Origin of the sequence: Sphingomonas mucosissima, from assembly GCF_002197665.1 — a bacterium.
Classification (GTDB): Bacteria; Pseudomonadota; Alphaproteobacteria; order Sphingomonadales; family Sphingomonadaceae; genus Sphingomonas; species Sphingomonas mucosissima.
This window is the reverse complement of sequence record NZ_NBBJ01000005.1, coordinates 1-113607: the sequence shown is the minus strand read 5'-3', so window position 1 is coordinate 113607 and position 113607 is coordinate 1. Positions and strand designations below refer to the sequence as shown.

104 protein-coding genes, 2 tRNA genes and 1 pseudogene (1 of these 107 only partly in view) are annotated in these 113607 nt (G+C 65.4%); 62 read left to right on the top strand and 45 right to left on the bottom strand.

From position 1 onward, the window contains the following. The 3 genes in view from SPMU_RS13855 to SPMU_RS13845 are tightly spaced (at most 51 nt apart) and all read right to left on the bottom strand, a layout consistent with a single transcriptional unit that may run on beyond the window. Positions 1–174, bottom strand: the 5' portion of a protein-coding gene (locus SPMU_RS13855; RefSeq protein WP_088334520.1) for a hypothetical protein. The gene continues 156 nt to the left of window position 1, outside the view; 174 of the gene's 330 nt are visible here — the first part of the coding sequence; it begins with the start codon at positions 172–174; its stop codon lies beyond the left edge, outside the window. A 51-nt stretch (positions 175–225) separates the two neighbouring features. After that, positions 226–624 (bottom strand): alternative ribosome rescue aminoacyl-tRNA hydrolase ArfB, encoded by a 399-nt coding sequence (gene arfB / locus SPMU_RS13850; RefSeq protein WP_088334519.1) that lies wholly within the window; start codon positions 622–624, stop codon positions 226–228. After that, positions 617–1267, bottom strand: a complete 651-nt coding sequence (locus SPMU_RS13845; protein WP_088334518.1) for an RluA family pseudouridine synthase — start codon at positions 1265–1267, stop codon at positions 617–619. The genes arfB and SPMU_RS13845 overlap by 8 nt, the downstream gene beginning before the upstream one ends. A gap of 47 nt (positions 1268–1314) precedes the next feature. Between SPMU_RS13845 and SPMU_RS13840 the strand changes: the two genes are divergently transcribed. Further along, entirely contained in the window at positions 1315–2094 is a 780-nt protein-coding gene (locus SPMU_RS13840; protein ID WP_088334517.1) for a M15 family metallopeptidase, read from the top strand. A 112-nt stretch (positions 2095–2206) separates the two neighbouring features. Here SPMU_RS13840 and wrbA read toward each other — a convergent pair whose 3' ends face one another. Next, complete coding sequence (wrbA, locus tag SPMU_RS13835) at positions 2207–2809, bottom strand: NAD(P)H:quinone oxidoreductase (RefSeq protein ID WP_088334516.1); 603 nt, start codon at positions 2807–2809, stop codon at positions 2207–2209. Positions 2810–2892: 83 nt separating this feature from the next. Next, positions 2893–3606 carry a pirin family protein gene (locus SPMU_RS13830; RefSeq protein ID WP_088334515.1) on the bottom strand — a complete coding sequence of 238 codons (714 nt, stop codon included), beginning with the start codon at positions 3604–3606 and terminating at the stop codon, positions 2893–2895. Positions 3607–3727: 121 nt separating this feature from the next. Between SPMU_RS13830 and SPMU_RS13825 the strand changes: the two genes are divergently transcribed. Next, positions 3728–4615: a LysR family transcriptional regulator gene (locus tag SPMU_RS13825; RefSeq protein WP_088334514.1), complete on the top strand. Its 888-nt coding sequence runs from the start codon at positions 3728–3730 to the stop codon at positions 4613–4615. An 11-nt stretch (positions 4616–4626) separates the two neighbouring features. On the opposite strand, the gene SPMU_RS13820 is transcribed toward SPMU_RS13825, so the two are convergent. Then, on the bottom strand, positions 4627–7125 hold the full coding sequence (locus tag SPMU_RS13820; protein ID WP_088334513.1) for a TonB-dependent receptor: 2499 nt from the start codon (positions 7123–7125) through the stop codon (positions 4627–4629). 211 nt (positions 7126–7336) lie between these two features. Here SPMU_RS13820 and SPMU_RS13815 point away from each other — a divergent pair, with 211 nt between their 5' ends. Next, positions 7337–7807 carry an Hsp20 family protein gene (locus SPMU_RS13815; RefSeq protein ID WP_088334729.1) on the top strand — a complete coding sequence of 157 codons (471 nt, stop codon included), beginning with the start codon at positions 7337–7339 and terminating at the stop codon, positions 7805–7807. A gap of 161 nt (positions 7808–7968) precedes the next feature. On the opposite strand, the gene SPMU_RS16735 is transcribed toward SPMU_RS13815, so the two are convergent. Beyond that, positions 7969–8400, bottom strand: a complete 432-nt coding sequence (locus SPMU_RS16735; RefSeq protein ID WP_140418480.1) for a hypothetical protein — start codon at positions 8398–8400, stop codon at positions 7969–7971. Positions 8401–8666: 266 nt separating this feature from the next. Here SPMU_RS16735 and SPMU_RS13810 point away from each other — a divergent pair, with 266 nt between their 5' ends. Further along, the gene (locus SPMU_RS13810) at positions 8667–9014 is read left to right on the top strand and encodes a hypothetical protein (RefSeq protein ID WP_140418479.1); all 348 of its coding nucleotides are present in this window, start codon (positions 8667–8669) and stop codon (positions 9012–9014) included. Positions 9015–9135: 121 nt separating this feature from the next. On the opposite strand, the gene SPMU_RS13805 is transcribed toward SPMU_RS13810, so the two are convergent. The 3 genes from SPMU_RS13805 to secG all read right to left on the bottom strand — a co-directional run bounded on the left by SPMU_RS13805 (position 9136) and on the right by secG (position 11811). Next, positions 9136–9717, bottom strand: a complete 582-nt coding sequence (locus SPMU_RS13805; RefSeq protein ID WP_088334511.1) for an NUDIX hydrolase — start codon at positions 9715–9717, stop codon at positions 9136–9138. After that, entirely contained in the window at positions 9710–11344 is a 1635-nt protein-coding gene (locus tag SPMU_RS13800; protein WP_088334510.1) for a CTP synthase, read from the bottom strand. Before SPMU_RS13800 ends, SPMU_RS13805 begins: the two co-directional genes overlap by 8 nt. An 86-nt stretch (positions 11345–11430) precedes the next feature. Further along, positions 11431–11811 carry a preprotein translocase subunit SecG gene (gene secG, locus SPMU_RS13795; RefSeq protein ID WP_088334509.1) on the bottom strand — a complete coding sequence of 127 codons (381 nt, stop codon included), beginning with the start codon at positions 11809–11811 and terminating at the stop codon, positions 11431–11433. Positions 11812–12019: 208 nt separating this feature from the next. Here secG and SPMU_RS13790 point away from each other — a divergent pair, with 208 nt between their 5' ends. The 8 genes from SPMU_RS13790 (at position 12020) to eda (ending at position 19545) form a co-directional block, all read left to right on the top strand. Then, positions 12020–12340: a MarR family transcriptional regulator gene (locus SPMU_RS13790; RefSeq protein WP_088334508.1), complete on the top strand. Its 321-nt coding sequence runs from the start codon at positions 12020–12022 to the stop codon at positions 12338–12340. Then, positions 12327–12650, top strand: coding sequence for an SH3 domain-containing protein (locus SPMU_RS13785; protein ID WP_088334507.1), 324 nt, complete (start codon positions 12327–12329; stop codon positions 12648–12650). Before SPMU_RS13790 ends, SPMU_RS13785 begins: the two co-directional genes overlap by 14 nt. Beyond that, on the top strand, positions 12647–13564 hold the full coding sequence (gene argC, locus SPMU_RS13780) for an N-acetyl-gamma-glutamyl-phosphate reductase (RefSeq protein WP_088334506.1): 918 nt from the start codon (positions 12647–12649) through the stop codon (positions 13562–13564). Before SPMU_RS13785 ends, argC begins: the two co-directional genes overlap by 4 nt. A 66-nt stretch (positions 13565–13630) precedes the next feature. Next, positions 13631–15094, top strand: coding sequence for a glucose-6-phosphate dehydrogenase (gene zwf, locus SPMU_RS13775; RefSeq protein WP_088334505.1), 1464 nt, complete (start codon positions 13631–13633; stop codon positions 15092–15094). Positions 15095–15203: 109 nt separating this feature from the next. Beyond that, positions 15204–15911, top strand: a complete 708-nt coding sequence (gene pgl, locus SPMU_RS13770; RefSeq protein WP_088334504.1) for a 6-phosphogluconolactonase — start codon at positions 15204–15206, stop codon at positions 15909–15911. A 123-nt stretch (positions 15912–16034) separates the two neighbouring features. Next, complete coding sequence (edd, locus tag SPMU_RS13765) at positions 16035–17867, top strand: phosphogluconate dehydratase (RefSeq protein ID WP_088334503.1); 1833 nt, start codon at positions 16035–16037, stop codon at positions 17865–17867. Between the two features lie 107 nt (positions 17868–17974). After that, positions 17975–18943, top strand: coding sequence for a glucokinase (glk, locus tag SPMU_RS13760; protein WP_088334502.1), 969 nt, complete (start codon positions 17975–17977; stop codon positions 18941–18943). Further along, entirely contained in the window at positions 18940–19545 is a 606-nt protein-coding gene (gene eda, locus SPMU_RS13755; RefSeq protein ID WP_088334501.1) for a bifunctional 4-hydroxy-2-oxoglutarate aldolase/2-dehydro-3-deoxy-phosphogluconate aldolase, read from the top strand. Before glk ends, eda begins: the two co-directional genes overlap by 4 nt. A 538-nt stretch (positions 19546–20083) precedes the next feature. On the opposite strand, the gene SPMU_RS13750 is transcribed toward eda, so the two are convergent. From SPMU_RS13750 to recR, 3 genes are all read right to left on the bottom strand, one after another. Further along, complete coding sequence (locus tag SPMU_RS13750; RefSeq protein ID WP_245833329.1) at positions 20084–21463, bottom strand: DNA recombination protein RmuC; 1380 nt, start codon at positions 21461–21463, stop codon at positions 20084–20086. 62 nt (positions 21464–21525) lie between these two features. Beyond that, on the bottom strand, positions 21526–22062 hold the full coding sequence (def, locus tag SPMU_RS13745) for a peptide deformylase (protein ID WP_088334500.1): 537 nt from the start codon (positions 22060–22062) through the stop codon (positions 21526–21528). 44 nt (positions 22063–22106) lie between these two features. Next, positions 22107–22703: a recombination mediator RecR gene (gene recR, locus SPMU_RS13740; protein ID WP_088334499.1), complete on the bottom strand. Its 597-nt coding sequence runs from the start codon at positions 22701–22703 to the stop codon at positions 22107–22109. Positions 22704–22759: 56 nt separating this feature from the next. Here recR and fmt point away from each other — a divergent pair, with 56 nt between their 5' ends. Together fmt and truA are read left to right on the top strand one after the other, a co-directional pair. Continuing rightward, the gene (fmt, locus tag SPMU_RS13735; RefSeq protein ID WP_088334498.1) at positions 22760–23665 is read left to right on the top strand and encodes a methionyl-tRNA formyltransferase; all 906 of its coding nucleotides are present in this window, start codon (positions 22760–22762) and stop codon (positions 23663–23665) included. After that, complete coding sequence (truA, locus tag SPMU_RS13730; protein ID WP_088334497.1) at positions 23662–24405, top strand: tRNA pseudouridine(38-40) synthase TruA; 744 nt, start codon at positions 23662–23664, stop codon at positions 24403–24405. Before fmt ends, truA begins: the two co-directional genes overlap by 4 nt. A 22-nt stretch (positions 24406–24427) precedes the next feature. Here the strand turns inward: truA and SPMU_RS13725 are convergent, their stop codons facing one another. After that, on the bottom strand, positions 24428–26314 hold the full coding sequence (locus tag SPMU_RS13725) for a gamma-glutamyltransferase family protein (RefSeq protein ID WP_088334496.1): 1887 nt from the start codon (positions 26312–26314) through the stop codon (positions 24428–24430). A 268-nt stretch (positions 26315–26582) separates the two neighbouring features. On the opposite strand from SPMU_RS13725, the gene SPMU_RS13720 reads away from it, so the two are divergent. The 3 genes from SPMU_RS13720 to pncB all read left to right on the top strand — a co-directional run bounded on the left by SPMU_RS13720 (position 26583) and on the right by pncB (position 29695). Next, positions 26583–27260, top strand: coding sequence for a YitT family protein (locus tag SPMU_RS13720; protein ID WP_211275811.1), 678 nt, complete (start codon positions 26583–26585; stop codon positions 27258–27260). Between the two features lie 85 nt (positions 27261–27345). Continuing rightward, complete coding sequence (locus tag SPMU_RS13715) at positions 27346–28227, top strand: mechanosensitive ion channel family protein (protein ID WP_088334495.1); 882 nt, start codon at positions 27346–27348, stop codon at positions 28225–28227. Positions 28228–28390: 163 nt separating this feature from the next. Beyond that, positions 28391–29695 (top strand): nicotinate phosphoribosyltransferase, encoded by a 1305-nt coding sequence (gene pncB, locus SPMU_RS13710; RefSeq protein WP_088334494.1) that lies wholly within the window; start codon positions 28391–28393, stop codon positions 29693–29695. Positions 29696–29708: 13 nt separating this feature from the next. Here the strand turns inward: pncB and SPMU_RS13705 are convergent, their stop codons facing one another. Both SPMU_RS13705 and SPMU_RS13700 read right to left on the bottom strand, forming a co-directional pair. After that, positions 29709–30872, bottom strand: a complete 1164-nt coding sequence (locus SPMU_RS13705; RefSeq protein ID WP_088334493.1) for an acyl-CoA dehydrogenase family protein — start codon at positions 30870–30872, stop codon at positions 29709–29711. Then, positions 30869–31639, bottom strand: coding sequence for an IclR family transcriptional regulator (locus tag SPMU_RS13700; RefSeq protein ID WP_088334492.1), 771 nt, complete (start codon positions 31637–31639; stop codon positions 30869–30871). The genes SPMU_RS13705 and SPMU_RS13700 overlap by 4 nt, the downstream gene beginning before the upstream one ends. A 101-nt stretch (positions 31640–31740) precedes the next feature. On the opposite strand from SPMU_RS13700, the gene SPMU_RS13695 reads away from it, so the two are divergent. From SPMU_RS13695 to SPMU_RS13670, 6 genes and pseudogenes are all read left to right on the top strand, one after another. After that, positions 31741–32655: an SDR family NAD(P)-dependent oxidoreductase gene (locus tag SPMU_RS13695; protein WP_088334491.1), complete on the top strand. Its 915-nt coding sequence runs from the start codon at positions 31741–31743 to the stop codon at positions 32653–32655. Between the two features lie 11 nt (positions 32656–32666). After that, positions 32667–33848, top strand: coding sequence for an acyl-CoA dehydrogenase family protein (locus SPMU_RS13690; RefSeq protein ID WP_088334490.1), 1182 nt, complete (start codon positions 32667–32669; stop codon positions 33846–33848). 1 nt (position 33849) lies between these two features. Further along, positions 33850–35052 (top strand): CoA transferase, encoded by a 1203-nt coding sequence (locus SPMU_RS13685; protein WP_088334489.1) that lies wholly within the window; start codon positions 33850–33852, stop codon positions 35050–35052. Between the two features lie 91 nt (positions 35053–35143). Then, a pseudogene (locus SPMU_RS13680) lies at positions 35144–36618 on the top strand (S10 family peptidase). Between the two features lie 239 nt (positions 36619–36857). Beyond that, positions 36858–38024: a CaiB/BaiF CoA transferase family protein gene (locus SPMU_RS13675; protein ID WP_088334488.1), complete on the top strand. Its 1167-nt coding sequence runs from the start codon at positions 36858–36860 to the stop codon at positions 38022–38024. A 34-nt stretch (positions 38025–38058) separates the two neighbouring features. Next, a complete protein-coding gene (locus SPMU_RS13670) occupies positions 38059–38526 on the top strand; it encodes an OsmC family protein (protein WP_088334487.1) in 468 nt (155 codons plus the stop codon). 124 nt (positions 38527–38650) lie between these two features. On the opposite strand, the gene SPMU_RS13665 is transcribed toward SPMU_RS13670, so the two are convergent. After that, complete coding sequence (locus SPMU_RS13665; RefSeq protein ID WP_088334486.1) at positions 38651–38992, bottom strand: SWIB/MDM2 domain-containing protein; 342 nt, start codon at positions 38990–38992, stop codon at positions 38651–38653. 242 nt (positions 38993–39234) lie between these two features. Between SPMU_RS13665 and SPMU_RS13660 the strand changes: the two genes are divergently transcribed. Beyond that, complete coding sequence (locus tag SPMU_RS13660; RefSeq protein WP_088334485.1) at positions 39235–39771, top strand: metallophosphoesterase family protein; 537 nt, start codon at positions 39235–39237, stop codon at positions 39769–39771. Between the two features lie 17 nt (positions 39772–39788). Then, positions 39789–42974 (top strand): TRCF domain-containing protein, encoded by a 3186-nt coding sequence (locus SPMU_RS13655; protein ID WP_342746447.1) that lies wholly within the window; start codon positions 39789–39791, stop codon positions 42972–42974. A gap of 14 nt (positions 42975–42988) precedes the next feature. Here SPMU_RS13655 and SPMU_RS13650 read toward each other — a convergent pair whose 3' ends face one another. After that, positions 42989–43984, bottom strand: a complete 996-nt coding sequence (locus tag SPMU_RS13650; protein ID WP_088334484.1) for an SDR family oxidoreductase — start codon at positions 43982–43984, stop codon at positions 42989–42991. Positions 43985–44175: 191 nt separating this feature from the next. Here SPMU_RS13650 and scpC point away from each other — a divergent pair, with 191 nt between their 5' ends. Then, positions 44176–45690, top strand: a complete 1515-nt coding sequence (scpC, locus tag SPMU_RS13645) for a succinyl-CoA:acetate CoA-transferase ScpC (RefSeq protein ID WP_088334483.1) — start codon at positions 44176–44178, stop codon at positions 45688–45690. A gap of 81 nt (positions 45691–45771) precedes the next feature. On the opposite strand, the gene SPMU_RS13640 is transcribed toward scpC, so the two are convergent. Then, positions 45772–45981 (bottom strand): hypervirulence associated TUDOR domain-containing protein, encoded by a 210-nt coding sequence (locus SPMU_RS13640; protein WP_088334721.1) that lies wholly within the window; start codon positions 45979–45981, stop codon positions 45772–45774. 188 nt (positions 45982–46169) lie between these two features. Between SPMU_RS13640 and SPMU_RS13635 the strand changes: the two genes are divergently transcribed. Beyond that, positions 46170–47435 carry a YihY/virulence factor BrkB family protein gene (locus SPMU_RS13635; RefSeq protein ID WP_088334482.1) on the top strand — a complete coding sequence of 422 codons (1266 nt, stop codon included), beginning with the start codon at positions 46170–46172 and terminating at the stop codon, positions 47433–47435. 50 nt (positions 47436–47485) lie between these two features. Here the strand turns inward: SPMU_RS13635 and SPMU_RS13630 are convergent, their stop codons facing one another. Both SPMU_RS13630 and SPMU_RS16730 read right to left on the bottom strand, forming a co-directional pair. After that, positions 47486–48430, bottom strand: a complete 945-nt coding sequence (locus tag SPMU_RS13630; RefSeq protein WP_245833328.1) for a serine hydrolase — start codon at positions 48428–48430, stop codon at positions 47486–47488. 168 nt (positions 48431–48598) lie between these two features. Next, positions 48599–49057, bottom strand: a complete 459-nt coding sequence (locus SPMU_RS16730) for a hypothetical protein (protein ID WP_140418478.1) — start codon at positions 49055–49057, stop codon at positions 48599–48601. 131 nt (positions 49058–49188) lie between these two features. Here SPMU_RS16730 and SPMU_RS13620 point away from each other — a divergent pair, with 131 nt between their 5' ends. Beyond that, complete coding sequence (locus SPMU_RS13620) at positions 49189–49698, top strand: Ros/MucR family transcriptional regulator (RefSeq protein WP_088334479.1); 510 nt, start codon at positions 49189–49191, stop codon at positions 49696–49698. Positions 49699–49821: 123 nt separating this feature from the next. On the opposite strand, the gene SPMU_RS13615 is transcribed toward SPMU_RS13620, so the two are convergent. Further along, the gene (locus SPMU_RS13615; RefSeq protein WP_245833327.1) at positions 49822–50199 is read right to left on the bottom strand and encodes a lipocalin family protein; all 378 of its coding nucleotides are present in this window, start codon (positions 50197–50199) and stop codon (positions 49822–49824) included. Positions 50200–50461: 262 nt separating this feature from the next. On the opposite strand from SPMU_RS13615, the gene SPMU_RS13610 reads away from it, so the two are divergent. Further along, the gene (locus tag SPMU_RS13610; RefSeq protein WP_088334478.1) at positions 50462–51460 is read left to right on the top strand and encodes a methyltransferase; all 999 of its coding nucleotides are present in this window, start codon (positions 50462–50464) and stop codon (positions 51458–51460) included. 64 nt (positions 51461–51524) lie between these two features. Here the strand turns inward: SPMU_RS13610 and SPMU_RS13605 are convergent, their stop codons facing one another. From SPMU_RS13605 to cydD, 6 genes are all read right to left on the bottom strand, one after another. Then, positions 51525–52328, bottom strand: a complete 804-nt coding sequence (locus tag SPMU_RS13605) for a universal stress protein (RefSeq protein WP_088334719.1) — start codon at positions 52326–52328, stop codon at positions 51525–51527. A 266-nt stretch (positions 52329–52594) separates the two neighbouring features. Beyond that, entirely contained in the window at positions 52595–53218 is a 624-nt protein-coding gene (locus SPMU_RS13600) for a response regulator transcription factor (protein ID WP_088334477.1), read from the bottom strand. Further along, on the bottom strand, positions 53215–55146 hold the full coding sequence (locus SPMU_RS13595) for a PAS domain-containing sensor histidine kinase (RefSeq protein WP_088334476.1): 1932 nt from the start codon (positions 55144–55146) through the stop codon (positions 53215–53217). The genes SPMU_RS13600 and SPMU_RS13595 overlap by 4 nt, the downstream gene beginning before the upstream one ends. A gap of 19 nt (positions 55147–55165) precedes the next feature. Further along, a complete protein-coding gene (locus tag SPMU_RS13590; RefSeq protein ID WP_088334475.1) occupies positions 55166–55555 on the bottom strand; it encodes a response regulator in 390 nt (129 codons plus the stop codon). A 121-nt stretch (positions 55556–55676) separates the two neighbouring features. Beyond that, positions 55677–57260, bottom strand: coding sequence for an amino acid ABC transporter ATP-binding/permease protein (locus SPMU_RS13585; RefSeq protein ID WP_088334474.1), 1584 nt, complete (start codon positions 57258–57260; stop codon positions 55677–55679). Beyond that, the gene (gene cydD, locus SPMU_RS13580; RefSeq protein WP_088334473.1) at positions 57257–58918 is read right to left on the bottom strand and encodes a thiol reductant ABC exporter subunit CydD; all 1662 of its coding nucleotides are present in this window, start codon (positions 58916–58918) and stop codon (positions 57257–57259) included. The genes SPMU_RS13585 and cydD overlap by 4 nt, the downstream gene beginning before the upstream one ends. Positions 58919–59046: 128 nt before the next feature. Here cydD and SPMU_RS13575 point away from each other — a divergent pair, with 128 nt between their 5' ends. The 5 genes from SPMU_RS13575 to SPMU_RS13555 all read left to right on the top strand — a co-directional run bounded on the left by SPMU_RS13575 (position 59047) and on the right by SPMU_RS13555 (position 64225). Then, the gene (locus SPMU_RS13575) at positions 59047–60615 is read left to right on the top strand and encodes a cytochrome ubiquinol oxidase subunit I (RefSeq protein ID WP_088334472.1); all 1569 of its coding nucleotides are present in this window, start codon (positions 59047–59049) and stop codon (positions 60613–60615) included. A gap of 13 nt (positions 60616–60628) precedes the next feature. Then, positions 60629–61774 (top strand): cytochrome d ubiquinol oxidase subunit II, encoded by a 1146-nt coding sequence (gene cydB / locus SPMU_RS13570; RefSeq protein ID WP_088334471.1) that lies wholly within the window; start codon positions 60629–60631, stop codon positions 61772–61774. A gap of 12 nt (positions 61775–61786) precedes the next feature. Then, positions 61787–61915, top strand: coding sequence for a cytochrome bd-I oxidase subunit CydX (gene cydX / locus SPMU_RS13565; RefSeq protein WP_088334470.1), 129 nt, complete (start codon positions 61787–61789; stop codon positions 61913–61915). Then, positions 61912–63261 carry an oxygen-independent coproporphyrinogen III oxidase gene (hemN, locus tag SPMU_RS13560; protein WP_088334469.1) on the top strand — a complete coding sequence of 450 codons (1350 nt, stop codon included), beginning with the start codon at positions 61912–61914 and terminating at the stop codon, positions 63259–63261. Before cydX ends, hemN begins: the two co-directional genes overlap by 4 nt. A gap of 154 nt (positions 63262–63415) precedes the next feature. After that, positions 63416–64225, top strand: a complete 810-nt coding sequence (locus SPMU_RS13555; protein ID WP_088334468.1) for a DUF5694 domain-containing protein — start codon at positions 63416–63418, stop codon at positions 64223–64225. A 159-nt stretch (positions 64226–64384) separates the two neighbouring features. On the opposite strand, the gene SPMU_RS13550 is transcribed toward SPMU_RS13555, so the two are convergent. Beyond that, positions 64385–65038, bottom strand: coding sequence for an OmpW/AlkL family protein (locus SPMU_RS13550; protein ID WP_088334467.1), 654 nt, complete (start codon positions 65036–65038; stop codon positions 64385–64387). Between the two features lie 215 nt (positions 65039–65253). Here SPMU_RS13550 and SPMU_RS13545 point away from each other — a divergent pair, with 215 nt between their 5' ends. After that, the gene (locus tag SPMU_RS13545; protein ID WP_088334717.1) at positions 65254–65568 is read left to right on the top strand and encodes a VOC family protein; all 315 of its coding nucleotides are present in this window, start codon (positions 65254–65256) and stop codon (positions 65566–65568) included. A gap of 111 nt (positions 65569–65679) precedes the next feature. Here the strand turns inward: SPMU_RS13545 and SPMU_RS17420 are convergent, their stop codons facing one another. Next, on the bottom strand, positions 65680–66873 hold the full coding sequence (locus tag SPMU_RS17420) for a GGDEF domain-containing protein (protein ID WP_088334466.1): 1194 nt from the start codon (positions 66871–66873) through the stop codon (positions 65680–65682). A 330-nt stretch (positions 66874–67203) separates the two neighbouring features. Here SPMU_RS17420 and SPMU_RS13535 point away from each other — a divergent pair, with 330 nt between their 5' ends. The 8 genes from SPMU_RS13535 to SPMU_RS13500 all read left to right on the top strand — a co-directional run bounded on the left by SPMU_RS13535 (position 67204) and on the right by SPMU_RS13500 (position 78847). Next, positions 67204–68001, top strand: coding sequence for a Coq4 family protein (locus tag SPMU_RS13535; RefSeq protein WP_088334465.1), 798 nt, complete (start codon positions 67204–67206; stop codon positions 67999–68001). A 357-nt stretch (positions 68002–68358) separates the two neighbouring features. Then, entirely contained in the window at positions 68359–69402 is a 1044-nt protein-coding gene (recF, locus tag SPMU_RS13530; RefSeq protein WP_088334464.1) for a DNA replication/repair protein RecF, read from the top strand. A gap of 68 nt (positions 69403–69470) precedes the next feature. Continuing rightward, the gene (locus tag SPMU_RS13525) at positions 69471–70730 is read left to right on the top strand and encodes an MFS transporter (protein ID WP_088334463.1); all 1260 of its coding nucleotides are present in this window, start codon (positions 69471–69473) and stop codon (positions 70728–70730) included. Between the two features lie 131 nt (positions 70731–70861). After that, the gene (gyrB, locus tag SPMU_RS13520; protein ID WP_088334715.1) at positions 70862–73372 is read left to right on the top strand and encodes a DNA topoisomerase (ATP-hydrolyzing) subunit B; all 2511 of its coding nucleotides are present in this window, start codon (positions 70862–70864) and stop codon (positions 73370–73372) included. Between the two features lie 198 nt (positions 73373–73570). Continuing rightward, on the top strand, positions 73571–74173 hold the full coding sequence (locus SPMU_RS13515; RefSeq protein ID WP_088334462.1) for a DUF805 domain-containing protein: 603 nt from the start codon (positions 73571–73573) through the stop codon (positions 74171–74173). Continuing rightward, on the top strand, positions 74170–75144 hold the full coding sequence (locus SPMU_RS13510; RefSeq protein ID WP_088334461.1) for a hypothetical protein: 975 nt from the start codon (positions 74170–74172) through the stop codon (positions 75142–75144). Before SPMU_RS13515 ends, SPMU_RS13510 begins: the two co-directional genes overlap by 4 nt. Before the next feature lie 358 nt (positions 75145–75502). Continuing rightward, positions 75503–77356, top strand: coding sequence for a dihydroxy-acid dehydratase (gene ilvD / locus SPMU_RS13505; RefSeq protein WP_088334460.1), 1854 nt, complete (start codon positions 75503–75505; stop codon positions 77354–77356). 156 nt (positions 77357–77512) lie between these two features. Continuing rightward, entirely contained in the window at positions 77513–78847 is a 1335-nt protein-coding gene (locus SPMU_RS13500; protein ID WP_088334459.1) for a sulfotransferase family protein, read from the top strand. Positions 78848–78946: 99 nt separating this feature from the next. Here the strand turns inward: SPMU_RS13500 and SPMU_RS13495 are convergent, their stop codons facing one another. From SPMU_RS13495 to SPMU_RS13470, 6 genes are all read right to left on the bottom strand, one after another. After that, positions 78947–79393: a globin domain-containing protein gene (locus tag SPMU_RS13495; protein ID WP_088334458.1), complete on the bottom strand. Its 447-nt coding sequence runs from the start codon at positions 79391–79393 to the stop codon at positions 78947–78949. A gap of 710 nt (positions 79394–80103) precedes the next feature. After that, positions 80104–80898, bottom strand: coding sequence for a pyrroline-5-carboxylate reductase (gene proC, locus SPMU_RS13490; RefSeq protein ID WP_088334457.1), 795 nt, complete (start codon positions 80896–80898; stop codon positions 80104–80106). 6 nt (positions 80899–80904) lie between these two features. Further along, a complete protein-coding gene (locus SPMU_RS13485; protein WP_088334456.1) occupies positions 80905–81411 on the bottom strand; it encodes a type III secretion system chaperone family protein in 507 nt (168 codons plus the stop codon). Between the two features lie 46 nt (positions 81412–81457). Then, positions 81458–81724, bottom strand: coding sequence for an accessory factor UbiK family protein (locus SPMU_RS13480; protein ID WP_088334455.1), 267 nt, complete (start codon positions 81722–81724; stop codon positions 81458–81460). A 25-nt stretch (positions 81725–81749) separates the two neighbouring features. Beyond that, positions 81750–82271, bottom strand: a complete 522-nt coding sequence (locus SPMU_RS13475; protein ID WP_088334454.1) for a TspO/MBR family protein — start codon at positions 82269–82271, stop codon at positions 81750–81752. A gap of 119 nt (positions 82272–82390) precedes the next feature. After that, positions 82391–83125 (bottom strand): TlyA family RNA methyltransferase, encoded by a 735-nt coding sequence (locus tag SPMU_RS13470; protein WP_088334453.1) that lies wholly within the window; start codon positions 83123–83125, stop codon positions 82391–82393. Between the two features lie 176 nt (positions 83126–83301). On the opposite strand from SPMU_RS13470, the gene SPMU_RS13465 reads away from it, so the two are divergent. Continuing rightward, positions 83302–83967, top strand: coding sequence for an RBBP9/YdeN family alpha/beta hydrolase (locus SPMU_RS13465; protein ID WP_088334452.1), 666 nt, complete (start codon positions 83302–83304; stop codon positions 83965–83967). Positions 83968–84151: 184 nt separating this feature from the next. On the opposite strand, the gene dxs is transcribed toward SPMU_RS13465, so the two are convergent. Together dxs and SPMU_RS13455 are read right to left on the bottom strand one after the other, a co-directional pair. Continuing rightward, entirely contained in the window at positions 84152–86074 is a 1923-nt protein-coding gene (dxs, locus tag SPMU_RS13460; protein WP_088334451.1) for a 1-deoxy-D-xylulose-5-phosphate synthase, read from the bottom strand. Positions 86075–86139: 65 nt separating this feature from the next. Next, positions 86140–86607 carry a Fur family transcriptional regulator gene (locus tag SPMU_RS13455; RefSeq protein ID WP_088334450.1) on the bottom strand — a complete coding sequence of 156 codons (468 nt, stop codon included), beginning with the start codon at positions 86605–86607 and terminating at the stop codon, positions 86140–86142. A 130-nt stretch (positions 86608–86737) separates the two neighbouring features. On the opposite strand from SPMU_RS13455, the gene SPMU_RS13450 reads away from it, so the two are divergent. The 3 genes from SPMU_RS13450 to SPMU_RS13440 all read left to right on the top strand — a co-directional run bounded on the left by SPMU_RS13450 (position 86738) and on the right by SPMU_RS13440 (position 89099). After that, the gene (locus tag SPMU_RS13450; RefSeq protein ID WP_088334449.1) at positions 86738–87517 is read left to right on the top strand and encodes an SDR family oxidoreductase; all 780 of its coding nucleotides are present in this window, start codon (positions 86738–86740) and stop codon (positions 87515–87517) included. A 64-nt stretch (positions 87518–87581) separates the two neighbouring features. Beyond that, complete coding sequence (locus SPMU_RS13445) at positions 87582–88955, top strand: class II 3-deoxy-7-phosphoheptulonate synthase (protein ID WP_088334448.1); 1374 nt, start codon at positions 87582–87584, stop codon at positions 88953–88955. Positions 88956–89023: 68 nt separating this feature from the next. After that, a tRNA-Glu gene (locus SPMU_RS13440) sits at positions 89024–89099 on the top strand. 449 nt (positions 89100–89548) lie between these two features. Here the strand turns inward: SPMU_RS13440 and SPMU_RS13435 are convergent. The 3 genes from SPMU_RS13435 to SPMU_RS13425 all read right to left on the bottom strand — a co-directional run bounded on the left by SPMU_RS13435 (position 89549) and on the right by SPMU_RS13425 (position 94275). Then, a complete protein-coding gene (locus SPMU_RS13435; RefSeq protein ID WP_088334447.1) occupies positions 89549–91201 on the bottom strand; it encodes an alkaline phosphatase D family protein in 1653 nt (550 codons plus the stop codon). 11 nt (positions 91202–91212) lie between these two features. After that, positions 91213–93546: a TonB-dependent receptor gene (locus tag SPMU_RS13430; RefSeq protein ID WP_088334446.1), complete on the bottom strand. Its 2334-nt coding sequence runs from the start codon at positions 93544–93546 to the stop codon at positions 91213–91215. A gap of 138 nt (positions 93547–93684) precedes the next feature. After that, entirely contained in the window at positions 93685–94275 is a 591-nt protein-coding gene (locus SPMU_RS13425) for an alpha-ketoglutarate-dependent dioxygenase AlkB (RefSeq protein ID WP_088334445.1), read from the bottom strand. A 141-nt stretch (positions 94276–94416) separates the two neighbouring features. On the opposite strand from SPMU_RS13425, the gene SPMU_RS13420 reads away from it, so the two are divergent. The 12 genes from SPMU_RS13420 (at position 94417) to SPMU_RS13370 (ending at position 107120) form a co-directional block, all read left to right on the top strand. Then, positions 94417–94926 carry a CinA family protein gene (locus SPMU_RS13420; RefSeq protein ID WP_088334444.1) on the top strand — a complete coding sequence of 170 codons (510 nt, stop codon included), beginning with the start codon at positions 94417–94419 and terminating at the stop codon, positions 94924–94926. Positions 94927–95266: 340 nt separating this feature from the next. Then, positions 95267–95395: a hypothetical protein gene (locus SPMU_RS17415; protein WP_281250992.1), complete on the top strand. Its 129-nt coding sequence runs from the start codon at positions 95267–95269 to the stop codon at positions 95393–95395. Between the two features lie 138 nt (positions 95396–95533). Beyond that, positions 95534–96229: a response regulator gene (locus SPMU_RS13415; protein WP_088334443.1), complete on the top strand. Its 696-nt coding sequence runs from the start codon at positions 95534–95536 to the stop codon at positions 96227–96229. Next, entirely contained in the window at positions 96226–97371 is a 1146-nt protein-coding gene (locus tag SPMU_RS13410) for a sensor histidine kinase (protein ID WP_140418477.1), read from the top strand. The genes SPMU_RS13415 and SPMU_RS13410 overlap by 4 nt, the downstream gene beginning before the upstream one ends. A gap of 97 nt (positions 97372–97468) precedes the next feature. Next, a complete protein-coding gene (locus SPMU_RS13405; protein ID WP_245833326.1) occupies positions 97469–98008 on the top strand; it encodes a DUF2141 domain-containing protein in 540 nt (179 codons plus the stop codon). Position 98009: 1 nt separating this feature from the next. After that, on the top strand, positions 98010–99254 hold the full coding sequence (locus SPMU_RS13400) for a glycosyltransferase family 4 protein (protein ID WP_245833325.1): 1245 nt from the start codon (positions 98010–98012) through the stop codon (positions 99252–99254). A gap of 116 nt (positions 99255–99370) precedes the next feature. Beyond that, entirely contained in the window at positions 99371–99988 is a 618-nt protein-coding gene (locus SPMU_RS13395; protein ID WP_245833324.1) for a hypothetical protein, read from the top strand. Positions 99989–100258: 270 nt separating this feature from the next. Next, positions 100259–101287 (top strand): endonuclease/exonuclease/phosphatase family protein, encoded by a 1029-nt coding sequence (locus SPMU_RS13390; protein ID WP_245833322.1) that lies wholly within the window; start codon positions 100259–100261, stop codon positions 101285–101287. Positions 101288–101578: 291 nt separating this feature from the next. Next, positions 101579–103642 carry a TonB-dependent siderophore receptor gene (locus SPMU_RS13385; protein ID WP_088334440.1) on the top strand — a complete coding sequence of 688 codons (2064 nt, stop codon included), beginning with the start codon at positions 101579–101581 and terminating at the stop codon, positions 103640–103642. 12 nt (positions 103643–103654) lie between these two features. Then, positions 103655–104395 carry an ABC transporter ATP-binding protein gene (locus tag SPMU_RS13380; protein WP_088334439.1) on the top strand — a complete coding sequence of 247 codons (741 nt, stop codon included), beginning with the start codon at positions 103655–103657 and terminating at the stop codon, positions 104393–104395. Further along, entirely contained in the window at positions 104392–105831 is a 1440-nt protein-coding gene (locus tag SPMU_RS13375) for an ABC transporter permease (RefSeq protein ID WP_088334438.1), read from the top strand. The genes SPMU_RS13380 and SPMU_RS13375 overlap by 4 nt, the downstream gene beginning before the upstream one ends. Then, positions 105828–107120, top strand: a complete 1293-nt coding sequence (locus SPMU_RS13370; RefSeq protein WP_088334437.1) for a DUF3526 domain-containing protein — start codon at positions 105828–105830, stop codon at positions 107118–107120. The genes SPMU_RS13375 and SPMU_RS13370 overlap by 4 nt, the downstream gene beginning before the upstream one ends. A gap of 39 nt (positions 107121–107159) precedes the next feature. Here the strand turns inward: SPMU_RS13370 and SPMU_RS13365 are convergent, their stop codons facing one another. Further along, positions 107160–108182, bottom strand: coding sequence for a glycosyltransferase family 4 protein (locus tag SPMU_RS13365; protein WP_088334436.1), 1023 nt, complete (start codon positions 108180–108182; stop codon positions 107160–107162). After that, the gene (locus SPMU_RS13360; protein WP_088334435.1) at positions 108179–109126 is read right to left on the bottom strand and encodes a UDP-2,3-diacylglucosamine diphosphatase; all 948 of its coding nucleotides are present in this window, start codon (positions 109124–109126) and stop codon (positions 108179–108181) included. The genes SPMU_RS13365 and SPMU_RS13360 overlap by 4 nt, the downstream gene beginning before the upstream one ends. A 214-nt stretch (positions 109127–109340) precedes the next feature. Here SPMU_RS13360 and SPMU_RS13355 point away from each other — a divergent pair, with 214 nt between their 5' ends. Together SPMU_RS13355 and SPMU_RS13350 are read left to right on the top strand one after the other, a co-directional pair. Further along, positions 109341–109988 carry a class I SAM-dependent methyltransferase gene (locus SPMU_RS13355; RefSeq protein ID WP_245833313.1) on the top strand — a complete coding sequence of 216 codons (648 nt, stop codon included), beginning with the start codon at positions 109341–109343 and terminating at the stop codon, positions 109986–109988. Further along, positions 109985–110590, top strand: coding sequence for a hypothetical protein (locus SPMU_RS13350; protein WP_088334433.1), 606 nt, complete (start codon positions 109985–109987; stop codon positions 110588–110590). The genes SPMU_RS13355 and SPMU_RS13350 overlap by 4 nt, the downstream gene beginning before the upstream one ends. Positions 110591–110669: 79 nt before the next feature. On the opposite strand, the gene SPMU_RS13345 is transcribed toward SPMU_RS13350, so the two are convergent. Next, a complete protein-coding gene (locus SPMU_RS13345; RefSeq protein WP_088334432.1) occupies positions 110670–112325 on the bottom strand; it encodes an aminotransferase class III-fold pyridoxal phosphate-dependent enzyme in 1656 nt (551 codons plus the stop codon). Between the two features lie 32 nt (positions 112326–112357). On the opposite strand from SPMU_RS13345, the gene asd reads away from it, so the two are divergent. Further along, positions 112358–113287, top strand: coding sequence for an archaetidylserine decarboxylase (gene asd / locus SPMU_RS13340; protein ID WP_088334431.1), 930 nt, complete (start codon positions 112358–112360; stop codon positions 113285–113287). A gap of 197 nt (positions 113288–113484) precedes the next feature. On the opposite strand, the gene SPMU_RS13335 is transcribed toward asd, so the two are convergent. Further along, positions 113485–113561: transfer RNA gene (locus tag SPMU_RS13335), tRNA-Met, on the bottom strand. Positions 113562–113607 lie beyond the last annotated feature (46 nt).

Genomic DNA, 113607 nt, shown 5'->3' with positions numbered 1-113607 from the left:
CGCGGCTGCCACCGTCGCAGCCATCGCCAATCCGGAGGCCAGCGCTTGCCGGCCAGCCGGGCTGCTTGCCTTTTCGATCAACGCTTCACCGGCGCGACGTGCTTCCTTCGGCACCTTCATGCCGCCGATTTCCTTCGGAATCCGAAAGCCGCTCTTCTTGCCCTTCTTCGCCATTGCCGTCCTGTCAGTAGGTGTATCGCCGATATAATACACAGCTGAGGGACTTCAATAGTCGCGAACCTTGCCGCGCCCCGCCTTCACGGCGCTTCGGCCCTTCTTCTCGTCGACGCGCTTTGCCTTTGCCGCGCGCGTCGGCTTCGTCTTCACCCGGCGTGCCTCGCGCTCTTCCGCCTTGGCCAGCAGCTCGGCGAGCCGCTCGCGCGCATCCGCCCGGTTGCTCTCCTGCGTACGATATCGCCGCGCGGTGATGACCAAAGTACCGGACGCCGTCAGCCTTGACCCCGCCAGCAGCTTCAGCCGCCGATACGTCTCGGGATGCAGCCCCAGGCGAAATATATCGACACGCAGCTGGCATGCCGTCGCCACTTTGTTGACATTCTGCCCGCCGGAGCCCGTCGCGGCAAGGAAGCGCTCGTCCAGCGCATCCTCCGGAACCTCAATCATCGAAGCCGATGTCGCGAAACCGCGGCGGCCACGGCGCCTGGGCCGCGACGTCGGCCTTTCCGGGCCGGGGCACGATCAGCTCGGCGGCGTGCAACATCATGCCGGCCTTGTGCGCGCTGCCGTAGACCGGATCGCCGAGCACCGCGACGCCCAGCCCTTCCAGCGCATGGACCCGGATCTGGTGGGTGCGCCCGGTTGCCGGCCGAAACTCCACCAGCGCCCGGCCGTCCTGTACCTTGATGAGCCGCCACGCCGTGCGCGCCGCCTTGCCGGCGGGATCGTGGCGCATCCGCCAGCCCTCCTCGGCTGTGGATGTCTTCCCAAGCGGCATGTCGATCTCGCCCTCCTCGCCGGATGGCACCCCATCCAGAACGGCAAGGTAGCGCTTCGTCACTGCGCCGCTTTCGAACGCCTGCTGGAACCGCGCATGCGCCTTGGGATTACGTGACAGCAGCAGGCAGCCGCTCGTGTCCCGGTCTAGCCGGTGAACCGCGTGGGGCCAGCGACGAAAGCCGAAAGTGAGGTTGGAAAGATGATTTTCGAGACTGATCGCGCCGTCGCGCGGCCGATCCACCGGCAGGCCTGCCGGTTTGTCGATTATCAACGCCTCGCCGTCGAGGAAGAGCACCCGGTCTCCGATCATGGTGCCGCCCTTGCCACCGCTGGCGCGCCGAGGCCAGAGTGACGAGGATGCGCCGTCACATTCCCCTCCTTGTTCTCCTCGCCGCCACGCCGGCTCAGGCGCAATTGTGCAACGGCGCCAGCGTCGCGATCGGGGACGATGGCCGCGCGCTTGGTCATTTTCCTTATGGCGACGCCGCACCGGGAACGCTCATCCCCGTGCCGTCACACCTTGCGATCGGCGCCTGTCGGCTGCGGCCTGAAGTGGTGGCGGATCTTGAACGATTGATCGCGGCGGCGGCCGGGGATCCTGCGGTACAGGGAAGGCTCTACGCTTTCTCCTGCCACCGCTCGATCACTCATCAGCAAAGCACCTTTTGCCGCACGCGCGAAAGCGACAGCGGCATCGACCGGGCGATCTCGGCCGCCCCGCCGGGTCATAGCGAGCATGCGACCGGCTATGCGCTCGATTTCACGGTTCGCCCTGCGGATGGCTGCCCCGATGCGGAGGCGTGCATGGCGGCCAAGCCGGCCTTTCGCTGGCTGGCCGCCAATGCCCCGCGCTTCGGCTTCGAAATGTCCTTCCCCGCCGGCAACAAGCAAGGCGTGAAGTGGGAGCCCTGGCATTGGCGCTGGGTAGGCGCGTCGGCCAGCGCCGCGGGGGCGGCGCGCGCGCGTTTCCTGTTCGCCAAAGCGCGCAAGGACTTTGCGGCCGATCCGGCGGTTGACCCCGCGCCGAAGATCATCCCGCCGCCCGTCGTACCCACTCTGACTCCGGCCGAGCCTGAGGACACCAAGAAAAACCGGCGCAAGAAAAAGGACCGGCGACAGGATCGGAACGCCACCTGACGGTCCTACGCCGAACGGCGCGCACCCGGCCGCTTGGAAGTGGCCGCCCGGGTAGCGTACGAGGCCACGGTGCGCCGGATTGCTCGCGAACCGTGGCCGGATGTGTTGCCGTTCAGGCCGAAAGCTTCGCGGCCGTTTCGGCAATCCGCTTGCCCTGGTAACGCGCGCCGCCCAGATCGATCTCGCTCGGCTGACGGCTGCCGTCTCCCCCGGCCAGCGTCGTCGCGCCATAGGGCGAGCCGCCATGGACCGCATCCAACGTCATCTGTGCTTGGTAGCCATAATCCAGCCCGACGATGGTCATGCCGAAGTGCAGCAAATTGGTGATGATCGAAAACAGCGTCACTTCCTGCCCGCCATGCTGGCTCGCGGTCGAGGTGAAGGCGCCGCCCACCTTGCCGTTCAGGGCACCACGCGCCCACAGCCCACCCGCCTGATCGAGGAATGCCGCCATCTGGCTCGGCATGCGCCCGAAGCGGGTCGGCGCGCCGATGATGATCGCGTCATAATCTGCCAGCGCATTCACGCCTTCGATCTCCGGATGAGAATCGTCCACCCGGAAGCCCGCCGCACTCGCCACTTCCTTGGGCGCCGTCTCGGGCACGCGCCGTACGTCGACCTGGGCGCCTGTTTCACGCGCGCCTTCGGCAACGGCATCGGCCATCTGCGCGAGGTGGCCGTAGGACGAGTAATAAAGAACGAGAACCTTGGTCATGGCGTATCTCCTTTCGATTGCCCCGCGAGGGGATGATGTTGGTCGAAAAAGGCCGCCCCGCCCGTCACGGGCGGAGCGCTCCTTTATTCCGCGTCGACCAGCACGAGTTCGGCGTCCGCCGCCGCGATGATTTCATAGGAACCGCCTACAAGAGCAGCCCCGTCGCGTGCCCTCAGCGTTTCCCCGTCAATGGCGACCTCGCCAGCCGCTGCGACCAAATAGGCGTGGCGGCCCTCGCCCACGACATAGGTGACGCGCTCGCCCTCCTTCAGCGTCGCGCCCAGCACCCGTGCGTCTGCACGGATCGGCAGGGCGTCGCTGTCCTCCGCAAACCCGCTCGCCAGCGTCACGAAGCGCCCGGAGCGATCGTTCTTGGGAAAGGGCTTCGCTCCCCAGCTCGGGCTGCCGCCGCGGCTGCGCGGATGGATCCAGATCTGGAACAGCGTCGTCGGCTCATTCTCGAGATTATACTCGGCGTGACGAACCCCGGAGCCGGCGCTCATCACCTGGACGTCGCCACCCGCGGTACGGCCCCGATTGCCCATCGAATCCTGATGAGTAATCGCGCCGGTGCGAACATAAGTGATGATCTCCATGTCGCTGTGCGGATGCGGCGGAAAGCCGTTCTGCGGCGCAATCGTATCGTCGTTCCAAACGCGGATCGCGCCCCAGCCCATGCGCGCCGGATCGTGATAGCTCGCGAAGCTGAAATGGTGCCGCGCATCCAGCCAGCCGTGATCGGCATGGCCCAGGCTTTCGAAGCGCCTGATGTCGATGGCAGTGCGTGTGTCGGTCATGATGAACCTCCGTTTGTTGCACCACAGGTAAGATCACTGCTCACCAACATAAACAGAAACGATTGAAACCTATCGTTTCTGGTTGTAAGCGTTGTTCACGTGAACAGTGAGGATTGCCGCCATGCGCCTGCCCGATCTCGAAGCCTGGGCCATCTTCGCCACCGTGGCCGAACACCGCTCCTTCACCGGCGCGGCCGAGGCGCTCGGGCTGAGCAAGGCGACCATCTCAAAGGCGATCTCGCGGCTTGAGGCCGATCTCGGCCAATCGCTGTTTCATCGAACGTCGCGCCGGCTCGCGCTGACAGAGGCCGGAAGGCCGCTCGCTGACCATGCCGCGATGATCCTGGCCAGCGCCCATGCGGCGGAAGAGGCGGCGCGTGACGCGGCTCACGCCCCCACCGGCCGGATCCGCCTCGCCGCGCCGATGACCTTCGGCGTCAGCAAGGTCGCGCCCTTGCTTACCACGTTTCTCACCGACCATCCCGGCATCGAAGTGGAGCTTCACCTCTCCGACGCCCGCGTCGATATCGTCGCGGAGGGTTTCGACATCGCCCTGCGCATCGCCGATCTGCCCGACAGTTCGCTGCGAGCGCGCCGCCTTTGCGCCATCCAATCGTATCTGGTGGCGGCGCCCGCCTATCTGGAACGGCACGGCTGCCCGACGCATCCGGGCCAGCTCGGCGATCATCAGTTGCTCGGCTATACCAATGTCGTTGGCCCGTGGCGTTTTCGGGGGCCCGGCGGTGCCGAGATATCGGTCAAGGCGCAGGGGCCGCTGGCCGCCAACAGCGGAGAAGCGCTGATCCCTGCCCTCGTCGGCGGCTTGGGGATCGCCCGCCTTCCCGCTTTCATTCTCGGCAGCACGCTTCGGGACGGCGCCGTTGTCGAGCTGCTACCGGACTGGCGCCCCGAGCCGATCGGCCTGCATCTTCTGACACCGCCCAGCCCGCTGCGCCCCGCCCGAGTCGAGGCGCTGATCGCCTACCTGAGCGAGCACTTGCGGGACTGAGCGGCACGCGGTCAGAACCGCGCCGACACCGTCACGCCATAGGTGCGCGGATCACCCGGCTGCCCAACGACGAGCCCGGTATTGCCCGATTGCGTCGCCAGCAGCTCGAAATAGTTCTGGTCGAAGGCGTTGCGCAGCCACGCAAAGACATTCAGCCCGTCGTCGTTCTTGAAACCGAGCCGGAAGTTGGAAAGCGCATAGCCATCCACCCAGGTGTAGCGCGAGGGCGACGGGTTGGACGAAAAGCGCGAACGATAGCTTCCGTCATAGCCGAGGTAGACCTGCCCGGAGAGCCCACCGATCTGCGTCGGAATGCCATATTCGGCGCCATAACTGAGCGCCCATTTGGAAACGCCGGGCAGCACTTGGCCTGAGATGTCGCAGGATTGCGGGCTGATCCCGCCGGGCGTGCCTGGTGCGCTCGGGCGCTGCCCCGCCGCGGCGGTCGTCCCGCCGGAAAGCTCCGGTGGGCACGGCGCATCGACGAAGCGGACGTATTTGGCATCGGTATAGGCGCCGTTGACGTAGAGGTTCAGCCCGTCGACCGGGCGAAAGGCGCTGTCCACCTCCAGCCCGCGCGTGCGCACCTTGCCGGCATTGGCGAGATAGCCACGCAACACGCCGACCTGCTGGTTGTTCACCGTCGCCTGGTAATCGTCGATCTCGGTCCAGAAGGCAGCGACATTCACCGTGGCGCGCCGATCCCAGAACTGCGTCTTCAGCCCCAGCTCGAAATGGTTCACCGTCTCGGGATCGATCGTCTGGACGGCCAGGATCGGGTTGTTTGCAGCATCCAGCGGCAGTCCGGACAAGTTGATCCCGCCCGACTTATAGCTGCGTGCATAGGTGGCGTAATAATGCACGTCGCGGCTGATGTCGTACGACACGGTGATGTCGCCCGACACGTTCCAATTATCAAACGACGGCGTGTAGCTCTGCGGCGACAGAACGCCGCGCTGGTCGCTGGTCAGCGTGGTGCTGCCGCTCGCCGTGGTGACGATCGCGCTATAATCGCCCTCCTTCTTGTCGTAATTCACCCGAAGGCCCGGCGCGATCTCCAGCCGCTCCGTCGGCCGCCAGGTCAATTTGCCGAACAGTGCCGCCGACGTGTTCTTGAAGCCGATCTGGTTGCGGGATGTCAGGCCATTAAGCACCGCCGGGTTGCACGCTGCCGCTGTGGGGGTGGCGCACCCGTTGGGGCCGAAGGGCGGATTGCCCGGGTTGAGCAGAAAGCGGCTCGCCGCCGCCCCCTGTGCCTGCAAACCCTGCGTATCCACCGTTTGATAGAAGTAGAAGGCGCCCACCGTGTAATCGATCGGGCCCTTGGTGTTGGAGGCATAGCGCGCTTCCTGGGTGAACTGGCTCTGCTGGGACGGATTGGCCGAAATGGAAGTGACGGGAAGGCCGATGAAGTCCCGGTCGTTGGAGGGATCCCAATGCCAGAAGCGCCAAGCCGTCACCGACGTCAGCGTTCCCGCGCCCAGATCCCAGTTGGCCAGCGCCGATGCCCCGCCAAGCTCCTGCTTGGCACGAAGATCGGTATCGACGTCGGTCCGCCGGTCGAACGGATCCGTTGACGGCGGGGCATAGCCGAAAGCCGCAGCAAGCGCGGCATATTGCCGCGCCAGCGGGCGCTGCGTTGCGCCGACCCGCGCATAATATTGCACGCAGCAATTGGGGTTCTGCCGGTTGTAATCGGCATAGAGCGTCACATCGAGGTTCGGCGCCGCCTGAAACAGCATCTGGCCGCGCAGGCCGATATTGTCCTGGCTGTTCTGCCATTCGCGTTGCAGCACGTTGTAGATGGTGCCCCGGCGCGTGGTGATCGATCCCGAGATGCGCCCGGCGACCACGTCATCCACCAGCGGCCCGGACAGCGAGAACTTGCCCTGGAAGAACTCGTAGTTTCCGCCGGTCACCTCCACGCGCGCTTCCGTTTCGAAACTCGGCTTGCGTGTGGTGATGTTGATCGCGCCCGCGGTCGTGTTCTTGCCGTAGAGCGTCCCTTGCGGCCCGCGCAGGATCTCGATCCGCTCGGTATCGGTGAAGTCGAACGTCGCGGACGCGATACGGCTGTAATAGACTTGGTCGACGTAGATGCCGACGCCCTGCTCGATGCCGTCGTTGGTCAGGCCGAATGGCGCCCCGAGGCCGCGAATGTTGGCCGCCGAGTTGCGCGGATTGGTGGAATAGAATTGCAGGGACGGCTGAAGCTGGGTGAGCCGGTTGACGTTATACGCCCCCACTTCCGCCAGCGCCGTGCCGCCAATGACGGACATGGCGATGGGCACGTCCTGCACCGTTTCCGCGCGGCGCCGCGCCGTGACGACGATATCGCCGCCCGCCTGCTGCGCGGGGCCAAGCCGCCCCACCTCGTCCGCGTCGATGGCTTGCTCGGCAGGTGCGGGGTCGGCCTGGTCTGGCGCCGTTTCAGTCCGCGCGGGAGCTGGCGCCGGGCCCGCTGCGCCTGGCACGGCCTGGGCAAGGATAAAGGCAAGAGTAATCGACATGGTCTGCCCCTTTGAAGATCGGGTTTGTTCTCCCATCGATTAAGTGGGTAATCAATAGCCGATCTGATTAGGGGATTTTGCGCACACCTCTTGAAAAGTCGCTTGACCGCCCCAGATTTCGCTGCGTGCGGTGCCGCGTACGGGCCGCACAGCCGGCTCCGTGGCACCATGCACGGGCCGCTTTTCAACTCGCTCAGTGGAGGAATTGAAGATGCGTCTGGACCTTACCCCCTATCGCCGTTCGACCATCGGCTTCGATCGTCTGTTCGACCTCATCGAGGCGAATGCCCGTTCGTCGTCCGAAAACTATCCGCCCTTCAATCTCGAGCGTCTTGCCGAGGATCGCTACCGCATCACGCTGGCCGTAGCGGGCTTCTCGCGCGACGAAATTGAGATCACCGCGCAGCAGAATCTTCTGCTCGTCGCCGGCAAGAAGGACGACAAGGCGACCGGCCCGAACTTTCTGCATGTCGGCATCGCGACCCGCAGCTTTGAGCGCCGCTTCGAACTCGCTGATTTCGTGTTCGTCGAGGATGCACGGCTGAACGACGGGTTGCTCGTGATCGATCTGGTCCGCGAAGTGCCCGAGGCGATGAAGCCGAAGAGCATCTCGATCAAGACCGGCCAAAAGCCGACCGTGGTTGAGGACAAGCGTGACGAGAACGAGGCGCAAGCCGCCTAACTGCTCGGCGCCTCTTTGCTCCCTTTCGAGGCGTCGTGGGGCGTCCGGGCCGATGGGCCCGGGCGCCTTCGTCTTAAACGACCGCTTTTGACAAAAGGTCGGACGGCCAAATTGGGAGTAAAGCAGACATAGCGGTTGGGGTGAGCAGGCAAGTGACGCAGTCACCATAGCGGCGCCCAAAACCGGAATAGTAGAGAGGATACGCCGCCTGCCGCAGCAGCGCTCGCCACCCCCCAGCTTTTACCGTCTAATCCGAACAGCACTGCCCCGACCGTGGCTCCGACCAATGTTCCAGTGACCACCCAAGGACCAGGTCCACGCATTGCTGACCAGCGGGCACCCGCCATTCGGAGCAAGGCAGCGGCGGCGAGTGCAGGCAGAACACCCAGCATCGCTCCAAACAAGCCGCCATACACCAGCACGAGCATAACAGCAGACGTAAGCTCAGGTATCGGGACGGGGTTGCCATAAGCCAGCGCCAGCGACGCCGCGACGAACTGGCCAGCCACCATGCTGGAGCAAAGGCCGGCGTAGAGCACACGCTTGACGGATAGGTCTTCCACCCCACGCCCCTGCCCGATCTTAGCCGCCAACGAAAGTTGCTAGCGCAGTTCTAAAGCCCGAGGCCGAAATCAACGCGGCAAACGAGTGCTCTGCCGCTGAATGTCTGCTTTTGGGCGTGAGCGGAACGGCTGCTTTCGGGCGTAGTCACGGCGAAAGCTGCCGGTCCGCTTCCGGAAAGCACCTCGGCAACCCCGAGCGGCCGGAACTGGGAGGAGAGCGGACCGTCGGCTTGTCCGCTGACGAATAGCGAAGCGGACGTTACAGAAGGCGAAGAGCACGTATTAGGCCTCATGCGATGACCCGCGCGACAATCATCATTTCTGTATGCATGGCGCTCTATGGCGTGGCCGCTTGGATGTTTGAGCTTCCACCCTTCAAGGGTTCACCCACCTTCTATGAAAACGTGGCGACGAGCGGCCAAAGCTATACCTGTAAAGGTGGGCAACAACCCAGCATGTTCATTCGCTTTGAGGAAGAGGGTGAGGTCGCGGTAGTGAGCGCCGCTGGTCGCAATCTGCGGCTGCCCTACAAGGGAGGGGACTTCATGGCGGACACATATGAAAGCGGCCCTTGGCGTCTAACGCTTGATCCGGAAGCGAACCTGACAGGGCCGCGTTCCGTTCGGTTCGGGGCTTGCTACTGAGCCAAGCGCCAATGTCCGCTCCTACGCACGACAAACTGGCTGCTCAACGGCTGACATTGGGCGTTAGCGGCAAGTCCGCTTAGTGATTCTGCAGCCTGATCCCCCGCGCCACTTCACGGACTCAAGCGTCCGGCAACCCACTCCATCGCTCCGGCAGTGCCATCGCAAGCGCCGCCACGTGCATCGCCTGCACGATCCCACCGCCTCGCGCCGTCGCCACCGCCTCTTCCACCGGCAGCGTCACCAGGCGCAGCCGCTCGGTCGGCTCGTCCTGCGGCTCCGCCAACTTGCGCACGCCCGTGGCAAGGATCGCGTAGCAGCGGTTGGACTGATTGGACGGGTTGGGCGCCAGCGTCGCAACAAGGCGCCACTCCCCGCCGCCATAACCGGTTTCCTCCAGCAGCTCGCGCTGCCCCGCGGCGATCGGATCGGCATCCTCCAGGTCAATGGCACCGGTCGGCAGTTCGCGACTCGTGACCCCCCAGCCATGCCGATATTGATCGACCAGCAGCAAGCGGTCCTGCTCATCGATCGCGACCACGATCGCCCAGTCCGGATGCTCGGTGACGAAGAAGGGCGCGATCCGCACCCCTTCCGCCGTTACGCAATCGTCCGCGCGCACCCGCAGCCACGGATCATCGATCACGCGGCGGGAGGATACGACCTGCCACGGCGGCAGGTCGTCCTCTTGTTCGTCAGACAAGCCGGCTCTGCTTCACCGCTGCGGCGATGAAGCTGGCGAACAGCGGGTGCGGATCAAACGGCTTGGACTTGAGCTCGGGGTGGAACTGCACGCCGACGAACCACGGATGGTCCGGCCGCTCCACGATCTCCGGCAGCGTGCCGTCCGGCGACATGCCCGAAAAGACGAGCCCGCCCTGCTCCAGCGCTTCCTTGTACCCGGTATTCACTTCGTAGCGATGCCGGTGACGCTCATGGATCGTCGAATCGCCATAGATCGACGCGACCACGCTGTTGCCGTCCAGCTTCGCTTCATACGCGCCCAGCCGCATGGTGCCGCCCAGGTCGCCCTCGGCCTCACGCTTCTGCAACCCGTCGCGCCCCATCCACTCGGTGATAAGGCCGACGACCGGCTCGGTGGTGGGGCCGAATTCGGTCGACGAGGCTTCCCTGATCCCCGCCAGATCGCGCGCACCCTCGATGCACGCCATCTGCATCCCGAAGCAGATACCGAAATACGGGATCTCGCGCTCGCGAGCAAAGCGCACGCTGGCGATCTTGCCCTCCGCCCCGCGCTCGCCGAACGCCCCCGGCACCAGGATCGCGTGGCACGGCTCCAGGTGCGCGGCAATCTCCGCGTCGTCATTCTCGAACAGTTCGGCGTCGATCCAGCGGACATTGACCTTCACGCGGTTTGCGATTCCGCCATGTACCAGCGCTTCGTTCAGCGACTTGTAGGCGTCCTGCAGCCCGACATATTTGCCGACCACGCCGATCGTCACTTCGCCTTCCGGGTTGGTCAGGCGGTCGACGATCTCGGTCCAGCGGCTGAGGTCGGGCGGCGAGGACGGCGTGATGCCGAACGCGCGCAGCACTTCGGTATCCAGCCCCTCGCCATGATATTGCAGCGGCACGGCATAGATGCTTTTCGCATCCAGCGCCGGGATGACCGCCGTCTCGGGCACGTTGCAGAACAGCGCGATCTTGGCGCGCTCCGACGGCGGCAGCGGCTGTTCGCAGCGGCAGACTAGCACGTCGGGCTGCACGCCCAGGCCAGCGAGCTCGCGCACCGAATGCTGCGTCGGCTTGGTCTTCAGCTCGCCCGCAGCGGCGATGTACGGCACCAGCGTCACGTGAACGCTGATGGCATTGCCGCGGCCCACCTCGTTCTTCAGCTGGCGGATCGCCTCGATGAACGGCAGCGACTCGATATCGCCCACCGTGCCCCCGATCTCACACAGCACGAAGTCGAGATCGTCGGTCTGGTTCTTGGCGAAGGCCTTGATCGCGTCGGTCACGTGCGGGACGACCTGCACCGTCGCGCCCAGATAATCGCCGCGCCGCTCGCGCTGGATGATCTGCTGATAGATCCGGCCCGACGTCACATTGTCGCTTTGCCGCGCCGCCACGCCGGTGAAGCGCTCATAATGACCAAGGTCTAGATCGGTCTCCGCCCCGTCGTCGGTCACATAGACTTCGCCATGCTGGTACGGGCTCATCGTGCCCGGATCGACGTTCAGATACGGATCGAACTTGCGAATCCGCACGCGATAGCCGCGTGCCTGCAGGAGAGCCGCGAGGCTCGCTGCCATGAGACCCTTGCCGAGCGAGGAGACCACGCCGCCGGTGATGAAAATGAACCGCGCCATGGGGATATCGGATTAGCCTCGAACAAGCATGATAGACAAGCGCCCGCGTGTCCGCGGGCGCGATGAAACCGGCGAACCGGGGTTATTTAGCGGGCGAGCGGAACGCCGTTGTCGGCGGGCGCGGCCAGGTTCGCTGCGGCAGCAGCGTCTGCGCCCGGCAGCGCCGCGTCATCGGCGCCCGGCTGCGGCACCGGCTGGGTCACCGGGGCGGTCCGCTCCAGCGACGTATCCACGCTGGTGCCGCCGCGCGTCGCCGCCAGCACGGCCAGCGTGATCGACAGGATCACGAACATCGCCGCCAGGACGGAAGTCGCGCGGGTCAGGAAATCGGCGGCGCCGCGCGCCGACATCAGGCCAGACGGGCTGCCACCGCTGGTGAGGCCGCCACCTTCGGAGCGCTGCATCAGGATCACCGTCACGAGAGCGGCTGCGATGATCGCCTGAACGACGAGAAGGAAGGTGAACATGCTGGACTCGATTTTATTGCCGACCCTGCCGGCGGATGCGCGCACATAGGGCGCACCGGCCCGGCGATCAACTGTCGCTCGATTTCATAACAGTTCTGAAACCAGGCGCGCGGGCGGACGTTATCTTTCGGGAATGGCCCGCATCAGCGGCCTTGTATCCGGATGACGCATCGTGGCAATTTTGGCGAGCTCCGATCTTAGTACGTGGATGAACACCCTGGTGGACTATGTTCGCTCGGGAGAACCGGACTTGACCAATCGGCAAATGGCCCTGCTGCTGGTGGTGTATCTGAAGCCGGGGCCGCACACCGTGCGTGGCCTCGCCCGCATCTTGAATGTTTCCAAACCGGTTGTGACACGTGCCTTGAACAGACTTGGTGCGCTCGGCTATCTGCGCCGCCAACGCGATGATAGCGACAAGCGCAACATCTTCGTCGCGCGCACATCCGAAGGGGCAAATTTTCTTGAGGAGTTCGGCCAGTTTCTCGGCGACGGTGAGCAGCCCGTCCCCGCTCGTGCCACCGCATAAGACGTTCGCGCTCGTTGGAAGATCGCGCGCGCTGGATCCCACGCGCTTTGCAGTACGCGGTGACCTCGCCGATGTTCGCCTCGCCGATCAGGTGTTCGCCCCTCATTATGCCGCGCCGCTGCCGCGCACGGTCGCTGCCCCGGCCGATTTGCGCGCGGGCCGAACATCCGATTCGCAAATCCTCGTGTCGCTCGTCCCGGGCGATGCCTTTGAATTGCTCGACATAACGGGCGATCTCGCCTGGGGCGTCGCCCCCGCCAGTGGCTGCGTCGGCTATGTCGAGGCGGCGGCCCTTGGGGACGGCGCATGACCGCCAGCATCTTCATCGATGGCGTTGCGGGCACCACCGGGCTGGAGATCCGCGAGCGGCTGGAGCGGCGCGCCGATCTGGCGCTGGTCACGCTCCCCGAGGACAAGCGCAAGGACGCCGGCGCCCGGCGCCACGCCATCAACGCCGCCGATATCGTGATCCTCTGCCTGCCCGATGACGCCGCGCGCGAGGCGGTCGCCCTGATCGACAATCCGCACACGCGGGTTATCGACGCGTCCAGTGCCTATCGGGTCGCAAACGGCTGGACCTACGGCTTTCCCGAGCTCGGCTTCGACGTCGCGGGCGCGACGCGCGTCTCCAACCCTGGCTGTTACCCCACGGGCTTCCTCGCGCTGGTAGCGCCGCTGGTCCGCGCCGGCGTCCTCCCTGCCGACTGGCCGCTCACCGTCAACGCGGTGTCGGGCTATTCCGGCGGCGGCAAGGCCCTCATCGCCCGGTTCGATGAGGAACAGGATCTCTCCTTCCGCAGCTATGGCTATTCGCTGGCGCACAAGCACGTGCCCGAGATGCAGCAGCACGCCGGCCTCGCATATCCGCCCTTGTTCGCCCCCGCAGTGGCGCGCGCGTTCCGCGGCATGATCGTTGAGGTGCCGGTTCCCCTCGCCGCTTTGTCCGCGCCTCCCTCCCGCGCCGCGATGCTCGACGTGCTGCACGCCACCTTCGATGCCGCGCCGCTCATCACCGTTCATGATGATCAGCCGGACGAGTTGCTGATGCACCGCGATGCTGCGCCGAACGATCGGCTGGACCTGTGGGTCTTCGCCGATCCCGCCGGGCGGCAGGCGCGGCTCGTCGCCATGCTGGACAATCTGGGCAAGGGTGCATCCGGCGCGGCAGTGCAGAATCTTAACCTGATGATCGGCGCCGATCCGTTGGCCGGCCTGGTATACTGAGCCAGACCGGCAACGCCGCGCGCCCGCCGCACCCGCGGCAGCGACAAACCAGAAGGAGGAGCACGCATGCAGCGCAATCCGGTGGGTAAATTATTGTTGTTCGGCGCGACGGGCGATCTTGCCCAGCGCATGCTGCTGCCCTCGCTCTACGGCCTTCACGCGGACAAGCTGCTCCCGGATGGGCTGACCATTACCGGCACGGCGCGATCCGATCACGACGACGCCGGCTTTCGTGACTTTGCGAAAGAGGCGCTGGAAGAATATCTTCCGAAGGACCGCAAGGACGCCGACACCATCAAGTCCTTTCTCGAACGCCTGCAATATCAGGCGCTCGATGCGACCACGCTCGAGGGCTATGATGCCGTCGCGGAAAAGGTCGGCGATATATCGGGCGGGCTCGCGATCTTCCTGTCCACCGCCCCCTCGCTTTTCGAGCAAGTCATTCGCGGGCTGCAAAGCGCAGGTCTAGCTGGCGAAACGGTGCGCATCGGGCTGGAAAAGCCGCTGGGCTATGATCTCGCCTCCAGCCGCGAGATCAACGATTGCGTCGCAACGGCCTTCCCCGAGGACCGCACCTTCCGCATCGATCACTATCTCGGCAAGGAGACGGTGCAGAACATCCTTGCGCTGCGCTTCGGCAATTCGTTCTTTGAGCCGGTTTGGAACGCGCAAGGGATCGACAACGTCCAGATCACCGTCAGCGAGACGGTCGGGCTGGAGGATCGCGCCGGCTATTACGACGGTGCCGGCGCGCTGCGCGACATGGTGGCGAACCACATCCTGCAGCTCGTCGCACTGATCGCGATGGAGCCGCCGGCGCGCTACGACGTCACCGAGATCCGCGATGAAAAGGCCAAGGTCTTCCGCTCGTTGCGTCAGCTGAAGCCCGAGGAAGTGCCGCAGAACAGCGTCATAGGCCAATATGTCGGCGGCGCAGTGAAGGGGGAGATCGTCAAGGGCTATGACGAGGAGCTTGGCAGCGATTCAAACACCGAGACGTTCGTCGCGTTGAAGGCGCATGTCGATAACTGGCGCTGGCAGGGCGTGCCCTTCTACCTGCGCACCGGCAAGCGCATGCCTACCCGGCGCAGCGAGATCGCGATCCAGTTCAAGCCGGTGCCGCACTCGATGTTCTCAGGCCGTGGCGGCCTGCTTCAGCCCAACATGCTGATCATCCGCCTCCAGCCGGAGGAATATATCCAGCTGTTGGTGATGGCCAAGGAGCCGGGGCTCGACCGCGACGGCATCCGCTTGCGCGAAGTGCCGCTGAACCTCAGCCTCGACGCCGAATTCGCCGGCAAGCGCCGCCGTATCGCCTATGAGCGCCTGCTGCTCGATCTGATCGAGGGCGATCAGACGCTGTTCGTCCGCCGTGACGAAGTGGAGGCGCAATGGACCTGGATCGACGCCATCCGCGAAGGTTGGAAGGCGAACGACATGAAGCCCAAGCATTACACCGCTGGCACCTGGGGCCCCGCCGCCTCGATCGCGCTGACCGAGCGCGACGGCGTCAGCTGGCAGGACGACTGAAACACCGGGGGACCCCCAACGGCCCCCACCCGTTCGTGTCGAGCGAAGTCGAGACACGTTACCCTGGCCCGTCCCTCGACTTCGCTCGGGACGAACGGAAGTGGAATTGATGAGCGACGAAATTGAATGGTGGGAATATGATGACGCAGCGGAGATGGCAGAGGCTGTCGCCGGCGACGTCCAGTTCATCATCGAAAGCGCCATCGATGCGCGCGGCGCTGCCGTCATCGCGCTGCCCGGCGGCAAGACGCCGCTGCCGATCTACCAGAAGCTCGCCGCTGCGAAGCTGGATTGGAAGCGCGTCACCATCTTGCCGACGGACGAGCGCATCGTGCCGCTCGGCGATCCGCTCAGCAACGTGACGATGATCGGCAAGACCTTCATCCCCAAGGGCGCGCGCGTGATCCCGATCGTGCCGCAGGCCACCGCCGATTATAAGGCGGCGGGCCGCTCGGCGGATGCGCTGATGCAGGATCTGCACTGGCCGCTCGATCTGTGCCTGCTCGGCGTCGGCGCAGACGGCCACACCGCGTCGATCTTCCCCGGCCCCGACTTCGACGAAGCGCTGAACGGCCCGCGCGAACGGCGCGCACTCGGCGTCATGCCTGAGCCGCTGCCAGAGGAAGCACCGGTCGCCCGCGTCACCCTGTCACGCGCCGGCATCATCTCTGCCAAAGCACTGATGATCGCGGTCACTGGCGCCAAGAAGCGCAAGGTGCTGGAAGACGCGATCGCCCAGGGCGCCGGCTCTCCCTATCCGATCGGCCGCGTGCTGGCCGATGCGGAGCTGCCCGTCGACATCCACTGGGCGGAATGACCTGAAACTCCCCTCCCGCGTGCGGGAGGGGTCGGGGGAGGGCCTGTGCGCAAGCGCGACCTCTTGGTATGATCGTCCCTCCCCTAGCCCCTTCCGCAAGCGGGAGGGGAAGAAGAGAAGCAAATGCCCCTGAACGCCACCGTCTCCGCCGTCACCGATCGCGTGATCGAACGCTCCCGCGAAAGCCGCGGGCGCTATCTCGACCTGCTCACCCGCGAGCGGGACCAATGGATCGGCCGCCCGATGCTCGGCTGCGCCAACCTGGCGCACGCTTATGCCGGCACGGAGGAAGACCGCCCGGCGATGAAGGCGGGCGACGGTATGAACATCGGCATCGTCACCGCCTACAATGACATGCTCTCGGCGCACGCCGTCTATTATCGCTATCCCGAACAGATGAAGGTCTGGGCGCGTGAGGTCGGCGCCACCGCGCAGGTCGCCGGCGGCGTGCCCGCAATGTGCGACGGCGTGACCCAGGGCTATGCCGGCATGGAGCTTTCGCTCTTCAGCCGCGACACGATTGCGCTCTCCACCGCCATCGCGCTCAGCCACGGTACGTTTGAAGGCGCGCTGCTGCTCGGCATCTGCGACAAGATCGTGCCCGGCCTCCTCATGGGCGCGCTCCGCTTCGGCCACCTCCCGATGCTGATGGTGCCCGGCGGCCCGATGCCCTCGGGTCTGTCGAACAAGGCCAAAGCAACGGTGCGCGAACGCTACGCCAGCGGCGAAGCAGGCCGCGAGGAGCTGCTCGAAAGCGAGATCGCCGCGTATCACACGCAGGGCACCTGCACGTTCTTCGGCACCGCCAACACCAATCAGATGATGATGGAGGTGATGGGCCTCCACATCCCCAACGCCGCCTTCGTCAATCCGGGCACCAAGCTGCGCCAGCAGCTCACCCGCGCCGCGGTGCACCGCGTCGCCGGTCTCGGCTGGCGCGGCGAGGATTATCGCCCGATCGGCCATTGCGTCGATGAGCGCGCGATCGTGAACGCCGCGGTCGGCCTGCTCGCCACCGGCGGCTCGACCAACCACCTGCTGCACCTCCCCGCCATCGCCCGCGCGGCGGGGATCGTGATCGACTGGGAGGACCTCGATCGCCTCTCCCGCGCCGTGCCCTTGATCGCCCGCGTCTATCCCAACGGCGCGGCCGACGTGAACGGCTTCGAGGCAGCCGGCGGCATGGCGTTCGTCATCCGCGAACTGCTCGGCAGCGGCCACCTCCACGGCGACATCCTCACCGCCGGCAGCGACGCGCTCGCCGACGCCGCCGCCAAGCCGACGCTCGACGGTGACGCGCTCGTCTGGCGCGATCCCGGCCCGAGCGGCGACGACACCATCCTGCGCACCCCCGCCGATCCCTTCTCTCCCGATGGCGGCATGCGCATCCTCGCCGGCAATATCGGCCGCGCCTGCATCAAGGTCTCCGCGGTGGAGCCCGACCGCTGGATCGTGGAAGCGCCCGCCGCCGTCTTCTCCGATCAGGCGGAAGTGCTCGCCGCCTTCCAGGCTGGCGCGCTCGACCGCGACGTCGTCGTGGTGGTCCGCTTCCAGGGCCCGCGCGCCAACGGCATGCCTGAATTGCACAAGCTCACGCCTCCGCTCGGCGTGCTTCAGAACAAGGGTTACCGCGTTGCCCTCGTTACCGACGGGCGCATGTCGGGCGCGTCGGGGAAGGTGCCGGCCGCCATCCACGTCTCGCCGGAGGCGCTGCCCGGCCTCGACGGTGCCGGCGGCGCGATCGCGCTCATCCGCGACGGTGATCTAATCCGCGTCGATGCGGTGAACGGCACGCTCGATGCGCTGGTCGACCCGGCGGAATGGTCAGCCCGCACCCCCGCCGCCGTGCCGCCCGCCGCCAGCGGCTTCGGCCGCGAGCTGTTCGGTATGTTCCGCGGCCTGTCGGATGAGGCCGAAAAGGGCGCCAGCGCCGTGCTCGCGGGGGCCGGTCTTTAGTCTCCCTCTCCCGCATACCGGGGAGGGTTGAGGAGAGCGGGTAGTGAAGCGCGGCGCACGGCAGCCGGCTTCACGCCCCCTCCGCACAGTCGAGGAGCAAGAGTTTCGTGGACATCGTTTCAGTCGACATCGGCGGCACCCACGCCCGCTTTGCCATTGCCGAGGTCGAGAACGGCCGCGTTCGCTCGCTCGGTGAGCCAGTGACGCTCAAGACCGCCGAGCATGCCAGCCTGCAGACCGCCTGGCAGGCGTTCGAGAAGAAGCTCGATCGCCCGGTGCCAAAGGCCGCCGCCATTGCGGTCGCCTCGCCGATCACCGGTGACGTGATCCGCCTCACCAACAATCCCTGGGTGATCCGCCCGTCCTTGATCCCGGAGCGGCTGGGCGCGGATACCTACACGATCATCAACGATTTCGGCGCGATCGGCCATGCCGTGGCCCAGCTCCCCGACGAAGACTTCGATCACCTCTGCGGCCCCGATGTGCCGATCCCGGCCAAGGGCGTGACCACCGTTTGCGGCCCCGGCACTGGCCTCGGCGTCGCGCAGGTTTTCAAGACCGACGGCCGCTACCATGTCCTTGCCACCGAAGGCGGCCACATGGATTACGCCCCGCTCGATCCGATTGAGGACGCGATCCTGAAGCGCCTACGCCGCACCTTCACGCGCGTCTCGACCGAGCGGATCTGCGCCGGCCCCGGCATCGTCGCGATCTACGAAACGCTCGCTGAAATGGAGGGCCGCTCCGTCCCCTCGCACGACGACAAGACGATCTGGACCGAGGCGCTCGAGGGCACCGACTCAATCGCGCTCGCCGCGCTTGATCGCTTCTGCCTCGCGCTTGGTGCCGCGGCCGGTGACCTCGCGCTCGCGCATGGCGCGAACGGCGTCGTCATCGCCGGTGGCCTCGGCCTGCGCATTAAGGACAAGCTGATCCGTTCGGGCTTTGACCAGCGCTTCGTTGCCAAGGGCCGGTTCCAGTCGATGATGGCCGGCATCCCGGTCAAGCTCATCACCCATCCCCAGCCCGGCCTTTTCGGCGCCGCGGCTGCCTTCGCACAGGAGCACACCGCATGACGACCATCGCCGACATCATGCGCACCAGCGCCGTCATCCCCGTGCTGGTGATCGACGATGCCGCCACCGCCCGCCCCCTGGCGGAGGCGCTCGTCGCAGGCGGCCTGCGCGTCCTCGAAGTCACCCTGCGCACCCCAGCCGCGCTCGACGCGATCCGGGAGATGAAGCAAGTGCCCGGCGCGATCGTCGGCGCGGGCACGGTGGTCTCCACCGATCAGTTCGACCAGGTGGCAAAGGCCGGCGCCGAATTCATCGTCTCCCCCGGCCTCACCGAGCGGCTCGCCGTCCCGATCATCGCCAGCGGCATCCCCTATCTCCCCGGCACCGCCACCGCCGGCGACATCATGCGCGGCCTCGATCTCGGCCTCACCCATTTCAAGTTCTTCCCCGCCGAAACCTCCGGCGGCCTCAAGGCCCTGAAGGCGCTCGCCGCCCCCTTCAATCAATGCCGCTTCTGCCCCACCGGCGGCATCACCGAAGCGACCGCCCCCGACTGGCTCGCCTTCGATCCCGTCCTGTGCGTCGGCGGCAGCTGGATCACCACCGGCACCCCCGCCGAAATCGAAGCCAAAGCCCGCGCCGCGTCGGCGCTGCGCGGCTAACACACGCGTCCGGGCCCCGACCTCGGCCGCGCAACACTCCGCACATCAGGGCGCGCAACCCCCACCCAGCCCGTCAACCCGGCCTTGTGCCGGGATCCATGGCTCCGCAGGCGCCACCGCTCAATGATTAGAGCGGCGTCCCATCAAGGCAACGGCAACAACACCGGTCCTACACCAAGCGCTAGAAAACGCCCCTGACCAACAACGCAGCGGTGAACGCAAGCACGGCGCAGCAGCGCGCGAGGACGCAGAAACGACAATGGGGCAATCTAGTGAGAATCCGCGCTAGGCCCATGCTCTCTCGCAGAAACGCACTGCCGCAACGCGAAGGTCACGAGACCTCGCAACGAGATCGCACTCGCTGCCCCATTCGTCACGCCGAGCCTGTCCCGACATCCATCGCGCCGCAGGCCGACCGCTCAATCGCGCGTATCACCAGCCCCAACCCCGGCCAACCCACGCCGAACGCAAAAATAAGGCCGCACCACCCAAAGCAGCCAGCATCGCGCAGCAGCCGCGACGACCGCGCCGCGAGCCGCTACTCTGCGGCCTCACTCGTAATCAGCTTCGTCACCGGACGCGCACTCTGCTCGCTTACCGGCGGCGCCTCGATGCTCTTGCCCGCCGTGTCGATCTTCAGCGCCTCGAAGCGGCGCGCCTGCGTCAGCACCTGCGATTCCAGGCTGCCGACGAACTGGTTGTACGCCGACATCGCGGTGTCCAGGTTCTTGCCGAGCTTGGCGACATGCCCGCCCATCACCGAAAGTCGCGCGTACAGGTCCTTGCCCAGCTGCGCGATCTCGCGCGCCTGTTCGGCCAGCAATTCCTGCCGCCACACCGCCGCCACGGTCCGCGCAATCGCGATGAGGTTGGTCGGCGTCGCCAGCAGCACCCGCCGCTCAAAGGCATAGTCCCACAGCCCTGAATCATGCTCCAGGGCCGCTGACAGGAAATGCTCGCCGGGCACGAACATGATCACATAATCGGGCGCATCGTCGAACTGGTTCCAATAGGCCTTGGCGCCGAGCCCATTGACGTGCGCGCGCATCGCCGCGGCATGCGCCGTCAGCCCCGCCGCGCGCTCCACCTCGTCCACCGCGCCGAACGCATCCTGATAGGCATTCAAGGAAACCTTGGCGTCGATCACCAGCGACTTGCCGCCGGGAATGCGCACGATCACGTCGGGGCGGAAACGCGCGCCCTCGGCATCGGTCACCGACACTTCGGTCGCGAAGTCGGCATGTTCGGACAGCCCGCAGCTTTCCAGCACGTTGCGCAGCTGCTGCTCGCCCCAGCGTCCCCGCGCTTTCGGCGCATTGCGCAGCGCATTGACGAGCTTGGCCGCCTCGCTGCGCACGCTTTCCTGGCCGAGGCGCATCTGCTCGATCTGCCCGCGCAGCTCGCCAAAGGCATCGCGCCGCTCGGCCTCCACCTTGTGCACACCCTCTTCGTAGCGCTGCAACCGCTCGCTCACTGGCTGGAGCATGGCGCGCAAATTCGCACCCGCCACTTCCTCCGATTCGCGAAAGCGTTCGTTCGCGCGCTGCAGAAAGCGGTCCTGCGCCTCGGTGAGCAGCTTCTGCCCCACCTGGCTGAACTGCGCCGAAAGCGCGTCCTTCGCCTCGCGCAGCTCGGTCAGCCGCGCATCGAAGCCGCGTGCCTCCGCTTCCAGCCGCGCCACATCGCCACGCGCGGCATCGCGGTCGGCACGAAGCTCGCCAAGCTCCCGCCGCAAGCCATCCGCCGCCTTGGCCCGCTCCTCGGCGCCCGCGAGGTCAACGATCGCGCGCTTGAACTCCTCGGCCCGCGCATCGCGCTCGGCGCGGATCGCCGCAACGCTGCGCTGCGCCAGCCACCAGCCGACGGCCAGCCCCAGCAGCAAGGCGACAATGACAAACACGGCAGCGATCGGCTCCACGCTTCCTCCTCAAGAGAACGAAGCGCGAACCTAGACGCCGCGATCACGCGCGGCAAGCGCCGTCAGGCGGCGTTCTTGCGCGCCTTGGCCAGCTTCTTCAGCAGCATGTCGCGCTTCAGCTTGGTGATGTGATCGATGAAGAGCACGCCGTTCAGGTGATCGATCTCGTGCTGCATGCAGGTGGCGAGCAGGCCGCTCATCTCCTCCTCATGCCGCGCGCCATCCAGATCGAGCCACGCTACACGGCAGCGCGCCGGGCGCTCCACCTCGGCATATTGCTCCGGGATCGACAGGCAGCCTTCCTGATAGCGCGACACCTCGTCCGACACCGACAGGATCTCCGGATTGATATACGTCACCGGGTTGCGGACGGCCTCGGGCTTTTCCTCGTCCTCGCTTTCGCGCTCCTGCAGGTCGATCACCACCACGCGCCGCGCCACGCCCACCTGGATCGCAGCGAGGCCGATGCCATGCGCGGCATACATCGTCTCGGTCATGTCGGCGGAAAGCTGACGCACCTCGGCATCGATGTCGGCAACGGGTTCGCACATCAGGCGAAGGCGGGGATCGGGAATCTCGACGATAGGAAGAACGGCCATTGGGGGCAGATATTGGCGCGTCCCTTGCGAATCAAGCGTGGCGGTCAGGCCACCGGGCGCCGCGCGCGCAGCGCCTGCGCCAGCGTGCCTTCATCGAGATAATCCAGCTCGCCCCCCACCGGCAGGCCATGTGCCAGCTGCGTGAGGCGCACCGGGAAGCGCTCCAGCCGCTCCGCGATATAATGCGCCGTCGTCTGCCCCTCCAGCGTCGCGTTCATGGCGAGCACCACTTCATCGACGCCGCCCGCCTCGATCCGCGTCACCAGCCCGTCGATCGCCAGGTCTTCCGGCCGCACGCCCTCCAGCGCGGAAAGCCGCCCGCCCAGCACATGGAAGCGCCCCGGAAACAGCCGCGAACGGTCGAGCGCCCACAAATCCGCCACTTCCTCCACCACGCACAGCGCCCGCGCGTCACGCCGCGGATCGGCGCAGATCGCGCACGGATCATGCGTATCCACATTGCCGCAGGTCGAGCAGGTCGCCAGCCGCTCCTCCACCGCCTGCAACGCGGCGAGCAGCGGCACCAGCGCACCCTCGCGCTTCTTCATGAGGTGCAGCACCGCACGCCGCGCCGATCGTGGGCCCAGGCCGGGCAGCCGCGCCAGCGCGCCCGTCAGCGCCTCGATCTCCCGCGATGCCATCGCGGGAACAGATAGGGGGTTGCGCGTGGCTGCGCCAGCGCGTTGAAGCGCGCCCCATGCGGATCGTCTTCATGGGAACGCCCGACTTCGCCGTGCCCGCGCTCGACGCGCTGGCAGAGGCCGGGCATCAGATCATCGCGGCCTACAGCCAGCCGCCCCGCCCCGGCGGCCGTCGCGGGCGCGCGCTCGTGCCCTCGCCCGTCCACCAGCGCGCCGAGGCGCTCGGCATCCCGGTGCGCACCCCCGTCTCGCTCAAGAACGCCGAGGCGCAGGCCGATTTCGCCGCGCTCGACGCGGACGTCGCGGTGGTCGCCGCCTACGGCCTCATCCTCCCGCGCGCGGTGCTCGACGCCCCGCGCCACGGCTGCCTCAACATCCACGGCTCGCTCCTCCCGCGCTGGCGCGGCGCCGCCCCGATCCAGCGCGCAATCCTCGCCGGCGACGCCGAAACGGGCGCCGGCATCATGCAAATGGAAGCCGGGCTCGATACCGGCCCCGTCCGCCTGGAAGGCCGCACGCCGATCGCGGCCAAGACCGCCGGCGAGCTGACCACCGAGCTCGCTACCCTCGGCGCGCGCCTGATGGTCGAGGTGCTCGCCGATCTCGACGCGCACCCCGCCAAGCCCCAGCCCGAAGACGGCATCACCTACGCCGCCAAGATCGCCAAAGACGAGATGCGCCTCGACTTCGCGCAGGACGCCGCCGCGGTCGAGCGCCAGATCCGCGCCTTCAACCCGCCCGGCGCGTGGCTGGAGATCAACGGCGAGCGCCTCCGCATCCTCGCCGCCGACCTCCTCGAGGCACCCGCCGGCACCCCGGGCACCGTCACCGACGACCATTTCACCATCGCCTGCGCGAGCCGAGCGATCCGCCCCACCTCCGTCCAGCGCGCCGGCCGCGGCGTCATGACGGTCGCCGAGCTGCTCCGCGGCTTCCCCATCCCGCCCGGCACCCGCCTGTGACGCGCTTCGCGCTAACGGTGGAGTTCGACGGCCGCCCCTTCATGGGCTGGCAGCGGCAGGATCACGGCCCCAGCGTCCAGCAAGCGATCGAGGACGCCGCCTTCGCGGTCACCGGCGAGCGCACCGCCGTTCACGCCGCCGGCCGCACCGATGCCGGCGTCCACGGCGCCGCAATGCGCGCGCACCTCGACATCGAAAAGCCGATCACCGCCTTCCGCCTCAGCGAAGCGCTCAACGCCCGCCTTCGCCCCAACCCGGTCGCGATCCTCGCCTGCGAGGAAGTGCCGGGCGACTGGCACGCCCGCTTCTCCTGCATCGGCCGCGCCTACGAATATCGCATCGTCAATCGGCGCGCGCCGCTCACCTGGGAAAAGGGCCTCGCCTGGCAAGTCGCCCAGCCGCTGGACGCCGCCGCGATGCACCAGGCAGCGCAGCTCCTGATCGGCCGCCACGATTTCACCACCTTCCGCTCGGCGCATTGCCAATCGGCCAGCCCGCTGAAGTCATTGGACGTGCTGAACGTCACGCGCAGCGGCCATCGCATAGCGGTGGTCGCCGAGGCACGCTCCTTCCTCCACCATCAGGTCCGCTCGATGGTCGGCTGCCTCGCGCTGGTCGGGCTCGGCCGCTGGTCGATCGAGGACATGGGCGACGCCCTTGCCGCCGCCGATCGCGCCCGCCTCGGCCTGAACGCCCCGCCCGACGGCCTGTTTTTCATGCACGCCCGCTACCCTGAGTAGGGGCAGCCGGGCGCCCCTCCCCTCAATAAGCCAGCGCACACCCATCGGCGCGCATCTCGCTCGCCGCTGCATAAACGCGCGTCGCGCCATCCATGCGGTGCTCGACGCACTCATACCGGCCAAAGCCGCCATCGGGATCGCCCAGCTGCCAGCCGATCGCCGCCAGCCGCTTGCGCGTCTCGATCGGCACCCCGCTTTCCAGCCGCAGCCGGCCGGTCGGCCCCAGATCCGGATCGTCCTCGCCCATCGACTGCGACGATCCTTCATGGTGCCAGCGCGGCGCATCCCCGGCGGACTGGATCTCCAGCCCGTAATCCACCCGGTTGACGATGATCTGCGTCTGCCCCTGCGGCTGCATGTCGCCGCCCATCACGCCAAAGCTCATCCACGGATCGCTGCCGCGCGTCGCAAAGCCGGGAATGATCGTCTGGAACGGCCGCTTGCCCGGCGCATAGATATTGGGGTGCCCGTCTTTCAGACTGAACAACTGCCCACGGTCCTGGAACATGAAGCCAAGGCCGTCCGCCACCAGCCCCGATCCCATGCCGCGGAAATTGGACTGGATCAGCGACACCATCATCCCGTCCTTGTCGGCGCAGGAGAAATAGGTCGTGTCGCCCCTGCTCGGCGCTTGGCCCGGATACACCGGCGTCAGGATGCGATCGGGCCGGATCAGCTTGGCGCGCTCAGCGGCATATTCCTTGGAGATCAGCCACTCCACCGGCACCTTGGAAAACTTCGGATCGCCATAGAAACGCGCACGATCTTCATAGGCGAGCCGCTTCGCCTCGGCCTGCAAGTGGATCGACAGCGCGGATTGGAACCCCGCGCCCTTCAGGTCGAAGTGCTCAAGGATGTTGAGCATCTGCAACGTGGCGATGCCCTGCGTGTTGGCGCCAAGCGCGTGCACCGTGGTGCCGCGATAATCGGTGCGGTTCGGCTCGATCCATTCCGAACGATGCGCCGCCAGATCCTCGTAGCGCAGCCAGCCGCCGATCCGCTTGAAATAGCGGTCGATCGTGCGCGCGATATCGCCTGCGTAGAAAGCGTCCCGCCCGCCCTGCGCAATCGCGCGATAGGTGCGGGCAAGGTCGGGATTGCGAAACACCTGCCCCGCCTGCGGCCCCTTGCCGCCATTGATGCCCCAGGTCTTCAGCGCGTTGGCCGTTTCCTCCACGCCGTTCCCGGGCTTCGCGAAGTTCGCCATGCTGCGGCGGATATAATAAGCGATGATGTCGGGCACCGGCGTTCCCGCCTCCGCCATCGCGATCGCCGGCTCGAACAGGCTCGCCCAGGGCAGCTTGCCGTAGCGCTGGTGCATCGTCCACCAGCCGTCCACCGTGCCGGGCACCGAGACGGTGATCGCGCCCAATGGCGGCAGCGCGCCGTTCTTCGCCCGCGACCGCACCGTTTCCAGTGACAGCCCGCGCGGGCTCGCGCCCGATCCGGCCAGCCCCACCACCTTCTTCTGCTTGGGGTCCCAGATCATGGCATAAATATCGCCGCCGATCCCGTTGGCGGTCGGCTCCAGCAGCCCGAGGCACGCGTTCATCGCGATCGCGGCATCCACCGCCGATCCGCCGCGCCGCAGGATATCGATGCCCGCCTGCGTCGCGAATGGATGCGCCGTGCCCGCGGCGCCGTTCATCCCGTACACCGCCGTGCGCGAGGCAAAGCTCGCCCCCACCGGCCGATCGCCGGCATGCACGTCCGGCCGAATGAACCGGTCTTCGCGGGCCGCCCAATGCCCCGGCAGGTCAGCCCCCTTGGCCGTCGCCGGCTGCGGCGCGCCGCCCTGTCCCGGTCCGTCGGTGCCTTGCGCCCCGCCCCCGGTGCCTTGCTGCGCCCGGGCCAAGGTGGGCGCCATCGCAAGCGCAGGCAGGGTGGCGACAAAGGTCCGACGACGCATCAAAGAGGCTCCTGTTCTCAAGCCCTTGTTGCGCCAAATCCACTCAGCGACAAGCGCCAACACCCACCGGCTCGGCCGCTGGTACAGTGCCCGGCACCAGTCCCGTCCGTCACGGCAATCCCGCGCGGAAAGTCCCGCTATTGCAATCGACCCGGTTCGCGATGAAGAGCGGCAAGGTTCGCCAGTCCGGTGGCCGAACGTTCGCCGGCAATGCGCCCGGCGCGCGCCGGCACGGAACCACGCGCAGGCAGCCGTTTTTGGGAAGGGGATGCCGGTCACCATCGGGGGCCCCATGCCGAACACGCCGTTTTCTGACGATCTGGCCGCAACCTCGCACACCAGCCTGGAGGATGGCTATGCCTTGTGCATCGGCTGCATCCTGATCGCGGTCGGGCTCGCGATGCTGCGCGCCGCGCATCTGGTGACCGGCGGCACGGCCGGGCTCGCCCTCCTGATCTCGCGCTTCATCAGCATCAGCCCCGGCGTGCTGTTCGCCGTGCTCAACCTGCCCTTCTTCATCCTGGCCGCGCGGGTGATGGGCAGCTGGTTCACCGCCCGGACGATCATCGTCAGCCTGGGCATCGCTGGCATGTCGATGGTGATCGACGCAACCACGCGGATCGCCAGCGGCAATCCCGCCGTCGCCGCGATCGCCGGCGGAACGCTGCTCGGCATGGGAACGCTGGCGCTGGCCCGTCACGGCGCCGGCGTCGGCGGCGTCGGGATCGTCACCTTGTGGCTGCAAAACGCACGCGGCTGGAATGCCGGCCGCACCCAGATCGCGATCGACGCGCTCGTTCTCGCCGCGGCCGGTGTCTTTCTGCGCCCGGATCGCCTGCTCTGGTCGGCGGTCAGCGCGTTGATGATGGCCTCTGTCGTGTACCTCTGGCACCGACCCGGCCGCTACACCGGCGTCTCGGCCACCCGCCGCCGCCCACCGGCTTAGCCGCCCCACCCGCCTCGCTGCCTCCCGCGGCGGGGCCGGCGAACCTTTCGGCCCTCGCGCGTTCTTCCGCCAAAGGGAGCGATGCGTGGACGTCATCAAGATTCTGTTCCGGCGCGTTCAGGAACTGGCGGCAGAGTTCATCCGCCTGCTTCCGCAGCTTTCCATCGCCATCATCGTGATCGCCGCCACGTTCATCCTGGCGCGATTTGCCCGTCATTTCGCGGAACGCCTGCTGGGCCGGACCGAGCTGCGCGGTACGCTCGTCAATCTGTTCGAAACGCTGATCAGCGTGCTGATCTGGCTCATTGGCCTGTTGATCAGCGCCTCCATCGTCTTTCCCGGGGTCACGCCCGCCAATATCCTGGCGGTGCTGGGGCTCGGCTCGGTCGCGGTTGGCTTCGCCTTCAAGGATATCTTTGAGAACTTCCTCGCCGGCGTCCTCATCATGCTGCGCAAGCAGATGCGGATCGGGGACGTGATTGAGTGCGAGGATCTCGAAGGCCGGGTGGAGATGATTTCGCTGCGCGACACGCACCTGCGGCACCTCACCGGGGAGCTTGTGATCGTTCCCAACGCCTTTCTCTTCAAGAACCCGGTGACCGTCATCACCCAGCGTGCCATTCGCCGGCACTCGGTCGAGGTCGGCATCGCCTACGACGTCGATCTCGATGCCGCGCGGCAGGTGATCGCCGATGCCGTGAAGGATTGCTCAACGGTCCGCGCCGATCAGAAGGTGGAAGTGTTCGCCAAGGAATTTGCCGACAGCAGCATCACCTTCCTGGTCCGCTGGTGGGCCGGCTCCAAGCCGGTGGATGCGCACGCCAGCCGCGACGAAGTGGTTCGCGGCATCAAGCGCGCGCTCGACGCCGCGGGCATCGAAATCCCCTTCCCGTATCGTACCCTCACCTTCAAGGAACCGCTGCCGATCGCCCGCCCGGAGCGTGATCGGGACGCGGCGAAAAGCTAACTGGCCGCGCACTACCTGCGCGCGGCCGATCATCTCCGGCAACAGGCCGGTGCCGCGCTGCCCGCCCGCCATAAGCGGCCAATTGCATCCGCCCCGGAACGGTGCGAGCCGCGCATGGAGGCGCGGCAGGGAACGAACCGGCCCGCTCGAACAATCCCCTGTCATGACCCTCACCGATCTCGCCACCCGCACCTACAATCACAGTTTCCGGCTCGATCCGATCATCCGCAGCCTGCTGGATACGGACTTCTACAAGCTGTTGATGTTACAGCTTATTCAGTCGCGCCACCCCGCCACCGAAGTCACCTTCTCCCTCATCAACCGCACCCAAACCGTGCGGCTGGCCGATGTGATCGACGAGGCGGAGTTGCGTGAACAGCTCGATCATGCCCGCACCTTGCGCTTCACCAAGCAGGAATTGATCTGGCTCGCTGGCAACACCTTCTACGGTGTCGAGCGAATGTTCCGCCCTAACTTCCTGCAATGGCTCGCGAACTTCCAGCTGCCCGAATATGAGCTGCGCACGGTCGGCGGCCAGTTCGAACTGAGCTTCACGGGCCCCTGGGCCGCCGCCACCATGTGGGAAATCCCCGCCCTCTCCATCGTCAACGAGCTTCGTTCTCGCGCCGCCCTGCGCCACCGCGGCCGCTTCGCCCTGGATGTTCTCTATGCGCGGGCAAAGGCACGGCTCTGGGAAAAGGTAGAGCGTTTGCAGGAGCTTCCCGACCTTGCCCTATCCGATTTCGGAACACGCCGCCGCCACGGCTTCCTATGGCAGCGCTGGTGCGTCGAGGCGTTAAAGGAGGGGCTGGGCGATCGCTTCATCGGCACGTCCAACGTGCTCCTCGCAATGGACGCCGATCTGGAAGCCATCGGCACCAACGCCCACGAACTGCCGATGGTCGCCGCCGCCCAGGCCCGCAATGACGAGGAACTCGCAAGTGCGCCCTACCGGGTACTTGAGGAATGGCAGGAAGATTATTCCGGTAACCTGTTGATCGTATTGCCGGATACCTTCGGAACGACCTCCTTCCTGCAGGAGGCCCCCGACTGGGTAGCGGACTGGACCGGCTTCCGGCCGGACAGCGCCCCGCCGATCGAAGCAGGCGAGCAGATCATCCGCTGGTGGCAAGAAAAGGGTCAGGACCCCCGCCGCAAGCTGCTGATCTTCTCCGATGGCATGGACGTCGACTCCATCATGGCGACCTACCGCCACTTCCATGGCCGCGTCCGCATGAGCTTCGGCTGGGGTACCAACCTCACCAACGACTTCCGCGGCTGCGACCCAGAGGGAGACGCGCCGCTCGCCCCGCTCTCTCTGGTCTGCAAAGTGACGCGCGTGGACGGTCGCAGCGCGGTCAAGCTCTCCGACAATCCAGCAAAGGCAACGGGAGAGCCTGCAGAAATCGCGAGGTATCTAAGCGTCTTCGGCGACATCGGACGGGTTTCGACACCCGTCCGCGTCTAAGGGGAACGCCGCGTCAGAAGCTGCGGGGCATGCCCAGCACGTGCTCGCCCACGAAGCTGAGGATCAGGTTCGAGCTGATCGGCGCCACCTGATAAAGCCGTGTTTCCCGGAACTTGCGCTCGACATCATAGTCTGCGGCGAAGCCGAAGCCGCCATGTGTCTGAAGACATGCATTTGCGGCCTTCCATGACGACTCCGCCGCCAGATGCTTGGCCATGTTCGCCTCGGCACCGCATGGCTGGTGGGCGTCGAACAGCCGGCACGCCTCATACCGCATCAGGTCCGCCGCCCGCACTTCCATATAAGCCTGCGCGATCGGAAATTGGACGCCCTGGTTCTTGGCGATCGGCCGGTCAAAGACGATCCGTTCAGACCCGTACTGCACCGCCCGCTCGACGAACCAATATCCATCGCCGATGCACTCCGCGGCAATCAGTGCACGCTCGGCGTTAAGTCCGTCCAATAGGTAGCGGAAACCCTTGCCTTCTTCGCCAATCAGGCTTTCAGCCGGCAGCTCCAGATCGTCGAAGAACACTTCGTTGGTCTCGTGGTTGACCATGTTGCGGATCGGCCGGACCTCCATGCCCTTGCCGATCGCCGCCTGAAGATCGACGAGGAAGATCGACAGCCCATCAGCCTTCTTCTTCACTTCCTCCAGCGGCGTCGTGCGGGCCAGCAGGATCATCAGGTCGGAATGCTGGATCCGGCTGATCCACACCTTCTGGCCATTCACGACATATTTGTCCCCGCGCCGCTCCGCGCGGGTCTTCAGCTCAGTTGTATTGGTACCAGTGGTGGGCTCCGTCACCGCCATGGATTGAAGGCGGAGCGCCCCGCTGGCGATCTCGGGCAGAAAGCGCTGCTTCTGCTCATCCGAACCATGCCGCAGCAGCGTGTTCATGTTGTACATCTGCCCGTGGCAGGCGCCCGAATTGCCGCCCGCCCGGTTGATCTCCTCCATGATGATCGACGCTTCGGTGAGCCCCAGTCCCGCGCCGCCGTAGCTTTCCGGAATCAGCGCCGCCATCCAGCCCGCCTTGGTCAAAGCCTCGACAAACGCCTCGGGATAGGCGCGCTGATCGTCGACCTCGCGAAAGTAGCTGTCGCCGAACTCGCGCACGAGCGCGCGGACGGCGTCGCGGATTTCCGGGAAATCGTTGCGGGCAGCGGGGATCATGCGCGGGCCTTTCTGGTCGGCTGTGGCTGTTTCTGGTCAAGCGCCGCAATCTCGGCGGCAAGCTCGCGAAGCGCGTTGATAAGATCGATAAATTCCGTCGCGCTGCGCGACCCGGCGAAAACGGATGCCGAGACGCACAGTGATTGCGCCTCGTCGGGCAGACACACCGCGACCGAGGCGATGCCGGCATAGCTGAGCCCGTCGTCGACCCCATAGCCAAGCGTCACCGCCTCGGCGACCTGCGCGGCATAATCCTCAAACGTGATCGGCCGTTGCCAGCGTATGGCGGCGAAGCGGCGCGCCAGCTCGTCGCGGCCAACGCGCTGTGCCGCGGCCAATGCGCGCCCAACGGCACCGCTGCCGATCGGCTGGCGCTGCCCCTCTTCCATATGGATCCGCGTCGCCGCGATGCTCTGGCCCAGCGCCACGAGTTGCAGCCGGTCACGGCCCGCGACGCGCCAAAGCCCGATCGGCGCATGCCAAGCGCGCGCAGCGCGCTCCAGCATCGGCCGCGCGCGCGCCACCAGCCGGGTCGCCCGATCAAGATCGCTCGCCGCGATCTCCGACCAGGGCGGCGACAGCGCGTATCTCTTGCCCTCACCGGGCGAAAGCACCCCTTCGCCGACTAGTGTGCGCAGCAGGCCAAGACAGCTCGAAGGGCTGATACCGCAGATCTGCGCCACTTCCGACAGCGTCAGCGCCCTGCCGTCTGCCAAGGCGCGCACAATCGCAAAGGCCTGAACGACGGAGGGCACGGGCGAACTCATGCCGAGTCCATAAACTTCATTGGACTGAAACCGCAATGCGCCATCTTGAAATGATTGCCACTCGGCCGTAACCCACACACAACACTTTCAGGAGGTGGAGCATGGGCATTCTCGACGGAAAGGTCGTGGCCGTCACCGGAGCAGGGCGCGGTATCGGGCGCGAGATTGCCGTGCTTTGCGCACGCGAGGGCGCCTCGGTGGTCATCAACGATCCCGGCGTCGGCGGCAGCGGTGAAGGTGGCGAATCGGGCCCGGCAGAACAGACTGCGTCGGACATCATCGCCGCGGGCGGCAAGGCCGTCGCCAATCTCGCTAGCGTCGCCGATCCCGCCGCTGCCGCCACGATCGTCGAGGATGCGGTGAAGCATTTCGGCCGCATCGACGCGGTGGTGAACAACGCCGGCATCCTGCGCGATTCGATCTGGCACAAGATGAGCCACGAGGATTGGCGCGCGGTGATCGACGTTCACCTCAATGGCGCGTTCAACGTCTCCAAGGCCGCCACGCCCTATTTCCGCGAGCAGCAGTCCGGCAGCTTCGTCCACTTCACCTCGACCAGCGGCCTCATCGGCAACATCGGCCAGGCGAATTACTCCGCCGCCAAGGCCGGCATTATCGGCCTGTCGCAGTCGATCGCGCTCGACATGGCGCGCGCGGGCGTCCGCTCGAACTGCATCGCGCCCTTCGCGTGGAGCCGCATGACCGCCTCGATCCCGGCCGAAACGCCCGAAGCCAAGGGGCGTGTCGCGCGCCTGCAGACGATGAGCGCCGACAAGATCGCCCCGCTGGTCGCGTTCCTCGCCTCCGATCTGTCGAAGGACGTCAGCAACCAGATCTTCGCCGTGCGCAAGAACGAGATCGTGCTCTTCTCCAAGCCGCGCCCGATCCGCTCGATGACGAAGCTCGAAGGCTGGACGCCGCAGTCGATCGCCGACGAGCTCGTTCCCTCGTTCCGGCCGAGCTTCGCCCGCGCCGACGAAGTCTCCGCCCACGTTTTCCCCTACGATCCGATCTGAGGCCAACACCCATGTCCAATCTCAACCCCGGCATGGATGCCGAAACGTTCGACCAGTTCATCGATCAGCTGCGCCGCTACGTGCGTGATCGGCTGATCCCAGCCGAACGCGACATCATCGAGAGCGACTGCATTCCGCCCGAGATCATCGACGAGCTGCGTGAGATGGGTCTCTTCGGCATCACCATTCCGGAGGAATATGGCGGCGCGGGGATGAACATCTCCCAATACACGCGCACCATCCGCGAGCTGGCCTATGCCATGCCCTGCTTCCGCTCGATCATCTCGATCACGATCGGCATGTTCACCTCGGCGATGAAGAACGGCGCGACCGAGGCGCAGCGGCAGGAATGGCTGCCCAAGCTCGCCGCCGGCACGATAACCTCCTTTGGCCTGACGGAGCCGGGTTCGGGCAGCGATTCCGCCGGCATGCAGACGATGGCGGTCCGCAGCAGCGATGGCGGGTGGGTGCTGAACGGCACCAAGCGCTACATCACCAACGCGCCGCAGGCGGAGGTCGCGCTGATCATGGCGCGCACCTCGAAGGAGCCGCTGCCGAAGAACGCGCACGTTTCGGCTTTCATCGTTCCGATGAACACGCCGGGCGTGAGCGTGGGCAAGTCCGACAAGAAGATGGGCCAGGCGGCGGGCCACATCGCCGACATCATCCTGGAGGACGTTCACCTGCCCGCCGAGGCGCTGCTCGGGGCTGAGGAAGGCAAGGGCTTCATCACCGCAATGAAGAGCCTCGACAACGGCCGCCTCTCGGTCGCCGCCGCATCGATCGGCTATGCCCAGCGCGCGCTGGATTCAGCGCTCCGCTACGCCACCGAGCGCAAGGCGTTCGGCGAGCCGATCGCCAATTTCCAGCTGATCCAGCAGATGCTGGCGGACAGCGACATCGAGATCTACGCCGCGACGACGATGCTGGAAGACGCCGCACGGCGCGCCGATGCTGGCGAGAACGTGCTGCGCAAGGCCGCTGCCGCCAAGGTCTTCGCCTCCGAGGCATGCGGCCGGATCGTCGACCGCGTGGTCCAGGTATACGGCGGCGCCGGCTATCTCGCCGAATATGAGGCCGAGCGCTTCTTCCGCGATGCGCGCGTCTATCGCATCTACGAAGGCACCACCCAGATCCTCCAGCTCCAGATCGCCAAGCACATGCTGCGCGAGTTCAACGCCGGAGTGAATTGAGATGTACAATCTCCTCCCCGGCCTCACCGTGATCGAGGCGTCGTCCTTCGTCGCCTCGCCCACCGCCGGGCTCTATCTCGCGCAGATGGGGGCGGAGGTTATCCGCGTGGACCAGATCGGCGGCGGGCCCGATTTCCGCCGCTGGCCGGTCACGCAAAACGGCGACTCCTTGTATTGGGAAAACCTCAACCGAGCGAAGAAGAGCCTCGCGCTCGATCTCGGCCGGCCGGAGGGGCGCGAATTGCTTCAGGCGCTGGTGCGCGCGACCGGGCAGTTCGTCACCAACTTCCCGGTAAAGGGCTTCCTCGCCCATGAGACGCTGGCGCAGGGCCGCCCGGATCTCATCACCGTGCGCGTGATGGGCTGGGCCGACGGCAGCCCGGCGCTGGACTATACCGTCAACAACGCGGTCGGCTATCCGATGCTGACCGGCCCGGGGCCGGAGCCGGTTAACCACGTCCTTCCCGCCTGGGATCTACTGACCGGCGCCTATGCTGCTTTCGCGCTGATGGCCGCGCTGCGTCGCCGCGACGCGACCGGCGAAGGCGGCGAGATCCGTATCCCGCTGTCCGATGTAGCGATCGGAACCGTCGCCAACCTCGGCGGCATCGCCGAGGTGATGGACACCGGCGCTGACCGCCCGCGCCTGGGCAACACCGTCTTCGGCCTGTTCGGGCGCGATTTCACGACGCGCGATGGAAAGCGGACGATGATCGTCGTCGTCACTCATCGCCAGTGGGCGAATTTCATTGCGGCGCTGAACCTCGGCGATGCGATCGCCCGCGTCGAGGCGGAACGCGGCGTCAGCTTCGCCAAGGATGATGGCCTGCGCTTCACGCACCGTGACGCGCTGTTCCCGCTGTTCGAGGCTGCGATCGCCGCGCGCGATCATGCCGATCTCGCTGCCACCTTCGATGCCGGCGGCATCGTCCACTCCGCCTACGGCACCATGGCGGATGCGGTGCGGGATCCCCGGCTCGTCACCGAAAACCCGATCTTCGGCACCGCCGATGATCCCAGCGGCACGCGCTATCCCGCGGTCGGCGCCTTCGCGACGCTGCCGGGCGAGGAACGCCGCCCCCCCGCCCCCGCACCGCGCAACGGCCAGCACAGCGAACAAGTGCTCGCCGAAACGCTCGGCCTGTCATCGGGTGAAATCGCCCGGCTGTTCGACGCCGGCATTGCCGGAAGTTCTGGGCGGTAAAAGAGATACGATCGTCTCGCGTGGGGCAGACCGGTTGCGTCTGCGCCTGATTAGGTCAATGAAGATGACCTAATCTACAAGTGAGTTGTTCGTGACCAAGCACTTCCTCCTCGCGCTCGTCGCCACTTCCGTCCTCACCGCCCCGCTCGCCGCCCAGGACAAGGCAGACGCCAAGCAGCAGCCGGCCCGCCCCCATGCCGAGGCGATAAAGGCAGAAGCCGAAGCCGCATGGGCGAAGGCCCCGGTCGAAGAAACCGAAACGCGCCACCGCGACAGCGTCACCATCAATGGCAGGCGCCACACTTACATCGCCTCGGCCGGCACGCTGACGACGCGCGACAACGAGGGGAAGCCAACCGCCTCGATGTTCTACACCGCTTACACGCTGGACGGGACGAAACCGGGCACGAAGCGCCCGATTACCTTCCTGTTCAACGGCGGTCCGGGTTCACCCTCCTTCTGGCTGCGCATGGGCTCTTTCGCCCCCGTCCGCATCCGCACCACCAATCCCGAATTCGTTCGCCCGGCGCCCTATGACGTTGGCCCGAACCCGGACTCGCTGCTCGACGAGACCGACCTCGTCTTCCTCGATGCAATCGGCTCCGGCTATTCGCGCCCGCTCGCCGACGCCAAACCCGAGCAATTCTACGGCGTGGATGAGGATGTGGACGTCTTCGCCCGCGCGATCATGCGCTATGTCACGAAATACGGCCGCTGGATGAGCCCGAAGTTCATCCTGGGCGAAAGCTACGGCACGCTGCGCGCCGGCGCTCTGGCGTATCAGCTGCAGGATCGTGGCATGGCGCTCAACGGCGTGATGCTGCTCAGCTCGATCATGAACTACGGCTATCGTCAGCCCGGCCTTGACCAGGTCTATATCAACTATCTGCCGAGCTACGCCGCTACTGCCTGGTACCACAACCGCTTGCAGAGCCGCCCCGCGGACGTCGCGACCGTCGTGGCGCAGGCACGTGCCTTTGCGACCGGACCGTATATGGCCGCGCTCGCCAAGGGGCAGCTGATCTCGACGCAGGAGCGCGACCAGGTCGCGCAGCAGATGAGCCAACTCACCGGCCTCGACCCTGATTTCATCAAGCGCGCCAACCTGCGCATCGATCTAGCTCGCTTCCAGAAAGAACTGCTGCGCGATTCCGCGCGCACCGTCGGACGCTTCGATTGAAGTGGAACTGGGCCCACAAGGCGCCGGGCGGCGGATACGGCAGTCAGAACAATCCCAACACTGCGATCGATCTCGCCGCCGCGATGCGCACCAATCCGTATCTGAAGGTGCTCTCGCTCAATGGCTATTACGACATGGCGACACCGTTCTTCGGCACGGAGAACGATCTGGGGCACATGATGCTGGAGCCGGCGCTTCAGGCGAACCTGAAGTACACATATTACCCCGCCGGCCACATGACCTATCTGAACCCGGACGCGCTTCGCGACATGAAGCGGGATTTGGCGACTTGGTATGATGAGGCGGTCAGCGACGCTCGCTCCGCGACCCCGCCGGTGCCGCCATCGACGCAGGCGGGCGCGGTGACCGGCCAGACCCCGAACTGACTTCTCCGACGCAGCGTGTCCTCGCGACGCGGCGCCGCTCATTGATCGGGCGGCGGAGCTGCCGTGTATGCTGGCGCCCCGTCACCCGAAACATCAAGGCAGCCCGCTCACTTCCACGCACAGGCGCCTCATCCCCTCTCCTCCCCCTTGAACGGCCGCAAACGGGCAGGCTACGACGTTCGCCAACAAGCGACGCGCCCTCGCGGGCAGATCGTCGCTGCTGATCGGGGAGAAGGGCTGTGTTGCAAGGCATTCGGGTGGTGGAACTTGCCACCTATGTCGCGGGCCCGGGCGCCGCGGCGTTGCTGGCGGACTGGGGCGCGGAGGTCATCAAGGTGGAGGCGCCCGGTGGCGACCCGATCCGCGGCTTCTACGCCTCGGTCGGCCGCGATGACGCGGAAAACCGCGTGTTCGAGAATGACAACCGAAGCAAACGCTCGATCATGCTCGACTTGTCCAAGCCGGAGGATGCCGAGGTGCTACGCCGCCTGCTCGCGACGGCCGACGTATTCGTCACCAACACACGGCCGCAAAGCCTGGAGCGGCTGGGCATCTCCTGGGAGCGGCTCAAGGCAATCAAGCCCGATCTGATCATTGCGAATTTCACCGGCTACGGCCCGGTCGGTGAGGACGCCGACAAGCCGGGCTTCGACATCACTGCCTTCTGGGCGCGATCGGGGCTCTGCTGGCTCACCACGGTAAAGGGCGGCGAACCGGCACAACTGCGGACCGGCATCGGCGATCACATGTCGGCCATGGGGCTCGCAGCCGGGATCATGGCGGCGCTGTTCCACCGCGAGCGCACCGGCGAAGGGCAGAAGCTCGAGACCTCGCTCCTGCGCATGGGTGTTTACGCCGGGAGCAGCGAACATTCGGTACAGTTGCAATTGGGCAAACTTGCCTCTCCCCGCCCACGTGCCGAGGCGCAGAACCCGCTCAACAACTTCTTCAAGACGGCGGACGATCAATGGTTCGTTGCTGTTCCCAGGCAAGGTGTGGACGATTGGCCCCGCTTCGCTGCGGTGATTGGCCGAACCTATCTGGTCGACGATCCTCGCTTCGATTCCATTCGCGCCCGCCGCGCAAACGGGCCGGAGGTGGTCGCGCTTCTCGACGCTGCCTTCGGGCAGATGAGCTGGGCGGAAGCCCGCGCTGCCCTTACCCGCGAGAAGCTGGTTTTCTCGCCCGTGCTTTCGGTTGGTCAGACGACGCAGGATGCGCAGGCGCTTGCCGCCGGCTGTTATGTCGATGTCGCCGACGACGCGGGGGAAACGATCAGGGTACCTGCATCGCCGATTGATTTCGGCGTGCCGCGCCCCCCGCTTCGCCGGGCGCCGGCGCTGGACGCCGACGGCGCAGCGATCCGCGCCGAGCTCGACCTCGCGGCGGCAGACAGCGCCGGCTGACCCGCAGCAACACGGAGGCACGTCAGGCCCTGGGATGAAGATGCACAGCTACATCGTGGAGCTTGAATGGACCGGCAATGCCGGTCGGGGCACCCGCACCCTCTCTAGTTATGGCCGGGAGCATCGCATCTCGTCGCGGGGGAAGCCGCCGATCGACGGATCGTCCGACCCAAGCTTCCGCGGCGACCCGAAGCGCTGGAACCCCGAGGAACTGCTCGTTGCTTCCTTGGCTGCATGCCACAAGCTTTGGTATCTGGGCCTGTGCGCGCAGGCGGGCGTGATCGTGGAAAGCTACACCGATCGGCCGGAGGGCGTTATGATCGAGGAGGCGAGCGGCGCAGGTCAATTCGAAAGCGTGACGCTTCGGCCGCACGTCATCATATCGCAAGGTTCAAGCGCTGACCTCGCACGCGCTCTGCACGAAAACGCCCACGAAATGTGCTTCATCGCACGTTCGGTGAACTTTCCGGTGCGCGCTGCGCCCACCATCGCCACGGTCTGACCACGGCCATCAGCAACTCTTCCCCGCCTCGGACGCGAAGAGCGATGCGCCGACCACGCGGCACCTCGTCCGCCAGCATCGCACCTCCCGCAGCTTGCGCGGGAGATGCAACGCTGCGGCCGGGTCAGTCCTTCTTGGCGGAAAGATGCTTGCTCAGATGTTTGTTCATTTCGAACATGCTGGCTGATTTCTTGCCGAAGATCTTCTCCAGCTTGTCATCCGCGTTGATCTGGCGGCGGTCCTTGGCGTCCTGAAGGTCGTTCTTCTTGATATATTCCCAGACCTTCTTGACCACTTCGCTGCGCGGAAGGTCGTTCTTGCCGACGATCTCGGCAAGCTCTGGAGAGGGCGTTACGGGAGCCGTGATGCCGCCGCGGGCACCGCCTGCTGGCTTGCCGGTAGCTTTTACCTTCTTCTCCGCAGCCTTTGTCTCGTCCTTGCCGCGCTTTTCTGCCGTCCGGGCCATCAGTCTCTCCTCGCTCGCTGATCCTAACAGTGGATAGCCGCCAATTCAGCGTGATTAAACGACGTGCCGAGGGGAAGTTCCGCCGCCGTCGCCTTATCTGATCCACGCGGCGCCCGCTGAACTCGCCGAAGTATCGCTCGTTCGCCTTTTATGACCCCTTTCGCCCGAGGCTTTGCCTGTCCCGACGTTGCTGCCGCCAGGCATCTGCGCGCCCTTCTCGCGCCGCGGCGCTCGCGCTGAACATGGCAGTCTTCTTCTCCGCGGACACTCATTTCGGCGACCATCGCACGATCAATATTTGGCGCCGCCCCTTCGGCAGCGTTGCCGAGATGGACAAAACGCTGATTGAGCGCTGGAATGCCACGGTCGCCCCTGATGACGTGGTCTGGCACCTTGGCGACGTGGCCCGCCGCGCGGCAGACGTCCCGGCGCTGCTCGCCACGCTGAACGGCACCAAGCACCTCATTCGCGGTAACAACGACCCGGACGGCACGCTGGCGGCATCCGGCTGGGCAAGCACGGCAGACTATGCCGAACTGGAAATCGACGGCCAACGCCTCGTTCTTTGTCATTACCCGTTCCGCTCGTGGAACGGCCAGCATCGCGGCGCGATCAATCTCCACGGGCACAGCCACGGGCGCCTCGCGCCGATGCGCCGCCAGTTCGACGTGGGCTCGGACGTTCACGAGTTCGCCCCGGTCACGCTCATTGATCTTCTGGCAAAACGACCTGCGCGGGAACGTGGCGGCGTGCCGCCCGTTCGTGCGACCTCATCATAGTGGATCCTGCTCCTGGAATGTCCCGATCTTCCGACGCGGAAACGTCCGCCTTGCTGCCGTTCGGCGATCTGCCTCCCTCGCCGATGAGCATTGCGGAAACCGCGGCGGGGATCGCCCCGCTTCTCGCATCAGACGACGTGATCGTCGCCGTCGCCGATGAGGCGCGCGCCTTGGCGCTGACGCGCATGCTGACGGCTATCATGCCGGACGCGCTTATTCTGTTCTGTCCCGGGACGGACGCGCTGCCCGGCGACGAAGCCCCCCCTTCGCCCGCCAACGTCGGCCAGCGCGTGTCGGCGCTCCGATCGGTTCGCCAGACGTTGGCCGCCACGAAGCGCCCGCGGATCGCGCTTGTGACCTCGGGCGAGGCACTGGCCCGCGCCTACCCGCCGCCGGGCGCCTTTGACACGAAGCCGCCGTCAGTAGCGGTCGGCGAAGCCTGCGATCTGACCCAATTGCACGAGGAACTGATCGGCCTCGGCTATGTGTCGGACGAGCGCGTGGACGAGCCCGGTGAAGTGGCCGTGCGTGGCCAGGTGCTGGATGTGTTTCCGGCCGATGTGGAGGCGCCGCTGCGGATCGAGGCCACAGACGGCACGATCACCAGCCTCCGCTTCTACGATCCGTCTGATCAGCGCAGCATCGACGATGTCGAGGCGCATGAACTCGGCCGTGTCGCCGAACCGCCGCTTGGCGACAAGCGCGTGACGTTGGTCGATCATCTCCCCGACGCGGTAATTGTGATCACCGATCGTGCGGACGAACGCCGCCGGCGCCTTTTGGCGTTGAGCAGCGACGCTGCGCGGCGGGGCAGCCGGCGAGCAGCCCGCGACATCGCGGATGACGCGCGTTGGACCAAGGCGCTGCATGGCCGCCGGACGGAGCCGCTCGGTCGGCAAGGCGAGCCGCCCGCCCGCTTCGTTGAGCAGCGTTCGCCGCTGGCAGCTTTCGCAAAGGTGGCGAAGCAGACCTTGGACGCCGACGAGCGACTGGTCCTTCTGGGTACGGAACGTGATCTGCGGTTCCTTGCTCGTCGGATCGAGAAGCGGCTGAACACAAGCGCGCAATCCGCCGCTGATTGGCGTGCCGTGCTGGATGCGCCCAAGGGTACGTTCCTCACGCTTGCTGCGCCTGCAGACCGCGGATTCCGGCGCGAGGGCGTCTTGGCGGTTGCTGCTGCCGATCTGCTCGGCAGCCGGGCGGAACGCCAGGACGGCGCCGCGGAGCGGGTCGACTTGTCGTTTGTGCAAACCGCCGAGATCCGTGTGGGCGATACGGTCATCCATGAGGATCACGGCATTGGCGTGGTCGCCGGCATCGAACCGCTGCCAAGCACCGACGGCAGCGGCGGCGACACGATCAAGCTGACCTATGCAAAGGAATCGGTGCGACTAGTGCCGGTCGCCGAGGCGGATCGCCTGTGGCGCTATGGTGCCGAGGACGATGCCGTCACGCTGGACAGCCTCGATGGCCGAACCTGGCAGGAGCGCCGCGGCGAAATCGCCGTGGCGATCGCCGAAACCGCGCGACAGCTGACGCAGCTCGCCGCCGAGCGGGAGGCCCGCACGGCGCCAGGGCTTGATCCCTCTCCCGCCGCTTACGAGCGCTTCGCTGCCGGTTTCCCCTTCTCCGAAACGGCCGATCAGCTCGGCGCCATTGAAGCGGTGCGAAGCGATCTCGCCTCGGGCAAGCCGATGGACCGGCTGGTCATCGGTGATGTGGGCTTTGGCAAGACGGAGGTGGCGCTGCGCGCGGCTGCCGTCGCTGCCCTTGCTGGCAAGCAGGTCGCCGTGGCGGCCCCGACGACCGTGCTCGCGCGTCAACATCTGGAAAGCTTCGCCGCGCGCTTCGAGGGGACGGGCATCGGCGTCGCTGGCCTCTCCCGCCTGTCCACCGACGCGGAGAAGCGACGCGTCAAGGCTGGGCTCGCCGATGGCACCATTCAGGTCGTGATCGGCACCGGCGCCGTTGCGGGCAAGGGCGTGGTGTACAAGGATCTCGCGCTCGTCATCATTGATGAGGAGCAGCGGTTCGGCGCGGCAGACAAGAAGAAGCTACAGGATCTTTCCGCCGGTCACATCCTCACGCTCTCGGCCACGCCCATCCCCCGCACGCTGCAATCCGCCCTCGTCGGGCTGCGACAATTGTCGGTGATCGCCACCCCTCCGGCACGGCGCCAGCCGATCCGCACCGCCGTATCGGCGTTCGCGCCTGCGACGCTACGAAGCGCGCTGCTTCGCGAGCGTGCGCGCGGCGGCCAGAGCTTCATCGTCGTACCCCGCATTTCCGACATGGAGCCGCTGGCGGAACAACTCGCCCGTCTCGTGCCGGAGCTGGAGCTGTTGCAAGCCCATGGCAAGATGCCTGCCGCCGAGATCGACGACACAATGGTGCGCTTCGGCCGGGGCGATGGCGACGTCCTGCTGGCGACCAACATCATCGAGGCCGGGTTGGACGTGCCGCGCGCCAATACGATGGCGATCGTTCATGCCGACCGCTTCGGCCTGTCGCAGCTTCATCAGCTGCGCGGCCGCGTCGGGCGCGGGCACCGCCGGGGTCAGGTGCTGCTGTTCACCGATGCCGATGACGCGATTTCACCGCGCACGTTGAAGCGGCTTCGGACGCTGGAAGCCTTTGATCGGCTGGGCGCAGGATTCGCGATCAGCGCGCGCGATCTCGACATGCGCGGCGCCGGCGATCTCCTCGGCGATACCCAAGCCGGGCATATGCGGCTGATCGGCGTGGAATTGTACCAGCAGTTGCTCGAAGACGCGTTGCGTACGGAACGGGGCGACACGGTGGAGCGCTGGACGCCCGAACTGCAACTCGGCATTGACGGGCGGCTGCCGGAGGAGTGGATCCCGGAGGAGGATCTGCGCATCAGCCTGTACGCGCGTCTAGGCCGCCTGCGCAGCGATGCGGAGCTGGACGCATTCGAGGCCGAGCTCGAGGATCGCTTCGGCGAGCTTCCGGACGAAGCCGCGCTGCTCATGTCCATCGCCCGCGTGCGCGAGCGCGCCCGGGGGCTGAACATCGCGCGGATCGATGCAGGTCCGGCAGCCATCGCGCTCACCCCGCGCAACGGCAGCTCGGAAGCGGCGCAGATCGACGGTCTGCTCGAAAAGGATGGGCGCTTGCTGCTGAAGGAGGCACTGAACGATCCTGCCGAGCGGCTCGCGCGGTTGGCGGCGCTACTGGCGTAGCGCCGCCCCGGGCGTCACGGGTTGCCGCTGCCGCCGTGGGCGCCGACCACCGTGCCGGTCGAAAAGCTCACGTCGTCGGCTGCAAGCGTGACGTATAGCGAGGCAAGCTCGGCCGGTTGCCCCGCCCGCCCGAGCGGCGTGTCTTGCCCAAATTCGCCCATGGTGCCGGGCAATTGACCACCGGCCACTTGCAGCGGCGTCCAGATCGGACCCGGCGACACGGCGTTCACCCTTATGCCCTTTTTCGCCAGTTGCTTCGCCATGCCCTTGGTCAGGTTCAGGATCGCGGCCTTCGTGGAAGCATAGTCAATCAGCTCTTCGCCGGGATCATAGGAATTCACCGACACCGTGTTGATGATCACCGCCCCCGGCGGCAGCGAGGGGACGGCCGCCTTGCTGAACCGGAAGACGTGATACACATTCGTCTCATAGGTTCGCACGAATTGCTCGTCCGAAATCTCCATGATGTCGGCTTTGCTCTGCTGATAGGCTGCATTGTTGACGAGAATGTCGAGCCCGCCCAGCCCGGCGATCGCCTTGCGCACCGTATCCTCGCACGCTTTTTGCGTCCGGATATCCGCCGGCAGCAGCAACGCCTTGCGCCCCGCCTGTTCGATCAGCGCCTTCACCTCGCGCGCATCGGGATCCTCCGACGGGTAATAGTTGATCGCGACGTCCGCGCCTTCACGCGCGAACGCGATCGCTGCGGCGCGGCCGATCCCGCTGTCACCACCCGTGATCAGCGCACGGCGCCCGGTCAGTTTTCCGGACCCGCGATAGCTCGTCTCGCCATGATCGGGTCGCGGGTTCATCTTGCTCGCCAGCGCCGGCCAAGGCTGGCGCTGCTCGGGAAACGGTTCCCGCCGATAGCTGGTGCGCGGATCGCGCAAGCTGGCGCGCGGCGTACCGCTTGCCTTTCCCCCCTGCGCAGCGGCAGGGGTCGACGCCGCCGCCAGCCCCAGCACCGCACCGCCTAGCAGGCCGCGCCGCGAAGTATCGACATCATCCATTCACCGTCTCCTGATCGAACGCAGCCCCAAACACCCGACGCGCTGGCAGCTTCCGCGTTCCTCCGCCACGCTCGGGGGCGGAAATAACTTCAGCCGCCGAGGTCCACAGGTCGGCGCTCTTTTCTCGACATCGGTGGCGGATCGACCGAATGGACGGCAGCCGTTGCGCACCAACAGATAGAGAGTTTCGTGTGTCCGATCGTATAGCCTCCGCCACTCTGCGCGCCCGCATCACGGACGCTGATACCGCCGCCGCGCTCATCCAGCCCGGCGAGACGGTCGGCATGAGCGGCTTCACCGGATCGGGCTATCCCAAGGCGGTGCCGCAGGCGCTGGCCCGTCGGATTGCGGGGGAGCGCGCGAGCGGCCGGCCGTTTCGCATCAATCTGTGGACGGGCGCCTCCACCGGCCCCGAGCTCGACGGTGCGCTCGCCGCTGTTGACGGCATCGCGCAGCGCCTTCCCTATTCGTCCGATCCCGTGGCGCGCGAGAAGATCAACCGCGGCGAGATCGACTATCTCGACATGCACCTCAGCCAGGTCGCGCCGATGGCGTGGGAAGGCGTCATCGGCACCCTTGATACTGCGGTGATCGAGGTAAGCGGTATTCGCGCCGACGGATCGCTGATCCCCTCCTCGTCTGTCGGCAACAACAAGACGTGGCTGGATCGTGCGAAGCGCGTGATCCTGGAGGTCAATCGCTGGCAGAATGCCGCCCTGGAGGGAGCGCACGACATCTATTACGGTACGCGCCTGCCGCCCCAGCGCGTGCCCATCCCGCTCACCCGGCCGGACGATCGCATCGGCACACCGTACCTCGCCTGTGATCCGGACAAGGTGGTCGCGGTCGTCGAGACGGACGCCCCCGATCGCAACCTCCCCTTCGCCGCCCCTGACGACAAGGCGCTCGCGATCGCGGGGCACATCATCGAATTCCTCAGCCACGAGGTGAAGCGCGGCCGCCTGCCCGCCTCACTGCTCCCGATCCAGTCGGGCGTTGGGAACATCGCCAATGCCGTGCTCTCCGGCCTTGTGGATGCGCCGTTCGAACCGATGACGGCGTTCACCGAAGTGATACAGGATGGCATGCTGGACTTGCTGGATGCCGGCAAGCTGCGGATGGCCTCCGCCACCGCCTTTTCGCTCAGCCCCGCCGCAGCCGATCGGCTGAATGCCAACATGGCCTCCTATGCCAGCCGCATGATCCTGCGCCCGCAGGAGATCAGCAACCATCCGGAGCTCGTGCGCCGGCTCGGTTGTATCGCCATGAACGGGCTGATCGAGGCGGACATCTACGGCAACGTGAATTCCACGCTGGTCATGGGCTCGCGTATTCAGAACGGCATCGGCGGCTCGGGTGATTTCGCCCGCAACGGCTATGTCTCGATCTTCATGACGCCGTCGACCGCGAAGGACGGCCGGATCTCCGCCATCGTGCCGCAGGTCAGCCACGTGGACCACATCATGCAGGACGTGCAGGTGATCGTAACCGAACAAGGGCTGGCCGATCTGCGCGGCCTCAGTCCGCGTCAACGCGCCTCCGTGGTGATCGAGCGCTGCGCCCATCCAAGCTACAGGCCGTTGCTCGCCGATTATGCCGCGCGGGCAAAGGGCGGCTCCTACGGCCTCCATGCCCCCTCGCTGCCCGGCGAGGCATTGTCGTGGCACCAGCGCTTCATGGAAACGGGAACGATGCTGCCCGCCTGATCCTCAGGCGGGGGGTTGTCCCCGGAGCCACATCCCTCGCCGGGCCAGGCCATCGGCGAGGGATGGCGCGCAACGGCGTGGTTATGCTTTCTTCAGCGCGTCGGGCTTGTGGATCGCTTCCTTGCCCGATTTGTCGCTCTTTACGCGATATTGCGGGTCGTCCTTCGTGGCCTTGGCGGTATGGCCGCCTGCCTTGGTCGTGCTCGTTTCCTTGCGCACCACCGTGCCGGATGTTTCGCCCTGCGGCGTATCCCACTTCACGTGATCACCGGCCTTGAGGGTCTTGGTCATGGCAATCTCCATGCCGGCCATGGGCGCGGCGTGACGCGCCGATCGTGATTGGTCGGGCGCAGGCGCCTAACGTGCCGTGCCGCCTGCCGGTTGCCCTTGTTTTCTATGGCATTCCCATCGGGCCGACCGCACCGTTGGAACGTCAAGCGCGTCAGCATGTTCGGTACGGACGATGATCTGGAGGAATGATGGCAAGCACAAGCCAAGCGGCAGCTAAGGCGGAACGCGGCCAGAATGCGGCCCGGCCATGGGCGATACCGCCACGTGGCTGGAAGGATGTCGCGCTGCGCAGCTGGAAGGAGGCGGGGCAGGACAATATCAGTCTGGTCGCTTCCGGCGTGGCATTCTGCGGCATTCTCGCGTTGGTGCCGATGCTGGGCGCCATCGTGCTGAGCTACGGGCTGATCGCCACGCCCGAAACCGTGATGAACAACGTCCGCTCGCTAACCGAGCTGATGCCGGCCGATGCGGCGCGGCTGATCGGCGAGCAGTTGGCGAACGTCGTGTCGACGTCGGACGGCAAGAAAGGCTTCGGCCTGCTGATCGCCCTCGCCATCGCCCTTTACGGCGCGATGAAGGGATCCACCGCGATCATCACCGCGCTCAACATCGCGTATGACGAGGAGGAAACACGCGGGTTCGTGAAACTGAACCTGATCGCCCTGGCGATCACCGCGGGCGGCGTCCTGAGCGCGATCCTCGCCGTGATCGCCATTACGGCGATGGGCGCGCTTGAGCATCTGTTCCCAACGTTGCCGGCGCCGCTGCTGATCCTTGGCAAGATCCTGTCCCATCTGATCATGGCAGCCGTCGGCGCAGCCGCTGCGGCAACATTGTATCGCTTTGCTCCCAATCGGGATGGCGCCAAGTGGGTGTGGCTCACCCCCGGCTCGGCGCTTGCGTCCCTCGCCTGGGTCATCATGACGCTCGGCTTCGGCCTGTATGTGTCCAATTTCGGCAGCTATGATGCGACCTACGGCTCGCTAGGCGCGGCGGTGGTGTTGCTCACCTGGCTGTATCTTTCCGCCTACGTCCTGCTGCTCGGCGCCGAATTCAATTGTGAGCTTGAACGGCAGACCGCCCGCGACACCACGACGGGCGCGGAGCAGCCGATGGGCACGCGCGGCGCCTATGCCGCCGATACGGTGGCAAGCGGCGCCGAGGCGGCGCCGAAAGCCGGCTCAGACATCGCCACTGGCAAGGCCGCCCGCCCGCTCCATCCTGCCACCGGCACCGTCAGGGGCGAGTTGGCGCTCAGTCGCAACCTGGACCGTGCACTGCGCATCGGCACCATCGGCAAGGTCGGCCTGCTTCCATCGGTTTTCGCGACGCTGGGTCTCACGCTCATGGGCAAAAGAGACAAGGCCGCGCTGGGCATCACCTTCATGGCCGCGGCTGGCGGTCTCAAGTGGCTCACCCGGCCGACCCCCCCAACGAACGAGCCCGCAGGCTGAGCGCAATGTGACCTGGCTGGCGGCGAGCGACGCCGATGCACCGCCCGTCGTCAGCCGCCCGTGCCGACGTGAGAAGATACGATCGCCCGGGAAACATCGCCCATCAGCCGCATTCGCGCCGGGATCGGCTGGCGCGTGCTCGCGATCATCACCGCCACGGCATAGCGGTGGCCATCGGGCGCGACGATCAGCCCCACGTCGTTATAGCCTGTAGAAAGGTTGCCGAGATCCTGGCCCGTTCCCGTCTTGTGCGCTAGCGTCCACCCCGGCCGCAGCCCCGACTTCAGCCGCAACGTTCCCGTCTTGCTGGCCCGCATCAGCGACAGCAGCTTTTCGGTGGACGCCGGGCTCAGCAACTTGCCTTGCGCCAGCAGCGCCAGTCCCAGGGTCACGCCATTGGCGGAGGCGCCATCCTCCGGATCAGCAAGGTAGCGGTCGAGCGCTCGCTTGCGCGCCTCATAGCTCATCGCGGCGCGTGCCTGAAGGAAGCCCCATCCGCCGGCCCATTCGGGTTGCCATGTCAGGCCGGCCGTTCGCGCCTGAAGCAAGCGCTCACCAGGCCCAAACGTAACCCCCGCGACGCCCTTTTCGGCCAAAGTTCTCCGAACGGTGTCCGGGCCTCCCACTCTCCAGAGCAGCACATCGTTTGCGGTATTGTCACTGCGCGTCATGGCGCCGTGGAGCAGGTCGCCGATAGTTGTTCGGTATCCGTCCTTCCCTACGAGCGGACGAATGGGCTGGTGAAACAATGTCAGGTCCGACTGCCGGACAGTCACGCTGTGGTCGATACCCAGCCGGCCCCGGTCCACCGCATCCATCAGCGCAATAGCCACCCACAATTTGCTGACACTTTGCTGCGGTCGCGGTTTGTCGCCCGCCCAAGCAACCGTCCAGCCCTCCTCAACATCTCGAACGGAGATGCCCACATCGCCGTTGAAGCTCTGCCCCAACGCCTGAACGGCATTCAGCAGCGCCGCCGGCGCTTGCGGACGCACGGGCGCCGGCCGGGCTGGAGGGTAAGCCGGCTGCCGAACCGGCGGCGGCGCGGCCGGCGTTGACGCCGGCGGTGCCGCAGGAACGCACGCGGCGATTAGGCCTGTGATGGCTATCGCGCACAGCCTGCTGACGGTTTTGGCGAACATGAAACTCCCTTTGCGCACCTGCTAAGCGCCAGAGCGCACAGGAGAAAGGCCCCCCGCTCCATCCACCGCGAATTGGCCGGCGTTCACCGCAGAAGCCGTGCCATTCGCTCGATCAACACGGTGCGGCGTTTGGTCGCGGATTTCGGTGGTGCGCTCGTCGACAGGTCGCTCGGCCGGGACCGCCGTAAAGAACAGCAAATGTGATCGGTGCTTCGCCGCTGTGCTCGCGCGATCTGCGTCCGGCGCCATAGCGCATTCGAACATCTTGCGTGCTTTATCGGACAAAGTGTCCGGCATCACGAGCACCGACATGATCGCCGGAAGATCTTCTTTCGACTGTTCTCTAGGCGGCGCAGAGTTCTCGAATTCGTCACGATGAACTGGATTGGTGAGCAATGATCGGTGAGTCACACTGACCCACTCGTCCCATTGATGGAAAACATGAACGCCATTACAAATTTGTGTCTTGCCATCTGGCACATCAGAGGAGCAAAGCGCTCTTCACCTCAGCGAAGCATTGGGACACATTGTCCGATTATCAGATCCTGATGAACTTCAGCATTGTGAAAGCCCTTACTTCCTCGGGCAGATAGCATTCGATAGAAAGCGCCATGACTGATAAGCTAAACGACGACAGCACCCTTTTGGCAACCGAGCTAACCATCGCGTGGCTTGCCAATCCGAATACCCGGGTTAACCCCGACGATGTGCCGGGCGTTCTCGCATCGCTCTACGAAGCGGTGCAAAATCTTGGAAAAGCCACGGCTTCCACGCAGGAGGCGGCGCCCGACGCGCCTGAGCACAAGCCGGCCATCACGGCCCGCAAATCGCTGGCCGATCCCGAATTCATCGTCTCGATGATTGATGGAAAGAAGTACCGCAGCCTCAGGCGGCATCTCAACGCGCACGGTCTCTCGCCCGAGGACTATCGCCAGCGCTACGGCCTGAAGCCCGACTACCCGATGGTCGCGCCGGGCTATTCCGCGGCGCGTCGTGAAGTGGCAAAGAAGCTGGGCCTTGGCCGCAAGCCCGGTACTAAGATCACGAAGTCCGCCGATCAGACGGGCTCTGCCAAGCGCGGCCGCAAGGCGGCGTCGGACGCGCCCAGCGCCGAAGGTTGATCCGCGCGTGACCGGGCCGGGAATACGCTCCGGGCCCGGGCCGCGTCGCTCACGGCTGCTGCGTTCGCCAGATCAGCGACCGATCATATCCCAGCGCGCCCACGCGCGTCTCCAGCATGGCAATTATCGCGGGGTCCGGGTTCCGTTCTCGGGTAAGCGCCCAGAGATATCGCCCGATGGCTCACCCACGATCGACCATTCGTAGCGATCTCCGTGATCCAGCACCCGATAATTGCCGTAGAATGGCCCGAAAAACGAAACCTTCAGCTTGGCGTTGGTGGTCGCGTCGACGACTTTTGCTTTGCCGGTTGATGATTTTTCCTGGCCGCCTACGCCGCCGGTGCGGCCACGATTGACCACTCGGATCGAGCCGTCGCTGTTGCGCGAATAGTCCGCCGTAACAGCGTTTATGCCCTTCTGAAATGATGCCTCGTAATCGCTGGCTCGCACGAATTGAACCGGATCGAGTTCGACAATGTCCGCCGTGCCCGCCGCGAACATGATCCGGGAGCCAGGCAAGGGCTGGCATCACGCCAACGTGCTCCTTGCCGCCGAGCGCGTGTCCTATGCCCATATCGGGCGGAAGCGCGCCGACCTCACCGAGCTTCGGACGAGCCGCTGTTCGCCCGCCGCATCCCGCTGGCGGAAATCCGCCTGAACGCGCATAGCAAAGATCAAGGATTAATCGCCCCGGGCGCCACCGGAACAAAGCCCCTGCACTCCGGTTCACTGTTGACGAACCGTCAACAACCCAGGCGATATCATGAACTTAACTCAGATTAGCATGAACGCCGAAAGCGGCAGCGCTGTTCCCTTGGTGGCAGATGATGCGCCGCGGGCAGCGTTGCTTGATTTATTGGTGCATTTGCGCGCACAAGACTATGATTTCATCGCGCCCACGCCCGCGTCCCATGCCCGTGTGCTGCAACGCCCCGATCGTCAGGTCGGCGCGACCACGGCTGATCTGCTGGGTTGGTCGCTCCCCTGCAACGCTGACCGGCTGGACCCGGCGATCCTCCACGCGCTGGAGCAAGCATCCTTGCTGGAGCGGCGCCCCGACGGCCTGGTCCGGGCAGCGGTTCGCGTATCAAACGTCTTCGGCCAATTGTTCGTGCACTCGCGGTATCCGACGCAGCAGCAGGATGCCGTGTTCCTGGGTCCGGACAGCTACCGCTTCGCCGACTATATCTCCCGCAACCTCTCGGGCCTGCCGTCCAGAGCGCGGATCATGGATTATGGCGCAGGTGCGGGTGTCGGCGGGATCGTCGCCGCTGCCCTGCACGGCAATGCGCTCCTCACCCTGGCGGACATCAATCCCAAGGCGCTCTCGCTCGCCTCGGTAAACGCGACCTTTGCCGGCATCGATCATCGGACCACGCGTGCGCAATCGCCGCAGGACGTGGACGGTCCCTTTGATCTCATCGTCTCGCATCCGCCGTTCATGATCGATCCCGATCGGCGCGCCTATCGCGACGGCGGAGACCTCTACGGTGGCAAGCTCTCGCTCGACTGGACGCTGGCCGCAATGACCAGGCTGGCGCCGGGCGGCCGTTTTGTGATGCACACGGGAGTCTCGATTGTGGCGGGGCGCGATGTCGTTCGGGATGCGCTGGGCGAAGCGATGCCGGCGACCGGCTTCGACTATGACTATCGCGTGCTGGATCCCGACATCTTCGGCGATGAGCTCGACAAGGAGCCCTATGCGCAAGTCGATCGGATCGCTGCGATCGGCCTGTGCGTTTCCCGTCACCCCGGCGCCTGACGCGACGGGCTATCTCACCCCTGATGGCGGGGACGGGCCGATGCCGCCCGCCCCCGCTCCACGCTTAGCGGTCGTGCATCAGCAGCAGCGGCACCGGCGAGTCCTTCAGCATTGACCGGGTAGCCCCGCCGAAGATCTGCTGGATCACGCGCCCGCGCCCAAAGGCCCCCATCACGATCCAGTCGTGCCGCCCTTTTCGGCACTCCTCAAGGATCGCCGTCGCCGCGCGGCCCGTTCCTGCCGGCTCGCACTTGATGATGGGCTCCACACCGTGGCGGGCGATATACCGCGCCGCATCTTCGGCGGGAATGCGCAGCGATCCGTCATCGGTGTAGTAGATCGTGACGTCCTCCGCCTTGCTCAGCAGCGGTGCCGCGGCACGGAGCGCTGCCTCGGCATCGTCCGAGCCGTCCCACGCCACCAAAGCCCGCCCGCACAGGTTGAAGGGCCCGGCGTCCATCGGCACTGCCAGCACGGGCTTGCCCACCTGAAGCAGCGTATCCGCGATCGCCACGTTCATCTGCTCGGTCAGGTCCCCGCCACCGCCGCAGCTCAGGACAACCAGATCAGCCAGCCCGGCATGATCGCGGATCGTCTGCGCGGTGAAGCCGGTACGGTCGACCCAGTCAAAGGAGACATCCTCGCGCTCCAGCCGCCCGAGCATGCGCGTCTTGTTGGCCGCTTGATCGGTTTGTTCATCGGCCAGGATCATGCTGGTGGCGCCGACGTAATCGCCCACGAATTCCGGTATCATCGTCAGGCCGACGCAGGTGAGGTGCCCGCCAACCGCCCGCGTCACGTCCAGGGCGGCTTGATAGCGACTTTCCTGACCCTCGTCGTCGTGGATCAGCAGAAGCACGTTCCTCATGGCAACCTCCATCGTTGTGACGGAAGTTCACCTAAAGAACGCGCGCGTCGCTCCCCATTCGCAAAGCTACGTAGAAATCACTCATTCGTTCAGAAGAACCGGCCATCGATGAGCTGCCGCAACGGATCAAAGCTCCCATCCACCCGCAGGGTTCGCCTATATCAAACCGTCCCGCCGAGTATTTACCGCTAAGCATTGAGGCAGCACTCTTTGAACAACAGCGATCCGCGACTCGCGTACTCCCCCCCTTTGAAGAGGGGCATCGTTCAGCTCTTCTCGCTGCCCAGACCCGCGGCAAAGGCGATCCGCAGCGCTTCGGAAAGGCTTCGGGCGTCCAGCTTGGCCATCACATTAGCCCGGTGCACTTCCACGGTGCGCGCCGAAATCCCCAGATCATAGGCAATGGTCCTGTTGGGCAGGCCCTGCGCCAGCCCCTCCAGAACCTCGCGCTCACGCGCCGTCAGCCCGGCGATGATCACACTGGCCTCCTCCGCCCTGCTGTCGGCATGTTTGGTCGCGTCCAGCCGTTCGAAGGCAGCCGTGATCGCGCGGATCAGCACCTCTTTCTCGAACGGCTTCTCGATGAAATCGACCGCCCCTTGCTTCATCGCCCGCACGGCCGTGCCAACGTCGCCGTGCCCGGTCAGGATGATCACCGGCATAGTCACGCCGCGCTCCTGCAACGTGCGCTGCACCTCCAGCCCGTCCATTTCGGGCATGCGAACATCCAGCAGGATGCAGCCGGCGTCCACGTGGCGCACTTCCTTCAGGAATTCGACGCCCGAACACCACGCCTTCACCGCATAGCCCGATGTCTTGAGGATGAAGCCGGCGGAACGCCGCACCGCGTCTTCATCGTCGATGATGTGGATCAGCCGTGCGTCGCTCATTCGTCCTCCTCCGCCCGCGCGAGCGGAAGGGTGAAGTGGAACAGCGTCCCCCTTTCCTCGCGTGGCTCCATCCAGATCCGCCCCTCCAGACCTTCCACAATGGTGCGGCAGATCGAAAGCCCCAATCCCATGCCGCTTGCCTTGGAGCTATTGAAGGCGCTGAACAGGTTGGCCGCGACATCGGCTGGCACGCCCGGCCCTGTGTCGGCAATCGTCACTTGCGCCATGCCCTTCGGGGCGAGCCGGGTGCTGACGCACAGCTCGCGCACTTGGGAGCATTCCATCGCTTCCACCGCATTGCGCATCAGGTTGATCAGCACCTGCTGGCACTGCACCTTGTCCACCAGCACGGGCGAGGCTTGCGGGTCGATGTCGAAGGAAACGGCAACGCCCTTTTCACCGGCACCGATCAGCGCCAGCTTCGATGCTTCCTCGATCAGCGCCGGCAGGTCCTCGACGCTTCGCTCCACCTCGCCGCGCGCCACGAATTCCCGGAGCCGCCGCACGATATGGCCGGCACGCAGCGCCTCGTTCTTCGCATCATCGAGGGCTTCGATGATCATCGGGAAATCGTCTTCGTCCGGCCGCTCGAGCAGATCCCGCACGCCGCGCACGTAATTGGCGACGGCGGTGATCGGCTGGTTCAGCTCATGCGCAAGCGTCGAGGCCATGGTCCCCATCGCGCTGACGCGGGAGACATGGATCAGATCGGCACGCAGCGCCTCGATGCGGGCGTCGGCGGCCTGCTTCTCCGACAGGTCGCGGATAAAGCCGGTAAAGATCCGCTCGCCCTCCGTGATCGCCTCGCCGACGGACAGCTCCATCGGAAACGTGCTGCCATCGCGCCGCGCGCCGACGACCGTTCGCCCGCGCCCGATGATCCGCCGTTCGCCGGTGGCAAGGTATCGCGCGATATAGCTGTCATGCGCCTCCCGGTCCGGTGAGGGCATCAGCACGCTGACGTTGCGTCCGTGCACCTCCGCCTCGGTGAAGCCGAACAGGCGCTCCGCCGCTGCGCTGAACGATAGGATCTGCCCAACATCATCGATCACGATCATCGCATCGGGCACGGTGGCAAGAATGGAGCGAAACTGATTGGCGCTGGCGAGCAGCTGGCGTTCACGGGCGCGCTGCTCCGTCACGTCCCGGATCACCTTGCCGAATCCGCGCAGCTTGCCCGATGTATCGTGCAGCGCGGTCAAGGCGATATGGGCGAGGAACTCGGATCCGTCCTTGCGGATGCGCCAATCCTCTTCTTCCATCCTGCCCAGCCGCCGCGCCGTTTCCAGATCCTGCTGCGGCTTGCCCGCCGCGCGCGCCGTCGCAGGGTAGAATAGCTCGGCCGGCTGGCCGACGATCTCCGCCGCGGTCCATCCCTTCAGCCGTTCCGCGCTCCGGTTCCACAAGGTCACCCGGCCGTCGGGATCGAGCATGTAGATCGCATAGCCAGCCGCGCTGTCGATCAGCAGGTTCAATTCGTCGGCAAGGTCCTTCGCCTCCGCCGCGCGCATTTCTGCCCGCCGTCTGCTTTCCGCCGACAGGCGGCGCAATGTGCTGATATGGTTGGCGACCCAGATCAGGACCGCCGACGTTCCCCAGAACGCCAGCAACTCGACGATTGCAGGCGCACCGCCCGCCCCGCCAAGCAACTGGGCGGCACATGTGGCCAGCAAGGTAGCAGAAACGGCCGGTCCTGGCCCGCCGAAGACCCCCACGACGACCACGGCGGCCGTGAAGAGCAGATAATGCGCCGCATCGTCCAGCCACGGGTCAAGCGCGAGCCGAAGCGCCAGCGCGGCCGCCACGGCCAGCACGGCAACGCCATACCGCGCAACATCGCGCTGCCTTTCACCGGACCAGAATGCCGCCACTGTTGCTCCAAAGGCCGTGTCCGCACCGGTGCCATCCGGCGTGCTCGCCTCGTTCATATCACGATGCGCCGCCGTGTCAGCGCCCGCTGCCCTCCAGCGCCAACAGCAATTGCTGATGCTGCAGCGGCTTGCCCATCACGGCCGCAAAGCCGGCAGCGCGCGCCGCGCCTTCCAACTGCTCGGTGCCATGCCCTGTCATCATGATCGCGCGGCCATGCCAGCCGCGTTGCCGCATCGTCGTCAGCAGCTGAACGCCATCGCTATCGGGCAGGCGATAGTCGGCTACCAGCAAGCGCGCATCGTCCAGCGACTGATCGCCGAGCAGCGTCGCCGCGGCGGCATAGGCACGCACATGATAGCCCCGTCCCGTCAGAAACAATTGCAACGAGCGCCGCACGGCGTCCTCGTCCTCGACCAGCAGCACCACGCGGCGCTGATCTCGCGTCTGATCGGCTGTCGCTGTCATGCCGTTACCCTCTCCTGCAAGAACCACGGGTTATCGGCGTGCGCGATCTGCCCTTCCATTGGGATATGTACGGACATGCAGGGGTCTTGATCCGCCAGCCCCCTGCGTCGCTCCACGTCATTCAGGCCAGCTCCACCGAACGGCGCTGGCTGCACAACCCTTGGGGCAAAGACCGGTGGCTCGCCAGCAGCAGGCCCTGCCCCGTCCGCCGCAGCCGCTCCTCCAGCCGCCTCACCACCTGCGCTTCCGTCTCGGCATCAAGGCTTTCGGTCGGCTCATCCAGCAGCAGCCAGGGCGCCGGGCGCAGATAGGCGCGCGCAAGGGCGATCCGCCGACGCTCCCCGCCGGACAGCCGTTCGCCATTCTCCCCCACCCATGTGTCGAGCCCATCGGGCATCGCGAGGACCCGCGCGTCCATTGCTGCGTCCGCCAGCACCGCCCAAAGCGCGTCGTCGCTGGCGGCGGGATCAGCCATCAGCAGATTGTCGCGCACCGTTCCGGAAATCAGCGCCGCATCCTGCGGCAGCCAGGCGAACGCCGCGCGCAAGGTCTTGGGCGCGACATAGGCGATATCGACCCCGTCGAGCCACGCGGTGCGCGGCTTCACCGACCGCAAGCTCAGCAGGCTTTCGATCAGCGTCGTCTTGCCCGAACCGGATGCCCCCGTGATCGCCATCCTGCCGCCATGCGCAATCGCCGCGTCAGGCTCGAAGGCCACGGTCGGCGCCGCAAACCGCATCGGCGCAGCCGTATCCGCTTCGCCCAGCAAGTCCCCAAGCCGCGCGTGCGCGCACGCCACCTCCGCGCGCCCTGCGATCCGCCGGATCAACGGCGCCAGCCCGTCGATCGTCATCGCTGCGGCCAGCACAGCCATGGCCGCGATCGGCGCGCCGGCTGGGGCTGTTAGCGCGAACACCGCCGCCGCGCTGCCGCCGATCGCGGCAACGTGCAACAGGGTGATCCGCGCATGGACATCCGCACAGGCAAGCTGCGCAGCGTTTAACGCGTCCGCCTCGCGCCGGATCTCCGCCGCGGCCGATTGCTCGAGACCGAAGCACCGCAATTCCGGTGCGGACTCCAGCAACAGGCTCATGCGCTGCTTCAACGCGCCATTATGCGCCTGCGCCGCGCTGGCATGCGCCGCCAGCGGCCGAACGATCAGACGCGCCAGCATCAGCACGCCGGCCGCCGTGGCCGCAATGATGACAGCGGGCAAAAGGCCGCCAATCCCCGCCAGCGCACCACCGCTCAGCATGGCCGAAAGTGCCGCGGGACCTGCACTGCGGCGCACCAGATCATGTTCGATCGCAGTCAGGTCATTCACCACCCGCGCGGTGACGTCGCCACTCGTCACGGCCAGCGCCTGTCGGATCGGCAAGGCGGCGACCCCGCGGAAGATCGCCGGCCGCACGCGCGCCACTGCACCGAGCGCCGCCGCGTGGCTCGCCAGCGCCTCGCCATAGCGCGCGCCCGTGCGCACGATCGCCAGCAAGCGGATCGTCGCGCTCGGCAGCATGTAGTTGAACGCCATCGCAGCGGCCGCCCCTGCCGCCCCGGCCAACGCCGCGGCCGTGATGAACCAGCCGGACAGGCCCAGCAGCGCCACCGACGCGGCGGTAACCAGCGAGGCAAGGATCGCCGCACGCACCAAGGTGCGCCGCTCCCGCGCCGTCTCACGCGCGATCAGTACAGCAAGGTTGGTCATGCCAGTCGCTCCAGGGAAATGATCCGGCCGGCGATCGCCGCGAGCGCTTCGCTGTGCGTTGCCATCAGAACGGTTCGTCCTTTTGCGGCCTGCGCAATCGTGTCGATCATCTCGCGCTCCGCGGCCGCATCGAAATGCGCGGTCGGCTCGTCGAGCAACAGCAGTGGCGCCGGCTTCAGGATCGCGCGGGCCAGCCCGATGCGCCGGCGCTCACCACCGGAGAGGCCGCTGCCCCGCGCATCCAGCCGAGTATCGAGGCCGTCCGGCCGCGCCGCCAGCATCGCTGCCAAGCCCGCTTGCCGCGCCGCTGCCTCGACAGACGCGCGACTGGCACCGGGATCGGCCAGGCCGATGTTGTGCGCAATCGTCTCTGGCAGCAGCAGCGTATTCTGCCCCAGCCAGGAAGCACGCGCGGCCACGCTGCCACCCAGGGGCAGCAGCTCGCCGTTCACACGCACCTTCCCCGCGGCGATCGGCGCCAGCCCCAGCAACAGGCGCAACAGGCTCGTCTTGCCGCTCCCGGATGGGCCCCACAAAGCGACGATCTCGCCCGGCGCAACGTCGAACGTCACCTCCGCGACCGCGGCACGGTCCGCGCCATCGTAACGGACGCAAACACCAGCAAAGCTCAGCGCCGGCGCGCCCTCCGCCACCTTGACGCAGACAGACGGCGCCGCTTCGCGCTCGACGGCGGACAGGCGATCCGCCGCGGTCTCCGCCGCCTGCTTGTCGTGATAGGCGGCGGCAAGCCGGCGCAGCGGCGCGTAGAATTCCGGCGCCAGCGCCAGCACGAAAAAGGCGCTGGCGAGGTCCAGCGTCTCCGGCACGGGAAACGGCAGCAGCCCCAGCAAGTTGAAGCCGCAGTAAACCGCCACCAGCGCGACTGACAGCGCCGAGAAGAATTCCAGCGCGCCCGACGAGAGGAACGCGACGCGCAGCACCCGCATGGTGCGATCGGCGACATCTGTCGCCGCCGTGCCCAGCCGCTCCGCCTCGCGCGCTGGCGCATCGAACGCCAGCACCACCGGCAATGCCCGCAGCCGGTCGGCGAACAGCCCTGACAGGCGCGCAAGCGCCGCAAACTGCCGCCGCGACTGATCCGCCGCCGCCCCGCCGGCGAGGACGAGCGCAAAGATGAACGGCACCAGCGTCGCAAACAGGATCGCCGCGGCGACCGGGCTGGCGGCGGCAATGGCCGCAAGCACGATCATCGGCGCAAGCGCGGCGGCCTGACGCGCCGGCAGGAAACGGGCGACATGGCCGTCGATCGCCTCCACCTCGTCAACAGCGGCTTGCAGCAGCTCGCCACTGGTGCGCGCCGCGCCAGGTGCGCGGTTCAGCGCGGCCGCGACGATGCGCTCACGCAGCCGACCCTTCGCCGCGCTCGCCCCGCGCGCGCCGATCCGCGCGGCGCCCCATACGCACAGCCCGCGGGCAACCCCGGACAGCCCGGTCAGCGCCACCCAGTGCCACAGCGGCAATCCCGCCACCAGCGCACTCACCGCGCCCGCCAGTCCCGCGGCAAATCCGATCGCCGCCACGCTATCGAGCAGCAGGAGGCTGGTGGACAGGCGCGCCCGTCCGCCGTCGCCCACCACCTGCTTCAGATAGGCGCGGCGCGCGGCAGCGGTGCTTCGGTCGAGTGCAAGAACAGCCATGCCCGACCGCTACCGATTGGAGCGCCGCCATCGAATACGGGAAGTCCACAATGCCGCCGCCGCTCCGGCGCTCCTAACCAGCGCGGGCAGAACGAGCCGGCTGGTCCGGCATCAGGGAGAAACCGGGCATGGACGCCGGCGTCGTAGACTTATCGCGGCTGCAATTCGCGCTGACCGCATTGTACCATTTTCTGTTCGTGCCCCTCACGCTGGGGCTCAGTTTCATGTTGGTCATCATGGAGTCGATCTATGTGATGACGGGCCGTGAGATTTGGCGCCAGGTGACGCGCTTCTGGGGCAAAATCTTCGGGATCAACTTCGTGCTCGGTGTCGCCACCGGGCTCACCATGGAATTCCAGTTCGGCACGAACTGGTCCTATTTCTCGCACTATGCCGGCGACATCTTTGGTGCGCCGCTCGCGATTGAAGGGCTGATGGCTTTCTTCCTCGAGGCGACGTTCGTCGGGCTCATGTTCTTCGGCTGGGATCGCCTGTCGAAACTGGGCCACCTCTTCGTCACCTTCCTGGTGGCGCTGGGCACGAACCTGTCGGCGCTGTGGATCCTCATCGCCAATGGCTGGATGCAGAACCCGGTCGGCGCCACCTTCAACCCTGACACCATGCGCATGGAAGTGTCGGATTTCGGCGCGGTGCTCTTCAATCCGGTCGCGCAGGCGAAGTTCGTCCACACCGTCAGCGCCGGCTATGTCGCCGCCTCTGTGGTGGTGCTCGGCGTCTCGGCTTTCTATCTGCTGAAGGGCCGCTGGATTGAATTCGCCCGCCGCTCGATGGTGGTCGCCGCAGCATTCGGCCTCGCCTCTTCGCTCTCCGTCGTCGTGCTGGGTGACGAGAGCGGCTATGCCCTCACCGACAACCAGAAGATGAAGCTCGCCGCGATCGAGGCCGCCTGGCACACCCAGGAAAGCCCCGCCGGTCTGACCCTGCTCGGCATGCCCGACACGGTCGCGCGCACCACGCGCTACTCGGTGGAAGTGCCATGGGTGCTCGGCCTCATCGCCACGCGCAGTGTCGACAAGGAAGTCACCGGCATGTCGGAGCTGGTGCTGAAGGCGCAGGAGCGGATCGCCTCGGGCGTAAAGGCCTATGCCGCCGTCGAGGTGTTGAAAACCGATCCGTCGAACGTCGCCGCGCGCGCGCAGTTCGAAGCGCATAAGCGCGATCTTGGCTATGCGTTGCTGCTGAAGCGCCAGTTAGCCGATCCGCGCGCCGCCACGCCGCAACAGATCGAAGCCGCCGCTTGGGACACGGTGCCCAGCGTCCCGCTGATGTTCTGGAGCTTCCGCGCAATGGCGGTGATCGGCTTCCTCATGATCGCGCTGTTCGCCACCGCCTTCGTCGTCGCCAGCCGCCGCAAGCACCTGACGACCCGCTGGTTCCTGCGCCTGTGCGTCATCGCCATCCCGCTGCCGTGGGTTGCGATCGAGCTTGGCTGGGTGGTCGCCGAAATGGGGCGTCAGCCTTGGGCGATCGAGGGCGTGCTGCCGACCTTCCTTGCGGCATCCTCGCTCACCCGCTCCGCTTTGTGGACCACGATCATCGGCTTCACCGCGCTCTACGGCACGCTGGCGGTGATCGAGATCCGGCTGATCCTGGCCGCGATCAAGCACGGCCCCGTCGAAGATCAGGAGCCCACCCCCGAGCCCGGGCGCATCGTTGCCCTGCCGCTGGCCGCCTGAAGGAGGCACGACCATGGAATTTCTCGATTATGAAATGATGCGCGTGATCTGGTGGACGCTGCTCGGCGTCCTCCTGATCGGCTTCGCGCTCACCGACGGCTTCGACCTTGGCACCGCGGCGCTGCTGCCCTTCGTCGCCAAAACCGATGCCGAACGCCGCATGGTGATCAACTCGGTCGGGCCGACGTGGGAAGGCAACCAGGTCTGGTTCATCCTCGGTGGCGGCGCCATCTTCGCCGCCTGGCCCTTCGTCTATGCCGTCAGCTTCTCCGGCTTTTACCTCGCCATGTTCCTGGTGCTGGCGGCGCTGATCCTGCGCCCGGTCGGGTTCAAATACCGCTCCAAGCGGCCTGATCCCGCCTGGCGCACCCGCTGGGATTGGGCGCTCTTCGTTGGCGGCATTGTGCCCGCGCTGGTCTTCGGCGTCGCGGTCGGCAACGTCCTCTCGGGCGCACCCTTCCGCCTCGACAGCGATCTGCGCTCCTTCTTCGAAGGCGGCCTGTTCGACCTGTTCACCACCTTCACGCTTGTTGCGGGCCTGCTGTCCGTCGCCATGCTCGTCCTGCACGGCAGCGCCTGGCTCGCCATCAAGGCGGAACATGGCCCGGTCCGCGATCGCGCGCAGCGCTTCGGCGCCATCGCCGCCGTCGCTTCGGTTGCGCTCTTCGCGGTCGGCTGGGCGTTCATGGCGTGGGGCGGCTACGGCTTCCGGATCGTCGGCGTCGTTGACGGTCTCGCCGCCTCCAATCCGCTCCGCACCGCGAGCGAGGCCGCGCCCGGCGCCTGGCTCGACAATTACGATCGCCACCACTGGATGATGATCGCCCCCCTCATCGGCTTCGTCGGTCCGGTCCTGGCGCTCGTCGGCATCGTAACCCGCAAGGAATGGGCCGCCTTCGCCGGCTCCTCGCTCGCCGCCACCGGCATCATCGCCACGGTCGGCCTGTCGATGTTCCCGTTCATCCTGCCGTCCAGCATCGATGCGCATTCCAGCCTGACGGTCTGGAACGCTTCCTCCAGCCACCGCACGCTGCAGATCATGCTGTTCGTGACGATCGTCTTCCTGCCGATCGTGCTCGCCTACACCGCCTGGGTCTATCGCGTGCTCTGGGGCCGCGTCACCACCGCCCAGGCGACCACCCATCCTGACTTTTACTGAGGAACAGCCGTCATGTGGTATTTCACCTGGGTTCTCGGCCTCGGCCTCGCGGTCGGCTTCGGCATCCTGAACGGCATGTGGCACGAATTCGAACTCGCCGATAAGGTCGAACAGGCACCGGAGGCGCACGAGCACCCGTGAGCGAGCACCTCTACCTGCCCGAACTCGCGGCGCGCCCGGCGCCGCGCTACACCAGCTACCCGACCGCGCTGGAATTCTCCCCCGCGGTCGGCGCTTCGGATCACGCCGCTGCGTTGCGCGGTCTGGACGCCGGCACCAGTGCCTCGCTCTACGTCCACGTGCCCTATTGCCAGGAAATCTGCTGGTATTGCGGCTGCAACACCGGCGCCACCGGCCGCCCCGAGCGGCTGGTCGCCTATGTCGCGGCTCTCGCGCGCGAGATGCAGACGGTCGGCGCCTTGTATGGAGGCAGCATCAACCGGGTGCACTTTGGCGGCGGCAGTCCCAACGCCTTGTCACCGGCGCAGTTCGTCGCGGTGGCCGAGACGATCCGCACCTGCTTTCGCGTGGACGAGGGTGCCGAATGGGCCGCCGAGCTCGATCCCCGGCTGCTGTCGGACGATCATGCCGCGGCGCTCGCCGCCGCTGGCGTCACGCGCGTCAGCCTTGGCGCGCAGACGTTCAATCTCGCCATCCAGGCGCGGATCAACCGTATCCAACCATTCCGCCAGGTCGCGAACGGCATCGCCGCGCTGCGCCGGCATGGCATTGAACGCATCAATCTCGATCTGATGTACGGCTTGCCGGCCCAGACCCTTGACGACATCGCCGAAACGATCGCCCGGGCACGCCAGCTTGAGCCCGACCGCGTCGCGATGTTCGGCTATGCGCATCTGCCTGCCATGCTGCCGCGTCAGCGGATGATCGACGCGTCCACGCTGCCGGGTGCCAAGGCGCGCTTCTGGCAATCGGCGCTCGCGCACGATCTGCTGGTCGAGGCCGGCTTTGCCGCCGTCGGGTTCGATCACTTTGCGCGGCCGGAGGATTCGCTCGCGGTCGCCGCCCGTACCGGCCGGCTGCGCCGCAATTTCCAGGGGTTCACCGATGATCAGGCCGATGTCGTCATCGGCATCGGCGCCTCCTCGATCAGCCAATTCCCTGGCCTCTTGGTGCAGAACGAAAAGCATGTCGGCAGCTGGCGCATGCGCGCGCTGAACGACACGCTCTCCGGCGTGCGTGGCTGTCACCGCACCGCGGAGGACCGACTGCGCGCCGAGATCATCGAGCGGATCCTGTGCCACGGCGCGGTCGATCTGGAGGACGTTGCGCTCCGCCACCGGCTCGCGCCCGCGCATCTCGCCGGCGCGCTCCCAGCGATCGACAACCTCGCCGCCACGGGCATCCTGGACCGCAGCGGCTGGACGATCCGGATCACGCTGCAAGGCCGCCCCTACGCCCGCCTCGCCGCCGCCGCCTTCGATAACCGAAGCGCCGCCCGCGCCCGCCCTGCGAGCAAGGCGGTGTAATCGGAAGCCTGCGCGGGCCAACGAGCGGGAATGGGCGGAGCGCCGCGTTTGCTTGCGGACCGACAATCAATCTGCCGGCGTGGCTCGAGCTTGCCCGCACGCGCTTGCGCCGCTAGCCGTACTACCTTGGCAATACAGCGGCGAGACCACGAGAATGAAGACCTGTCGCCTGATCGCAGGCCTAGCAGCGCTGATGCTCACCCCGGCGCTGCCGGCGCAGCAGCCCGGCGAAATGCCCGTTCCCACAAAGGTCATGATCGTCGGCACCATGCACTTCGCCAACCCCGGCCTGGATTATCGCAACCTCGCGGTCGACGATGTTCTCGCGCCGAAGCGTCAGCGTGAGATCACGGCGATCGTACAGGCATTGTCACGCTTCTCGCCGACGGCGATCGGGGTGGAATGGCGCGACGACGCGGCATCGGCCGCTTACGCGAAGTACAAGAACGGAGCATTGCCCCCCAGCCGCGACGAAACCGTGCAGCTCGGCTTTGCGCTCGCCAAATTGTCGAAGATCGATGCGGTCCACGGCTTGGGCATGCCCGCGGACCTGCCGTTCGAACTGGCGGTCGCCTTTGCACAGGCCCACGGCAAGCAAGCCATCATCGATCGCGTCACCGCCGTCAGCGACAAGAATGTCGCCGCGCAGGAGAAATCGCTCAAGACGAAAGGGATCGCCGCGACGCTACGCCTGCTGAACGATCCAGTGGCAGCGAACGACACGCACAGCCTCTATCGAGAGCTGTTGAAGTTGGGCGCTGGCGACGATCAGCCAGGCCTGGAAGCAACGGCGACATGGTATCGCCGCAACCTGGGGATTTGCGCGAAGCTGATGCAGGCGATCAAGCCGGGCGATCATATGATCGTGTTCATCGGCGCGGGCCACCTGACTCTAATGCAGCAATGCGTCCGCGAGACACCCGGCTTCAGCCTGATCGACGCGCGCGATTACCTTCCGCACTGAGCCGTATCGGCAGCACGGAAGGCCGATCCCCGAAAGCCGCCGTCCGGCCAAAGAGAAAGCGAGACGAAGGTGCGGGGAACTGGAGGGCTACGGCGGGCATGATCGCTCACCTGCCAATCGCCGAGCAATGGGAGGCGGCGCACAGCCCGCCCCTCGCCTTCAGAACCGCATGCCCAGCCCGATCGACGGGACAATCGGATCAAGGCTGACGTTGACGCGGTTCACCGCCCCGCCCGTGGTCAGCCGCGCGCGCGTGTCGATGTCGATATATTTCACGTCAAGGTTCAGGAACACGCGCTTGGTCAGGTCCACGTCGACACCCGCCTGGAGCGCATAGCCAAAGCTATCCTTCAGCTTCACGTCGGTCTTCCCGATCGCGTTCTCCAGCGAGCGGCTCGCGTCGCTCGAATAGAAGATCGTGTAATTCACGCCCGCGCCCACATAGGGGCGGATCTTGGCCTTGGGCGCGAAGTGATATTGCACCGTCAGCGTCGGCGGCAGCACCCACGTGTCCGCCACGTCGCCCAGCGCGGCGATGGAGCCAGTACCCCGGATGTCGTGCTTGGTGGTGGCAAGGATCAGCTCGGTGCCGATATGGTCCGTCCACATATAGGTGAAGTCGACTTCCGGCGCGACGCTGTCCGAAACGCTCACCGATCCGGTCGGAAAGCCCGGCTTAACCGTCCCCGCCTTTTCGGTCGGGGAGACGACAATGGCGCGCGCCCGGACCAGCACGTCACCCGCTTGCACCTGCGCCTGCGCAGGGGAAGCGATCGCGAGTGCGAGAAGGCTAGCGCTGACAACCAATTTCATGGCCAACTCCTTGTATCTTGCTTGGCGAGTTGGTCGCTAGAACGGGATCGAAACGAGCGCTGTACGCAGAGTCCCGGATCGGGGTTGTACGAGGGAATGTAAGCGAGCTGGCCGCGCGGACTGATGATCTAAGCCAAAGCCCCCGCGTCATTCCGCGCAAGATCGTGTACACCGATCAGGCTCGGCGGATCAGTCGCGCCGGGCCGGAGGATGCCATGCGGGTCGAAGCGCTCCACCACGTGCAGATCGCCCTGCCGCCGGGGCAAGAGGAAGCAGCGCGCCGCTTCTACGCGGGCCTCCTCGGTATTCCGGAGACAGCGAAGCCACCGCATCTGGCGAAGCGAGGCGGGTGCTGGTTCGAACACGGCAACCTAAGGGTGCACCTCGGGGTGGAGGCGGATTTCAGGCCCGCCCGCAAAGCGCATCCGGCCTTCACCGTGGCGGACCTCGGCGGCTTGATCCGTCGCCTGGCGAGCGCCGGGATCGAGATCATCCGGGATGAGCCTCTCGCCGGCTACCATCGCTGCTAGGTCGCCGATCCCTTCGGCAATCGGCTAGAGCTGATAGAGCCGTCTGAACAGTCAGCCGCGATGTAAGCGCACCCGATAGCTCCCGGGTGCAGATGCGCCGCTGATTTCCGCCTAGTTCGTGTGCGCGTGCACGACCCGCAGCGCGCGCCGCCGTACCGCAGGTTCGGCACCGCCGCGGCCCATGGCCGGCCATGCGGCCCGGTTGCTCGTCTTGGCGTGGTGCAGCGCCATGTCCGCCACGTCGAGCAATTCCGACAGCGTCCCACCATGATCGTCCGAAAGCGCCACGCCGATGCTGGCGCCGACATGCACATTCTGCCCCGCCACGACATAGGCCTGCCCGGCCACCGCCTCGCTGATCCGCGCCTTCAGCTGCTCCGCACCGTCGCGGCCGATATTCTCCGCGACCAGCACGAACTCATCCCCGCCGATCCGCGCGACGCGCACATGGGGGCCGCCAATCTCCTGCAGGCGCTTGCTCACGGCCACCAAGACGGCGTCGCCGGCCTTGTGCCCCAGCGTATCGTTGATGGTCTTGAACCAGTCGAGATCGAGATACAGTACGGCCAGCCCAGCCTCCGCGCGCGCCGCATGTTCCCCCGCCCAGCGGGACAGGCCGTTGCGGTTGAGCAAGCCGGTGAGCGGGTCGTGCCGCGCATGATGATCGTTGATCATCTCGGCCTTCATGGTCCGCACCAGCAGCCGGTTCAGCTGAAACGCCGCCGACGTCATGCTGGCGAGGTAGAACGGGATCTGGAACAGCGTCAGCAGCAGGATCGGCTGGCCGGAAAGAACACCGGCAATCACGCACGGCCCCAGGCTGAGCGCGATCATGACCGCCACGAGCCGCGGCGCTCCGAAGTTGCGGAAGCAAATGCCCCCGACCATCGCGGCGGCGGAGAGGCAGGCAAGCGTCGCGGCAACCCAGTCGCCGCTCGCCACGCACATGAACGTGCCATAGCCGACGCTGGCGGCCCAGAGCACGGCAAGCGTGATATAGAGATCGGTCGGTCCGCGCTTGCCCTCCCGCATGGCCTTGTGCCCGAAATACAGCGTCGGCAGCCGCAGCGCGGCCAGCAGCACCTCAAGCGCGACCCACACATAAGCAGCCGTTGTCTGCATGCGCGCAGCGATGAGCGTCGACACGGCAATGGTGTTCAACACGCCGCCTGCAAAGATCGGAAGCGTGCTGTACAGGCTGCGCAGGAGTGTACGCCGCGTGCTGTCAGGAATGTCCCCGCCCGGCTCGACCAGCCACCGCGTCACGGACCACCCGGGCAACTGCTGCCCAAGGTCGCCCGCCATACGTAAACGCCAACTCATATCCAGAACCGCAGCATCTTTATCCCCTGCCCCGCGGCGCCCTGTAGACGACGCTTGTTAATGGAACGTTCTGAGCGGCGCAGAATCGATCGGCCGGGTCTCGCCCGCCGGGGCAGGACGGCATGCCGCTTCCGTCTGCGATCCATCCCGCTCAATCACACGCCGCACCCTGCAATCGATCAGTTGAGCTCGTCTGTCGCCGGCAAGGCACGGCGCCTTGAACATTGCCGGCCGGGCGCAATCGCGGAACCCGTCGTTGACGAAACCGTTCGGCACTGCTATTGACAGTCTTGTCAGTAGGAGTCGATCAACATGGCTGCAAAGCTTCCCCCTTTCCCCGGCAGCACCGGTCGTCGTGACTGGAACACGGCGCTCGACGCCATCAAGAAGCTGCTGAACAATGGCGATGATACGGTTCAGGTGTTTCGCATCATGCGCGCGCTGAACGTCGGCAGCACGGAATGGGGCTATGCCAAGCTCCTCGGCACCGAAGAAGGCGGACGGATCGCGCGCGAGCAGGCCGAACTGGCCGAGCGCTTCTCCGATCGCACCTGGGTGGATGGTTTCGCCCCCGGTACCGTCGGCGCCGCCTACCGCGATTTCCTAGACAGCACCGGTTATTCGGCGGACGGCCTCGTTGCGGTCAGCCGCGAGGGCAACGCCAATGTCGAGATCGACCACCCCTATGCGTGGTTCGGCCGCCGCACGCGCGACATTCACGACATCTGGCACGTCCTGACCGGCTACAAGGCTGACGAAAGCCTGGGCGAAGCGGCGCTGGTGGCGTTCAGCTATGCGCAGGTCGGCGGTGCCGGCTGGGCGTTCATCGGCTCGGCCGCCGCGCTCAAGAGCGTGCGCATCACCAAGGGCACGCTGTTCGCCCGCGCGGTGATCGAGGGATATCAGCGCGGCAAGGCCGCCAAGTGGCTCGCCGGCGAAGACTATATCAAGCTCATGGACGAGCCGCTCGGCGCCGCCCGCAAGCGCCTCGGCCTGACCGAGCCGGTGCTGTACCGCCGCGCGCAGGAAGAGCTTGGCGACGAAATGGCCTCCTATCTCAGCCAGCGCCGCGAAGAGCCGGCCCAGGAACCGCAGGCACTCGCTGCCTGACCTATTTCGGGAGGGAAGTCTGCTTCCCTCCCGTTTTGTTAGGTAGGCCGAGTAGGCGCGACCAACGACCTGTTGGCTTGGCTTCTTCGCCTGGCCATTGCCCACCTCCGCGGGCATCGTCCCCCGCGGGGCAGACGGTTCAGGGCTAAAACCCGGATACTTCCCCGGCTCGCGGCTCCGGCCGTTGCATTTCCCTGCCCAGCGGATCTGCCGCCGCCTTTCACATCCCGCACGCCCGACCCGCGTCACCGAAAGCCGTCGATCGGTAACACGCGCGTCGGCTTTCCCGGCCCGCTTCAACGCCCGGCAGGCGTGAACCACTTCCGCCTTTCCCGAAGCCAAACTAAAGCCGGCCGGATGATCCGCCGGCTCGTGCTGACCAATGTCCGCAACCATGCGACGCTGACGCTTCCGCCCGCGCCCGGTTTCGTGCTGCTTACCGGCCCTAATGGGGCGGGCAAGACGAACGTGCTGGAGGCCGTATCGCTGCTGGCCCCCGGCCGCGGCTTGCGGCGATCCAGCCTGGGTGAGATCGCCCGGCGTGACGGTCCGGGTGGGTTCGGCGTTGCCGCCACGCTCGATAACGAGACCGAGATCGCCACGGGCGCCCTGGCTGGCGCCCCTGAGCGGCGCGTCGTGCGCATCAACGGCGCCAGCGCCGCCGCCAACACGCTTGCCGAGTGGCTTTCCGTCCTGTGGCTCACCCCAGCAATGGACCGGCTCTTCGTCGAGCCCGCCAGCGAGCGGCGCCGCTTTCTTGATCGCCTGACGCTCGCCCTCGCCCCGGCGCATGCGACCGAGACAAGCCGCTACGAAGCCGCCATGCGTGCGCGCAACAAGCTCCTTGCTGAGCCATACCCCGACCCCGAATGGCTGTCCGCACTGGAAACGCAAATGGCGCAGCATGGCACCGCCGTCGCCACCGCCCGCGCCGAGACGGTGGCCGCGCTCTCGGGCCGACTGGATCGGGCCCGGGACGGAGACTTTCCCCGGGCGTCCTTGACGCTGGAGGGCTGGAGCGACGATGCCGCCGCACTCCTCGACGCGCTGCGTGCGGGCCGCGCGCGCGACACCGCGGCGGGCCGCACCCTCGTCGGCCCGCACCGCGCCGACCTCCTCGTTCGTCATCTCGACAAGGACATTGCCGCCGCGCAGGCCTCCACCGGCGAGCAAAAGGCGCTGCTGCTCGCCATCGTTCTCGCCCATGCCGATCTGGTCGCGGAGCGGCGCAGCCAGTCGCCCATCCTGCTGCTGGACGAAGTCGCCGCCCACCTCGATCCCGATCGCCGCGCCGCCTTGTTCGCGCGCCTCGCGCATCACCAGCAGGTCTGGATGACCGGCACCGAGCCCGCCCTGTTCGCCGCCATCGGAGAGGACGCAACTCGGATCGCGTTGGGCTGACCAAAAGACCATCGGGCGGTTTCGCCAAGCGGGCTGGACGGGCGCGCTGGCCGCGCTACCATCCCCCTATGGAGAGACAACCACCGCGACCGGCAAACGCCGGCGAGTGGCGACGCGGCTGGCCGATCGTCGCTGCAGCCATGATCGGCATCGGCACCGGCCCCGGCCTGTTCCAGAACCTCTCAAGCCTGTTCATTGTCGGCCCAATCGCGGAATTCGGCTGGAGCCGGGGCGACATTGCAACCGCTGCCGGCTTGGGCCTGCTCGGCGGCTTGGCAGCCCCATTCCTCGGGCGCTTGGCCGACCGGATCGGCGCGCGCGCGATCATCCTGCTCGCCATGATCCTGCTCGGCCTGGTGTATGCCGGCATGGCTTCGCTCAGTGGGCCGCTGTGGCAATATCAGCTTCTGATCTTCGGCCTCGCGCTCACCGTGCCGGGCACCAGCGCGATCGTGTACGGCAAGCTCATTTCGCAGCGCTTCCACGCGCATCGCGGCATCGCGCTGGGCGTCGCCACCTCCGGCATTTCGCTTTCCTCGCTGGCGCTCGCGCCGGTGGTGGGCATGGTGATCGCCGCTTATGGCTGGCGCGTCGGCTTTCTCGCGCTCGGGTTCGTGGTCTCAGCGCTCGCGCTCCCCGCCGTGCTGCTGCTGCTTCGCGGCGAGCCGATCCCGACGACACGGCCCAACCCGCACGCGCCGTCACCCGTCGTGATCGAGGGGATGACCGGCGCCGAAACGCGGCGCGACAGCCGCTATTGGCGCCTCGCGCTCACCGCGGCGCTGATCAACATCGCCAGCGTCGGGCTGGTGACGTCGCTGGTGCCGTTCGGCATGGACCGCGGCTTCGATACGGCGGAGGCAGCGCTGCTGGTTACCAGTTTCGCCGCGAGCCAGGTCGTCGGCCGGCTGGTGATGGGGGCCCTGGTGGACCGTTTCCGCCCGCAGCTGACCGCCGCCGCCTTCGCCACCGCCTCGGCGCTCGCCTTCGTAGTGCTTCAGGTGCCGGCGCCCGGCCTGCCGCTGCTGGTCGCCGCCGTGTTCTTCGCCGGGCTGATGAACGGCGCCGAGCATGATCTGCTGCCGTTCCTCGCCGCCCGCCTGTTCGGCCTGCGCGCATATGGCGAAGTTTATGGCCTGCTGGTGATGATATCGCTGTTCGGCACCGCGACCGGCATTACCGCTTTCGGGCGCCTCCACGACGCGACCGGGAATTACAGCGCCGCCCTGACCATGGCGGCCGTTGCGCTTGTCGGCGCGGCCGTGCTGTTCCTAACGCTGCGCGAACGGCCGCTGCCGCTTGTTCAGGTGTCCGCGCACCCCGCCTGATCGCGCGCGCTCCTCTGCCGCCGCGCGGCGATCGCTCGCATCCGCCACGTGACGCCGCCGCGGCGTCAGCAGCGCCCGCAACGCCTTGTATTTCGCTTTCGTTGCAGCGCCGCAATGCCTATATCCTTGGCATGGCAGAACAGCAGAATTCGAACGACTACGGCGCCTCCTCGATCAAGGTGCTGAAGGGCCTGGACGCGGTGCGCAAGCGGCCGGGCATGTACATCGGCGACACCGACGACGGCTCGGGCCTCCACCACATGGTGTTCGAGGTCAGCGACAATGCGATCGACGAGGCGCTGGCCGGCCATTGCGACCGGATCGACATCACGCTGAACGCCGACGGATCGGTCAGCGTCACGGACAATGGCCGCGGCATCCCCACCGGCATCCACCCGGAAGAAGGCGTTTCGGCGGCCGAGGTCATCATGACCCAGCTCCACGCCGGCGGTAAGTTCGAGAACACCTCGGACGATAACGCCTACAAGGTCTCTGGCGGCCTCCACGGCGTCGGCGTCTCGGTCGTCAACGCGCTCTCCGAATTCCTCGATCTCACCATCTGGCGCGACGGCGAGGAGCATTACATGCGCTTCGCGTTCGGCAATGCCGTTGCGCCGCTGAAGGTCGTCGGCAAGGCGGCGGAGGGCCAGAAGGGCACGCGCGTCACCTTCCTGCCCTCGCCTTCCACCTTCAAGATCACCGAGTTCGATTTTGACAAGCTCGAACACCGCTATCGTGAGCTCGCCTTCCTAAACTCGGGCGTGCGCCTGTTCCTCACCGATGCGCGGCACGAGGAGCCCAAGACCGTCGAGCTCTATTACGAAGGCGGCATCGCCGCGTTCGTGAAGTGGCTCGATCGCACCAAGGCTGCCCTGTTCCCGGAGCCGATCGCGATCAACGGCCAGCGGGACGACATCGGCATCGACGTCGCGCTGCAGTGGAATGACTCGTACTACGAGAATGTCCTTTGCTTCACCAACAACATCCCGCAGCGTGACGGCGGCACCCACCTCGCCGCCTTCCGCTCGGCGCTGACGCGCACGCTGAACGCTTATGCCGACAAGTCCGGCATGCTGAAGAAGGAGAAGATCTCCCTCACCGGCGACGACATGCGCGAGGGTCTCACCGCGATCGTCTCGGTCAAGCTGCCGGACCCGAAGTTCTCGTCGCAGACCAAGGACAAGCTGGTCAGCTCCGAGGTGCGCCAGCCGCTCGAAAGCCTGCTGGCCGACAAGATGGCCGACTGGCTGGAGGAAAACCCGCAGAATGCGCGCCAGATCATCCAGAAGGTGATCGACGCCGCCGCCGCGCGTGAGGCCGCGCGCAAGGCGCGCGATGCCAGCCGCAAGACGGTGATGGGCTCGATCGGCGGCCTGCCGGGCAAGCTGCACGATTGCCGCGAAAAGGATCCCGCCAAGTCCGAACTGTTCATCGTGGAGGGCGATTCCGCGGGCGGCTCGGCCAAGTCGGGCCGTAACAGCGAATTCCAGGCGATCCTCCCGATCCGCGGCAAGATCCTGAACGTCGAGCGTGTGCGCGAGGATCGCATGCTCTCGTCCAAGGAGATCATCTCGCTGATCCAGGCGATGGGCACCGGCATCGGCCGCGACGAGTTCAACCTCGACAAGCTGCGTTACCACAAGATCGTCATCATGACGGACGCAGACGTCGACGGCGCGCACATCCGCACCCTGCTGCTGACCTTCTTCTATCGCCAGATGCCCGATCTCATCAACGCCGGGCACCTCTATATCGCGCAGCCGCCGCTCTATAAGGCGACGCGCGGCAAGGCCGTGGAGTATCTGAAGGACGAAGGCGCGCTGGACGATTACCTCGTCCGCAACGGCACGCAGGCGACGACGCTCGATGGCGTCGGCACCGGCGGGCCGCTGTTCAACCTGGTCGAGCACGCCCGCCGCATGCGCACGCTGATGCGCTACGTGCCGCGCCGCTACGATCCGGTGATCATCGAAACGCTGGCGCTCGGCGGCGCGCTCGATCCGCAGGTCGCGCCCGAGGAGCGCGCGCAGCGCCTCGCGCAAGTCACCCGCCGGCTCGACCAGGGCGATCCCGAGGCACGCTGGACGGCGCAGATGACGACGGAGGGCGGCTTCCACTTCCAGCGCTTCTGGCGCGGCGTGACCGACCATCACATCGTCGAAGCGGCGTTCGTCGCCTCGGCCGAGGCGCGCAAGCTCCACGGCCTCGCCGCCGAACACGCCGACCTCTACGATCACGCGCGCAAGCTCGTGTCGCTAAAGGCTGCCGAGCGCACCGAAGAGCCGAACCCCGCCACGACGCTCGATGGCGCGATCGAGGACGGCGAAGGCGAAGCGGACGAAGCGCTGGTGATCGGCAAGGGCGAAACCCTGGTGGCCCGCCCCTCGCAGCTGCTGGAGGCGATCCTCGCCGCTGGCCGCAAGGGCCTCGCGATACAGCGCTACAAGGGCCTGGGCGAAATGAACGCCGAGCAGCTCTGGGAAACCACGCTCGATCCCAACAACCGCTCGATGCTCAAGGTCGCGATCGACCAGGCCGACGTCGCCGACGAGATCTTCACCCGCCTGATGGGCGACGTGGTGGAGCCCCGCCGCGAGTTCATTCAAGAGAATGCGCTCAGCGTGGCGAATCTGGACGTTTGATGGCGTGCGGGGCGGCAGACGGGCCGCCCCGCCTTCGTGCTGACCTCAGGACTTCCTGATGCGCATGTCAGTCGTCTGATCAGCACCGGGCGGACGATGACGATGCCCACAGCAGCGGCACACAGCACCGCATCACAGTCGGCGAGTGGGAACATGACGAGCCGGCAGACGTATCGCACCGAAAGGTGAGGATCATAGATGGCGGCAAGCGGCGATAGTCACGGCACCAGCGGCGTATTCTGCACCATTGGGCGCGTAGGTCCGGTGCGGGCGGCCGCGGTAACTCTCGTCGCTGCGATTATTCTGAAGCTGGTCGGCGTGGCGCTCGATCGTGGTGGGTTGGTCGCCTACATCCTTGCCGGAGCGGCCGCTGGCGCCACCATCGCCAAGCTGTTCGCCGAATGGTCGCGTCGCCTCCACGATACGAACATGTCGGCGAAATGGGGCGTGCTGCTCGGCCTCCTTGCCGTGGTCGGCGTCACCTTGCTCACCGTTTCTTCGACGCGAGCGGACAGCCCCTGGCTGATGACGGCCGCCTGGATCGTGATCGGCGTCCTTCTTGCCGCCGTGCTTCTTCGCCCCGGCACACGCGGCGACAATCGCTTCGGCCCGCCTCCCACCGGTGCCCTTGCGGTCGGCGGCACCGCCTCGCCTGCGGCGCGCCGCCGCGCCGTTATCTGGGCGCTGGTGGCGACGCTCGGCGGCGCGCTGATCGGCTATACACTGATCGACATCTCGCAGGGGATGCGCGCCGCGCAGGATCGCACCCGGCTGTATGTCGAGGGGCAGGGCAGCCGATGACTACCGGCAATCCGGCGCGGTTGCAGGCCGCGCGCCAGATGATCGAAACCTTTCGCCGGGCGGGCATGCCGCCGAAGGGTGCCACGCCCGAGGCGGCGCGCGCCTTGCAGTTCAGCCCCGCCGGCTGGCCCGTCACCCGCAACGCCCTGATCTCGCAATTGATCGATCGGTTGGGCGGCGTGCGCCAGCCGATGCAGGCCGGTACCAGCTATTGCGGCCCCGCCGCCTTCCTCTACTGCCTGCTGGAGGATCGCCCCGACCTCTACGTTGCTTATGCCACGTCGATCTGGACGCATGGCGAGTATAGTTTCGGGAAGCTCGAGATCGATCCCGACCGCGGCACCGCGGATGCGCTGAAGGGCATCAACATGGCCCGCGCAAAGACGCCCAAAGGCAATCACATCTCCTCGCTCGACTGGCTCACCATGGCGAGCCTGTCGATCGCCACGCGCGAATGGTTCGTGCCGGGCGGCAGCGCCAAGGCAGACGATGTCGGCAAGTCGATCACTTACCCCTGGGTGCTCAAGCGCTGGTTCGCCGGCGTCAACACGCGCCCCGTGCACGACAGCATGGGGCTCGGGCTCGGCAAGGCCGGCCTGCGCGAATTCATCCAGGCGATGCATTATTGGGGTCGTCACTGGATCGTGCTCCAGATCGACTCCAGCTTGATCGAAGGCGGCGAGACCAGTACCTTCGAGCAGCGCCACTGGGTCGTCGTCGATCCGCATTTCCAACCGCGCGTGCGCGATAACAAGGGCACGATCGTGCCGCTTGGCAGCATCGGCAATCACATCAAGGCCAAGGCAATCCCGCGCGGCGGCGTCTACTGGGATGATGGCGCGATCCGCGACTGGCAGATGGATTTGCGTCTGTTCACCTGGGGCAAGGAAGGCGTGCGGTGCCGCGTTAACCTCCTGCGCGACGTGCCGGCACGCTTCTACGGCGCTTTTGCCTTCCCTCGCTTCCGCTGATCGGAGCCAACGCTTTGCAGTATTTCGGAATGCTCCGAACCGTTGTCCGATAACCGGCCTGCAAGGTCCGTCGACCGCGCCTCAACGCGCCCATGATTGGCCCGGCAACTAACATCAGCACCTGTCCTACGCTGCCCCGCCAAGGCATGATGGCGCCATTGCGATGAACGGTCTCGCGTGGGTGAAGGACTGCCGAATGGAAATCCATACGCCTCGGAAAAAACCGCTTATGTGCGTCAACATTGTCAACATTCGCGCCCGGACATTGACCCGAGCCACCCAAAATTTCCGATCTCGCGCATGATGCGCTATCCAGCGGTTCGATAACCAGCGCTTCGTAACAGCCGAGACCAACGCCATGCCCGTTTATCGCTCCCGCACCACCACCCACGGCCGCAACATGGCGGGCGCCCGCGGCTTGTGGCGTGCCACCGGCATGAAGGACGAGGATTTCGGCAAGCCGATCATCGCCGTGGTCAACAGCTTCACGCAATTCGTCCCCGGCCACGTTCACCTGAAGGATCTGGGCCAGCTGGTCGCGCGGGAGATCGAGGCCGCGGGCGGCGTCGCAAAGGAATTCAACACCATTGCGGTGGATGACGGCATCGCCATGGGCCACGGCGGCATGCTCTACAGCCTGCCGAGCCGCGATCTGATCGCCGACAGCGTCGAATATATGGTCAACGCGCATTGTGCCGATGCGATGGTCTGCATCTCCAATTGCGACAAGATCACGCCCGGCATGCTGATGGCGGCGTTGCGCATCAACATCCCCGTGATCTTCGTCTCCGGCGGGCCGATGGAGGCCGGCAAGGCCGACATTCGCGGCCAGACGGTCGCGCTCGATCTGGTCGACGCCATGGTGGTCGCCGCTGACGAAAGCTACACCGAGGAAGAGGTGCAGGTGATCGAGCGGTCGGCCTGCCCCACTTGCGGCTCCTGCTCGGGCATGTTCACCGCCAACAGCATGAATTGCCTGACGGAAGCGCTTGGCCTCTCGCTGCCCGGCAACGGCTCGGTGCTCGCCACCCACGCCGATCGCGAGCGGCTGTTCCGCGAGGCGGGGCACACCATCGTTGATCTCGCCAAGCGCTGGTATGAACAGGACGACGCCACCGCCCTGCCGCGCTCGATCGCCAGCTTCGCCGCATTCGAGAATGCAATCAGCCTCGATATAGCGATGGGCGGTTCGACCAACACGGTGCTCCACCTGCTCGCCGCCGCCTATGAGGGCGAGGTGCCCTTCACCATGGCGGACATCGATCGCCTGTCGCGCCGCGTGCCGTGCCTGTGCAAGGTCGCGCCGGCGAAGCAGGACGTGCATATGGAGGACGTCCACCGCGCCGGCGGGATCATGGCGATCCTGGGCCAGCTCGATCGCGCCGGCCTGCTCGATACCAGCCTGCCGACTGTCCATGCACCGACGATGGCGGACGCGCTGGACCGTTGGGACATCAGCCGGACGACCAGCGAGAGCGTGCGCCAGTTCTACAGCGCCGCGCCCGGCGGCGTCCGCACCACGCAGGCGTTCAGCCAAAGCAACCGCTGGAAGGAGCTCGACACCGATCGCACCGCCGGCGTGATCCGCGATGCCGAGCATCCCTTCTCGCACGATGGCGGGCTTGCCGTGCTGTACGGCAATCTCGCTCCCGAAGGCTGTATCGTGAAGACCGCGGGCGTGGACGAAAGCATCCTCACCTTCCACGGCACGGCGCGCGTCTACGAAAGCCAGGATGCCGCCGTCGCCGGCATTCTCGGCAACGAGGTAAAGGCCGGCGACGTGGTGGTGATCCGCTACGAAGGGCCAAAGGGCGGGCCGGGCATGCAGGAAATGCTGTACCCGACCAGCTATCTGAAATCGAAGGGGCTGGGGAAAGCCTGCGCGCTCATAACCGACGGGCGCTTCTCCGGCGGCACGTCGGGCCTCTCGATCGGCCACGTGTCGCCCGAAGCGGCCGAGGGCGGCCTGATTGCGCTGGTCGAAACGGGCGATCCGATCGTGATCGACATCCCTAACCGCGCCGTGCGGCTGGACATCGAGGATGCGGTGCTCGCCGCCCGACGCGAGGCGATGGTGGCACGCGGCACGGCCGCCTGGAAGCCGTTCGGCCGCAAGCGCGACGTCTCCCCCGCCCTGCGCGCCTATGCCGCGCTCACCACCAACGCCGCCCGCGGCGCGGTGCGCGACGTGGCTCAGGTCGAGCGACAGTAACGCCGACAAACAGGGGCGCGCCAAGTGGAAGGAGACGCCCCCCCCCGCGCGTGCGCCAACACAGCGCCGCGATGGCGCCCCTGCGGCCTCCCCTGGTCCACAAGGAATTCGACCGCAGCCAACGGCACGCCAGCGCCCCATCCGCGTTTCATCACGATGCCGCCATTCAGCCTACCGCGCCTTGCCGCCTCCTCGACAAAGGATCTGCCGGCGGAAGGCGCACATGGCATCACACGCGAGGCGCGATTGCGGATCCTCGATGCCGCGCTGGACCGCGCATGGCAGCGCGGCTGGTCGCAGCGGCCGACGCTTGATCCCGACGAACTGGTGCACAAGGCCGTCCAAAAGGCCGCGCTCCCGATCGATCGAGAAGAAAATGGATGGCGCGAGCGGCTGGCACTGCTTTGCAGCGATCTGGAAAGCGTCGCCGATCTCACCCCCTTGGGCCGCACCATCGCACACGGGCAGCTTGTCGCCGCCTTGTGCAATCGCATCCGCTTCCACGCACTATGGCGCCGACACTCGGAGATCGCAGAGCAGCCGATCACCGCGCCCATCATCATCGTCGGGCAAATGCGCTCCGGGACAACGCGGATGCAGCGCTTGCTCGCGTGTGATCCACGGCTAACCTTCACCCGCTTCTTCGAAAGCTGGAATCCCCTGCCGCGAACCATCGGGCGCAGCTGGATGGACGATCGGAAGCTGCGCGGCTGGCTGGCCATGCTGAGCGTGCGGGCACTCAACCCCGCGTTCGATGCCATCCATCCAACCAGTTGGAATGCGGCAGATGAAGAGATCGGGCTGCAAAGCGTATCGATCTTCGGCTCGGCGTTCGAGGTGCAATGGCGTGTCCCCGCTTACACCGCTGCGGTCGAAGCCGATGACGGCATCGCAACCTATGCCGAGTTCCGCCGCCTATTGCAGACGATCGCTTGGCTGCGGCGGGACGACGGCACCCGACCCTGGATCCTCAAGGTCCCGCAATTCAGCCAGGATCTCGCCGCCGTGCTCCACACGTTTCCAGACGCACGCCTGGTTTGCCTCAGCCGTGATCCACAGCAGGTCATCGCCTCCTCCGCCTCGCTGGTCCGCAACCAGATGGCGATCCAGTCCGCCTCTGTTGATCCCGAATGGATCGGCCGCGAATGGACGCGCAAGGTCGCGCTACGCGACGGGCGCACAGCAATTGCGCGGGCCGGCAGCGACGTCGCACAGGTGGATGTCGCCTATGCCGACGTCGAACGTGATTGGCAGGGCGAAATGGCTCGTGTGTACGGGATGCTGGGCATGCCCTTGTCATCAACCGCGCTGGCCCGAATGGGCGATTATGCCGGCAAGTCACGGATGGGGAGGCATGCGCGGCACCGCTACGGCGCGGCGGACTTCGGCTTGGCGCCGCGAGTTGATGAACTGATGGGCGAAGACGCTGGCGGGCCTGGGAGATACCTCTCCACCGTGCAGGTGCATCGCGGAACCGCCCCGGCGGCATAGCTGGCGTGCGGACGACACGGCCCCGGTCACCCCCACGCCAGCCCATCGGCAATGTTCGCCTTGGGGTGTAACCCGTGCACACCAGATCAGCGCAACCGCTCAGGCCGCTTCCGCCCGATACAGCTCCGCCTCCCGGTTGATCAGGATGTCGGCGAGAAACCAATAGGCCTCGCCCCACGCTTGGAGGATCTCGTCGCTCGCCACATCGCCGAGGATGTCGCGAATTGCGGGAAGCAAAGCATTAGCGACGGCGGGATAATGTTCTGACTTGATATGCGTTTCGACGTGCCGTGCACAAATGCGCTCGATCGCCGGCTTCAATACGTCGAGCTTGTCCACATTCTGGGCGAAAGCCAGAATAGCCGCGGCCAGCCGCTTTGGTTGAGCGCCGGATTCATGCGCGGCCATATCGAACAGCGCCTTGATCTCGGGATCAACAAACAGGCGCTGGTACATCCGCGTTGTAATTTCCACACCATGTTGCTGAAGCGCGGGCGCGGTCGACTTCACTATAGTCATGGTTTGCGGCGAAAGCGGCTTTGCCATGCGAGTTCTCCAAGTTGTTGGGCAATGTTTTCAGCGCGCTGGGATGCGGCACATTCCCGAACTATGTCCGGACCTCATGGCTCGACAATGAGGGGAAATACGCAGGCGAAACAGATAAGACCTCGAGCGATCGCGCCGACTCCCGCTCACCTGCCTTGGCGCAGTTGCAGGTGGCGAAACGGTCCTGCTGCCGGCAGTCCGATCCGGCTGTCCCCGGCGACGCACCGATACCGCGCAGCCTTCGCATTGATCCCACGCTGCCCCCAATCGGCAGTCAATAGAACGTGTCGCCGCGGCCTTCCTCGATCGCATTCAAGCGACTGCGCGTACGGGCGAAGCGCCGCGGCGCGAACGGATCGCAGACGCGTGATTTTCGGACTGTGGGATAGGAGAACGCCTGTGTGCTGGCGTTGAGTGCCCGCCTCAGGGAAGCGTGCCGGCAGGGAAACCAAAGCTCATACCGGCCTGGACAGGCGAGAAACTCTTGGCTTTCGTTGCAGCGCGCGATTGAACCGCCGCCCCCGCCTGAAGCGGAACGGGAGGATTCTTGGCCGCTCCACTCGTGACGTCACCCGCCGGCAAAGCGGGCCGGCGCAACAGCTAAGCAGCCGCGCCGTGGATACGACGTGCGAACGCAGGCCTGACCTGACATCTTCCGCCGAGCGACTGCGCAGAACCGCTCTGGCCACGCCAAGAAGAGCCGCTGCGGCTCAGTTCCTGGCCGCGGTGGCCAACTCAGCATTCCGCTGCCGACTGGCTGCGAGCGTTGCCTTCAGCAGCGACTGCAGCGCGTCGTCGCGGTCGAGCACGTTCAAGCCCTCGCGCGTCGATCCACCAGGGCTGGCCACGCGGTCGGCCAGAACCGCGGGGCTCTCCCTTGCTCCCGCTGCCATGGCCGCGGAGCCCTCCACGGTCGCCAGCGCCAGCCGCGCCGCCTGATCTTCCGGCAGGCCCAGCGCCGCGCCCGCCGCGGCCAATGCATCGATGAACCGGAAAACGAAGCCGGGGCCGCATCCGGACAGGGCCGTCACAGCGTCGAACATCGCTTCGTCGCCGATCCACTCGACCTTGCCGAGTGGCGCCACCAGCGCTTCTGCGACGCCTCGTGCTTCAGCGGTCGATTTGGCTGCGTGCAGCGCCGTCACGCCCTTGCCGATCGCCACCGGCAGATTAGGCATGGCGCGGACGATCGCACCTGCCGGGATCCGCGCCTCCAGCGCCGCCTCTTCCACGCCAGCGAGGATCGACAGCAACACCACGGGCCGAACGGTGGCAAGGCTCGGCGCCACCGCATCCAGCAACTGCGGCTTCACCGCCAGCACGATCACCTCGGGGGCAGGCCCATCGGGCGCGGCAAGAACGCGAACGCCCTCGGGCACCATGGGCGTGCCTGGATCGATCACCGTCACGGCGTCGGGCGAAAGGCCCGCCGCGATCCAGCCGCGCAGCATGGCGCCGCCCATGTTGCCGGCCCCGACCAGCCAAAGCGACTTCGGCAATGCCATTGGGGACTATGCCTCGCCTTGCGTGTCGATCAGCGCGGCGGCAATCGCCTCACGCGGAGTTTTTCCGCCCCACAGGACGAACTGGAACACAGGGTAGAAGCGCTCACATTCGTCGATCGCCGTGTCAACCAGCAGCTGCGCCGCATCCAGCGAGAGCGTGGCGTCCTCCTCGCTTTGATCAACCAGCGCCGCGTGGCGGTACAGGAGGATCCCGCTGGAGGACCAAAGCTCGAAATGGCCGAGCCAGAGCTGTTCGTTGACCAAACCGATCGTCTCGTAAATCGCAGAGCGCGCATGCTCCGCCACCTTCACGTCCGGGAAGGTGAGGAATTGGAGAACACCGTCCTCCTCCCGCCAGAGCGCGCGCAGCTCATACTCGGTCCAGCTGCCTTTCATGCTGGCGCTGATCTCGTCCTCGTGGCGGTCGTAGGACCAGCCATGGGCCGAGAAATAGCTTTCCAGCATGTCGAGCGGGGCTTCGGGTTCGTGTTCGATGTCGGCTTCGTCGAGCATTACGGCCTTATCGCACGGGAAGGGGCCGTCAGGCAAAACATCGTGTTCAAGCGGCTGTGGACGAATCGTTCTGGTGGCGCGCTTCCAGCGCATCAAGTCGGGCGCGCAACGCGTCTGCCTCCTCGCGAGCGGCGACCGCCATGGCCTTCACCACTTCGAATTCCTCGCGGCTGACAAAGTCGAGGCCGCCGATCCACTCGCGGGCCCGTTCGCGCGCGCCGGCCTGCGCCTCGCGGCCCACGCCCGCTACGGTGCCAGCGGCGCCGTTCATCAGTTTCACCAAATCGTCGAACAGTCGGTTTTCGGACTGCATGGGGCCAAGCCTTTCGGGTAAAGTATCAACCGATGACTTGGGAGGTTCGGGCGCTTGGCACAAGGGCCTGCGCGTCGGGGTTCAGTTGCCCGATCCGCCAGGTCAGCGCGGCGGCAAAGCTGATCCACACCAGATAGGGCACCATGAGCCAGGCGGCGCGCGGACGAATGCGGCTGAAGACGATCGTGGTCGCGATCGCCAGCACCAGCATCGTGATCAGCGTGATGAAGGCCAGATTGATCCGATGCGCGCCGAAGAACAGCGGAGTCCAGGCAAGGTTCAGGCCGAACTGCGCCACAAACAGGCCGATCGCCATGCCGCGGAGGCCGGCGCCTCGGGCGTTGGCGATCATGGCCAGAGCCAGCCCCAGCATGATGTACAGCGCGCTCCAGGCCAGGGGGAATACCCAGCCGGGCGGGGTCAGGGCGGGCTTCGCAAGGGCTTGATACCAAAGGCTATTGTCGCCGGCCGGCACACTGCGACCCGACAGGAACCCCAGCAATAGGATAAGCGGCACGCAGAAGAGCGCCCACCGTGCAAAGGACATCCGCAACTGCTCTTTTGATGCGATGCCCCCCACAAGCCCTCCTGGTCCGTTTCGCCGCCATAATCACGCTGCGCACGCGAGGTAAACGGGTGAAATCGCCCGCGGAAAAGCCGATCGCCTCAATTACGGACAGCAGCGAGCAGGAATTCAATATTCCCTTCCGGTCCGGTGATCGGGCTTTCCACTACGCCTTCGACTTGCCAACCCTTGCGCTCGAACCACGCGGCGACTTCATCGCACACGCGGCGACGGACTTCGTCATCCCGCACGACGCCGCCCTTCCCTACCTCTTCGCGACCAGCTTCGAACTGGGGCTTCACCAGCGTCATCGCCCGCGCACCGTCCTTTGCGAAACCGAGCGGCACCTCCAAGACCTTGGCGATACTGATGAAACTGGCATCGCACACGATCAGATCGACCATCTCTGGTATATGGTCAGCGGTGAGCAGACGCGCGCTGGTCTGCTCGTGCACCACCACCCGGTCGTCCTGACGAAGCTTCCAGGCGAGCTGATTGGTCCCGCTATCTACGGCATATACCCGCGCGGCGCCGCGAGTCAGCAGCACGTCGGTGAAGCCGCCTGTGGAAGAGCCAACGTCCATCGCCACGGCGCTGGTGACGTCCCACCGGAATTGTTCAAGCCCATGCGCAAGCTTGATGCCACCTCGCGACACCCAGGGATGATCGCGCCCGCGTACGTCAAGAATCGCATCATCGGCAAGCGTTTGCCCCGGCTTCTCGACTTTCCTCTCCCCCGCAAAGACTAGCCCGGCCATGATCAGCGCCTGAGCACGCGTGCGCGACTCCGCCAGTCCCCGGTCCACAAGCAATTGGTCTGCACGAGCCTTTGGCATGCGGCTCTATCGGTCCCATTGCGCTTCGTCGCAAGCCGTCCTCGACCGGGCGACAGCTCGGAACCGAGTTATTGCCGATCGGTTTAGTGGGATATAAATAGCTGGCGAGGTCGCGGTGTCGGGCGTCCCCCTAGAGCACCGGCAGCGCGGCCTCGCCTACGAAAAGGAACACCGTCATGGGCCTTTATTCGTCCTCCCTCGCGCTGAACCCAACCGTTTTGACGGTGCCCGGCCTCGGGAATTCCGGGCCGACGCACTGGCAAACGCTTTGGGAGCAATCACGTTTGGACACGCACCGGGTCGAACTCGGCATGTGGCAAACGCCGCACCGTAATGCGTGGGTGACCAAATTGGATCAGGCGATTGCCCAAGCCAAAGCTCCGGTCATTCTGGTGGGGCACAGTCTAGGCTGCCAAGCCATCGCCTGGTGGGCCTCGCTGAGCCCTCAGCCTTATGGCTGGCCGGTCGCCGGCGCGCTGCTGGTGGCGCCCGCAGATGTTGACCGCGCAACTATCCCTGCGGAATTGGCGACATTCGCGCCGGCACCACGGATGGCGCTACCGTTTCCCTCGATCCTGGTGGCAAGTACCGACGACCCTTGGATCGAAATCGATAAAGCGCACAGCCTTGCCGCCGATTGGGGCAGCTATTTCATCGACGCCGGCGCACAGGGACATCTGAACGCCGCGAGTGGGCTGGGATGGTGGCCAGAAGGTCAGGAGTTGCTAGAGAGGGTCATCGCCGCGTCCGGTGGGCCACATGGCGAAGTGCGCGCGCCAGGAGATGCGCGCGCGATCCTCAAGCAAAGCGCGGAGGTTCATCGGCCAAACGCCCAGATGTGAGCAGAATGAACTGGCCGCCCGGCTTCACCAACGTCTCCTCAGGGCTGAGGCGGCCCGGTCTCCTCGTTGATTTGCGCTGCGCCGAGCCTACGCGCCTCCTTCATCCTGCGCCACAAAGCCAAGTTGAAGCAGGCCAGTGCGACAACCATCAGCGCGGTCGCAAGGATGACCTTGGCCCAGCCGCTCACGCCCGCGCGCCGACCGCTTCAGCCTCATTCCAGCGCAGGGCTTTCAGGACCGTTCTGACAATCCCTTCAGCATCCAGCCCGGCCTCGGCATATTGCGCCTGCGGCGTATCCTGATCCTGGAACACGTCCGGCAAGCGCAACGTGCGCAACTTCAATCCGCCATCAATCAGCCCTTCGTCAGACGCCAGGGTCAGCACATGAGCGCCCAGGCCGCCAATCGACCCTTCCTCGATCGTCACCGCGACCTGATGGCTCCCGAGCAACTTACGAATGAGCGCCTCGTCCAGCGGCTTGGCGAAACGTAGATCGGCCACAGTGGTCGAAAGCCCCTTTGCATCGAGCTGATCGGCCGCCTTCAGCGCCTCGGCAAGCCGCGTGCCCAACGAGAGGATCGCAACCGTCTTGCCATCGCGCACGATCCGGCCCTTGCCGATCTCCAGCTTCTCCGGCGTGGTCGGCAGCGGAACGCCTACGCCATTGCCGCGGGGATAGCGGACCGCAATCGGCCCGGAATCGTGCTCCACACAGGTATGCGTCATGTGGACGAGTTCGGCCTCGTCCGCGGCAGCCATGACGACGAAGTTGGGAAGACTCGCCAGATAGGTGATGTCGAACGAGCCCGCATGCGTGGCGCCGTCCGCGCCGACGAGCCCAGCCCGGTCGATCGCAAAGCGCACCGGCAGGTTCTGGATCGCTACATCATGCACCACCTGGTCATAAGCGCGCTGCAAGAACGTCGAGTAGATGGCGCAGAAGGGCCGCATTCCCTGCGCGGCTAAACCGGCGGCAAAGGTCACGCCATGCTGTTCGGCAATACCCACGTCGAATGCACGATCCGGGTGGCGCTTGGCAAAGCGATCAATTCCGGTGCCAGACGGCATCGCAGCGGTGATCGCGCAAACCCGGGGATCCCGGTCGGCTTCATCCGCAAGCGCGTCTCCGAACACATTCTGGTAGGCCGGCGGGCCCGGCGGCGCCTTCGCCTGGGTGCCGGTGATTACGTCAAACTTCTGCACGCCGTGATACTTGTCGGACGCCGCCTCGGCCGGCGCATAGCCCTTGCCCTTCTTCGTCACCACATGGACGAGAATGGGCCCCTCCTCGGCATCCCGCACGTTCTCGAGCACAGGGATCAGGTGTTCGAGGTTATGGCCGTCGATCGGCCCCACGTAATAGAAGCCAAGCTCCTCAAAGAGCGTGCCGCCCATCGTCATTCCGCGCGCGAACTCATCGGTCTTGCGAGCGGCATTGTGGATTGGGCGCGGCAGCCGGCGCGCGACACGCTTCATCAGCTCGCGAACCGACAGAAACTCGCGGCTGGAGACGATGCGAGAGAGATACGCCGACAGGCCACCTACCGGCGGCGCGATCGACATATCATTATCGTTCAGGATCACGACCAGCCGATTGCCGGCAGCCTGCGCGTTGTTCATCGCCTCATAGGCCATGCCGGCAGACATCGCCCCGTCACCGATTACGGCGATCGCCTTGCCAGGCTGATCCGCCAGCTTGTTCGCGATGGCGAACCCCAATGCCGCGGAAATAGACGTCGAGCTATGAGCTGCGCCGAACGGATCATACTCGCTTTCGGAGCGCTTGGTGAAGCCGCTCAGTCCGCCGCCCTGGCGGATCGTTCGAATACGATCGCGGCGTCCCGTCAGGATCTTGTGCGGATAGCATTGATGGCCGACATCCCAAATCAGTCGATCGCGCGGCGTGTCGAACACGTAGTGAATCGCCGTGGTTAGCTCCACTACGCCAAGGCCCGAGCCAAGGTGCCCGCCCGTGGTACCGACCGCACTGATGGTCTCCGTGCGCAACTCATCTGCGAGTTGGCGCAGTTGCTCGGGAGCAAGCTTTCTCAAATCGGCCGGTGTCGAAACGGTGTCGAGCAGCGGCGTCGAGGGCAGATCGGTCATTCTGAAGGGCTTACTCCAGCAGGTCGATCGTGTCGAATGCTACCGTTTCGGCATCAGCAAATTGCTCAGCCCCCGTTGCAGGCGGCGCACCGGCCGCGCACCTCAATCACGGGACGAACCGGCACGAACCCAGCCGCCGACGCGGCATCGCGCACCCCACCGGTTAACCGATCATCATCAAGGTGCGTCGTCTGACCACAAACGTCGCACACCAGAAATATACAATCGTGCAAGCATCCCGGGTGCGCATTGGCGACGTAAGCGTTCGCGCTCTCCACCTTGCGCACGAGGTTTGCACCAACAAAAAGGTCCAAAATGCGGTACACGCTGTTGGCAGCAACACGCCGGCCTTCTGTCTTGGATACAGCTTCCGCGATGTCATAGGCGCTCGCCGGCTTGTCGAACCCGGCCAACGCGCCGAACACGCTGGCGCGCATCGCCGTCCATTGCTCACCGGCGCGTTCCAGCGTCGCCTGTGCGGCCTGCGCGAGGTCCGCGCCCTCTGGTTCGTGATGTTGATGAGCATGGGGCATGACCTGGATTTAGGTCCGCCGCCGCCTCGCAGCAAGCATGACCCGCACCGTTGCGTATCGATGGCAGGTGACGGATCGCTAATTCTTCGTCATCGAACAGATTCCACCGATACCATTCAGGAGAAACGTCGTGGACCTTGGCCTTGCCGGCAAGACCGCCATCATCTGCGCCTCCAGCCAGGGTCTGGGCAAAGCGTGCGCCGAGGAGCTCGCACGCGCCGGCTGCCGCATCGTCATGAACGGCCGTGACGCTAAGGCGCTGGCCGAGGCAGCCGAGGCGATCCGTGACGAAACGGGTGTCTTGGTTGAGTCGGTTGCCGGCGATATCGGCGATCCGGGCGTGCAAATGTCACTGGTTCAGACGGCGGGTGCACCGGACATTCTGGTCAACAACAATGGCGGCCCGCCCCCGCGCGGTTTTCGGGCGTTGGACAGCGACGCGATCCACGCCGGCTTGGATGCGAACATGGTCACGCCGATCCGAATGGTTCAGCAGATCATTGACGGCATGGTCCAGCGAAAGTTCGGGCGGATCATCTGCATCACGTCCGGCTCGGTAAAATCCCCGGTTGCGGGACTGGATCTGTCCAGCGGCGCCCGGCTCGGCCTCCATGGGTTTCTTGCCGGAGTCGCACGCGAGGTTGCCAGCGCCAACGTTACCATAAACTTCCTTATGCCGGGACTGTTCGCGACCCGCCGGCTTGGCGGCGTGATGGCGTTCGCCGCCAAAGCGCAATCGATCGATGTCGAGACCGCCGAAGCCCGCGGGCGTGAGCGGATTCCGGCAAAGCGCTTTGGCGATCCCGCTGAGTTCGGTGCGGCCTGTGCCTTCCTCTGTTCGGCGCAGGCCGGCTTCATCACCGGGCAGAGCCTGCTCATCGATGGCGGCGCCTTCCCAGGAGTGCTATAAAGCACAGCTTGTTTGCGCAGCGGGCAAAATTCCCGCATGTCCGCGCGCCGAAAGGAACTTTGCCATGGCCGCCAATTGGGCCCCCGACAGCTGGACTGCGCATGAGGCGCGTCAGCTCCCCGATTACCCCGACGCCACTGCTTTGAAGGCAGCAACAGACGCGCTCCGTTCGCATCCGCCGCTCGTTTTTGCTGGCGAGGCGCGAAATTTGACGGCGGAACTGGCGCGGGTCGCTGCGGGTGAGGCTTTCCTGCTCCAGGGCGGTGACTGCGCGGAGAGCTTTGCAGAATTTCATCCAAACAACATCCGCGATACTTTTCGCGTGATCCTGCAGATGGCGGTGGTGCTTACCTTCGCTTCCAAGCTGCCTGTGGTGAAGCTCGGCCGTATGGCGGGTCAGTTCGCCAAGCCCCGGTCCGCTCCCACCGAGACAATCGATGGCGTGGAGCTGCCCAGCTATCGCGGCGACAATGTGAACGACATCGCCTTCACGGCGCAGTCCCGCGTGCCCGACCCGCAGCGTATGGTGCAGGGCTATGCGCAAGCCGCAGCGACGCTGAACTTGCTGCGCGCCTTTGCGCAGGGCGGCTATGCAAACCTGGCGCAGGTCCATCGCTGGACGCACGACTTCATGGGGCGCTCGCCCTGGGCGAAGAAGTACGCTGAAACCGCTGACCGGATTGGCGAAGCACTGGAATTCATGGCGGCGTGCGGCATCGACCCGGAAACGGTGCCCCAACTCGCTCAGACCAGCTTCTACACCAGCCATGAGGCGCTGCTGTTGCCCTACGAAGAGGCGATGACCCGTCAGGATTCCCTGACCGGCGACTGGTATGACACGTCCGCGCATTTCCTCTGGATCGGCGATCGCACCCGCTTCGAAGGGTCGGCGCACGTCGAATTCCTGCGTGGGATCGGCAATCCGATTGGCCTGAAGTGCGGTCCCAGCCTCGAGCCGGACGTTCTTTTGCGCCTTCTCGATACGCTCAACCCTGGTCGCGTGCCCGGCAGAGTGACGCTCATCACGCGCTACGGTTATGACAAGATCGAAGCCGCCTTCCCCCGACTTCTCCGCACGGTGACGCGTGAGGGACATCCGGTGGTGTGGAGCTGCGACCCGATGCACGGCAACGTCGTCAAGGCCGCAAACGGCTACAAGACCCGGCCGTTCGACCGAATCCTCAGCGAAGTGCGCGCGTTCTTTGCGATTCACCGTGCCGAAGGAACCCATGCCGGTGGCATCCACGCGGAGATGACAGGTCAGAACGTCACTGAGTGCACCGGCGGTGCTATCGACGTGACGGAACAGAGCCTCGGTGATCGCTATCACACGCACTGCGACCCGCGCTTGAACGCGGGCCAGAGCCTCGAATTGGCATTTCTCCTGGCGGAAATGCTGAACGCGGAAATGGCGGAACGCCGCCGAGCCGCAGCTTGACAGAAAAGCGGAAGCGGTGGGTTGACGGCCCACCGCGTTCCCCGTAGACGCGCCGCTCCCGCTCGCACGGCCCCTTCGTCTAGCGGTCTAGGACGTCGCCCTCTCACGGCGAAAACACGGGTTCGAGTCCCGTAGGGGTCACCAGCGATGAATTTGAACTAATCTCTGGAACAGACAGCGAAGCGGCTGCTTTGGCAACCTGCGTAGCGCTGGACCGTGCTTCATTCGCTGTCCTAGTTCTTCGAGCTCCATCCGTACAACTTGCCGGGATCTAGTCTCGATCCAATCGCGTAAGCCACGAGCCGCGTGCAGCATCCGGTAGCCTCCCGAACACGGGAAAGGCGTGCGCACCTGAGCGGATCTAGTCACGCATTCCATCGTCTCGTTCCCGGATCGTTCTGGCAGCGCCGCTGGGCAAGGTTATCTGAAGCTAACGCTAAGCCGCCGGCCTCCAGACTACTTGAATTCAAAGCAGGGCGCCCGCAATTGCGCGAGCGCCCCGTCTCAGGTTCAATCTAGCCCCTGTATCTTCGAGTGCGAACGTTACCCCGTCAGTAACCAGTACGAGCACCTTCAGCCCGACGTGGCCCTAGTCAGAGGCGTTCAAGCGGCGTTCGCGACCGACCTGGGAGTGCACGATAGGTAGCATCCACCGCACGAGCGAACGGTTTCGCCAGGATCGTCGACACCGTCACGAACTGCGCCGTTGCGGCCTCACGGGTGAGTGTCAGCAACGTGTAGCCCTTATGATCCTGATCGCAGTAGGCGACTTCGCGATTGAACGCAGCCAGTGCGCTGCCCAGCCCCGGGAGCAAAGATCCGTACGAGGGACTGGTGATCGCAGTCGCACCGAACTCCGAGGCCACCAGCGTGCCGCGGTCGTCATACAGATCGTTGGCCCAGGCGGCGTGGCTGTCCCCCGCCAGCACGATCGGCTTGGCGCCCGCACGCTGGAAAGCTGCGTACAGCCGCTCGCGCGCGGCGGGATAGCCGTCCCAGGCATCGAAGTTGAACGGCAAGCCCGCCTTGTACCCGGCCGCCGCTTGCTGGAGCCGGTCCCTGAAGGCTGGCGGCAGCTGCTTGATGCGTGCTCCAAAGGTGCTGGCATAGGGCTCTGCCGTAAGATCGGGACCCGCGACGCGCGCCATGACGATCTGGTTGCCGAGCAACTGCCAGGGTTTGTTGGCGCGTACTGATCCTGCCAGCACGCCCTCCAGCCAACGCTGCTGATCGGCACCGAGCAGTTCCCGCTCCGGCTGCGCGCGTTCCGCCATAACCGCGGCGAATTGCTCCTGGGTAGGCGCAGCGCCCTTCACCTCGGCCTGTTTCGATCGGGCAAGCAGGCGCGTCTCGACCATGGCAAGCGTCGCCAGATCGCCAAACTCGAAGCTGCGGTTGATCGCCTCGCGCGATTTCCCCTGCTTAGGATCGCGGATCGGCATCCATTCGAAATAGGCCTGCATCGCTGCCGCCTTGCGCGTCGCCCAGTCGCCTTCCGTCGCTGGATCGTGGTTCTCCGCGCCGCCGATCCAACCGTCGTTGGCGACCTCGTGATCATCCCACACGCAGATAAACGCGGACCGCGCATGGGCCGCTTGCATGTCGGAATCCGACTTCACCTGCGCATGACGCCGACGGTAATCGGAAAGACTCAGGATCTCGTGGGGCGGGTCGGGAAGGCGCCCGAGCTTCTGGCCGATCTCCACGCCATAGCCTTCGGCGCCATATTCATAGATATAGTCGCCGAGGTGCAGCACCGCATCAAGCCGCGGGAGCGCGGCCATGTCAGCGTAAGCATTGAACAGCCCGCCGGGATAAAGCTGGCAGGATGCAACCGCGAGCACCAGATCGTCGACGGCGCCAACCGGCAAGGTGCGGAAGCGCCCGGTCGGCGACCGTTGTCCGGCCGCCGTGGTGAACCAATACCAGTAATCTTGGCCTGGCTTCAGCCGATTTACTTCCACCTTCAGGGTGTGATCGGCCGCGGACCGCGCCTTGGCCTCTCCTGACGCGACTGGTTTCCCATCTGCCGACGTCGCAACGTACCATTTAACCGGCACGTCAGCAGCCGGCGCGTCGGCCGTGACACGGGTCCAGATAACCGCACCGTCAGTGGCCGGATCACCGCTGGCGACACCATGAGCGAAGCGCACATTGGCCGTGTCCGCGGCCAGGCTGGCAGCAGGCAGCCCAAGCGCCGCACTGCTGCCGATCAGCGTAAGGGCGCTCCGTCGATTAAACGTCATGTCCCGTGTCCTCAGAATCGAGCGGTAAGCTGGGCGCCGTAGAAGCGGGGCTCGGCCGGAATGAATGTTGGGGTACGGAAGCCCCCGCCCGTGTTCCCGGCGTCAAGCAAATAGCGCTTGTTGGTAGCGTTGCGAACAAAGCCGGCAAGTTCGAAGCGGTCGTCCGCGAAGCTCACGCCTGCACGCGCGTTGATCAGGGTGACCGGACCTTGCGAGAGCGCGATGTTGTTGGGAACTTCAAAGAAGATACGGCTGCGATACGTCACCGTCGGCGTCGCGAAGAAGCGGACGCCGCCGCTGAGCGGGGCGTCGATGGTGAAGCCGGCAGCAGCTTGCCATTCGGGTTGCAGGCGGAAACGCGCGCCAGAGAAGGTGGAAGCGAAACGCTCATTCTCGTCAATGCCGCCGTCGATATAGCCAACGTTGCCGAACAGATTGAGCCACGAGCCGGCGCGAACGTTGAGCTCCGCCTCTACGCCAAGATTGCTCGCAGTGCCGGCGCTCTGGGTGAGCGACGTACCATTGGGCTGAAGCACGCTTACCTGGAAGCCATCATACTTCTGATAATACACCCCAAGGGATCCGGAGACCGGTCCGATCGCACCCTTCAGTCCAGCCTCGTAATTCCAAACGTTCTCCTCGGGTACCAGCTGAAGATTGGGCACGCCGCGCCCAATCGCCAGACGCGCATTCAGCTGGACCACAGGCGAGCGGCGACCCTTCGAAATGGTGCCGAACACGTTCACGTCCGAGTTCAACCGGTACAGCACGTTGAAGCGCGGGAGCACCGCCGCATAGGAGCGTTGCGCCGTGAACGTCTGCCCGCCGGTGTCAACCTGCCCGGGGACAAGCGAGGTCGCGCCGGGGTTGAGCACCGGGCGCGGTACGCGCGCGAAGAAGCCGGACTTGCGTTGTTCGATCAGCAGGCGGGCGCCAGCAGTAATCTCAAGCGCGGGGGCCGGGATCCATGTCGCGTCCGCGAACATGGAATAGCTGTCATTCTGGCCCTGGTTCTCGAACACCGAAGAATACGGAATCTGGGTCGCGGCGCCACGGGTCGCGAGCGCGGTTACCTGTGATGCCGTCACGACGCCGGCTGCGTTGATGCAACCGAGCCCCGGGATCGGGCGCGTCGCTCCCTGAAGCACGGAGGCGCATTGCAGGAAGGTGCCCTCTTCGGACGAAAAGGGGACGTTCTGGAGATTGTCTTCGACGAAGACATTCCAACCGACGGAGGCGCGCCACTGCGGATCGGTGTAGGAGAAGCGTCCTTCATGGCTGGCCTGCCAGCCTTTCGCGATTTCGGCGAATTCCAGGAACCAAGCCGCCGAACCGTCGGCATCGAAGACTTCGCGGCTGTCGAAGTGGCGATAGCCGTTCACCGTGGTGAAGGTGAGCCCCGGAGCGAATTCGTAGCTCGCGGTCAGGTTGACGTCATAGACTTCGCGGTTCAGCCCCAGCTGGTCCTCGCCAAGCACCTGCGCCGACAAGGGCGAGCCGCCCAGATGCGCCTTGCCGAAGGGATTACCGGGGCCAGCCTCGGTCGGCAGCACGCGCGAGATAAAGGGCGTGCCGCCGTTGCGCTGCTGGTCATAGGTGCCGATCAGGTCGACAGTTAGCGCGTCGGTCGGCGTGAAGCGGAGCGAGGCGCGCACGCCGAGCTGATCCTGCGAGTACAGTTCATCTTCCTGCCGCGGCGACAGATTCTCGACATAACCGTCGCGCTTCTTCCATTCAAAGGCGATCCGGCCGGCAACCGTGTCCGACCCGGCATTGATGAAGCCCGACACCAACGTCGCGTCGTAATTACCGTACCCCGCAGTCAGCGCGCCGGAAAACCCTTCGCGCGGGCGCGCCGATGTCATGCTGATCGCGCCAACTGCCGACGCGGTGCCGAACAAGGTTGCCTGCGGCCCCTTAATCACCTCGACCCGCTCAAGATCATAGATCGCCTGGTACGAGCCACGCGAGCGGGAGATATCCACGCCGTTGTAATAGAGCGTGACGCGGGGCCCCTGCTGCGACGATCCTGAATCCGAGGTGATGCCGCGGATCACGATGCCGGGGTTGTTGGCGCTCTGCTCCTGAATGTTGAGGCCGGGGATATAGTTGGACAGCTCATCCAGATCGCTCACGCCGATCTCGGCCATGCGCTGGCCGGTCAGAGCCGAGATGGTGATCGGCACGTCTTTCGCACGCTGTTCGATCTTCTGCGCCGTGACGATGATGTCGCCACCCTGTCCTTCGGACGCTGCTGGATCCTGAAGCGCGTTCTGGGCCACCGCAGGCACACTGACGAACGCGGTGGTGGCGAGCAGAACCGCGAACGAAATACGATTGGTCATCTTGTCCCCCGAATTGGTTCCGGGCGGTTGCAGAAGGATTGTTAAACGGCGGCGGCGGCTTGGTTACGATTGCAAGACCATTCATCATTTCTCCCGCCCTCACCGCCCGCCAGGCGCAGGCTGTTCGTCACCGCCAGATCAGTCTCGCTTGCCCTGTCGCGTTGCTGCTTCGCCTCGTTCCGACAGGCTGCGAAAGGTGATCGACCAACGTGTTCGGTCCATCTCGGCGATACTGTGCTCCCATACATGCCGAGACTCACCGGACAGGTGATATGCGCCCCGCGGCGGCAGCGGAACGTTCACCCGCTCGAAGCGATCGCCTCGTCTTCGGCGAAAGCGCATGATCGCAGGTGCGCCTAGCGAAATGCCCACCACATGCTCAAAGGCGGGGCGATCGCGGTGCCAGCCGATGCCGGCGCCGGGATCGTAACGGATCAGCAAGGCCTGGACCAAATCTTCCGCTGGACGGTCGGCGAACGCTGCCGCGCGGCAACGGATCGGGAGGAGCCAGGGGGGAAGCGGGTCGGCATGCTCAAGGCGCATCCGATCGAAGTCGTAGCCCAGACCGAAGGACGTCGTCAGCCGCTTGCCTTCCCATCCTTGGAAACGGAAGGGCGACAACCCGGCCGCATCGATCGCGTCGATTAATGCTGCCTCTTCGGCTTCGGTTACCACGTCGGACTGCGAGCGCAGGCCGGGCAGCGCGGGGGTTCCAAACAAGTCCTTCATCACCGTGGATCGTAGAGCCATTATGGCGCGATGGCGCGGCAGAAATGCGTTCTCATCGCTTGCTTCAGCCTGCACCCTAGCGGAGAACGCTAAACACAACGCATATCGTGCGACGGCGACACTGTTGGAGAACAGCCGACGATGCTCGACACACTTGCCCCGATCGCCGCCCGCGTCGGCGCCATTCTGCTGGAGCGGCGGCAAACGATCGCCGTGGCCGATGGTGCGACCGGCGGCCTCATTCTTGCCGGGCTATTGACCATGGCCGGCGCCACTCGCTTCTGCCGCGGTGGCGGGGTCGTCTATTCGCTGCGCGGCCGCGACATCCTTCTGGGGCTGCCACGCGAGCAACTGGTGGGAATGGAGTCGGTTACCGAGGCATATGCCCTGGTGCAGGCGGATGCCATCCGGCAGCATTTCCGCGCGGATTGGGGCGTCGCCGAGAGCGGCGCCGCCGGACCCGATCAGCATCCGCGCGGCGCGCCGGCGGGGCGAACGTGTATCGCCGTCAGCGGACCGGGCGTCGCGGTGACCAAGTCCTGCGACACGGGATCAAACGACCGGATTGCAAACATGGGAGCCTTCGCGCAGGCCGCACTGACGTTCCTGGTGGACACGCTGGAGGCCGCTGCCGCTTCGAAGGAAGAATAAGCGCGGCCGAGACCTTGGGTTCAAGAGGCGACGATCGGCTTTGTTCAAGACGAGACCGCTATGTCGTGCGCCGCCGCTCCCGTCGGGGCCGGGCCTGAGATTCTGCACCTCAGAGCCTGGCAGCAAAATGCCTCGTCCTGGATCAAGGCCGGCGTGACGAAGAGATATCCGCAGCGGCATCAAAGAGGTGAAGGGAGTGTGTTCACGCGCTGCCAGCCTCTCCAAATCCCCATCGTTGCGCCAGTCGGCGAGCAGCGCGTTGAAGGCTTCGTTGTCCGGCGCATAGGTCTGCCCCGCTTGGCCGCCCTCCAGATCGCCTTCATTGTTGTGATCGCCGGGCGTGCAGCTTTCGACAGAGGCGCGGTTCACCACCGACAGCGTCTTGATCGTGCTGACACAGGCGTCCTATGCCTTAGGCGTCGGCTCCACTTCGGTCGCGCCGCGCTTCTTCGCCTCGGCGGTGACATAAACAATGTGCTGCGCCTAATCGTCGAGCATCGAGGCGCAGATGATGCAAGCCGGGCCAATTGGGCGCTTCGGCTCGGCCGTGGCAGCCCTTAGCCCGCAAGCTATGGACCTTTGCAGGATCGGATGGGAATAGGCGTCCGTGAGCGAACTCATCCTGATCGTCGAAGATGACCGCGACATCGCCGACCTCCTGATCGCCTACGCGAGGCGCGCCGGGTTTAGAACGAGCTGGGCGGCGAACGTCGGCGATGCGGTGCAACTACACGCGCAAATGCGACCGGCGCTCGTGATGCTTGATATCGGCCTGCCCGATGGTGACGGCATTGACGTGCTGACAGCGATCCGGCGGCGGGACGACACGCCTATCATCATGATCACCGCAGTCGATGACGACGTCACCAAATTGATGAGCTTTCGCGTCGGTGCGGACGATTATGTGATGAAGCCGTTCAATCCATCCGAAGTGATCGAGCGAGCGCGCGCCGTGCTGCGCCGCGTGCAGGGGGCGACGCGCGCACGGACGCTCGTCGCGGGCGATTTAAGCATCGATCTTGACGCCCGCCTTGCGGAGGTTCGAACAGATGACGGCTCCCAACCATTGCCGCTCGCACTCACACCCACCGAGTTTCAGATCCTCGCGCATATGGCGCGGCAACCACGCCGCGCCTTTTCACGAGCAGAGTTGCTCGAAGCGGCAGCACCCGAAAGCGAAGCTTTGGATCGCGTCATCGACTCCCATATTTCGAAGCTGCGTATCAAGCTTTCCGCTGCCGGACTGGTAGGAATGATCCAACCAGTTCGAAGTGTCGGCTACCGGTTGGCGCCGAACTCTTGAACCGTCTGTCCGTCCGGATGCTGCTGCTGGCAGCATTCATGACCGTGCTGACGCTGGCAATCGGGCTCGGCGCCTCCTTCGTCATCACCTCCCTGGACATCTATGATCTGACGGCGGAGATGCCCGTCGCCCGATGGCGCGAAATTCATGGAATGTTGCCGAACGATCCCGCGGTTCGCACGCGCTTCCATGACTTGTTCGTTCGATATAGCCACACCAATATTCGCGGCCAGGACTGGTTCTTCATCGCAATCACCGCCGGCATTTCCACGTTGCTCGGCGGGGCTGTCGCCTTTGTCTTCGCACGACGGCTTAGCCGCCCGATCACGGCAGTGGCGGGCGCGGCAGTGCGGGTCGCTGCGGGCGAGCAGGACGTTCGGATCAAACCGGTGGCGCTCGCCGGTGAGGTGGCCGAGCTGGTGGAAAGCTTCAACGCGATGGCTGCGTCGCTGGACGCCTATGAACGGGAACGTAGCATCCTAACCGCAGGCATCGCGCACGAGATGCGCACGCCGCTTACAGTGCTGCGCGGGCGGCTGCACGGGCTGATCGATGGTGTGATCGCGATGAACGGTGCGGAAGCCGCGACCTTGCTGCGGCACGTTGACCGGTTGTCGCGCATCGTGGAGGAATTACGCACACTTGCTCATGCGGAGGTGAACGCGCTGATGCTAGATCGCCGCGAGGTCGATCTGGCGGAAACCGCCCGGCTCGTTGCCGCCGATCTCGCGCCGCTAGCGGCAGACGACGGCGTCGGCATCGTTGTATCGGGCAGTGCGCCGCCATTGTCCTGCGACCCGCTACGCATCAGCCAGGCGCTTACCAACCTGATCTATAACGCGGTGAAGCATGCGCCCTCGGACTCGCAGGTGCTGATCTCCATCCACCAATCCGGCGCTTATGTCATGCTATCGGTGGCGGATTCAGGCCCTGGGTTTGCCGCCGACGATCGGGAGCGGCTTTTCGCTCCGTTCTGGCGGGCCAACTCTCCGGCGAACGCAGCGAAGCCGGGCAGCGGCCTTGGCCTGAGCCTCGCCTTGAAGATAGCGCAGGCGCATGGCGGCACGATCATTGCCGCGAACCGCGAAGGAACTAACGGCGCCATCTTCACCTTGCAACTGCCGCTCGGCGCGGCCGACTAGACGCTTTGCCAACATAATCTCCATCGAACCTCCACACTGAACTTCTAGTTGCGGCCATCCCGTCGCGACGTGCGCGTCGCCTGTTCTGGATGGCCCATTGAACGATTTTCGCCGCTTTGCGTCCACCGGCGCACTCTTTTTGATCTGCGCCGGCGCGCCCGCGGCAGCGATGCCGCAAGTCCCGCTCGGCACCGATCGCGACGCCTGTGCCCGCGGCGATGGCCCCGCATTTCTCGTCCGCATCGCCGGCCTGAAGGATCGCGCCGGGCGAATGAAGGTGGAGCTTTATCCAGCCACCGAAGCCGACTTCCTGAGGCCCGACGCCGACCTTCTGAAGGAAGGTAAAACCTTCCGCCGGGTCTGGGCGGATGTGCCCGCGCAAGGGCCTGTGGCGATGTGCATCCGCGCTCCCGCACCCGGCAGCTATGCTCTGATATTCACGCATCAGCGCAAGGGCATCAGGAAGTTTGACATTTGGGTCGATGGGGTTGGCGTGCCCGGTTCCACCAAGATCGGCCGGTCCAAACCGCGCATGGAAGAGGCGCGCGTCGCCGCGGGACGCGGCATCACGACCAGCGAAATCAACGTACAATATCTGCGCGGGCTCGGCGGATTTGCCACCGCGCGGGAGAATTGAGGTGGCAAGAACCCTCGCCACGTTGCCGCGCCGGTCGCGTGTTGTTTCTGGCGCGCGCGCCCTTGGAGGAGCGATCGTCCGGCCCCGCCTGGTTTCTGCGCCTGCCGAGCCGCTCAAGGTCGCGCTATTCTCGGGCAACTATAATTGCGTACGTGACGGTGCGAATCGGGCGCTCAATCGTCTGATCCGCCATGTGCTCGCGCGAGGTCATACTGCGCGAGTTTATTCTCCCGTCGTAGCGCGGCCCGCGTTCGAACCCGCCGGCGATCTCGTGCCCGTTCCCTCCTTACCCATTCCGGGCCGGCCCGAATACCGCCTTGCGCCGCGCTTGCCGAGGGCAACCGCCGCCGACGTGCGTGCGTTCGCACCGGACATTATCCACCTTTCCGCGCCCGACGGGCTAAACGCCGGTGCGATCCACCTAGCTCGCGCGCTGGGCGTGCCGGTTGTCGCGAGCATGCACACGCGATTCGAGACCTATTTCGAATATTACGGCCTTGGCCTGTTGCGACGCCCGGCAGAGGCGTGGCTGAAGCGCTTCTATACGCGCTGCGATATGGTGCTGGTCCCGAACGCCGACATCGCGGCGGAGATGCGCACGCGCGGCATGACAGTGCCGACGCGCATCTGGAGCCGCGGTGTCGATCGTACTCAGTTCACACCCGAGCACCGCTCGATCGCATGGCGGCGAGCTGCGGGTATCGCTGATCGAGAGATAGCCGTGCTGTTCTTCGGGAGGTTAGTCTCGGAAAAGGGATTGGCCATGTTCGCCAAGACGGTGGCCGCGTTGCGCGCACGCCACGTGGCGGTTCGGCCCCTGGTAATTGGTGACGGCCCTGAACGCGAGCGCTTCTCCAAGCAGCTTGGTGATGCCGTGTTCACCGGCCACCTCGATGGCCGCGCCTTGGGACGAGCAGTTGCCAGCGCCGACATCTTCGTCAATCCCAGCCTCACCGAGGCCTTTGGCAACGTCACGTTGGAGGCGATGGCGTCGGGCGTGCCGGTTGTCGCCGCCGACGTGCCGTCCACCCGTGCGCTGATCGACAACGGCCGGTCCGGGTTGCTCGTACCGCCACGTGAGCTGGCTTCATATGTCGATGCCATTGCAGCGCTCACCGGGGATCCGGCGCGGCGGGCCGAGCTTTCCCGCGCGGGGCTTGCCGTGGCGGAACGGTTCGATTGGCCGACGACCCTAGACAGCGTGATCGCGGCCTACCAGGCCAGCACTGCGGAACGCCGCGCATGAACGCTGGAGTTGCGAGATGCCTGCGCCGCCGCTCCGCGCTGCCGATCCTTCTTCTGCTATGTGCGGTATCAGCGTCAGCGGGAGCGGCCACGACCGCGCCAATCATTGCTGAACCGATGATCTTTGACCTCGTCCGCCCGCTCGGCGCCGGCCGCGGCGAACTCGAGATCAATACACTGGCGCAACGTAGTCTTTCAGGTCCTGACAACGCTGTTCATTGGGCGCCGGAGATCGAACTAGCGGTGGCGGACGGGTTCGCGGTCGAACTGGAGCTGCCGCTCAGCGGCAAGTACGTCAGCGACTATAAGTTGGGGCTCCAGGGCACCTTTGGAGTCTTCAACGGCGGCAAGGCGATCCATGGCGCGCAGTATCTCGGTCTCTGGAACAAGGAGCATCGGCGGTGGGAGAGTTCGCTGCTATACATCATTGGCAATCGCCTTAACGATCGGTTCAGCACCCTCAGCATGATCGGCGTCGGAGACGTGAGCTCGGCCGGCGGGTCCGAGCGGTCGCTGCTCGTGAACCACACCAGCTTCTACGATGTCGGCGCAGCAACCGTTGTCGGCTTGGAGGTGAACATTCGCACAGGGCAGCAGCGATCGACGCTGATCATGCCGCAAGTTCACCAGTCGTTGGCGGAGCGGCTCGATCTGCAAGCCGGCTTTGGCGCCGCACGCGAGCGAGGCGATGCGTGGCGTCCTCAGCTCGGCTTGCGGCTAGTGCGAGAACTCTAGGACGAGGACCCCAGAGTCGTAGCGCGCCGGCTTATGGAGGCACTTTTTCCGCTTCTGCATGACCCGCCTAGGGTGACAGGTAAAAGCTTGGGAACGGCGCTGCCAAAAATGGCTGGCATCTGGATCGAAGCAGCCTTCCGGGCGCTTGTCAGGGCAATGCAATCAGAGTGGGCGATGAATAGGCGGGGTAGGCGAAGCACGACATGCGGGCTGCGGCTCTCCTGCTGGGCGGGCACGTTGGGGATAGCTGGTCTGATTGGCGCCGGCTCCTTGAGTTATGCTCAAAGCGCGATTCCCTCTGCATCACCTGCCCGGCTGGCGGAATCCGATGGAGAGGTCAGTACGACGCTGGATGTGCTGAGCTTCAACATCGAAGGATTGGGCTGGCCCGCGCGTCGCAACCGCGCCGCTTCGCTTCGCCGCATCGCTGCCACTCTGGCGGACCTGCGCGAACGAGGCAGTGCGCCAGACGTCGTCTTGTTGCAGGAAGTGTTCAGTTCAACGGCGGTTCGCGCGGTAACCGATGCTGGTTATCCTTATCGCGCCTGGGGTCCATCGCGCACGCAGCGCCGGCGTTTGCCAGTGAGCGACCGCAGGCCGGAGCCTGCGCGCTGGCTGAAGGGCGAAGCCGGCCTCCATGTGGTGGGATCCGGCCTGGCGATCTTGAGCCGCCATCCAATTGTTGCGGTGGAATCCGAGCCGTTCGGCACAAAGCGGTGTGCCGGCTATGATTGCCTGAGCAACAAGGGCGTTCAATTCGCGCAGGTCATCCTTCCGGGCGTGCCGCAGCCAATCGCGCTGTTCAACACGCACCTGAACTCTCAGGGCTCCTCGGGCGTGCCCGCGGCGCGCAGCGGAGCAGCGCATGCGCTGCAAGTCGACGATGTTGCCCGTTTCACCAGAATCGTGGCGGATGCCGGCACCCCGGCGATTCTGGGCGGTGACTTCAACATGCGTAATTCGCGGCCGCGCATGGAGCGGTTCGACGAAGATATCACGTCCTTCACCATGGTTCGCCGCTTTTGCGTGACGAACCCATCCGCCTGTGACGTGAAGATGTCCTGGGATGGCGACGAGCCGTGGATGGATACGCAGGACCTGCAGCTCTTCCGCAACGGCGCGTTGGTAACGATCACGCCGATCAAGGTGGAGGCGATGTTCGACGGATCGGTCGCAAGCCCGAAATTGTCCGACCACGACGGCTTCCGCGTTACCTATCGCCTCACCTGGCGTCGGGGCGTGCCACGCCCTGCCCGGTCCGGGGCTGCAAGCCACCTGTCCCCGCCAGTATCGCCATAAGCGACTTGTGTGGTCGCGCTCCAGCCGCGGCAAGGCTTCCTGAGCCACTCCGGGTTCCACTCGGAAGTGCAAGCGCTCTCGGGTCCACAACTTCGAGGTTCGAGGTCGGCACGAACACGAACCGGCTTGTAGGCCCACGTGTATTCGCTGCCGATCTGACCAACTCCGATCATATGCCTTACACGATGATATATGGGAACATAGTCGTTGCATCCTCGGCCATGCCGCTTATGAGACGTTGCAACATACCTGAGCAGTGCAGCGCCGCTTCAGCGCTCGATAAGGATTCGAATGACCGCCGTTACCAATCGTCGCCGCCGCTCGCGTCTTGCACCGACGGGAGCCGTGGCACTCGCCCTCGGGGCTCCCCTCGTAGCAGAGGCACAGGAGGAACGCTCCGACATCGTCATTCTCGGCACGCGCAGCACCATTGATCGCACGCTCTCGTCCGATCCGGTGACTGAACGCATGTCGCAGTCCAGCCGCTCGGTTGAACGCGACATCCTTGATGCTGCCGGCACGTATCGGCTCAGCGACGCGCTGGAACTGGTGAGCGGCTTCAGTCAGCAGAACAATCGCGGCGGCGTTATCGACAATTTCGCCGTACGCGGATTCCTGGGAACGCCCGATGGCGGCGCCGAATATTACCTGAACGGCTTTTTGGCGAACCGCGGCATGGCTCCCCCGCGCGATCCCGCCACCACCGAACGGATCGAGGTATTGAAAGGACCCGCCGGCGCGCTGTTCGGCGATGTCGACCCGGGCGGGCGCGTGAACATCGTCACCAAGGTTCCGCGCTTCACCCCGCACGCTAATGCGATGATCAACTACGGATTGTTCGATACGCGCAGGGTTGAGATCGACGCAACGGGGCCGCTTGCCGCCTCACTCGCCGGTCGCATTGTCGTTGCGGCGGAGGATAGCGATGGTTGGCGTGACACTGTCTCCATTCGCCGCCGCATCGTCGCCCCATCGCTAACGTGGCAGCCAAGCGACACGGTGCGGCTGACCTACTCCGGCGAGTTCAGCCAGTTCGATACGCCGTTCGACCGCGGCATTCCCGCGATCGCCGGCGATGCCAACGCGCTGCCGCGCTCCAACTATTATGGCGAACCTTCGAACGGCCTCACGAAATCGCGCAATGACCAGCATCAGCTGACCGGCCTTGCCCAGCTCGGAGGCGGCTGGGTGCTGAATGGCGGTATCGTGTGGCGCACGGGAACGCTGAAGGGTCTGTCGGCAGATCAATCGCGGATCGTTGGCACCTCGCTGTGGCGTCAGCGCCGGTCTCGCAACTTCAGCGTGGATGATCTCGCCGCACGGCTCGAGATTGCCGGGCAGGTTGGCCGGCACCGCATCAGCGCCGGGCTGAAGGGCTACCGCTTCGAATATGGCGAGCGCTGGATGCGCATCAATCCGTCCCAGGCGGCGCCATATGCCATCGACCTGTTCAATCCCGTGTACGGCTCGGTAGCGGCGCCGCTCCGCCCGTTCACGAACAATGACGAGAGCCGCTGGGTCGGCACCTTCTACATTCAAGACATGTGGGATGTTACCGATCGGCTGACGCTGGTTGGCGGTGCGCGGATCGATCCCTATCGGCAGAAGATCGTCAATAACAACACCGGTGTAACGGGCCGGAACATTGACGAACCCGTCAACTTCCGTGTTGGCGGGCGATACCGTGTGACCGACGCGATTGCGGTTCATGCGAATTGGGGCGAGAACTTCTCGCTGAACACCGGCACTGACAGCAGGGGCGCTGGCTTCGGACCCGAAACGGGGCGAGGCTATGAGGTTGGGATCGCCGCCAAGCTGCCTGGCATCGACGTCGCCGCGACATGGTTCGACATCCGCAAAAAAGACATCCTCACCACCGATCCGCGGGATGCGAACTTTCTCGCCCCCGTCGGCAGCCTTGTCAGCCGGGGAATTGAACTGGATGCCTCGGCCCGCCTTGGGCGCCGCTGGCAAATCGTTGCCAATTACGCGTGGCTTGATGCGAAGGCAGATGACGAGGCCTTCCCGACGCCGGACGTGCTCAACGTACCCGAGCATTCGGGGACGGTGCTGATCGTTCACCGCATCCCGACTTCCCGCGGCGAATGGCAGCTGAGCGGCGGCGCCGCCTATGTCGGCGACCGCACCGGCGCGGTGTCGCTGAACCCGGTGATCCTGCCTGCCTACGTCAAGGCAAAGGCAGCGATCGAGGCGCCGCTTGGCGAAAACCTTCGGTTCCGCCTGGAAGCCGACAACCTCTTCGACGAGCGGTATGCCGCCAGCTCATACAGCGCGCTCTGGATCTATCCCGGTGCACCGCGAACCGTCCGCGCTTCGCTGCGCCTAGACATTTAAAGGACCAATCGGATGAACCACTTCGGTGCCCCACCGATCCTGATCGACGGTCTGACCGTTGCCTACGGCGACCATCGTGTTCTTGACGAGCTATCGCTGCACGTGCCCGCGGGCAGTATCACGGCGCTGCTCGGCGGGAATGGCGCGGGCAAGTCCACCACCTTGGCGACGCTGCTCGGATTCGTGCGGGCGCAAGCGGGCACGGTGCTAGTGTCCGACGTGGATCCGGGCGCCGATCCGGACGGCGCGCGTCGCAAGATCGCTTACCTGCCGGAGAACGTCGCGCTGTACGAGCATCTCACCGCAGTGGAGAACGCGGATTATCTTCTCGCGCTATCCGACGAGCGAAAAGAGCGCGGCGTCATCACCGATGCGCTTGCCGCAGCCGGGCTTCAGCAGCGCGCCTGGGACCAGCGCCTCGGGGGATTCTCGAAGGGGATGCGCCAAAAGGTGGCCGTCGCCGTAGCGCTGCTGCGCGAGGTGCCGGTCCTTCTGCTCGATGAGCCTACCTCCGGCCTCGACCCGCGCGCCACCGCAGACTTCAACGCGCTCGTCAGCGCAGTACGCGATCGCGGCACGGCGGTGCTGATGGTGACGCACGACTTGCTTTCGGCCGCCGATGTCGCGGACCGGATCGGCTTTCTTGAGGCAGGCCGGATCGTCGAGGAGGTTGAGGCAGTTGGAGCCGAGCGCTTCGACGTGCGCGCGCTGCACGCCCGCTTTGCCGTGGGAACGGAGCGGCACGCGGCATGAGAAAAACTCAGCTTATTGCCCGGGACGAGCTGCGCCTGATGGTTCGCAACCGCGTTGCGGTAATCGCCTTTGCGTTGCTGGTCTTGCTGACGCTCGTCGCGGTGCTCAGTTCCTGGTCGCACCAGCGCGCCAACGCGGAACTGCGCGCGCGGCATCAGCATGAGGCGGAGCATGCGTTCGACGCGCAGCCTGATCGCCATCCGCATCGTGTCGTTCATTACGGCCACTTCATCTTCCGTCCGCTTGGGCCGCTGGCCGCGTTCGATCCGGGGGTGGACGCCTTCACGGGCAGCAGCATGTTTCTGGAGGGGCACCGGCAGAATACCGCGAATTTTGGCGACGTGCGGCAGAGCTCCATGCTGATCCGGTTCGGCCAGCTGACTCCGGCGTTCGTGCTGCAAGTAGTTGCGCCGCTGCTGCTGATCTTTCTTGGATATGGCGTCCTGTCGCGCGAAACGGAGCGTGGCACCATGCGCCTGTTGATGCTGCAGGGCGTGTCACGAGGGCAGATGGTAAACGGCAAGCTGATGGCGCTTGGCGCAGTGGCTGCGCTCGCGGGGCTGCCTGCGATGATCGGATTCATCGCCATTGCTGGCCAGCCCGGCGCGCTGGCGCTGCCTATGGCAACAATCGCGCTCGGCTATGCTGCCTATCTGGCGCTCTGGGTCGTGGTGATCGTGCTGGTCTCGGCAGCCGTACGGCGCAGCCGCGATGCCCTGCTTGCGCTTGTGGCCCTGTGGGCGATTGGCGTCGTGCTGCTGCCGCGTGTCGCGCCGGACGTCGCCAGCGCGGCGGTGCCGCTGCAGAACCGATTGCAGACCGATGTGGCAATCGCGCGTGATCTGCGCCGGATGGGCGACAGCCACAATCCCGATGACCCGCATTTCGCCGCCTTCAAGGCTTCGGTGCTGAAACGCTATGGCGTCGATTGGGTGGAGGACCTGCCGGTCAACTACAAGGGCCTGCTGGCCCTAGAAGGGGAACGGCTCACCTCTGAGCTGTTCGACCAATATGCCAGGCAAAGCTATGCCGCGCAAAACTCGCAGAATGCGCTGGTGCAGTCCGTCGGCGTGCTCAGCCCGACCATTGCACTGCGATCCCTATCCATGGCTGCAGCGGGAACCGACTTCGCCGGGCATCAGCGCTTCCTGGAACAAGCGGAGGCATATCGCTACGTACTCGTTCAGCGGCTGAACCGAATGCAGGCCGAGGCCGTCAATTACAGCGACGACACCGCTACCGACCCCGGCGCCGACAGACGCAAGCGGGTGTCTGCAAGCAATTGGGATAAGATGCCCGACTTCACCTACCAAGCCCCAAGCGGCGGAGCTCTCGCTGCCGGCGCCTTGCCCGGGCTGGTCGTGATCATGGGGTGGCTGGCTGCAGCGATCCTCCTGCTTGCGCGCACGTCTCGCCGGCTGGGAGAGGGCCGATGACCTTGTGGACGCATGAACTTCGCCTGCTGATCCGGGCGCGGCTGACCGTTGTTGCGCTGGCATTGTTGGCGATCTTGGCAGTCGCGTCGGTGGCGGCGGGCATGGCCGAGGTGGCACGGCAACGCGCCGCGATCGCCGCCATCCCGGCGGCGCAGGCGGAGGATATTTCCGCGGTAGCCGACTATGTCAGCCGCACCAAGGACGCCGGCAGCGCCGCATATTACAGCTTCCATCCGACGTGGGACTCGCCCTCGCCGCTCGCCTTCGCGGCGCTGGGGATGCGCGACGTCTCTCCTTACATCCTGCGTGTGCGGGCGCTCGGGCTTGAGGCGCAGATCTACGATGGCGATACCTTCAATCCCGAGCTTGCCCTGCCCGGCCGGTTTGACTTCGCGTTCGTGCTGGTGTTCCTGGCGCCGCTGTTCGTCATCGCGCTGTTCCACGATCTCGTTTCGGGTGAACGCGAAGCCGGTCGCCTACGCTCGTTGACAGCGCTGCCGCGCGGCGGTGCCGGGCTGATGCGCCGACGTACCCTGCTCCGTTGGGCACTTCTCTGGGCCGCACTGGCCCTGCCCTTCGCGATCGGTGCGGCGTGGTCCGGTGTCGGCGCCAGCATCATCCTGCTGATCCTGCCGCTGATTGCCGCTTACCTGCTTTTCTGGATCGGCTTCGCTGCGTTGATTGGACGTTTGCGCTGGAGCTCGGTTGCCAATGCGGCAACGCTGGCCGCGTGCTGGCTGGTTCTGGTGCTGATCGGGCCGACGCTCGCCAATGTAGCCATCAATCGTGCCGTGCCGATCAGCCAAGGGGCCGAGATTGCACTGGCACAGCGCGAACAGGTGAACCACGCCTGGGACATACCGCGAGAGGAGACGATGCGCCGTTTTTACGCGAACCATCCTCGCTGGGCCGACTCCGCACCGCTCGGGCCGGAGTTCCACTACAAGTGGTACTTCGCGTTTCATCAGAATGGCGACGAACGCGTCGCGGATGAGGTGCGCGCCTATCGCGAAGGACTGAAGCGCCGCGAGGCAGCAGCTCGATCGCTCAGCTGGGTCCTACCTTCCGTAGGGGTGCAAACGCTTCTTACTCGGCTCGCTGACACGGACCTCACAGCGCAGCTAGCGTACCAAGACCGTATCCGCGGATTCCATGAGCGATTGCGCGAGTTTTATTATGGTTACTTGTTTTCGGACCGCTCCTTTACACGTGAAGACTTTGCCCGTGCCCCGACTTTCAAAGGCTCGCGTGTCTACAGACACCATTCGGCATTTCTGGAGGCAAGATAAAGAAGCACCCGATCCGATGAGCAGCCATTTGCATGTTGCTCAGGCGGCTTCAGCCATTTTCGATAGAGGGATCAGCCCAGTAAGAAATTGCCCGGTGCAGCGTGCCCAGCTGAACGACCGCCCTGTCTTCGCCACCGTTCCGCGATCGAGCTTGAGGGCGCCGCGGATTGCGGCGGCGAGATTATTGTCCAGCACGCCGGCTCCCTGCGGTACGACGTCGAGCGGCCCAGGCACGGGAAAGGCGGCTACCGGCACCCCGCTTGCTAACGCTTCGACCATGACCAAACCGAAAGTATCGGTGCAACTGGGAAAAACAAACACGTCGGCGCTGCGGTAGGCGGCGGCAAGCCGCTCTCCGTGGAGTGCCCCAAGAAACAATACGTCGGGAAAGGCTCGGCGTAGCAGCGGCAGCGCAGGGCCGTCGCCAACCACCACCTTTGCCCCCGGAACCTCGCTAGTAAGGAACGCTTCGATGTTCTTTTCGGGCGCTATCCGGCCGACGTGAAGCAGGATCGGGCCTCCGATGCCCTCGAGGTCAGGCAAGCGCGGCCCCTCGGGGCCGAACAGGTCGAGGTCGACCCCGCGGCTCCAGCGATGTAGCTGCTTGAGGCCACGTCCGGCCAGTTCCGCCTCCAGCGTCGGCGTGGCGACGAACACACGGTCCGCGCGGCCGTGAAATCTTCGCAATGCGCCCCAGAACAGGTCGGCCGGAAGACCCGTCCTGACGGAGAGATAATCGGGGAAGCGGGTGTGGAACGAGGTGGTGAAGGGCAGATTGTGATCGATGCACCAGCGCCGGGCGGCCCATCCAAGCGGGCCTTCGGTGGCGATGTGGATGGCGTCTGGCGCGAACCGCTCCAGCCGCCGCCGCACACCGCGCCCCGCAGCAAGTGCCAGGCGGATCTCGGCGTAGCTTGGGCAAGCGATCGTGGTGAACAGATCAGGCGTGATCGTTTCGACGAGGTGCCCCTGCCGGCGTAGTTCCGCCACCGTCGTGGTCAGGGTGCGGACAACGCCATTGACCTGCGGAGACCATGCATCGCTGATGAGTGCGATCCTCACGCCGGCACCGATCCAGCCACGACGAGCTGCGGACGGGAGCGCACACGCGCACGATCCTGCATCGCCTGCGCGCGAGTATGCTCCGCCCAATCGATGATCCGCATGGTGCCGTCTGCTTCCTCGACCAACGCAGTGCAGCTCTCCACCCAGTCGCCGTCGTTATAATAAGTGATGTTGCCGTGTTCGGGGCCGAATTGCCGGATCTCCGCGGAATGAATGTGCCCACAGACAACCCCGTCGACGCCACGCTCGACAGCGGCGCGGGCGACGACCTCTTCAAATCGCGAGATAAAGGCGACAGCGTTCTTCACCCGCTTCTTCATGTGCGCTGCGAGTGACCAGTAGGGCAGCCCGAAGAGCCGGCGGCAACGATTCACCCAGCGGTTGCTCCTGAGCAGCAGCGTGTAAGCGCCGTCGCCGAGGAAGGCTAACCACTTGTGGTAAAGAACGACATTATCGAACTGGTCGCCATGAATGACCAGCAGCCGGCGCCCGTCAGCCGTGAAGTGAATGTCGTCATCCAGCAGCTCGATGCCACCGAACTCAAGCCCGACATAGTCCCGGAAATGCTCGTCATGATTACCCGGCACATATACGACGCGGGTACCATGCTTGGCCATCTTCAGGATGACCCGCACCACATCATTATGTGCCTGCGGCCAGAACCATCCTTTCCTAAGCTGCCATCCATCAACGATGTCACCAACCAAGTACAATGTTTCGCACTCATGTCGCTTTAGGAAGTCTAGAAGTAGCTCGGCGTTTGCTCCGGGCGTTCCGAGATGCGAATCCGAGACGAAGATGGTGCGGTAGCATGTTCGGGCGTGCCCCGCGTCTTCACCGTCGTCGCCGTCTTGCATCCAAACCGGCAGTTGAGGCATCCGTTGGCGCGCAGCGCTCGTGGGTGTTTGTCGCGCGGTCGGTATCAGTGGCAGCGAAGCCATCGGCTCTTCCCCCAATTACTAGGACGACGTCCTTCGACTGCTCAAGCGCAATAAACAAAAAACAAGTCATCCCTGTGCAATCTACGTGACAACTCGATTTCACTGAATTTGGGTTCGTGAACTTGTCACAAAGCCGCCCATAAACTGCAACGTCCGGCTGCGATTAAGCTTCAAGACCATCGCCGACGGAGCGTATACAGACATGGCGACGCAGATGAGTACCGCCGGGGTGACCCGCGCTTACGATCGATGGGCACCGATCTATGATCTGGTATTCGGAGCCGTGTTCCGCCGCGGGCGATCAGACGCGATTGTTGCCGCCGAACGGGTCGGCGGACGTATCATTGAGGTAGGGGTCGGCACGGGCATTTCGTTGCCCCAATACGCACGTAGCAGCCGCATTGTGGCGGTCGACCTGTCGGACGCGATGCTCAATAAGGCGCGCGCGCGAGTCCGCGAACAGCATCTCTCGAACGTAGAGCTGGTCACGGTCGGCGACGCGGAGAACCTGCAGTTCGCCGACAACAGCTTCGACGTGGTTGTTGCGCAATATGTGGTTACCGCTTGCCCGCACCCGGAGCGGGCGTTGGACGAATTCGTGCGGATCTGCCGCGCCGGCGGCGAGATCATAATCACCACCCGTGTCGGCGCGGGCCAAGGCCTACGCGGCACGATCGAGCGAACGCTCATGCCGCTCACCAGCCGCTTGGGCTTCCGTACCGAGTTCCCCTGGAGCCGCTACGAGGCTTGGGCTGCGCACCGGATCGACGTCCACTTGCTGGAGAACAGGCCCTTGCCGCCGCTCGGCCATTTCTCGCTTGTTCGTTATCAGAAGATTAGCCCCGAGGATCACGCCCGATGACCGGTTTTCGTGCTCAACTCGTCGAGCAGCGCTGGGACGACCACCGCTTCTACCATCACAGCCTCGTCAATCAGAGCCTGCACTTCGTCAGCGCCTGTACGTTCCTGGTGGCCTATGCGATCGTGTGGATCGATCCGGCGGTGGCCAGCCTCCTGGCCTGGGGCGTAGCGATGACGAGCCGCCAGGCCGGCCATTTTTTCTTCGAGCCGAAGAGCTACGACCATGTCAATCAGGCAACCCACGATCACAAAGAAGAGATCAAGATCGGCTACAATCTCTTTCGGAAATGGGTGCTGATGAGCCTGTGGGCATCGGTGCCGATCGTGCTGCTGCTCTCGCCGACTTTGTTCGGCACGCTGGCTCTCTCAAGTGGCTGGGAAGCTTATGCTCGCCATGTCGGCATCGGTTGGCTCTTCTTGGGCCTGGGCGCGATCGCATTTCGCGCAGTGCAGCTGTTCTTTATCCACGACGTTCGGACGGGGCTGGTCTGGGCGACCAAGATCGTGACAGATCCGTTCAGCGACTTTCGCCTTTATAAAAGCGCGCCCAAGCGGCTGCTGAAAGGCGAGCGGATGGATTTTCCAGACGCGGCCGCGGCGTGATCACCTAAACGTAGTCGCGGGCGGATGCGCGGTTCCGAGCACGAACTCGACGGGATTGAACAGACGCGGAGTAGTCGCCTCAGTGCCCCGTCAAACGCGTCCGCACTGCCTGGCGCAGCATTCCGCGCCGAAGCGCCTTGTCCGTGAGCCCAGCCGGCGTCTCCCACCAGCCATCGGCGGCCATCGCGCGCGCAGCAGCAACAAAGCGGCGCACGATGTCGGAGAACAGCTGATCGTCGATGTCGAGGCTGAAGATCAGCCGGCCGGTTCCCACCCAGCTCAACGCGAGCCCTTCCGCCCGGAGATAATATTGAAGCATCCAGTTGTAGGCAGCGGGCCGAGTGTAAAGCACCGTCCAGATCGTCTGGAAATGCGCAACCCGGACCGGCACGTCCGCGTCGACCAGTGCCGCGTTGAGCTGCTCCGCCCGCGCATGCCAACGCTGATCGATGCCCTCGTACAGCGCCCGAACCTCGGGTGTTTCCAATCGTTTCAGGAAAGCGTTCATCGCACCCATGACGTAAGGGTGCGCGTTGAAGGTGCCGCGAGCAAAACAGATGTCGAGCGGGCGATCATCGCGCCAGCGCTTCATCAAGGACGCGCGCCCGCAGATCACTCCCAAGGGCAGCCCCCCGCCCAGCGTCTTCCCGTACGTGACAAGGTCGGGCCGCACGCCGAAATAGTCGGCCGCCCCGCCGGGTGCGAGTCGGAAGCCGAGGAACACCTCGTCAAAGATCAGCACAGTGCCATTGTCACGGCAGGTCTGCGCCAAGCGATTAAGCCAAGCGCGGTAGGCAGCAAGGTCGGCGCCGGCGCGGCGCCCGCTGTCCACCAATTGGTTGTCGGATGGCGCCGGGCTGTTCGGGTGCAAAGCTTGGAGCGGATTGACCAGCACGCAAGCGATATCCGTGCGAGTGGACAGTACCTTCAACGTCCGATCCGACATATCAGCCAGAGTCAGCGTCCAGTCTGCCGGAACCGGGTTGCCAATCCCCGGCTGCACGTCGCCCCACCAACCATGATAGGCACCAGCGAAACGCACGATGCGGCGCCGCCCGGTGTGATATTGCGCAAGCCGCACCGCCTGCATCACCGCCTCGGTACCAGACATATGGAAGCTTATTTCGTCCATGCCGGACAGCTGAGTGAGCCGGCGGACATTGTCGGCGACAATTGGATGATACGCGCCCAGTACCGGCCCCAGCGCCTCAACAGTGGCGGCGCCTTCCGCGATCGTCGCCTTGTAGAAGTCGTAGCCGAACAGGTTAACACCGTAGGACCCGGTCAGATCGATCAGCCGGTTGCCGTCGAGATCGGTCACTACAGGTCCGTCCGATCGCTGGAGAAACGCGCCGGTGCCCAGCACTTCGCGCACACGGCTCGCAAACGAAAATGGGACACGGTAGCTGCCGGTGAACTGAAGGTCGGACAGCCCAGCCCGCGTTTCGCGGGTCAGCGCAAGAGTTCGCGGGAAGCGTTCGGCAAACAGCGCGCCCAGGCGCTCAAATCCAGCTTGTCGCCGATGCGCGACCATGTCGTCGGCGCCGTCTACGGCAAAGAAGCGATCTGCCGGATGGGCGAAAGCTGGGACCTGCCCGACCACGCGCTTGGCCAGCCGTACATGGCCGCCCAGCGACCGGTGCTTGGCACGCGACAAGGTGAGCCGCTGACGGCTCTTGGTCAGCGCGAATGCGGCCGCGGAGGCGCCCAGGACGCCAGCGAGTATCGGGTTCATGCCTGCTTTCACCGCAAGGGAATGACACGCCCATGACATTGCGGGCCGGGCTCATGCGCCTTCTCCTCCAGGAGGATCTCAATTTCTTAATTACCAACCGCCTTCCCCGGCGGTGGGCAACCAAGGCGGTGGGGCGGATAGCACGCATAGAACACCCGGTGATCGCCCGGCCCACGATCACGCTGTGGCGTTTGTTCTCGGGCGCCGACCTGTCTGACTCGACAACGACCCAGTTTCGCTCCCTGCGGGACGCATTCACCCGTGCGCTCCGCCCCGGTGCGCGCCCGTTCGATCCCGATTGGAGCGTAATCGCGAGTCCGTGTGACGCGATCGTCGGTGCCCAGGGCCGGGTGGAGGGCGGGCGAGCGTATCAAGTGAAGGGATTCTCGTACCGACTGGACGAATTAGTGCCTGATCCGGCACTCGCCCAGCGCTACGCCAACGGCTGGTTCGTCACCCTTCGGCTGACCGCGGGCATGTACCACCGTTTCCATGCGCCCGCGGACCTCACCGTCGAGGCGGTGACGTACCTTTCCGGCGACTGCTGGAACGTGAACCCGATCGCACTCAAACGGGTGGAGCGGCTGTTCTGCCGCAACGAGCGAGCGGTGATCGAAACGCGAATGGCGGGCGGCATGCCAATGCTTCTTGTGCCGGTAGCGGCCATCCTCGTGGCGGGCATCAGGCTCACCTTCCTCGATACAGGCGCGCTGTTACGTTGCCAAGGCCCGGGCAGGCACGCCTGCCGCGCCCCGCTGCAACGCGGGGAGGAGATGGGCTGGTTCGAGCACGGATCGACCATTCTCGTCTTTCTGCCGCCCAATGCAGCATTGGCCGAACTGATCGAAGGCCGCCCGATCCGCGCGGGCGAACCCCTGGCGCACATCAACGGAGAGCCTGGAGGAAGCAGAACCGTCGGCCTCGGCGGTGAGCCGGATCGGACAGCTCATGCGCTGAGCTAAGAGATCTCCTAAATCCGGCCGCGGGCTTTGTGGTCGGTGAGAGCCATTGGTTAGGGGGGGAGCGCGCCGAGGTACCCGCCGGAAGGTTCTTATATGCAGGCTGGGGTCGGGCATCTACAGGCCTGCCGTTGATTCTGCCTGCCGCCTGAGGGCAGCAAAAAGCCCGCGAAGTCTTGCGACCTGCGGGCTTTGTGTACTGGTTGCGGGGACAGGATTTGAACCTGTGACCTTCAGGTTATGAGCCTGACGAGCTACCGGGCTGCTCCACCCCGCGACACTGTGTTGTCCGTTTGAGACACGAACGCCTCCGCGGTGAGGCG

What these genes read in the sequence shown, in the direction of transcription:
- arfB (WP_088334519.1), bottom strand. Translation starts at nt 624, where the DNA reads ATGATTGAGGTTCCGGAGGATGCGCTGGACGAGCGCTTCCTTGCCGCG.
- SPMU_RS13845 (WP_088334518.1), bottom strand. Translation starts at nt 1,267, where the DNA reads ATGATCGGAGACCGGGTGCTCTTCCTCGACGGCGAGGCGTTGATAATC.
- SPMU_RS13840 (WP_088334517.1), top strand. Translation starts at nt 1,315, where the DNA reads ATGCGCCGTCACATTCCCCTCCTTGTTCTCCTCGCCGCCACGCCGGCT.
- wrbA (WP_088334516.1), bottom strand. Translation starts at nt 2,809, where the DNA reads ATGACCAAGGTTCTCGTTCTTTATTACTCGTCCTACGGCCACCTCGCG.
- SPMU_RS13830 (WP_088334515.1), bottom strand. Translation starts at nt 3,606, where the DNA reads ATGACCGACACACGCACTGCCATCGACATCAGGCGCTTCGAAAGCCTG.
- SPMU_RS13825 (WP_088334514.1), top strand. Translation starts at nt 3,728, where the DNA reads ATGCGCCTGCCCGATCTCGAAGCCTGGGCCATCTTCGCCACCGTGGCC.
- SPMU_RS13820 (WP_088334513.1), bottom strand. Translation starts at nt 7,125, where the DNA reads ATGTCGATTACTCTTGCCTTTATCCTTGCCCAGGCCGTGCCAGGCGCA.
- SPMU_RS13815 (WP_088334729.1), top strand. Translation starts at nt 7,337, where the DNA reads ATGCGTCTGGACCTTACCCCCTATCGCCGTTCGACCATCGGCTTCGAT.
- SPMU_RS13810 (WP_140418479.1), top strand. Translation starts at nt 8,667, where the DNA reads ATGACCCGCGCGACAATCATCATTTCTGTATGCATGGCGCTCTATGGC.
- SPMU_RS13800 (WP_088334510.1), bottom strand. Translation starts at nt 11,344, where the DNA reads ATGGCGCGGTTCATTTTCATCACCGGCGGCGTGGTCTCCTCGCTCGGC.
- secG (WP_088334509.1), bottom strand. Translation starts at nt 11,811, where the DNA reads ATGTTCACCTTCCTTCTCGTCGTTCAGGCGATCATCGCAGCCGCTCTC.
- SPMU_RS13790 (WP_088334508.1), top strand. Translation starts at nt 12,020, where the DNA reads ATGAACACCCTGGTGGACTATGTTCGCTCGGGAGAACCGGACTTGACC.
- argC (WP_088334506.1), top strand. Translation starts at nt 12,647, where the DNA reads ATGACCGCCAGCATCTTCATCGATGGCGTTGCGGGCACCACCGGGCTG.
- zwf (WP_088334505.1), top strand. Translation starts at nt 13,631, where the DNA reads ATGCAGCGCAATCCGGTGGGTAAATTATTGTTGTTCGGCGCGACGGGC.
- pgl (WP_088334504.1), top strand. Translation starts at nt 15,204, where the DNA reads ATGAGCGACGAAATTGAATGGTGGGAATATGATGACGCAGCGGAGATG.
- edd (WP_088334503.1), top strand. Translation starts at nt 16,035, where the DNA reads ATGCCCCTGAACGCCACCGTCTCCGCCGTCACCGATCGCGTGATCGAA.
- eda (WP_088334501.1), top strand. Translation starts at nt 18,940, where the DNA reads ATGACGACCATCGCCGACATCATGCGCACCAGCGCCGTCATCCCCGTG.
- def (WP_088334500.1), bottom strand. Translation starts at nt 22,062, where the DNA reads ATGGCCGTTCTTCCTATCGTCGAGATTCCCGATCCCCGCCTTCGCCTG.
- recR (WP_088334499.1), bottom strand. Translation starts at nt 22,703, where the DNA reads ATGGCATCGCGGGAGATCGAGGCGCTGACGGGCGCGCTGGCGCGGCTG.
- fmt (WP_088334498.1), top strand. Translation starts at nt 22,760, where the DNA reads ATGCGGATCGTCTTCATGGGAACGCCCGACTTCGCCGTGCCCGCGCTC.
- SPMU_RS13725 (WP_088334496.1), bottom strand. Translation starts at nt 26,314, where the DNA reads ATGCGTCGTCGGACCTTTGTCGCCACCCTGCCTGCGCTTGCGATGGCG.
- SPMU_RS13720 (WP_211275811.1), top strand. Translation starts at nt 26,583, where the DNA reads ATGCCGGTCACCATCGGGGGCCCCATGCCGAACACGCCGTTTTCTGAC.
- pncB (WP_088334494.1), top strand. Translation starts at nt 28,391, where the DNA reads ATGACCCTCACCGATCTCGCCACCCGCACCTACAATCACAGTTTCCGG.
- SPMU_RS13705 (WP_088334493.1), bottom strand. Translation starts at nt 30,872, where the DNA reads ATGATCCCCGCTGCCCGCAACGATTTCCCGGAAATCCGCGACGCCGTC.
- SPMU_RS13700 (WP_088334492.1), bottom strand. Translation starts at nt 31,639, where the DNA reads ATGAGTTCGCCCGTGCCCTCCGTCGTTCAGGCCTTTGCGATTGTGCGC.
- SPMU_RS13695 (WP_088334491.1), top strand. Translation starts at nt 31,741, where the DNA reads ATGGGCATTCTCGACGGAAAGGTCGTGGCCGTCACCGGAGCAGGGCGC.
- SPMU_RS13690 (WP_088334490.1), top strand. Translation starts at nt 32,667, where the DNA reads ATGTCCAATCTCAACCCCGGCATGGATGCCGAAACGTTCGACCAGTTC.
- SPMU_RS13685 (WP_088334489.1), top strand. Translation starts at nt 33,850, where the DNA reads ATGTACAATCTCCTCCCCGGCCTCACCGTGATCGAGGCGTCGTCCTTC.
- SPMU_RS13670 (WP_088334487.1), top strand. Translation starts at nt 38,059, where the DNA reads ATGAAGATGCACAGCTACATCGTGGAGCTTGAATGGACCGGCAATGCC.
- SPMU_RS13665 (WP_088334486.1), bottom strand. Translation starts at nt 38,992, where the DNA reads ATGGCCCGGACGGCAGAAAAGCGCGGCAAGGACGAGACAAAGGCTGCG.
- SPMU_RS13660 (WP_088334485.1), top strand. Translation starts at nt 39,235, where the DNA reads ATGGCAGTCTTCTTCTCCGCGGACACTCATTTCGGCGACCATCGCACG.
- SPMU_RS13655 (WP_342746447.1), top strand. Translation starts at nt 39,789, where the DNA reads ATGTCCCGATCTTCCGACGCGGAAACGTCCGCCTTGCTGCCGTTCGGC.
- SPMU_RS13650 (WP_088334484.1), bottom strand. Translation starts at nt 43,984, where the DNA reads ATGGATGATGTCGATACTTCGCGGCGCGGCCTGCTAGGCGGTGCGGTG.
- SPMU_RS13640 (WP_088334721.1), bottom strand. Translation starts at nt 45,981, where the DNA reads ATGACCAAGACCCTCAAGGCCGGTGATCACGTGAAGTGGGATACGCCG.
- SPMU_RS13635 (WP_088334482.1), top strand. Translation starts at nt 46,170, where the DNA reads ATGGCAAGCACAAGCCAAGCGGCAGCTAAGGCGGAACGCGGCCAGAAT.
- SPMU_RS13620 (WP_088334479.1), top strand. Translation starts at nt 49,189, where the DNA reads ATGACTGATAAGCTAAACGACGACAGCACCCTTTTGGCAACCGAGCTA.
- SPMU_RS13615 (WP_245833327.1), bottom strand. Translation starts at nt 50,199, where the DNA reads ATGTTCGCGGCGGGCACGGCGGACATTGTCGAACTCGATCCGGTTCAA.
- SPMU_RS13610 (WP_088334478.1), top strand. Translation starts at nt 50,462, where the DNA reads ATGAACTTAACTCAGATTAGCATGAACGCCGAAAGCGGCAGCGCTGTT.
- SPMU_RS13605 (WP_088334719.1), bottom strand. Translation starts at nt 52,328, where the DNA reads ATGAGGAACGTGCTTCTGCTGATCCACGACGACGAGGGTCAGGAAAGT.
- SPMU_RS13600 (WP_088334477.1), bottom strand. Translation starts at nt 53,218, where the DNA reads ATGAGCGACGCACGGCTGATCCACATCATCGACGATGAAGACGCGGTG.
- SPMU_RS13595 (WP_088334476.1), bottom strand. Translation starts at nt 55,146, where the DNA reads ATGAACGAGGCGAGCACGCCGGATGGCACCGGTGCGGACACGGCCTTT.
- SPMU_RS13590 (WP_088334475.1), bottom strand. Translation starts at nt 55,555, where the DNA reads ATGACAGCGACAGCCGATCAGACGCGAGATCAGCGCCGCGTGGTGCTG.
- SPMU_RS13585 (WP_088334474.1), bottom strand. Translation starts at nt 57,260, where the DNA reads ATGACCAACCTTGCTGTACTGATCGCGCGTGAGACGGCGCGGGAGCGG.
- cydD (WP_088334473.1), bottom strand. Translation starts at nt 58,918, where the DNA reads ATGGCTGTTCTTGCACTCGACCGAAGCACCGCTGCCGCGCGCCGCGCC.
- SPMU_RS13575 (WP_088334472.1), top strand. Translation starts at nt 59,047, where the DNA reads ATGGACGCCGGCGTCGTAGACTTATCGCGGCTGCAATTCGCGCTGACC.
- cydB (WP_088334471.1), top strand. Translation starts at nt 60,629, where the DNA reads ATGGAATTTCTCGATTATGAAATGATGCGCGTGATCTGGTGGACGCTG.
- cydX (WP_088334470.1), top strand. Translation starts at nt 61,787, where the DNA reads ATGTGGTATTTCACCTGGGTTCTCGGCCTCGGCCTCGCGGTCGGCTTC.
- SPMU_RS13555 (WP_088334468.1), top strand. Translation starts at nt 63,416, where the DNA reads ATGAAGACCTGTCGCCTGATCGCAGGCCTAGCAGCGCTGATGCTCACC.
- SPMU_RS13550 (WP_088334467.1), bottom strand. Translation starts at nt 65,038, where the DNA reads ATGAAATTGGTTGTCAGCGCTAGCCTTCTCGCACTCGCGATCGCTTCC.
- SPMU_RS13545 (WP_088334717.1), top strand. Translation starts at nt 65,254, where the DNA reads ATGCGGGTCGAAGCGCTCCACCACGTGCAGATCGCCCTGCCGCCGGGG.
- SPMU_RS17420 (WP_088334466.1), bottom strand. Translation starts at nt 66,873, where the DNA reads ATGGCGGGCGACCTTGGGCAGCAGTTGCCCGGGTGGTCCGTGACGCGG.
- SPMU_RS13535 (WP_088334465.1), top strand. Translation starts at nt 67,204, where the DNA reads ATGGCTGCAAAGCTTCCCCCTTTCCCCGGCAGCACCGGTCGTCGTGAC.
- recF (WP_088334464.1), top strand. Translation starts at nt 68,359, where the DNA reads ATGATCCGCCGGCTCGTGCTGACCAATGTCCGCAACCATGCGACGCTG.
- SPMU_RS13525 (WP_088334463.1), top strand. Translation starts at nt 69,471, where the DNA reads ATGGAGAGACAACCACCGCGACCGGCAAACGCCGGCGAGTGGCGACGC.
- gyrB (WP_088334715.1), top strand. Translation starts at nt 70,862, where the DNA reads ATGGCAGAACAGCAGAATTCGAACGACTACGGCGCCTCCTCGATCAAG.
- SPMU_RS13515 (WP_088334462.1), top strand. Translation starts at nt 73,571, where the DNA reads ATGGCGGCAAGCGGCGATAGTCACGGCACCAGCGGCGTATTCTGCACC.
- SPMU_RS13510 (WP_088334461.1), top strand. Translation starts at nt 74,170, where the DNA reads ATGACTACCGGCAATCCGGCGCGGTTGCAGGCCGCGCGCCAGATGATC.
- ilvD (WP_088334460.1), top strand. Translation starts at nt 75,503, where the DNA reads ATGCCCGTTTATCGCTCCCGCACCACCACCCACGGCCGCAACATGGCG.
- SPMU_RS13500 (WP_088334459.1), top strand. Translation starts at nt 77,513, where the DNA reads ATGCCGCCATTCAGCCTACCGCGCCTTGCCGCCTCCTCGACAAAGGAT.
- SPMU_RS13495 (WP_088334458.1), bottom strand. Translation starts at nt 79,393, where the DNA reads ATGGCAAAGCCGCTTTCGCCGCAAACCATGACTATAGTGAAGTCGACC.
- proC (WP_088334457.1), bottom strand. Translation starts at nt 80,898, where the DNA reads ATGGCATTGCCGAAGTCGCTTTGGCTGGTCGGGGCCGGCAACATGGGC.
- SPMU_RS13485 (WP_088334456.1), bottom strand. Translation starts at nt 81,411, where the DNA reads ATGCTCGACGAAGCCGACATCGAACACGAACCCGAAGCCCCGCTCGAC.
- SPMU_RS13480 (WP_088334455.1), bottom strand. Translation starts at nt 81,724, where the DNA reads ATGCAGTCCGAAAACCGACTGTTCGACGATTTGGTGAAACTGATGAAC.
- SPMU_RS13475 (WP_088334454.1), bottom strand. Translation starts at nt 82,271, where the DNA reads ATGTCCTTTGCACGGTGGGCGCTCTTCTGCGTGCCGCTTATCCTATTG.
- SPMU_RS13470 (WP_088334453.1), bottom strand. Translation starts at nt 83,125, where the DNA reads ATGCCAAAGGCTCGTGCAGACCAATTGCTTGTGGACCGGGGACTGGCG.
- SPMU_RS13465 (WP_088334452.1), top strand. Translation starts at nt 83,302, where the DNA reads ATGGGCCTTTATTCGTCCTCCCTCGCGCTGAACCCAACCGTTTTGACG.
- dxs (WP_088334451.1), bottom strand. Translation starts at nt 86,074, where the DNA reads ATGACCGATCTGCCCTCGACGCCGCTGCTCGACACCGTTTCGACACCG.
- SPMU_RS13455 (WP_088334450.1), bottom strand. Translation starts at nt 86,607, where the DNA reads ATGCCCCATGCTCATCAACATCACGAACCAGAGGGCGCGGACCTCGCG.
- SPMU_RS13445 (WP_088334448.1), top strand. Translation starts at nt 87,582, where the DNA reads ATGGCCGCCAATTGGGCCCCCGACAGCTGGACTGCGCATGAGGCGCGT.
- SPMU_RS13435 (WP_088334447.1), bottom strand. Translation starts at nt 91,201, where the DNA reads ATGACGTTTAATCGACGGAGCGCCCTTACGCTGATCGGCAGCAGTGCG.
- SPMU_RS13430 (WP_088334446.1), bottom strand. Translation starts at nt 93,546, where the DNA reads ATGACCAATCGTATTTCGTTCGCGGTTCTGCTCGCCACCACCGCGTTC.
- SPMU_RS13425 (WP_088334445.1), bottom strand. Translation starts at nt 94,275, where the DNA reads ATGAAGGACTTGTTTGGAACCCCCGCGCTGCCCGGCCTGCGCTCGCAG.
- SPMU_RS13420 (WP_088334444.1), top strand. Translation starts at nt 94,417, where the DNA reads ATGCTCGACACACTTGCCCCGATCGCCGCCCGCGTCGGCGCCATTCTG.
- SPMU_RS13395 (WP_245833324.1), top strand. Translation starts at nt 99,371, where the DNA reads ATGATCTTTGACCTCGTCCGCCCGCTCGGCGCCGGCCGCGGCGAACTC.
- SPMU_RS13385 (WP_088334440.1), top strand. Translation starts at nt 101,579, where the DNA reads ATGACCGCCGTTACCAATCGTCGCCGCCGCTCGCGTCTTGCACCGACG.
- SPMU_RS13380 (WP_088334439.1), top strand. Translation starts at nt 103,655, where the DNA reads ATGAACCACTTCGGTGCCCCACCGATCCTGATCGACGGTCTGACCGTT.
- SPMU_RS13375 (WP_088334438.1), top strand. Translation starts at nt 104,392, where the DNA reads ATGAGAAAAACTCAGCTTATTGCCCGGGACGAGCTGCGCCTGATGGTT.
- SPMU_RS13370 (WP_088334437.1), top strand. Translation starts at nt 105,828, where the DNA reads ATGACCTTGTGGACGCATGAACTTCGCCTGCTGATCCGGGCGCGGCTG.
- SPMU_RS13360 (WP_088334435.1), bottom strand. Translation starts at nt 109,126, where the DNA reads ATGGCTTCGCTGCCACTGATACCGACCGCGCGACAAACACCCACGAGC.
- SPMU_RS13355 (WP_245833313.1), top strand. Translation starts at nt 109,341, where the DNA reads ATGAGTACCGCCGGGGTGACCCGCGCTTACGATCGATGGGCACCGATC.
- SPMU_RS13350 (WP_088334433.1), top strand. Translation starts at nt 109,985, where the DNA reads ATGACCGGTTTTCGTGCTCAACTCGTCGAGCAGCGCTGGGACGACCAC.
- SPMU_RS13345 (WP_088334432.1), bottom strand. Translation starts at nt 112,325, where the DNA reads ATGAACCCGATACTCGCTGGCGTCCTGGGCGCCTCCGCGGCCGCATTC.
- asd (WP_088334431.1), top strand. Translation starts at nt 112,358, where the DNA reads ATGACATTGCGGGCCGGGCTCATGCGCCTTCTCCTCCAGGAGGATCTC.